Annotated in this window: 112 protein-coding genes, 4 tRNA genes, 1 other RNA gene and 1 pseudogene (2 of these 118 cut by a window edge); 77 read left to right on the top strand and 41 right to left on the bottom strand. The window is 36.9% G+C overall.

Annotated elements, in window-relative coordinates; all coding sequences use genetic code 11:
- The 4 genes from Q0H92_RS09505 to Q0H92_RS09490 form a co-directional block, all read left to right on the top strand.
- Positions 1-823: the 3' portion of a DNA polymerase III gene (locus tag Q0H92_RS09505; RefSeq protein WP_296014329.1), read on the top strand. The gene continues 416 nt to the left of window position 1, outside the view; the window shows 823 of its 1239 coding nt (coding positions 417-1239); its start codon lies beyond the left edge, outside the window; its stop codon occupies positions 821-823.
- 19 nt (positions 824-842) lie between these two features.
- Complete coding sequence (locus Q0H92_RS09500) at positions 843-2030, top strand: ATP-binding protein (protein WP_296014326.1); 1188 nt, start codon at positions 843-845, stop codon at positions 2028-2030.
- 69 nt (positions 2031-2099) lie between these two features.
- On the top strand, positions 2100-3473 hold the full coding sequence (locus Q0H92_RS09495; protein WP_296014323.1) for a sigma-54 dependent transcriptional regulator: 1374 nt from the start codon (positions 2100-2102) through the stop codon (positions 3471-3473).
- Positions 3457-3885 carry a DnaJ domain-containing protein gene (locus Q0H92_RS09490; protein ID WP_296014317.1) on the top strand — a complete coding sequence of 143 codons (429 nt, stop codon included), beginning with the start codon at positions 3457-3459 and terminating at the stop codon, positions 3883-3885. Before Q0H92_RS09495 ends, Q0H92_RS09490 begins: the two co-directional genes overlap by 17 nt.
- A gap of 2 nt (positions 3886-3887) precedes the next feature.
- On the opposite strand, the gene Q0H92_RS09485 is transcribed toward Q0H92_RS09490, so the two are convergent.
- Complete coding sequence (locus Q0H92_RS09485) at positions 3888-4721, bottom strand: AraC family transcriptional regulator (RefSeq protein ID WP_296014312.1); 834 nt, start codon at positions 4719-4721, stop codon at positions 3888-3890.
- 147 nt (positions 4722-4868) lie between these two features.
- Here Q0H92_RS09485 and xylB point away from each other — a divergent pair, with 147 nt between their 5' ends.
- The 5 genes from xylB (at position 4869) to cmk (ending at position 11008) form a co-directional block, all read left to right on the top strand.
- Complete coding sequence (gene xylB / locus Q0H92_RS09480) at positions 4869-6356, top strand: xylulokinase (RefSeq protein ID WP_296014309.1); 1488 nt, start codon at positions 4869-4871, stop codon at positions 6354-6356.
- A gap of 61 nt (positions 6357-6417) precedes the next feature.
- Positions 6418-7731 (top strand): xylose isomerase, encoded by a 1314-nt coding sequence (gene xylA / locus Q0H92_RS09475; protein WP_296014307.1) that lies wholly within the window; start codon positions 6418-6420, stop codon positions 7729-7731.
- Between the two features lie 325 nt (positions 7732-8056).
- Positions 8057-9556 carry a UDP-N-acetylmuramate--L-alanine ligase gene (gene murC / locus Q0H92_RS09470; RefSeq protein ID WP_296014302.1) on the top strand — a complete coding sequence of 500 codons (1500 nt, stop codon included), beginning with the start codon at positions 8057-8059 and terminating at the stop codon, positions 9554-9556.
- 9 nt (positions 9557-9565) lie between these two features.
- Positions 9566-10435 carry a YicC/YloC family endoribonuclease gene (locus Q0H92_RS09465; RefSeq protein ID WP_296014299.1) on the top strand — a complete coding sequence of 290 codons (870 nt, stop codon included), beginning with the start codon at positions 9566-9568 and terminating at the stop codon, positions 10433-10435.
- Between the two features lie 9 nt (positions 10436-10444).
- Positions 10445-11008 (top strand): (d)CMP kinase, encoded by a 564-nt coding sequence (gene cmk / locus Q0H92_RS09460; RefSeq protein WP_296014294.1) that lies wholly within the window; start codon positions 10445-10447, stop codon positions 11006-11008.
- A gap of 66 nt (positions 11009-11074) precedes the next feature.
- On the opposite strand, the gene thrC is transcribed toward cmk, so the two are convergent.
- Together thrC and Q0H92_RS09450 are read right to left on the bottom strand one after the other, a co-directional pair.
- A complete protein-coding gene (gene thrC, locus Q0H92_RS09455; RefSeq protein WP_296014292.1) occupies positions 11075-12487 on the bottom strand; it encodes a threonine synthase in 1413 nt (470 codons plus the stop codon).
- Between the two features lie 51 nt (positions 12488-12538).
- A complete protein-coding gene (locus tag Q0H92_RS09450; RefSeq protein WP_296014290.1) occupies positions 12539-13189 on the bottom strand; it encodes a type II CAAX endopeptidase family protein in 651 nt (216 codons plus the stop codon).
- Positions 13190-13270: 81 nt separating this feature from the next.
- Between Q0H92_RS09450 and Q0H92_RS09445 the strand changes: the two genes are divergently transcribed.
- The 14 genes from Q0H92_RS09445 (at position 13271) to Q0H92_RS09380 (ending at position 28709) form a co-directional block, all read left to right on the top strand.
- A complete protein-coding gene (locus Q0H92_RS09445) occupies positions 13271-14386 on the top strand; it encodes a PilZ domain-containing protein (RefSeq protein ID WP_296014288.1) in 1116 nt (371 codons plus the stop codon).
- A 69-nt stretch (positions 14387-14455) separates the two neighbouring features.
- On the top strand, positions 14456-15616 hold the full coding sequence (locus Q0H92_RS09440; protein WP_296014279.1) for a hypothetical protein: 1161 nt from the start codon (positions 14456-14458) through the stop codon (positions 15614-15616).
- Positions 15610-16875, top strand: a complete 1266-nt coding sequence (locus tag Q0H92_RS09435; protein WP_296014274.1) for a ComEC/Rec2 family competence protein — start codon at positions 15610-15612, stop codon at positions 16873-16875. The genes Q0H92_RS09440 and Q0H92_RS09435 overlap by 7 nt, the downstream gene beginning before the upstream one ends.
- Positions 16876-16890: 15 nt before the next feature.
- A complete protein-coding gene (gene rsmA / locus Q0H92_RS09430; protein WP_296014270.1) occupies positions 16891-17778 on the top strand; it encodes a 16S rRNA (adenine(1518)-N(6)/adenine(1519)-N(6))-dimethyltransferase RsmA in 888 nt (295 codons plus the stop codon).
- Positions 17779-17781: 3 nt separating this feature from the next.
- The gene (locus tag Q0H92_RS09425) at positions 17782-18498 is read left to right on the top strand and encodes a YggS family pyridoxal phosphate-dependent enzyme (protein ID WP_296014268.1); all 717 of its coding nucleotides are present in this window, start codon (positions 17782-17784) and stop codon (positions 18496-18498) included.
- Complete coding sequence (locus Q0H92_RS09420) at positions 18476-18988, top strand: hypothetical protein (RefSeq protein WP_296014363.1); 513 nt, start codon at positions 18476-18478, stop codon at positions 18986-18988. Before Q0H92_RS09425 ends, Q0H92_RS09420 begins: the two co-directional genes overlap by 23 nt.
- On the top strand, positions 18989-19969 hold the full coding sequence (locus tag Q0H92_RS09415) for an RluA family pseudouridine synthase (RefSeq protein WP_296014265.1): 981 nt from the start codon (positions 18989-18991) through the stop codon (positions 19967-19969). It abuts the gene before it with no gap.
- Positions 19970-19975: 6 nt separating this feature from the next.
- The gene (locus Q0H92_RS09410) at positions 19976-20719 is read left to right on the top strand and encodes a pseudouridine synthase (RefSeq protein ID WP_296014263.1); all 744 of its coding nucleotides are present in this window, start codon (positions 19976-19978) and stop codon (positions 20717-20719) included.
- A 175-nt stretch (positions 20720-20894) separates the two neighbouring features.
- Positions 20895-22187 carry a TetR/AcrR family transcriptional regulator gene (locus Q0H92_RS09405; protein WP_296014260.1) on the top strand — a complete coding sequence of 431 codons (1293 nt, stop codon included), beginning with the start codon at positions 20895-20897 and terminating at the stop codon, positions 22185-22187.
- Positions 22184-23596, top strand: coding sequence for a TolC family protein (locus Q0H92_RS09400; protein WP_296014259.1), 1413 nt, complete (start codon positions 22184-22186; stop codon positions 23594-23596). The genes Q0H92_RS09405 and Q0H92_RS09400 overlap by 4 nt, the downstream gene beginning before the upstream one ends.
- 1 nt (position 23597) lies before the next feature.
- Positions 23598-24551 (top strand): efflux RND transporter periplasmic adaptor subunit, encoded by a 954-nt coding sequence (locus tag Q0H92_RS09395; RefSeq protein ID WP_296014255.1) that lies wholly within the window; start codon positions 23598-23600, stop codon positions 24549-24551.
- Positions 24552-24554: 3 nt separating this feature from the next.
- A complete protein-coding gene (locus tag Q0H92_RS09390) occupies positions 24555-27743 on the top strand; it encodes an efflux RND transporter permease subunit (RefSeq protein WP_296014252.1) in 3189 nt (1062 codons plus the stop codon).
- Between the two features lie 20 nt (positions 27744-27763).
- Complete coding sequence (locus tag Q0H92_RS09385) at positions 27764-28081, top strand: PG0541 family transporter-associated protein (protein ID WP_276752243.1); 318 nt, start codon at positions 27764-27766, stop codon at positions 28079-28081.
- A gap of 112 nt (positions 28082-28193) precedes the next feature.
- Positions 28194-28709, top strand: coding sequence for a transcription termination/antitermination NusG family protein (locus Q0H92_RS09380; protein ID WP_296014246.1), 516 nt, complete (start codon positions 28194-28196; stop codon positions 28707-28709).
- Positions 28710-28824: 115 nt separating this feature from the next.
- Here Q0H92_RS09380 and Q0H92_RS09375 read toward each other — a convergent pair whose 3' ends face one another.
- Complete coding sequence (locus Q0H92_RS09375; RefSeq protein WP_296014242.1) at positions 28825-29424, bottom strand: DUF4469 domain-containing protein; 600 nt, start codon at positions 29422-29424, stop codon at positions 28825-28827.
- Between the two features lie 202 nt (positions 29425-29626).
- Here Q0H92_RS09375 and Q0H92_RS09370 point away from each other — a divergent pair, with 202 nt between their 5' ends.
- From Q0H92_RS09370 to Q0H92_RS09215, 32 genes and pseudogenes are all read left to right on the top strand, one after another.
- On the top strand, positions 29627-29881 hold the full coding sequence (locus Q0H92_RS09370) for a DUF4160 domain-containing protein (protein ID WP_296014238.1): 255 nt from the start codon (positions 29627-29629) through the stop codon (positions 29879-29881).
- A 16-nt stretch (positions 29882-29897) separates the two neighbouring features.
- Positions 29898-30155 carry a hypothetical protein gene (locus Q0H92_RS09365; protein WP_296014233.1) on the top strand — a complete coding sequence of 86 codons (258 nt, stop codon included), beginning with the start codon at positions 29898-29900 and terminating at the stop codon, positions 30153-30155.
- Between the two features lie 325 nt (positions 30156-30480).
- Positions 30481-30696 carry a DUF3791 domain-containing protein gene (locus tag Q0H92_RS09360; protein ID WP_296014230.1) on the top strand — a complete coding sequence of 72 codons (216 nt, stop codon included), beginning with the start codon at positions 30481-30483 and terminating at the stop codon, positions 30694-30696.
- A complete protein-coding gene (locus Q0H92_RS09355) occupies positions 30693-31049 on the top strand; it encodes a DUF3990 domain-containing protein (RefSeq protein WP_296014226.1) in 357 nt (118 codons plus the stop codon). Before Q0H92_RS09360 ends, Q0H92_RS09355 begins: the two co-directional genes overlap by 4 nt.
- The gene (locus tag Q0H92_RS09350; RefSeq protein ID WP_365921119.1) at positions 30935-31255 is read left to right on the top strand and encodes a DUF3990 domain-containing protein; all 321 of its coding nucleotides are present in this window, start codon (positions 30935-30937) and stop codon (positions 31253-31255) included. The genes Q0H92_RS09355 and Q0H92_RS09350 overlap by 115 nt, the downstream gene beginning before the upstream one ends.
- Positions 31252-31467, top strand: coding sequence for a hypothetical protein (locus Q0H92_RS09345; RefSeq protein WP_296014221.1), 216 nt, complete (start codon positions 31252-31254; stop codon positions 31465-31467). The genes Q0H92_RS09350 and Q0H92_RS09345 overlap by 4 nt, the downstream gene beginning before the upstream one ends.
- 454 nt (positions 31468-31921) lie before the next feature.
- Positions 31922-33142, top strand: coding sequence for a polysaccharide biosynthesis protein (locus Q0H92_RS09340; RefSeq protein ID WP_296014217.1), 1221 nt, complete (start codon positions 31922-31924; stop codon positions 33140-33142).
- 70 nt (positions 33143-33212) lie between these two features.
- Positions 33213-34208 (top strand): annotated as a pseudogene (locus Q0H92_RS09335) (acyltransferase family protein); the annotation flags it as partial.
- Complete coding sequence (locus tag Q0H92_RS09330; protein WP_296014213.1) at positions 34205-34891, top strand: acylneuraminate cytidylyltransferase family protein; 687 nt, start codon at positions 34205-34207, stop codon at positions 34889-34891. The pseudogene Q0H92_RS09335 and the gene Q0H92_RS09330, both read left to right, overlap by 4 nt.
- Positions 34888-36033 (top strand): LegC family aminotransferase, encoded by a 1146-nt coding sequence (locus Q0H92_RS09325; protein ID WP_296014208.1) that lies wholly within the window; start codon positions 34888-34890, stop codon positions 36031-36033. Before Q0H92_RS09330 ends, Q0H92_RS09325 begins: the two co-directional genes overlap by 4 nt.
- Positions 36034-36046: 13 nt before the next feature.
- Entirely contained in the window at positions 36047-36700 is a 654-nt protein-coding gene (locus tag Q0H92_RS09320; protein ID WP_296014204.1) for a hypothetical protein, read from the top strand.
- Positions 36701-36708: 8 nt separating this feature from the next.
- Positions 36709-38220, top strand: a complete 1512-nt coding sequence (locus Q0H92_RS09315; RefSeq protein WP_296014200.1) for an amino acid adenylation domain-containing protein — start codon at positions 36709-36711, stop codon at positions 38218-38220.
- Positions 38221-38242: 22 nt separating this feature from the next.
- Positions 38243-38488, top strand: a complete 246-nt coding sequence (locus Q0H92_RS09310) for an acyl carrier protein (RefSeq protein WP_296014196.1) — start codon at positions 38243-38245, stop codon at positions 38486-38488.
- A 140-nt stretch (positions 38489-38628) separates the two neighbouring features.
- Complete coding sequence (locus Q0H92_RS09305) at positions 38629-40188, top strand: sodium:solute symporter family protein (RefSeq protein ID WP_296014193.1); 1560 nt, start codon at positions 38629-38631, stop codon at positions 40186-40188.
- Between the two features lie 7 nt (positions 40189-40195).
- Entirely contained in the window at positions 40196-41305 is a 1110-nt protein-coding gene (gene neuC, locus Q0H92_RS09300) for a UDP-N-acetylglucosamine 2-epimerase (protein WP_296014191.1), read from the top strand.
- Positions 41295-42344: a peptidoglycan bridge formation glycyltransferase FemA/FemB family protein gene (locus Q0H92_RS09295; RefSeq protein ID WP_296014189.1), complete on the top strand. Its 1050-nt coding sequence runs from the start codon at positions 41295-41297 to the stop codon at positions 42342-42344. Before neuC ends, Q0H92_RS09295 begins: the two co-directional genes overlap by 11 nt.
- 2 nt (positions 42345-42346) lie before the next feature.
- Positions 42347-43345 carry an N-acetylneuraminate synthase gene (gene neuB, locus Q0H92_RS09290; RefSeq protein ID WP_296014188.1) on the top strand — a complete coding sequence of 333 codons (999 nt, stop codon included), beginning with the start codon at positions 42347-42349 and terminating at the stop codon, positions 43343-43345.
- Positions 43346-43427: 82 nt separating this feature from the next.
- Positions 43428-44474, top strand: coding sequence for a nucleotidyltransferase family protein (locus Q0H92_RS09285; protein WP_296014185.1), 1047 nt, complete (start codon positions 43428-43430; stop codon positions 44472-44474).
- Positions 44475-45839 carry a hypothetical protein gene (locus tag Q0H92_RS09280; RefSeq protein ID WP_296014183.1) on the top strand — a complete coding sequence of 455 codons (1365 nt, stop codon included), beginning with the start codon at positions 44475-44477 and terminating at the stop codon, positions 45837-45839.
- On the top strand, positions 45832-47259 hold the full coding sequence (locus Q0H92_RS09275; protein WP_296014181.1) for an oligosaccharide flippase family protein: 1428 nt from the start codon (positions 45832-45834) through the stop codon (positions 47257-47259). The genes Q0H92_RS09280 and Q0H92_RS09275 overlap by 8 nt, the downstream gene beginning before the upstream one ends.
- Positions 47256-47876: an acyltransferase gene (locus Q0H92_RS09270; protein WP_296014180.1), complete on the top strand. Its 621-nt coding sequence runs from the start codon at positions 47256-47258 to the stop codon at positions 47874-47876. Before Q0H92_RS09275 ends, Q0H92_RS09270 begins: the two co-directional genes overlap by 4 nt.
- 148 nt (positions 47877-48024) lie before the next feature.
- The gene (locus Q0H92_RS09265; RefSeq protein WP_296014178.1) at positions 48025-48471 is read left to right on the top strand and encodes an acyltransferase; all 447 of its coding nucleotides are present in this window, start codon (positions 48025-48027) and stop codon (positions 48469-48471) included.
- Between the two features lie 82 nt (positions 48472-48553).
- Positions 48554-49384, top strand: a complete 831-nt coding sequence (locus Q0H92_RS09260) for an NAD(P)-dependent oxidoreductase (RefSeq protein ID WP_296014174.1) — start codon at positions 48554-48556, stop codon at positions 49382-49384.
- Positions 49384-50346, top strand: a complete 963-nt coding sequence (locus Q0H92_RS09255; RefSeq protein WP_296014171.1) for a hypothetical protein — start codon at positions 49384-49386, stop codon at positions 50344-50346. The genes Q0H92_RS09260 and Q0H92_RS09255 overlap by 1 nt, the downstream gene beginning before the upstream one ends.
- 83 nt (positions 50347-50429) lie before the next feature.
- Positions 50430-50630: a hypothetical protein gene (locus Q0H92_RS09250; protein ID WP_296014168.1), complete on the top strand. Its 201-nt coding sequence runs from the start codon at positions 50430-50432 to the stop codon at positions 50628-50630.
- Between the two features lie 264 nt (positions 50631-50894).
- Positions 50895-52130 (top strand): hypothetical protein, encoded by a 1236-nt coding sequence (locus Q0H92_RS09245; RefSeq protein WP_296014166.1) that lies wholly within the window; start codon positions 50895-50897, stop codon positions 52128-52130.
- 42 nt (positions 52131-52172) lie between these two features.
- Positions 52173-53117, top strand: a complete 945-nt coding sequence (locus tag Q0H92_RS09240; protein ID WP_296014163.1) for a glycosyltransferase family 2 protein — start codon at positions 52173-52175, stop codon at positions 53115-53117.
- Between the two features lie 90 nt (positions 53118-53207).
- A complete protein-coding gene (locus Q0H92_RS09235; protein ID WP_296014161.1) occupies positions 53208-53900 on the top strand; it encodes a glycosyltransferase family 2 protein in 693 nt (230 codons plus the stop codon).
- A gap of 93 nt (positions 53901-53993) precedes the next feature.
- A complete protein-coding gene (locus Q0H92_RS09230; protein WP_296014158.1) occupies positions 53994-54857 on the top strand; it encodes a glycosyltransferase in 864 nt (287 codons plus the stop codon).
- On the top strand, positions 54854-55573 hold the full coding sequence (locus Q0H92_RS09225; RefSeq protein ID WP_296014154.1) for a DUF2971 domain-containing protein: 720 nt from the start codon (positions 54854-54856) through the stop codon (positions 55571-55573). Before Q0H92_RS09230 ends, Q0H92_RS09225 begins: the two co-directional genes overlap by 4 nt.
- On the top strand, positions 55536-57269 hold the full coding sequence (locus tag Q0H92_RS09220) for a hypothetical protein (RefSeq protein WP_296014150.1): 1734 nt from the start codon (positions 55536-55538) through the stop codon (positions 57267-57269). Before Q0H92_RS09225 ends, Q0H92_RS09220 begins: the two co-directional genes overlap by 38 nt.
- 50 nt (positions 57270-57319) lie before the next feature.
- Positions 57320-57667, top strand: a complete 348-nt coding sequence (locus Q0H92_RS09215) for a hypothetical protein (protein ID WP_296014138.1) — start codon at positions 57320-57322, stop codon at positions 57665-57667.
- 231 nt (positions 57668-57898) lie between these two features.
- Here the strand turns inward: Q0H92_RS09215 and rfbD are convergent, their stop codons facing one another.
- The 3 genes from rfbD to Q0H92_RS09200 form a co-directional block, all read right to left on the bottom strand.
- Positions 57899-58858: a dTDP-4-dehydrorhamnose reductase gene (rfbD, locus tag Q0H92_RS09210; protein WP_296014135.1), complete on the bottom strand. Its 960-nt coding sequence runs from the start codon at positions 58856-58858 to the stop codon at positions 57899-57901.
- Between the two features lie 28 nt (positions 58859-58886).
- Entirely contained in the window at positions 58887-60002 is a 1116-nt protein-coding gene (locus Q0H92_RS09205; RefSeq protein ID WP_296014130.1) for a sugar phosphate nucleotidyltransferase, read from the bottom strand.
- Between the two features lie 150 nt (positions 60003-60152).
- On the bottom strand, positions 60153-60911 hold the full coding sequence (locus Q0H92_RS09200; protein ID WP_296014127.1) for a DUF6675 family protein: 759 nt from the start codon (positions 60909-60911) through the stop codon (positions 60153-60155).
- Between the two features lie 125 nt (positions 60912-61036).
- Between Q0H92_RS09200 and Q0H92_RS09195 the strand changes: the two genes are divergently transcribed.
- Genes Q0H92_RS09195 through Q0H92_RS09175 form a run of 5 tightly spaced genes read left to right on the top strand, consistent with a single transcriptional unit; the run spans position 61037 to position 67175 of the window.
- A complete protein-coding gene (locus tag Q0H92_RS09195; protein WP_296014123.1) occupies positions 61037-61963 on the top strand; it encodes a ribonuclease Z in 927 nt (308 codons plus the stop codon).
- Positions 61953-62672 (top strand): ABC transporter ATP-binding protein, encoded by a 720-nt coding sequence (locus tag Q0H92_RS09190; RefSeq protein ID WP_296014119.1) that lies wholly within the window; start codon positions 61953-61955, stop codon positions 62670-62672. The genes Q0H92_RS09195 and Q0H92_RS09190 overlap by 11 nt, the downstream gene beginning before the upstream one ends.
- Positions 62669-64900, top strand: coding sequence for a GldG family protein (locus tag Q0H92_RS09185; protein ID WP_296014116.1), 2232 nt, complete (start codon positions 62669-62671; stop codon positions 64898-64900). Before Q0H92_RS09190 ends, Q0H92_RS09185 begins: the two co-directional genes overlap by 4 nt.
- Complete coding sequence (locus tag Q0H92_RS09180; RefSeq protein WP_296014112.1) at positions 64897-65745, top strand: hypothetical protein; 849 nt, start codon at positions 64897-64899, stop codon at positions 65743-65745. The genes Q0H92_RS09185 and Q0H92_RS09180 overlap by 4 nt, the downstream gene beginning before the upstream one ends.
- Complete coding sequence (locus Q0H92_RS09175; RefSeq protein ID WP_296014107.1) at positions 65742-67175, top strand: folylpolyglutamate synthase/dihydrofolate synthase family protein; 1434 nt, start codon at positions 65742-65744, stop codon at positions 67173-67175. Before Q0H92_RS09180 ends, Q0H92_RS09175 begins: the two co-directional genes overlap by 4 nt.
- Here Q0H92_RS09175 and alr read toward each other — a convergent pair.
- The gene (gene alr / locus Q0H92_RS09170; protein ID WP_296014102.1) at positions 67169-68320 is read right to left on the bottom strand and encodes an alanine racemase; all 1152 of its coding nucleotides are present in this window, start codon (positions 68318-68320) and stop codon (positions 67169-67171) included. The genes Q0H92_RS09175 and alr overlap by 7 nt on opposite strands.
- Positions 68321-68429: 109 nt before the next feature.
- Here alr and Q0H92_RS09165 point away from each other — a divergent pair, with 109 nt between their 5' ends.
- The gene (locus Q0H92_RS09165; RefSeq protein WP_296014097.1) at positions 68430-69149 is read left to right on the top strand and encodes an HAD family hydrolase; all 720 of its coding nucleotides are present in this window, start codon (positions 68430-68432) and stop codon (positions 69147-69149) included.
- 5 nt (positions 69150-69154) lie between these two features.
- Here Q0H92_RS09165 and Q0H92_RS09160 read toward each other — a convergent pair.
- From Q0H92_RS09160 to Q0H92_RS09150, 3 genes are all read right to left on the bottom strand, one after another.
- Positions 69155-69238, bottom strand: a tRNA-Leu gene (locus tag Q0H92_RS09160).
- A gap of 77 nt (positions 69239-69315) precedes the next feature.
- Positions 69316-69705 (bottom strand): zinc ribbon domain-containing protein, encoded by a 390-nt coding sequence (locus Q0H92_RS09155; protein WP_296014094.1) that lies wholly within the window; start codon positions 69703-69705, stop codon positions 69316-69318.
- Entirely contained in the window at positions 69705-70682 is a 978-nt protein-coding gene (locus Q0H92_RS09150; protein WP_296014089.1) for a hypothetical protein, read from the bottom strand. The genes Q0H92_RS09155 and Q0H92_RS09150 overlap by 1 nt, the downstream gene beginning before the upstream one ends.
- A gap of 107 nt (positions 70683-70789) precedes the next feature.
- On the opposite strand from Q0H92_RS09150, the gene mfd reads away from it, so the two are divergent.
- Complete coding sequence (mfd, locus tag Q0H92_RS09145) at positions 70790-74530, top strand: transcription-repair coupling factor (RefSeq protein ID WP_296014085.1); 3741 nt, start codon at positions 70790-70792, stop codon at positions 74528-74530.
- A gap of 122 nt (positions 74531-74652) precedes the next feature.
- On the opposite strand, the gene Q0H92_RS09140 is transcribed toward mfd, so the two are convergent.
- The 18 genes from Q0H92_RS09140 to rpsF all read right to left on the bottom strand — a co-directional run bounded on the left by Q0H92_RS09140 (position 74653) and on the right by rpsF (position 94660).
- Positions 74653-77379 (bottom strand): DUF2344 domain-containing protein, encoded by a 2727-nt coding sequence (locus tag Q0H92_RS09140; protein WP_296014084.1) that lies wholly within the window; start codon positions 77377-77379, stop codon positions 74653-74655.
- A complete protein-coding gene (gene rodA / locus Q0H92_RS09135; RefSeq protein ID WP_296014082.1) occupies positions 77376-78695 on the bottom strand; it encodes a rod shape-determining protein RodA in 1320 nt (439 codons plus the stop codon). The genes Q0H92_RS09140 and rodA overlap by 4 nt, the downstream gene beginning before the upstream one ends.
- A complete protein-coding gene (gene mrdA, locus Q0H92_RS09130; RefSeq protein WP_296014081.1) occupies positions 78692-80602 on the bottom strand; it encodes a penicillin-binding protein 2 in 1911 nt (636 codons plus the stop codon). Before mrdA ends, rodA begins: the two co-directional genes overlap by 4 nt.
- Positions 80599-81111, bottom strand: a complete 513-nt coding sequence (gene mreD, locus Q0H92_RS09125) for a rod shape-determining protein MreD (protein ID WP_296014080.1) — start codon at positions 81109-81111, stop codon at positions 80599-80601. The genes mrdA and mreD overlap by 4 nt, the downstream gene beginning before the upstream one ends.
- A gap of 20 nt (positions 81112-81131) precedes the next feature.
- A complete protein-coding gene (gene mreC / locus Q0H92_RS09120; RefSeq protein ID WP_296014076.1) occupies positions 81132-82010 on the bottom strand; it encodes a rod shape-determining protein MreC in 879 nt (292 codons plus the stop codon).
- A gap of 17 nt (positions 82011-82027) precedes the next feature.
- The gene (locus Q0H92_RS09115; protein WP_294016051.1) at positions 82028-83080 is read right to left on the bottom strand and encodes a rod shape-determining protein; all 1053 of its coding nucleotides are present in this window, start codon (positions 83078-83080) and stop codon (positions 82028-82030) included.
- A gap of 37 nt (positions 83081-83117) precedes the next feature.
- Positions 83118-84080, bottom strand: coding sequence for a tetratricopeptide repeat protein (locus tag Q0H92_RS09110; RefSeq protein ID WP_296014072.1), 963 nt, complete (start codon positions 84078-84080; stop codon positions 83118-83120).
- A gap of 66 nt (positions 84081-84146) precedes the next feature.
- An RNA gene (gene rnpB, locus Q0H92_RS09105) (RNase P RNA component class A) lies at positions 84147-84539 on the bottom strand.
- 3 nt (positions 84540-84542) lie between these two features.
- Entirely contained in the window at positions 84543-85406 is an 864-nt protein-coding gene (locus Q0H92_RS09100) for a C4-type zinc ribbon domain-containing protein (protein WP_296014064.1), read from the bottom strand.
- Between the two features lie 79 nt (positions 85407-85485).
- A complete protein-coding gene (rpoD, locus tag Q0H92_RS09095) occupies positions 85486-87453 on the bottom strand; it encodes an RNA polymerase sigma factor RpoD (RefSeq protein ID WP_296014059.1) in 1968 nt (655 codons plus the stop codon).
- Positions 87454-87456: 3 nt separating this feature from the next.
- A complete protein-coding gene (dnaG, locus tag Q0H92_RS09090; RefSeq protein ID WP_296014054.1) occupies positions 87457-89259 on the bottom strand; it encodes a DNA primase in 1803 nt (600 codons plus the stop codon).
- 6 nt (positions 89260-89265) lie between these two features.
- Positions 89266-90321: an endolytic transglycosylase MltG gene (gene mltG, locus Q0H92_RS09085; RefSeq protein ID WP_296014049.1), complete on the bottom strand. Its 1056-nt coding sequence runs from the start codon at positions 90319-90321 to the stop codon at positions 89266-89268.
- Entirely contained in the window at positions 90318-91268 is a 951-nt protein-coding gene (locus Q0H92_RS09080) for an MBL fold metallo-hydrolase (protein ID WP_296014046.1), read from the bottom strand. The genes mltG and Q0H92_RS09080 overlap by 4 nt, the downstream gene beginning before the upstream one ends.
- Positions 91269-91487: 219 nt before the next feature.
- Positions 91488-92816: a replicative DNA helicase gene (gene dnaB / locus Q0H92_RS09075; protein ID WP_296014041.1), complete on the bottom strand. Its 1329-nt coding sequence runs from the start codon at positions 92814-92816 to the stop codon at positions 91488-91490.
- 90 nt (positions 92817-92906) lie between these two features.
- A complete protein-coding gene (gene rplI, locus Q0H92_RS09070) occupies positions 92907-93428 on the bottom strand; it encodes a 50S ribosomal protein L9 (RefSeq protein ID WP_296014035.1) in 522 nt (173 codons plus the stop codon).
- Between the two features lie 68 nt (positions 93429-93496).
- Positions 93497-93811: a 30S ribosomal protein S18 gene (rpsR, locus tag Q0H92_RS09065; RefSeq protein WP_295800339.1), complete on the bottom strand. Its 315-nt coding sequence runs from the start codon at positions 93809-93811 to the stop codon at positions 93497-93499.
- A gap of 45 nt (positions 93812-93856) precedes the next feature.
- Positions 93857-94345: a single-stranded DNA-binding protein gene (gene ssb, locus Q0H92_RS09060; protein WP_296014030.1), complete on the bottom strand. Its 489-nt coding sequence runs from the start codon at positions 94343-94345 to the stop codon at positions 93857-93859.
- Positions 94346-94369: 24 nt separating this feature from the next.
- Positions 94370-94660, bottom strand: a complete 291-nt coding sequence (gene rpsF / locus Q0H92_RS09055) for a 30S ribosomal protein S6 (protein WP_296014026.1) — start codon at positions 94658-94660, stop codon at positions 94370-94372.
- Between the two features lie 254 nt (positions 94661-94914).
- On the opposite strand from rpsF, the gene Q0H92_RS09050 reads away from it, so the two are divergent.
- The 4 genes from Q0H92_RS09050 (at position 94915) to Q0H92_RS09035 (ending at position 95948) form a co-directional block, all read left to right on the top strand.
- Positions 94915-95193: an HU family DNA-binding protein gene (locus Q0H92_RS09050; protein WP_294016062.1), complete on the top strand. Its 279-nt coding sequence runs from the start codon at positions 94915-94917 to the stop codon at positions 95191-95193.
- Positions 95194-95378: 185 nt separating this feature from the next.
- A complete protein-coding gene (locus tag Q0H92_RS09045) occupies positions 95379-95723 on the top strand; it encodes a helix-turn-helix transcriptional regulator (protein WP_296014020.1) in 345 nt (114 codons plus the stop codon).
- A gap of 70 nt (positions 95724-95793) precedes the next feature.
- Positions 95794-95867: transfer RNA gene (locus Q0H92_RS09040), tRNA-Val, on the top strand.
- Between the two features lie 8 nt (positions 95868-95875).
- Positions 95876-95948 (top strand) — tRNA-Pro (locus Q0H92_RS09035).
- Between the two features lie 133 nt (positions 95949-96081).
- Here the strand turns inward: Q0H92_RS09035 and Q0H92_RS09030 are convergent.
- Together Q0H92_RS09030 and Q0H92_RS09025 are read right to left on the bottom strand one after the other, a co-directional pair.
- A complete protein-coding gene (locus tag Q0H92_RS09030) occupies positions 96082-96222 on the bottom strand; it encodes a hypothetical protein (protein WP_296014015.1) in 141 nt (46 codons plus the stop codon).
- Between the two features lie 158 nt (positions 96223-96380).
- A tRNA-Phe gene (locus Q0H92_RS09025) sits at positions 96381-96453 on the bottom strand.
- A gap of 149 nt (positions 96454-96602) precedes the next feature.
- On the opposite strand from Q0H92_RS09025, the gene Q0H92_RS09020 reads away from it, so the two are divergent.
- Genes Q0H92_RS09020 through Q0H92_RS09005 form a run of 4 tightly spaced genes read left to right on the top strand, consistent with a single transcriptional unit; the run spans position 96603 to position 100198 of the window.
- Positions 96603-97409 (top strand): hypothetical protein, encoded by an 807-nt coding sequence (locus Q0H92_RS09020; RefSeq protein ID WP_296014011.1) that lies wholly within the window; start codon positions 96603-96605, stop codon positions 97407-97409.
- A gap of 56 nt (positions 97410-97465) precedes the next feature.
- Positions 97466-98503: a S66 peptidase family protein gene (locus tag Q0H92_RS09015; RefSeq protein WP_296014008.1), complete on the top strand. Its 1038-nt coding sequence runs from the start codon at positions 97466-97468 to the stop codon at positions 98501-98503.
- 6 nt (positions 98504-98509) lie between these two features.
- Complete coding sequence (locus tag Q0H92_RS09010; protein ID WP_296014002.1) at positions 98510-99064, top strand: GNAT family N-acetyltransferase; 555 nt, start codon at positions 98510-98512, stop codon at positions 99062-99064.
- An 18-nt stretch (positions 99065-99082) separates the two neighbouring features.
- Positions 99083-100198, top strand: coding sequence for a class I SAM-dependent methyltransferase (locus Q0H92_RS09005; RefSeq protein ID WP_296013997.1), 1116 nt, complete (start codon positions 99083-99085; stop codon positions 100196-100198).
- Here Q0H92_RS09005 and Q0H92_RS09000 read toward each other — a convergent pair.
- Both Q0H92_RS09000 and rpmE read right to left on the bottom strand, forming a co-directional pair.
- Positions 100185-101639, bottom strand: a complete 1455-nt coding sequence (locus Q0H92_RS09000; protein ID WP_296013994.1) for a DUF3943 domain-containing protein — start codon at positions 101637-101639, stop codon at positions 100185-100187. The genes Q0H92_RS09005 and Q0H92_RS09000 overlap by 14 nt on opposite strands.
- 81 nt (positions 101640-101720) lie before the next feature.
- Positions 101721-101936 carry a 50S ribosomal protein L31 gene (rpmE, locus tag Q0H92_RS08995; RefSeq protein WP_013701421.1) on the bottom strand — a complete coding sequence of 72 codons (216 nt, stop codon included), beginning with the start codon at positions 101934-101936 and terminating at the stop codon, positions 101721-101723.
- Between the two features lie 204 nt (positions 101937-102140).
- Between rpmE and Q0H92_RS08990 the strand changes: the two genes are divergently transcribed.
- The 4 genes from Q0H92_RS08990 (at position 102141) to Q0H92_RS08975 (ending at position 107587) form a co-directional block, all read left to right on the top strand.
- The gene (locus Q0H92_RS08990; RefSeq protein ID WP_296013990.1) at positions 102141-102794 is read left to right on the top strand and encodes an HAD family phosphatase; all 654 of its coding nucleotides are present in this window, start codon (positions 102141-102143) and stop codon (positions 102792-102794) included.
- A 70-nt stretch (positions 102795-102864) separates the two neighbouring features.
- On the top strand, positions 102865-104088 hold the full coding sequence (locus Q0H92_RS08985) for an RsmD family RNA methyltransferase (RefSeq protein WP_296013988.1): 1224 nt from the start codon (positions 102865-102867) through the stop codon (positions 104086-104088).
- Positions 104089-104144: 56 nt separating this feature from the next.
- Positions 104145-105818 carry a hypothetical protein gene (locus tag Q0H92_RS08980; protein ID WP_296013986.1) on the top strand — a complete coding sequence of 558 codons (1674 nt, stop codon included), beginning with the start codon at positions 104145-104147 and terminating at the stop codon, positions 105816-105818.
- 65 nt (positions 105819-105883) lie between these two features.
- Positions 105884-107587, top strand: a complete 1704-nt coding sequence (locus Q0H92_RS08975; protein ID WP_296013983.1) for a P83/100 family protein — start codon at positions 105884-105886, stop codon at positions 107585-107587.
- A gap of 76 nt (positions 107588-107663) precedes the next feature.
- Here Q0H92_RS08975 and Q0H92_RS08970 read toward each other — a convergent pair whose 3' ends face one another.
- Genes Q0H92_RS08970 through Q0H92_RS08960 form a run of 3 tightly spaced genes read right to left on the bottom strand, consistent with a single transcriptional unit; the run spans position 107664 to position 110471 of the window.
- A complete protein-coding gene (locus Q0H92_RS08970; protein WP_296013981.1) occupies positions 107664-109241 on the bottom strand; it encodes a glycogen/starch synthase in 1578 nt (525 codons plus the stop codon).
- Position 109242: 1 nt separating this feature from the next.
- The gene (aroH, locus tag Q0H92_RS08965; protein ID WP_296013980.1) at positions 109243-109623 is read right to left on the bottom strand and encodes a chorismate mutase; all 381 of its coding nucleotides are present in this window, start codon (positions 109621-109623) and stop codon (positions 109243-109245) included.
- 17 nt (positions 109624-109640) lie between these two features.
- On the bottom strand, positions 109641-110471 hold the full coding sequence (locus tag Q0H92_RS08960; RefSeq protein WP_296013977.1) for a hypothetical protein: 831 nt from the start codon (positions 110469-110471) through the stop codon (positions 109641-109643).
- 75 nt (positions 110472-110546) lie between these two features.
- Between Q0H92_RS08960 and Q0H92_RS08955 the strand changes: the two genes are divergently transcribed.
- Positions 110547-110903: a hypothetical protein gene (locus Q0H92_RS08955; RefSeq protein WP_296013974.1), complete on the top strand. Its 357-nt coding sequence runs from the start codon at positions 110547-110549 to the stop codon at positions 110901-110903.
- On the opposite strand, the gene Q0H92_RS08950 is transcribed toward Q0H92_RS08955, so the two are convergent.
- Positions 110900-111586 carry a thiamine diphosphokinase gene (locus Q0H92_RS08950; protein WP_296013971.1) on the bottom strand — a complete coding sequence of 229 codons (687 nt, stop codon included), beginning with the start codon at positions 111584-111586 and terminating at the stop codon, positions 110900-110902. The genes Q0H92_RS08955 and Q0H92_RS08950 overlap by 4 nt on opposite strands.
- A 40-nt stretch (positions 111587-111626) precedes the next feature.
- On the opposite strand from Q0H92_RS08950, the gene Q0H92_RS08945 reads away from it, so the two are divergent.
- Positions 111627-113030, top strand: a complete 1404-nt coding sequence (locus tag Q0H92_RS08945) for an HD domain-containing protein (RefSeq protein WP_296013967.1) — start codon at positions 111627-111629, stop codon at positions 113028-113030.
- 4 nt (positions 113031-113034) lie between these two features.
- Here Q0H92_RS08945 and rnc read toward each other — a convergent pair whose 3' ends face one another.
- The 4 genes from rnc to coaD all read right to left on the bottom strand — a co-directional run bounded on the left by rnc (position 113035) and on the right by coaD (position 115015).
- Positions 113035-113781 carry a ribonuclease III gene (gene rnc / locus Q0H92_RS08940; protein ID WP_296013963.1) on the bottom strand — a complete coding sequence of 249 codons (747 nt, stop codon included), beginning with the start codon at positions 113779-113781 and terminating at the stop codon, positions 113035-113037.
- A 148-nt stretch (positions 113782-113929) separates the two neighbouring features.
- Positions 113930-114166, bottom strand: coding sequence for an acyl carrier protein (acpP, locus tag Q0H92_RS08935; protein ID WP_013701409.1), 237 nt, complete (start codon positions 114164-114166; stop codon positions 113930-113932).
- Positions 114167-114180: 14 nt separating this feature from the next.
- On the bottom strand, positions 114181-114369 hold the full coding sequence (rpmF, locus tag Q0H92_RS08930) for a 50S ribosomal protein L32 (RefSeq protein ID WP_013701408.1): 189 nt from the start codon (positions 114367-114369) through the stop codon (positions 114181-114183).
- A gap of 148 nt (positions 114370-114517) precedes the next feature.
- The gene (coaD, locus tag Q0H92_RS08925; RefSeq protein ID WP_296013959.1) at positions 114518-115015 is read right to left on the bottom strand and encodes a pantetheine-phosphate adenylyltransferase; all 498 of its coding nucleotides are present in this window, start codon (positions 115013-115015) and stop codon (positions 114518-114520) included.
- A 155-nt stretch (positions 115016-115170) separates the two neighbouring features.
- Here coaD and Q0H92_RS08920 point away from each other — a divergent pair, with 155 nt between their 5' ends.
- Positions 115171-115343, top strand: partial view of a hypothetical protein gene (locus Q0H92_RS08920; RefSeq protein ID WP_296013956.1) — the start only. 502 nt of this gene lie beyond the right edge of the window; the window shows 173 of its 675 coding nt (coding positions 1-173); the start codon lies at positions 115171-115173; the stop codon falls past the right edge of the window.

The raw sequence follows: 115343 nt of genomic DNA, 5'->3' as shown, positions 1-115343 counted from the left end.
TTTACAAAATATAGAAGAGGGACTTGAAAAAATTCAGCCAGGAAGAATTCTTCCAGATGACGAGGAGCTGAAAAAAATATTAGATTCAATTGAAAAAGACTGCACCAAACTTGAAAGCAGTTTTTTGTACAGTTCGCTTCCTGTTTTGCAAATAAGAAATTTTTCATCCTGGGCGCATTTGAGTTCAAGCAATGGAAAAAAAGTTTTAATTATTGAAAACGCAGATTTAATGGCAGACAGCGCAAGAAATGCCTTGCTGAAAATTCTTGAAGAGCCTCCAGAGAATGTAGTTTTTATACTTACAACGACAAAGCGTGGCGCAATGCTTCCGACTATACTTTCCAGAGTCCGCACTTACAATTTTTTTGAACGCTCTCCAGAACAACAAAAAAATGTCATAAATAGAATTTTTCACTATGAACCTGTTTTCAATGATGAAAAAGAATTTTGCAGCATAACGGAATTTTTGCAGTCGTTTTTAACAGTAAAGCCCGAACTTGTAAAATCTTGCGCAGCTGACTTTTTTAACAATGTAGCTCAAGGACACGTTCCCGACATTCCTAAAATAATTTCAACTTGCGCTTCATTTGAACCAAGAATTCTTTTTAAGATTTTTATCCGCGGAATTATTGAATCGCAGGAAAATTTAAAAACATCCGCCGCAGGTTCAGAAGTTTCCTTTAAAATTTTAAAACAACTTAGAACTTCATTGAATAATGTTGAAATTTTCAATCAGAATCCTTCAGCCTGCCTTGAAGAGCTTGCAAGAAATTTAATGCACATAAATTATATGAATGATGGAATTCTAAAAAAATTCGCTTGATTTTTTGAGAGGAATTTAAATGACAGATTTTGTTGAAAAAGCATCTGAAAAAATTACAAAGCTTTCCGATGAACAGCTTGAGCGTCTTTTGAATACAGTCCGTGAAGAAAATGAAATATATGATTCGATAATTCAAAGCATTCCTTCAGGACTTGTAATCGTTGATAAAAATTGGTGCATAACAAAAATAAACAAATCTGCAAAACGTTATCTTCATTTTTTTCATCTTCATCAAATAAAATCAGAACCTGTTTGGAATCTTATAGCGGATGAGGAAGTTTCAAGTTTTATTTCCTTTTGCGCGCAGGAACAAAACACAAATACAAGTGAAGAATTTTCTATAGTTTCCGCGGATGATAAAGCAAGGTTCATCGTTGTTTCAATTTTGCCTCTTGTGCGTGATGGAAAAATCGCAGGAACAATTATTTTTATTGAAGACATAACTGCAAAACGTCAGCAGGAAATTTTGATGCACAGAATGGAAAGTTTAAAGAGCCTGACAAATCTTGCCGCATCAGTTGCACATGAAATAAAAAATCCACTTGGCGCAATAAGCATTCATATTCAACTTTTGCAAAAATCAATAAAAAAATGCAGGGAAGGTGACGGTCGACTTCCTGATGAAAAATTCATGGAAAAATATCTTTCCGTTGTAAATGAAGAAATCGAGAACTTGAATAAAATCGTAATGGATTTTTTGTTTGCAGTGCGGCCTTTAAAAGTAAACATGACACTTTCTGAGCCTGACTCAATAATAGAAAAATCAATAAATTTTTTCATGCCGGAATTTGAAAACTGCGGAATAGAAGTTTCTGTAAATTTGCAAGGAGAAGGAAACAGGCTTTTAATTGATGAAAAACTTTTCCGTGAAATTTTTATAAATATTGTGCAAAATGCAAAAGCTGCAATTCTTTCTAGCAAAAAAAACAACGGAAAGCTCGCTGTAAATTCTTTTATAAAAAATGAGCATTACATACTCACAATCGCGGACAATGGCTGCGGAATGGATGAAGCGACTTGCTCAAGAATTTTCGAGCCGTATTACACAACAAAAGCCGATGGAACTGGACTTGGACTTACAACTGTTTATAAAATCGTAAAAGAGTTCCGCGGAGAAATAACTGTAAATTCAGAGCTGAATGAAGGCACTGTTTTTACTGTGCAAATTCCTGTGCCGCAAAAAGAAACAATGCTTCTTGAAGAATAAAATTTAACCCAACGTTTGCTTTTATATAAAATATTTATTGCCTTTGTTTGATTTTTTTTGGAGGAAAATTTGAAATTCACAATTTTAATTATAGATGATGAAAAAAATATCCGGGAAGGACTTGCAGCAAATTTTGAACTTGAAGATTACAATGTAAAAACAGCAGCTTCTGGCAAAGAAGGTCTTGAACTGATTTCAAAAGGCGACATAGATTTGGTAATCACAGATTTACGAATGCCAGGAATTTCAGGTGAAGAAGTTTTAAATCATGTCGTAACAGAAACTCCGGGAATTCCAGTTATTATTCTTACTGGCCATGGAAGCATAGATTCCGCAGTTGATGCAATGAGACACGGCGCTTATGATTTTCTTACAAAGCCGCTAAATCTTGATCAGCTTGAAATGATTGTAAAGCGCGCGCTGGAAAGTCGCCAAATCAAAATTGAACATCAAGAGTTAAAAAAAGAAGTCGCTGAAAATTCTGCATTAAAAGAAATGATAGGCTCTTCCGCCGTAATGCAAAAAATTCAGGAGACGATAAAAAAGGCGGCTGCATCTAAGGCGAGCGTTCTTATCACTGGTGAAAGCGGTGTTGGAAAAGAAGTTGTTGCCCGTGCTATTCATGCTTTGTCCCCGCGGCACGACAAAACTATGATAAATGTTCATTGCGCGGCTTTAAGTGAAACACTTTTAGAAAGCGAGCTTTTCGGACATGAAAAAGGTGCTTTTACAGGAGCTGACCATTTGCAAAAAGGCAGATTCGAACTTGCCCACGGAAGCACAATTTTTCTTGATGAAATCGGGGAAATAAATCAGAATGTCCAGATAAAAATTCTTAGAGTCCTTGCTGAAAAAAAATTTGAACGTGTCGGCGGTGAGCAGACTATAGAAGTTGATGTCCGTGTAATTGCAGCGACAAACAAAAATCTTGAAGAAGAAATAAAAGCTGGAAGATTCCGCGAGGACTTGTATTACAGACTGAATGTAATTCATATTCATGTTCCTCCGCTTCGGGAACGAAAAAGCGATTTGCCGCTTTTAATTTCAGCATTCTTGGAAGAGTTCAATAAAGAAAATGGAAAATCAGTAAAAGGATTTTCTGGAAAAGCGAAAGCCGCAATTATGAAATATGACTGGCCGGGAAACATAAGGGAACTTCGCAATTGTGTTGAAAGCGCAGTTGTAATGAGCTCAGGTGATGAAATAAACATTGAAGATCTTCCGCCGGCAGTTGCAAAAAGTTCGCAGGAAAACAGCATTGCAATTCCGTTTGGAATAACTTTAGACGAAGCTGAAAAAATAATCATTCAGCAAAATTTAGCTTCAAATAAAAACAACAAAAGCAAAACTGCGGACATTCTTGGAATCGGAAGAAAAACATTGCAGCGAAAACTTTCGGAGTGGGGCGAAGACGAGGAAAAATCAGATGGAGACAATGTATGACAAGCTCGGTGATCTTTTAAATGAAACTTTAAAATCCGGGCAAGTAAAATTTAAAAAGAAAATAAAACATTCTGAAAAAGAAATTCCTCGTGAAGAAAAAAAATCAGAAGAAAATTTTTCTAATGAAAATGTCAGCAAAAATAAAACTAAGGAAGAACAAAAAAATCAGACTGAACATTTAAAAAATAGAATTTCATCTTTAAAAAAAATAACGCCGGAAGTTGAGCGCGCTTGCAGGCTTCTTGATATAACTGCTTCGGCAAATCAAGATGACGTAAAAAAAGCTTACAAAGAAAAACTGAAATATTTTCATCCAGACAAATATGACAAAAATCCTGTGCTAAAAAAAGTTGCGACAAATAAAACCAGAATGATTGTTGAAGCTTACGAACTTTTAATGAAGTCTTTTTAACTTTATGATGAAAATGCTGCGCGGTAAGAAGACGGAGCAAGTCCCGTGCATTTTTTAAATACTCTTGAAAAATGAAACTGATTTTCAAAAGAAAATTCATCTGCAATTTCAGAAACTGTGCTTGAGGAATTTATCAAGGCGAGGGCAGCTGTTTGAATTTTCAGGCGCATAAAATATTGATGCGGAGGCATCTGCATTTCATCTTTAAAAATTCGTATAAAATGCTCTTCCGAAATTCCACAGAAATTTGCAACCTCTGAAACAGAACATCTTGCGTAAACATTTTTCTCCATAAATTTTATTGAATGCTCAACGTAGCTTTTTGCAGTTTTTGATTTTTTTTGCTCAGCGATTTTTGATTCATTTTTATTTTGTTTTCCGAACCAGCGGAACAGGCAGCTTTCAAGAAGCAATTCCGCCGATTTTTTTAAGTCCGCAGAATCCGACTTTGAAAATTTCATTATGTCCTCAAGGATGAATTTTATTGAGGCCGTTTCGTTGCTGGCGACCGGCTGATTTTTTTTTCTGCTCGAAGAATTTATCAATAATTGATATAGTTTTTTTTCGGATTTACTCAGCGAAAAAAGAACTGCATAGTAAGTAAGCGGCTTTTTTACTTCTTTTGGCAGAATTGAATGGAACTCACGCGGAAAAACTAGAAACAACGTGTTATTCCTTATGCTGTAAGAAGTTCTGTTTGAAAAAAACGTGCCTTCTCCTTCCGAAAAAAAATGAATTTCAAATTCCATTTCTCCATGCGAATGATAGCGTCCGTGCCAGGCAAGTTTTTCTCCGGCAATCAATTTGTAAATAAAGGCAGTTTCTTTTATTTCCACGGCATTTTTCCTGTTTATTTTAAATATTTTAGCATGAAAAATCAATTTTGGATATATAAAATCAGTTTTCTGTATTGCTTTATAGTCATTTCAGGCTGATACTATTTTTGTAAGCGAAACGAATTTTAATTTTTTCTGGAGGTTTTTATGAAAACTGTCGCTGGAATTGACTTGGGAACACAAAGCATGAAAGTTGTTCTCTATGATTATGAAACTAAAAAAACTATGGAAAGCTCGTCTTGCCCAATGGAGCTTATTTCAGAATCAGACGGAACAAGAGAGCAAAAAACTGAATGGTACAAAAAAGGACTTGAAGTCTGCTTTTCAAAAATTTCTTCAGAAGGAAAAAAATCAATCCAAGCGCTTGGAGTTTCCGGGCAACAGCATGGTTTTGTTCCTTTGGATTTAGAAGGAAATCCGCTTTACAATATAAAACTTTGGAACGACACTTCGACGGCGAAAGAATGCGAGCTTATCACAAACGCTGCGGGCGGACAAGATGAAGTTGTAAAGGAAGTTCAGAATTTTATTTTGCCAGGATTTACAGCTCCCAAAATTTTATGGCTCAAGCTGCACAAAAAAGAACTTTTTGAAAAACTTCATTACATAATGCTTCCCCATGATTATTTGAATTTTCTTCTTACTGGAAATTATGTGATGGAGCAGGGCGATGCTTCTGGAACTGCTTTGTTCAATTCAAAAGAAAAAAAATGGTCAAAAAAAATCTGCGCGGCAATCGATGAGTCGCTTTTTGAAAAACTTCCAAAAATTATTGCAAGCGATGAGCCTTCAGGATTTGTTTCAAAGGAAGCTGCTGACTGGCTTGGAATTCCAGAGGGCGCGCCTGTTTCTTCTGGCGGCGGCGACAACATGATGAGCGCGATTGGAACTGGAGCCGTAAAAAGCGGAACACTTACAATGAGCATGGGAACTTCTGGAACTTTGTACGGCTTTAGCGATTCTTCTGTTGCCGATCCTGCGGAAGGCATTTCTGGATTCTGTTCTTCTTCCGGCGGATATTTGCCGCTTCTTTGCACAATGAACTGCACGGTTGCTTCCGAAGAAATCAGGGCGCTTTTAAATCTTGATGTAAAGGAATTCGATGCTGAAGCTGAAAAGTCAAAGCCGGGATGCGAAGGCGTTTTTGTGCTTCCGTTTTTCAATGGAGAAAGAACTCCAAATCTTCCGCACGGAAAAGCAAGCATAACGGGACTTACCGTAGCAAACTGCAACCGGGCCAACATCGCAAGGGCGGCACTTGAAAGCGCAGTCTATTCAATGCGTGCAGGACTTGATTCATTTAAAAAACACGGCTTTACGCCAAAGGAACTTCGGCTGACTGGAGGAGGTGCAAAAAGCAAAGTGTGGAGGCAGATTGCGGCGGACATTATGAACCTTCCTGTAAAAGTTCCAGTTTCATCAGAAGCCGCGGCGTTCGGTGCTGCTCTTCAAGCTTTATGGTGCCTAAAAAAATTGCAGGGAACTCCAGTTTCAATGGAAAGCCTTGCGGAAACACACGTTGCGCTTGATGAATCCAAGACAACTTTGCCGAACGAAAAAAATGCTTTGGAATACAGCAAGGCATTTGAAGAATATAAAATTTTGGTGAACCAGCTTTCGCCATTGTACAAATAAAAAAAAGTTTGCGTTGCAGGCTTTAAAACAAAAAAAACTTAACAAATTTTTAGGAGGACTTATGTCATTTTTCAAAGGTTCAAAAGAATATTTTCCAGGAATCGGCCAGATCAAGTATGAAGGCCCGGAATCAAAAAATCCGCTTGCATTCAAATACTACGATGCTGAAAAAGTTGTAATGGGCAAAAAGATGAAAGACTGGCTCAAGTTCACAGTAGCCTACTGGCATTCTTTCTGCGCTGACGGAGGAGATCCTTTTGGAAGCGGAACACGCGAATTCACTTGGAAAACTCCAGAAGAAAAAGTTGACGCGGCATTTGAATTCATAACCAAGCTCGGCTGCGGATACTACGCCTGGCACGACCGCGACATCTGCCCAGAAGGAACAAGCCCTGCCGACAGCGAAAAAAAACTTTCACATATCACAGATCTTTTGCTTGAGCGTCAGAAAGAAACAGGCGTAAAACTTCTTTGGGGAACTGCAAACGTATTCAACAATCCGCGCTACATGAACGGAGCCGCAACAAATCCTGACTTCGATGTAGTTGCGCAGGCAGCAAGCCAGATAAAAGCCGCAATCGACAACACAATCAAACTCGGCGGAGCAGGCTACACATTCTGGGGCGGACGCGAAGGCTACATGAGCCTCTTGAACACAGACATGAAAGCAGAAAAAGAACACCTCGCCATGATGCTTACCTTGGCACGCGACTATGCAAGAAAACAGGGATTCACCGGCTGCTTCTACATCGAGCCTAAGCCAATGGAGCCGACAAAGCATCAGTATGACTATGACTCAGAAACTGTAATCGGATTCCTCCGCGCCCACGGACTTGACAAGGATTTCAAACTGAATATTGAAGCGAACCATGCTGAACTTGCAGGCCACGAATTTGCGCACGAGCTTACAGTCTGCGTAGACAACGGAATGCTTGGCTCAATCGATGCAAACCGCGGAGACCCTGTAAACGGCTGGGACACAGACCAGTTCCCGGTAAGCATTTACGAAACGACACAGGCAATGCTTCAGGTAATCAGAATGGGAGGATTCACAACAGGCGGACTCAACTTCGATGCGAAAGTCAGAAGAAATTCAGTTGCTCCAGAAGATTTGTTCATTGCGCACATCGGCGGAATGGACATCTTTGCGCGCGGACTTGAAAAAGCCGTTCAGCTTATCGAAGACGGACGCATTCCTTCAATGGTAAAAGAACGCTACGCAAGTTTTGAATCTGGCAACGGAAAAGCTTTCGCTGAAGGAAAACTCACACTTGATCAGGTCGCTTCACTTGCAAAGCCTTATGATCAGGTCGCAAAAACTTCCGGCAAGCAGGAGCTTTACGAGAATATCCTCAACCAGATTTGCCTTGGATAAATAAAAATATGCAGTCTTCGGAGTTTTCCCGATGGCTGCGTTTTTTCAATTCAATCGGGAAGCTCCCGAAACCAGCTTTTTGTAAATTTTATCTTCGGGAAAATCCCGATTGGTGTTTTTAGTCTAAGCGAGCATTCGGGAACGTCCCGAAGAATGTTTTTGTACTAGATGAATCTTCGGAATCATCCCGAAACTTATTTCTTGAAAAATTCCATTCTCGGGAAAATCCCGATTGCTGTTTTTAAACAGGCGAGTGTTCGGGAATTTTCCGAAGGTAAATTTCAGCATAATTCATTATTTGCAAAAACATTGTTTCTATTGTAAAATGGCTTCCATGGAAAAATCGATTCTCCCTCAGGACTTAACTGGAGTTCACATACATTTTGTTGGAATCAAGGGCACTGGAATGGCGGCTCTTGTGGAAATTCTTTCCGCCCGAAAAGCTATGATCACCGGCAGCGATGTTTCAGAAAGATTCTACACAGATGAAATTCTTGAAAAACTTGGAATCAAAGCTCTGCCGTTCAGCAGCCAGAATGTTACAGAAAAAACTCAGCTTGTAATTTATTCAAGCGCGTATTCACCTGAAAAAAATCCAGACCTTGCGCAGGCAAAAAAACTCGGCATTCCGCTTCTTTTGTACAGCGAGGCTTTGGGCGAAATTTCAAGAACTGCATTCAGTTGCGGAATTTGCGGCGTCCACGGAAAAACTACGACAACCGGTCTTGCAGGAACAATGCTAAAGGAACTTGACCTTCCGTCTCAAGTTTTAGCAGGAAGCATTATTTCTTCTTTTGGAAATTCCTGCACAATGACTTCATCGGAATTTTCAAATTCAGATTCAGCTGAAAAAAAATATTTTGTCGCTGAAACCTGCGAGTACCAGCGGCACTTCATGTCTTTTTGTCCGCAGAAAATAATTTTGACTTCCGTTGAAAGCGACCATCAGGATTACTATCCGACTTTTGCTGACATTCAAAATGCTTTCGTTGACTACATCTGCAAGCTTCCAAAAAACGGCGACTTGATTTTTTGCGCTGACGACAAAGGTGCTTGCGAAACAGCCGCTCTTGCAAAGAAAAAACGAAGCGATATAAATTTTATTCCCTATGGAGAAAACGCGGAAGGCGACTTTAAACTTTCGTTCGGAAAAGTTGAGGGCGGAAAACAATTCTTTACAATCGGAAAAACTGAATGCGCTCTTCATGTGCCGGGAAAACACAACGCAAGAAATGCAGCCGCGGCATTTGCTCTGTGCTGCGAGCTTTTAAAGACTGCCGGAAAAAATCCGCAGGAATATTTTGACAAGCTAAAAAATGGCCTTGAAAAATTTTCAGGCGGAAAACGCCGCAGTGAAATTGTTGGGCGCGCGAAAAATAAATTTGGGCAGGACATAATTTTTATTGACGACTACGGACATCATCCCACAGCGATAAAAACAACTTTGGCTGGATTCAGGCAGTTTTATAAAGACCACAAAATTATCGTTGATTTTATGAGCCACACTTACACGCGGACAGCGGCTTTGCTTGAAGAGTTCGCATCAAGTTTTGAAAGCGCGGACATGATCGTGATAAATAAAATCTACGGAAGCGCACGCGAAAAAGCGGACAGCACAACTGTAACTGGAAAAATTCTTGCCGAGCACGCAAAAAAATATCATCCGAATGTTGTCTATGCAAAAGAATTTGAAGAGGCCGCTCAAATCATAGAAAGCGAGTTGAACAAAAAATCTGATGCAAAAGACGGCTACGTTTTTGTTACAATGGGAGCCGGCGACAATTTCAAAGTCGGACAAATGGTTTTAAAAAAATTTAAAGTTTAGGAAAAATATATGAACAGCATGACAGGCTACGGCTTTAAAGAAGCTATTGTAGAAAACACGCAGATAAGCGTTGAAATAAAATCAGTCAATTCACGGTTCTTGGATTTGTCTGTAAACATTCCGTCTTTTTTGAATCCGCTTGAAGCAAGAATCAGAAAGACTGTAAGCGAAAAAATTGTCCGCGGAAAAATCGACTTGACAATCAGAGTTCGCGACAACAATTCAACAGCAAAAGTCAGCGCAGATCCAGCCGCCGCAAAAATGTACAGCGATGCGATTTTGGAAATTGCAAAAGCCTTGGGAAAATCAGAAGCTGAAATTCCTTTGAGCCTGATTGTTTCGCAGGAAGGCGTTTTGAATGTTTCCCACGAATACGATGCCGAATCTTATTGGAAAAAAATTGAAGGAATTTTTTCTGAAGTTCTTGAGCAATTTATAGAAGACAGAAAACGTGAAGGCGAAAATTTAAAAAATGATTTGCTTGAAAAACTTTCTACGCTTGATGACTGCGCCGCATTTTTTAAGAAGTGGCAGCCGGAAATGGAAAAAAGATTCCGCGAGCAAATTTCAGCAAAGTTCAAGGAGCTTCTTGCGGACAAGGCAGATGAAAACCGCATAATGTCTGAAACTGCGGCGATGATTGTAAAATACACAATCAACGAGGAAATCATCAGGCTTCAAAGCCACTTGCAGGCTCTCAGAAAAGAAATCAACGAAAATCCGGTTCCGGGTAAAAAAATCGATTTTATCTGTCAGGAAGCGAACCGCGAAATCAATACAATCGGAAGCAAAAATCAGTTTACAGAAGTCGGTGAAAAAGTAATTGACGCAAAGAACGCCCTTGAAAACATAAGAGAGCAGGGCAAGAATATTGAGTAAGGAGCTGTTATGAATTATAAAATTCCTCAGGGAAAAGAACTTAGAGTTGCCATAAGCGGAAAGTCTGGCTGCGGAAACACAACCGTAAGCACTTTGCTTGCGCAAAAACTGAATGTAAAACTTATAAACTTTACTTTCCGTCAGCTTGCGGCAGAAAAAAATCTTACGCTTGCCCAAGTAATCGAAAATGCAAAAACGGATGACAGCTACGACATTGCAGTTGACACAAGGCAGGTTGAACTTGCAAAAAAAGAAAGCTGTGTTCTTGGAAGCCGTCTCGCAATCTGGATGCTTAAAGAAGCTGATTTAAAAGTTTATCTTATTGCTGATGACAATGTCCGCGCGCAAAGAATTCTGAACAGAGAAGGTGGTTCACTTGAAGAAATAAAAAGTTTCACTGCGATGAGAGATTCAGAAGACAGCCGCCGTTACAAAAAACTTTACAACATCGACAACAGCAGTTTTGACTTTGCAGATTTAAAAATTGATACGGCTTTGTTTACTCCAGAGCAAATAGTAGAAAAAATTCTTTTGGAACTTGAAAAAAGAAATCTTATATGCGCGGCTGAATAATTTTTTTTTCATTTCAGTTGATGAAAAAAGCCTCGGAAAAATCCGAGGCTTTTCTTATATAAAAATTTACAAGTTTGAAACCAGCCATTCCTTGAATGAATCGTAATCTTTGCTCATTGGAATAGCGTTGTCAGGAAGAGAAATAACTTTTTCCAGACGCTCAGGAAGAGCAGGCTCTTGTCCGATTGCCTTGTAAACTGTCGCGCCGAATTTTGCAGGATGAGCAGTTTCAAGAATTATTGCAGATGCTTTTTTGTCTACAACAGATTTTGCCCAAGAAGGAACATTCGGTGTAAGACCAGGCTTTGTAAAATCATTTTTCTGGCCGTTTACAAGTTTTTCCATTTCTCCACCGCGAATATCATTCCATGCTTTCCAGGCAACTGCGCCGTGCGGATCTATTACGTATCCTGTTTTGTTTTTGCAGCTTTTAATTCCGTCAATAGTTCCTTCGTCATCTGTCCAATATGAAGCGAAAAGATTTCTTACTTGGTCAAGAGAATACATTGCGGCAATTCTTTCATAGTTGCTAGGCGCACCAACATCCATCGCATTGCTCAATGTTGCGACAGAAGGGCGAGTTTTGTATTCTCCGCTTGCAATCCAGTCCGGCACTGTATGGTTTGAATTTGTCGCGGCAACAAATCCAGTTATAGGAGCACCCATTTCACGCGCGATAAGCCCTGATGTAAGATTTCCAAAATTTCCGCTTGGAACAACAACAATTATCGCATCCCCTCCATTTTTGCTGTCAAACGGAATTCTCTTTTTTACAACGAGAGATGAATACATATAATAGAAAGATTGCGGCAAAAGACGGGAAATATTTATTGAGTTCGCGGAAGAAAGCCTGAACTTGGCTCTTAAGTCTTTATCTGTAAACGCAGTTTTTACAAGTTTCTGGCAATCGTCAAAAGTTCCCTTTACTTTTAATGCGCGGACATTTCCTGTGAAAGTTGAAAGCTGCTTTTCCTGCAATGGTGAAATTTTTCCGTCCGGATAAAGAATTGTAACGTCGATTCCCGGAACATTGTGAAACGCGCTTCCTACAGCAGAACCTGTGTCCCCGGAAGTTGCAACCAAAATATGAAGATTGTCATTTTCTGAGCGGTTGAAATATGACATCACACGCGCCATAAATCTTGCTCCGAAATCCTTGAACGCGCAAGTCGGTCCGTGGAAAAGCTCAAGCACATAAGTTACAGGATCAATCGGAACAACTTTTGAAGAAAACGGATAGCAGTCCTGAATTATAGATTCCAAGTCAGTGTCTGGAATTTCGTTTTCAACATAAGATTTTGCCATTTCGTAGGCAATTTCGCGGAATGAAGGTTCTGGATTGCGCTCCAAAAATGAATTTTCAAGACGCGGAAATTCAGTCGGCATATAAAGTCCGCCAGTTTCTGCATTCATTCCATTCAAAACCGCAGTTCTAAAATCAACACTAACTTTTTTATCTCTTGTATCTGTATATTTCATAAAATTCCTCAGCAAAAATTATTTTCAAAGTATATCAATGATTATAAAATTTTACAACAGCACGGAAAATACAATAAGTGAAAGATTGTAGACAAAATGAGCCGCAAACGAAGGCGCAATTGAAGCCGTTTTTATTCTGCAAATCCTTAGAACCGCGCCGCAAAAAGCCGCATTGCAAACAGAAATCCATCCTAAATATCTGTGGGCAAGCGCAAAAATTAAAACTGAAAATATTTCCACTGGAATTTTCCATTTTCCCAAAAGCGAATTTAAAGTTTCTGGAACAAACTGACGGTAAACGGCTTCTTCAAAAAAAGCTCCAGCCGCCAATGTAAAAATCAGAAAAATCCAAGACGAAAAATTTTCAGGATTTTTTAATAAAATTTCAGTTTGAGCGGAAGAAATTTTAAATGCAAAACAAAACGCATGGACGGCGGCAAAAATCAGCATTAAAAAGCCAAGCGTGAGCGCGCCCCATTTCAATGAATTTACAAGCAAAATAAATTTTTCATTCGCGGATTTTTTTTCGCATTTGTTTTCCATTTTAAATTGAATTTGAAGAATCGCCGCAATAAAAAATTCAGCCAGAACAGAAAAAGAAAATTCTTCGCTTAAATATGCTCCTTTGTCTGCAAAAATCGGCGGAATCAGCAAAAAAACAAAAACAACTAAAAACTCTGCTAAAATGTATCTTTTTTTCATTTTGGTATGTTATACTATCAAGAAACTGCAAAATTTACTATAATAAATACGTAATCGCATAAAATTCTTGGAGGTGGTTTTGTGCCTGCTGTAATTTCCGCAATTATAATTCTTGCTTTTATTTTTGCGCTTTTTAAATTATACAAAGCTTCAACTGAAAAAATGAATTTCTTTTCAAAGGGTTTTGACTACGGATTCAAGCATTCTGAAATTTCCGCGCTCTGGCAGCTTGCAAAAAAATGCGGAATTGAAGAGCCGCTTTCGCTTTACATTTCTGAAAATTCCGTGAACAGATGCATTTCTTCAGTAATCGAAGAGGCAAAGCAAAAAGGCGCGGAAGATTCAACACAAGTCCAGGCGTTTCTTGAAAAACTTTACAAATTCAAAACGCGCGTAATTCTTGACAAGGAAAACAAACGCGGAATCGAAAGCACAAAATCGCTTGATGCAAACCAAAAGCTAAGCGTCATTTTAAAAGGCAAAGGCGTTTTTAAGTCGCGCATTTTAAACAATGGAACTCAGCTCATAATTCTTCTTCCGTATCAAATTTCAAAGCAGTCCAAACGACCGGAATTTCTTCCTGAATCTGAATGGGACGGAAAAGAAATTTCAGTTTACTTTTGGCGCAACGGAGACGCAGGCTACGCGTTTGACACAAAAGTTATCGGAACTGGAATTTTCAGAAGCGACAAAGCTTTGTTTTTAATGCATTCAACAAAACTCGACCGAACTCAAAAACGCCAGTCAATAAGATGCAAATGCGAAATTTACGCGCAGATGTACATTGTTCAGCAAGGCGAAAAAATCGAATACGACAAAGTTGAAACTGCGCCCGGCTACAAATGCCTGCTTGAAGACATAAGCGAAGACGGAGCGATGATAAGAATCGGCGGAAAAGGAAAAGCAAATGTCCGCATAAAAATTCAGTTTGAAATAAACGGCGCGCTCGTTGTCATGCACGGCGTAATCCGGGCAGTTGAGTGGAACAGTCAGCTTGGACAGTCAAGAATTCATTTTGAATGCACGCACATTGAAAAAAGCATGAGGAACACAGTTCTTGCGTTTGTTTACAACGTGATTCCGCCGGAGCAAAAAGAAATTCATCAGGCGATTGAGCAGGCTTCTTCGGAAGAAAATCAGACTCAGGAAGAAAACAGCGCGGAAAAAAATATTCAGCAGGAAAATTCAAGCCAGTAATTTTTGAGGCAGCCGGAATGTATAGAAATTTTTCTATATATTTTATATATTTATCAAAGAAGATTTGCTATGAAAAAAATTTTATTTAAACAAATATTTTTAGTTGCTCTTTCAGTCTGCGGATTTTGCTATGCGCAGGAATCTTATATGTCTGATTTTTACAAAGGAAACTTGATTGAAAAAAAGCAAGTTGTTGAGTCGGCAAGCGCTGCTGGAGATTCTTCAATTGCAATCGCATCACTTGACTTTTCAATTTCCGCTTATGACGCACTTAGCTCGGACGCTGATTTTATAAACCTTGCGGAAACTTCTGTAAAATCGCTTACAGCAGGAAACAGCAAAGGCAAGGAAAAAATCATTGCTGAAAAACTTAGGACAATCTTTAAAACTTTCAGCGATTCAAAAATAAAAATCGCAGTGATTGACGCATTTTCTGTTTTTCAGTCGCCTGAAAATCTTTATCTTGTAAATGACTTTTTCTACAGCAAAATGCAAAAATCGCAGGAAATGGACGAAGCTCTTTTAAAGGCAATTCTTTTCATGGGCTCCTACGGAAATTCCGCATCGTTCAATATGCTTTTTATTGCTGACATTCTCGATGTCTGGCCGTCTTACAGCGCAATTTTAGCTTCATCTTACGGCGGACTTGCAAACGAAAGCGAAAAGGAAATTCTTCAGTTTTTGTCAACAGTTCCAATTGAAAAAAAGATTCTGATTTTAAAAAGGCTTGATGAAAATCCAAAAATTTCAAAAAAAATTTGCGGAGAAGCTGCAGAAAACGCATTGTCATCAGTTATATATAATATTGAAGGAGCAAAACCTGATTTTTCAGGAAGCAAGCTGGATTTGACTCTTGTCTGCCTTCAAGTTTTTTCTGACACACAATGGACCAGAGCCGCGTCTTTGATTGCTTCGTGCTTTAACGGAATTAAGCAAGAATATGAAAACGGAAATCTTTCCGATGAAGATTTTTCTTCTACAATAAAAAATATAGCTTCTGTTTCTTCTGCGGAAACTTCTTCGGCGCTTTCATCTTATCTTGATTTCCTGAACAAGCAAACTGAAAAAAATCTGCCTCCTAGCAAAGCCGTTGTGCTTTCTTTAATCAATTCTTTGGGGGACATGGGCGACAAGGCCGCTTTTGACAGCCTGCTTTATGCAACTTATCTTGATTATCCAGAGGAGGTTATAGCTGCCGCAAAAAATGCCCTTGCAAAATTAAAGTGGTAGATTTTTTTAAAGAAAATTTTCTAAGTCCTTTTGTTTTGGCAGCGGTAATATTCTGCATTTTTATTTACTCAGGCTTTTTAAAATGCAAAGAGCGTTTTCCATACAAAAGCCTGATTCCTTTGGAGCAAATCGACACAGCGTCCGGCATAGTTTGCTCCAATCCTTCAAAAATTTCTTCTGGAAAATCTTATATCTTAAAAGTAAAACTTAATTCTGTTTCAGGAGAAATTTCCGGCGCGAAAATAAATTCACAAGCATCTGGAAAAATTTCCGTTCTCGTTCCTGCAAAAATCGTTGAATCTTTATATCCCGGAAAATTGTATTCATCTTCAAAAAATGGAGTAATTATCGAAGAAGGAGAAGCTGTAACATTTTATGGAAAATTTTCAAAATCATTTTTTTCAGCAGAAAACGCAGAACAGCTAGAGCAGCCTCCTTCATTAAAACAAAAAATTTTCAGGTTCAGAACTTTTTGCAAACTTGCTTTTAAAAGGCTTATGTACGGCTGGGGAAGCGCAGGCGGTTTTATTTTGGCTTTGCTTTCCGGCTCAAGAGAATACACGGACAGCTCCTTATGCGAAACATTCAGAAATGCAGGGCTTTCCCACGTTCTTGCATTGAGCGGAATGCATCTTTCATTTTTTTCAGCAATTGCCGGCGGAACTGGAAAAAGAATTCTTGGAAAAAAATTTGACTTTTGGCTTAGGCTTTTTGGAATTTTATTTTTTGTATGGTTTGCAGGACTTTCGCCTTCGTTGTTCCGCGCATTGCTTTGCTCATTAATTCTGCTTTTCTGCGGAATTTTCTTTTGTGTTGAAGTAAATTTTTTCAAGGTTCTTTGCTTTGTGTTTTTGCTTCATTGCATGATTTTTCCCGATGACATTTTTTCCGCAGCGTTTATACTTTCTTATGGCGCGCTTGCAGGAATTCTTCTTTTTGGAAACGCATTCAAACGCATTTTTCAATCTTTTTTTCCGAAACAAATTTCAGATTCACTTTCTGCTTCTGCCGGTGCCCAGAGCGCGACATTTCCTGTGAGCCTTGCGCTTTTTAAATCAGCAGCTCCCGGAGGAATTCTTGCTTCTGTTGCAGTTTGTCCTCTCGTAAGCATATTTTTGACCGCGGCAATGGTTGCAATTTTGTTTTCTTTTATGATACCTTTTCTTTCTCCGTTCTTTGGAGCTATAATGAATTTTCTTTATCAGATAATAAAATTGACGGCAGAACTTTTTGCGCTTTTGCCGCTTGTGGAATTTTAACTTTTTGGAGTAAACATGAATCATCCTGATTACAATTCGCCGTCTGAATTAAAAGCTTTTCTTGAGCAGGCTGGAATGGCAATGCAAAAAAAATTCGGCCAGAACTTTATGATAAATCAGTCTGCAAGAGAAAAAATAGTTTCCCTTCTTGAATTGAAAAAAAACGAGCTTGTATGGGAAATCGGTCCCGGGCTTGGCTGCATGACAGAGCTGATTCTTTTAAGCGGCGCAAATCTTGAAGTCTTTGAAATCGACAGAGGCTTTATTTCTATATTAAAGCAGTTTTTTAAACAGCAGGAAAAATCAGGGCAGTTTAAAATTGTTGAGGGCGATGTTTTAAAAAACTGGAAAAAAGCATTCACTGAAAATCCGCAAAAGCCTGCAAAACTTTTTGGAAATCTTCCATATAATATTGCGGCGACTTTTATTGCCGATACAATCACAGAAAATGTTGTGTTTGAAAAATGTGTTTTTACAGTTCAAAAAGAAGTTGCCCAGCGGATGGCAGCAAAAAAAGGCACTGAGAATTATTCGGCATTTAGTGTTTTATGCCAGTGGGGTTACAATGTAAAACTGGATCTTGTTCTTGGCTCCAGCAGTTTTTGGCCGCGTCCTACAGTTTCCTCCCAAGCAGTTATTATGACAAAAAAAGAAAAGCCTTTCAGCGGAAACTCTGCGCTCTTTGTAAAAGTCGTCCATGCTCTTTTTTCAGCAAGAAGAAAAACTATCCAGAACAACATAAAGCCTCTTCTTGCGGAAAATATTTCAGCGGAAGAATTTTTTGAAAAATGCGGAATCTCTAAAACTGAACGCGCGGAAAATTTGGCAGTAGAGGATTTTATAAGAATTTCAGATATGTTGAGCCAACTCAAGCAATCTGATAAAATACAACAAGAGGCTTGAAAAATGACAGCGGAACAAATTGCAGAAAATTTTGAATCAGTTAGAAATCAAATAAAGGAAGCTGAAAAAAAATCAGGCAGAAATGAAGGCTGCGTAAAACTTTGCGCTGTAAGCAAATTTCATCCTGCAGAAGCTGTCTTGGCCGCATTAAAAACTGGACAGACGCTTTTTGGCGAAAACCGTGTGCAAGAAGCCTTTGCAAAATTCACGCAGATAAATTCAGTTTCAAAAATAAAACCTGAGCTGCATATAATCGGAAGCCTTCAGACAAACAAAGTAAAAAAAGCAATTGAAATCGCGTCTTGCATTCAATCCGTAGACAGAGAAGAGCTTTTGGCGGAAATTGAAAAACAGTGCGCAAAAATTGAAAAGAAAATCGAAGTGTTCTTTGAAATTCACACTGGCGAAGATTCAAAAAGCGGCTATAAAGAAAAATCTGTTTTGCTGAAATCCGTAGAAAACTGCGCAAATGGAATTTATCCGCACATTGTTCCAAAAGGCCTTATGACGATGGCGCCTTTTACTCAGGACGAAAAACTTATCCGCGCTTCTTTTTCAGAATTAAGAAACTTAAAAGATGAACTGAATAAAAATTTCCCTTCGCTTGAAATAAACGAGCTTAGCATGGGAATGAGCGGCGACTATAAAATTGCAGTTGAAGAAGGAAGCACATTGGTCCGAATTGGAACGGCTTTGTTTGGAGAACGCGACTATTCTTAGCGGAATGAAAAATTTTCATTTTATTTTGACTGTTTTTATTTTGTCTCTTTTTTTACCGTTGCAAGTTTTTTCGCAATCTTCGGAAAACACAGATACAACTCCAGAACCATACGCCGAAAATGAATTTCCGCAGTGGTCAAAAGATTTGCGGCGGTTTGAAATTGTTTCACTTGGAGCAGTTCCGTTTGTCGCAATCAGTGTGAATTTGGGCTACAGCGCATACCAATATTTTTCTGGAAACTCTTCAACTTTTGAAACTCCTTTTACAAAAGGAACTTCTTTTACGGAAGGGGAGCAGATGAAAATTTTTTGCGCTTCAATTGGCGCGGGCGTGATTATTGGATTTTCAGATCTTGCGATAAATCTTGTAAAACGCCACAACGAAAAAAAACGTCAACAGAAAATTCTTGAAAGCCACGATCAGATTATAGTAGTTCCGTTTCAGGAAAGCGAAAATACAAAAAATGAAAATTTAAATTCGGAGCAATAGATGTCTTTTTTTACAAACAAAGTTCCTCCAACATACAAAGGCGAAATCCGGCTAGACAAATATATTGCGTCTCTTCCAAACGGAATGAATAGAAGCAAACTGAAAAGCGGAATTGTCTGCATTCAAGTAAACGGAAAAAAACAAAAAATTTCGTGCCAAGTAAAGGCAAACGATATAATCGATATTCAGTGGGAAGAAAATGTTCCAGACAATATTGAGCCTGAAAATATTCCGCTTGATATTATTTATGAAGATGAAAATGTCTGCGTTGTAAACAAAAAACAGGGAATGGTGACTCATCCTGCCGCTGGAAACTGGAAAGGCACTTTGGTGAACGCGCTTTTGTATCACTGGGGAAGAGAATCGATTCCAGAACTGAAGGAAGGTCAAGTTTCAAAAATTCTTTCGAATCGCAGGCCGGGAATTGTTCACAGGCTGGACAAGGAAACTTCCGGCATAATCATAACTGCAAAAAATCACGACACAGAAGAATTTCTTTCAGCGCAGTTTAGAAACCACAGTTCAATTGTAAAAGAATACATTGCAATCTGCATAGGACGCCCCCAGCATCAGCACGGAATCATTCAGACAAACATAATCCGCGACCCAAAAGAAAGGAAAAGATTCAAAGCTGTAGTTGGCACGGAAGAAGGAAAGCCAGCCGAAAGCTACTACGAGTGCATAAGCTGCTACGGAGAATATTCCCTGATGAAAGTTCGGATAAACACAGGAAGAACCCACCAAATAAGGGTGCACATGAAATACCTGAACTGTCCTATTTTAGGAGACGGAATCTATGCGCATCAGGATAAAAAATTTCCAAAAGCAACTCTCATGCTGAATGCAAGGCTTTTGAAAATAAAAATTCCGGGAAAAGAAGAACTTTCAACTTTTAAATCTCCAACACCGGAACGTTTTATAGAAGTTATGAAAGTTTTAAAGCGCGACTACACAAAAGTAATTCTTCCAAAGGACAAGTAACAGACAATGGATGCAGAAAAACAGATACAGATTGTCATTGAGCCGTCGAAAGAAAATCCGTTTGTTGTTATAAAAAAGCCTCGTGGACTTCCGAGCGCGCCGCTTTTTGAAGGGGACGAATGCGCATTTACTCAGGCTGCAAAACTGTACCCATATCTTTTAGAAGTTTCCGGGAAAAAAGAAATAGAGCATGGGCTTGTGCATAGAATCGACACGGAAACAGAAGGCTTGCTTTTAATCGCTGCAACACAAGAAAGCTACAATGCGTTTATAAATTTTCAGCGTGAAGGGAAGTTTTTAAAAGGTTATTCCGCAAAATGCCAGAAAATCGAAAATGCACTTGAAGGATTTCCTCCAGCTGAATTTTTACTAGAAAACAAATCAGATAGTATAAAAAAATACACAGTTTCTTCAAAATTCAGACCTTTTTCCTTAAAATCATCTCAAGTGCGTCCTGTAACGAGCAATTCTGGAAAGGCTGCGCAGAAAAAATGCAGTGAAAAAATTTACACAACAGAAATCCTTTTGGACACAGACAAGCTTTTTGCAAAATGTTCTATAAAAGAAGGCTTTCGACACCAAGTAAGATGCCATTTGGCTTGGCTTGGTTTTCCTGTTTGCGGAGACAAACTTTACAATCCGCTTTGCAGCCAAAATGAAGAAATGCAGTTTTTTGCAGATTACTTAAAATTTCCGCATCCTTTGACCGGCGAAGCAGTCGAATGTTCTTATAATGTAAAAATTCAATGATTATCGAGTCAAGCCCGATAATGACAATAAAACATTCAATCTGCTATTGCGTTGCCATACTTGATACAGCAACCTTGCTAAAAAAAAACAATTTTTTTTCTGTATCTTATTGACTTACATAAAAATGTTGTTTATATTTTCAGTTACCGATTATTCGGTAACACTATAGGCAAACATGGAAAAGAAGAAGAATTCAACCAGAGACAAAATCATTCAGTCAGCATTCTCTTTTTACGATATGCTTTTTTTTGAGAGAATTTCACTTTCAAAAATCGCTGCAAAAGCCGGCATTACGAAACCTGCTATTTACAAGCATTTTAAAAGCCGCGAAGACTTGGAAAACGCAATGAAGTCTTTAATTCTTAGCGATATTGCGGACACAATAAAAGAATGCGGGCAAGATAAAAACGAAGGTTATATTCTTGAAAAAGTCATAGTTCTTCTTTGCAACAAAAAATCATATTTCTATTTTATACTTTCAAATTCTCTTGAGTTCAGCATTGACAATTTTTTAATTGAAATAGAAAAGCACAATATTTCAGATTTAAATTTGGAAAATATTTTTGACAGCTGCGGAAAAATTGCGGACATTGAAATTTACAAAAAAGTTCTTTATGTTTCCGCCACAATGATTTTCTTCCAAGGCGCAAGAGATTTTACTCTGCTGGACAAAAAAATTTCTGATTCAGATGAAAATATTCAGGAATATGCGGAAAAACTTTCCAAGTTCATTATGTTCGGCGGACTTGGACATGACATAAAAAACACTGACGCGCTCAGGCTTTCCCAGCTTGACCTTCTTTGCAGCAAGGAAATTCAGTCTTTAAAAGAGCCTTGCAAATTTTTTACAGCAATCGGAAACGTTGTGCGCCGTGTTGGATTTTCAAAAACCACAATTGAAGAGCTTGCAAAAGAACTTGGGCTTGCAAAAAGCAGCCTGTACACAAATTTCAGCTCAAAAAAAGAAATGTTCGAAGCTCTTATAAAGGAAGAATGTTTAAATCTGTTTCATGTTATCAGGCAGAATCTTCTTTACGCAAAAAACAGCGCGGAATGCATCTACATTTTTATGGAAACTGAAATCGAATTTTTCCTAAAGAGAAAAGGATTGCTTTATGTTTGTCGCTGGCTCACGTTCCAAAATTCAAAAGATGATTTTAAAATCAAGGCAATGCACGAAAAAAGAGAAAAGACAATTGGCAAAGACGAGCAGCTTGACTTTACATCTTTTATTCTCAACGCCGACATTATAACTCAAATTCCAGACTTTGGAACTCCAAAGATGGATGTGCAGATTATGTTCTCATGGATTTTCCATGTTCCGATTTTTTTCCTGCTGCACAATGATCTTCATGATTTTCCAGATGAATCGGTTCACGCCGCGATAAAAGATTTTTTTTATTATATGGAAAAGGGAATTAATTTTATTGATAATAAAGAAAATAATATTTCAGGAGGAAAGAAATGATTTTCAGCAAAAAGACATTTTTTAAGATTTCAGTCTTGCTTGCTATGTCTGGAGCTTTTGTCTTTGCGCAGGAAGCCAAGACGCAAAATGAGTCTGACAAAAAAACTGTAAAATTGACACTTTACGAAGCCGTGGATTACGCGCTTGAACACAGCCATTCGCTCAAGACCGCCGACATTGACCTTGAAATCAAGGAACGCGCCGGAAAGAACGCCTGGAATGTTTTGCTTCCGACAGTTCAGGCAATGGGAACTCTCAACAGAACTACAGATATTTCTTCAAATTTGTCGGGAACAAACACAATGATGAAACTTCACGGACTTCCTGAAATTGAAGAGACAGAAAGCATGAAGTGGACAGGAATTGCGAGCCTTTCAGTTGACTGGAATTTCAGCCTTGCAATGATTCAGCAGATAAGAGCTGCAAAAGCTGGCTACGAAGCCGGAAAAATCAGTTATGAGCAAAGCCTTGTTGAAACAGAAGTAAATGTAAAAAAACTTTTCTACGGACTTCTCTTGCAGCAGGAAAATTTAAATTTGCAGAAAACAACTCTTGAAAATTCAAGAAGACGCATGGTTCAGGCAGAAGCGAACTTTAAAAATGGAATGGTTCCAGAACTTTCAATGCTCCAGGCGCAAGTTACATACCAGAATAAAAGCCCTGAAGTTGCCCAAATGGAACGTGAATTCCGACAGCAGCTTGATACTTTTGCATTCCTTTTGGGACTTCCAGTTGGAACAGACATTGTTTTGCAAGGAAGCATTGAGCCTTTTTATGTTGACTTGCACTACGACACTCTTATTGAACGCTACGGAAACAACAGCCTAGACCTTCAGTCAATTGACAAGAACATTGAGCAGCTTCAGCGCAACCTTGACGCTTTAAATCTTAGCACTTACACACCGTTTTTCAATCTCAGCTACGGATTCAAGCCTATGCTCACTGATTTTCTTGACGCAGACAAAGGCGGATTCCCTACAGGCGGAGATTGGACAGATTCAGGCTTTATAAGCTTTACAATCGGATGGAACCTTACAAACATTCTTCCGTTCTCGTCAAACAGGCAGCAGGCAAAAGACTTGCAGGCAAATCTTGACAAGCTCAAGGTAAGCAGAGAAATGCTTCTTGAAAACCAGAAAATGACTGTCCGCAAATCTGTAGACACTTTGATTCAGGCGCGCGAGCAGATTCAGTCCATGAACAGAAGCATAACACTTGCCCAGCGTTCTTACGACATGACAGTACGCGCTTACCGCAACGGAACTACAGAACTTCTTGATGTGCGCGACGCAGAAAATCAGCTTAACACTGCAAAGCTCGGACTTGCAAACCAGAAGTTCAACTATATTTCAGCATTGCTTGACTTGGAAACAACTCTTAATACAAAACTCACCGGAGGAGAAAAATAAAATGAAAAAAACAAGCGCAAAACTACCTTTTATTTTGATGGCAGCGGCAATCTTGTCATCCGCATTGGTTTCCTGCAAGGGAAAATCAGAAAAAGCAGCAAAGGAAGAAGAAACTGAAACAATCTACGCTGTAAACGCAGACATTGTTCAGGCCGGAAACCTTGACGACTACTTGGAATTCGGCGGAGATGTTTCTTCTGTTTCCGCAGTTGACGTTTACCCAGACGCGGCAGGAAAAATTTCCCGCATAAGAGTTGCTGTAGGAGACCTTGTAAAAAAAGACCAGATTATCGCTTATGTTGACCCAAGCCGCCCGGGAATGAACTACAGCGAAAACCCGGTAAAAGCTCCGATTTCAGGAAGAGTAACTTCATTTCCGCCTACAATCGGAACAATGGTTAGCCAAGGATATTCAATTGCAAAAATCAGTGACACAGACGAGCTTCAGATAAAGGTAAATGTAGCAGAACGCTTCATCAGCAGAATCCGCGAAAACCAGACTGCTGTTGTAAGTTTTGACGCATATCCTGGAGTTGAATTTAAGGCACGCGTTTTTGAAGTTTCGCCGGTTTTGGACACAACAAGCCGTACAATGCTTGCAAAGCTCAAGGTTGAGCCAGCCGACTCAAGAATAAAGGCAGGAATGTACGCCCGTGTAAAGCTCATCACCGACACAATCGAAGGAGCCGTTGTTGTTCCAAATGACGCCATTGTTTACCGCGACGGTAAGCCTTATGTATTTACAGCAAAATCAGAAAATGCGGAATCCAGCGTAAACATGGTTTCTGTAAAAGAAGGTCTTTCCGTAGACAATAAGACAGAAATTCAGGAAGGCCTTAAAGAAGGAGACGTTATAATTGTAAAGGGACAGTCTCTTTTGAGCGACGGTTCCAAAGTAAAGATTCTTTCAATTTCTGGAAAAGCAGTTGAAAGCAAAACCGAAAACAAGGACTAAAATATGACATTTTCAGAAAAATGTGTAAATAAACCAGTAACAACACTGCTGATCTTTTTTATAATGGTCGCGCTGGGTATTTTCTGTATATTCGATATGCCGGTAGATATGTATCCAGACATGGACTTGCCGTATATGCTCGTTTATACAGCTTACGATGATGCAGGCCCGGAAGAAGTAGAACAGAGCCTTACAAGAACAATGGAAAGCTCACTTTCTGGACTTAGCGGACTTAAGAAAATGCAGTCTCAGTCGCAGTCTGGAGCAAGCATTATATTTCTTGAGTTTGACTACGGAACAAACCTCGACACAGCGGCTATAGAAATCCGCGACAAGATTGATATTGTTCGAAGCTATTTGCCAGAAGATGCAGATTCTCCAATTACACTTAAGCTTGACCCTTCCATGATGCCTATTATGAACATTGTAGTTCAGGGCGACTTGACCCCGGAAGAGCTTAGAACAATCGCCGAGGACACAATCCAGCCGCGTCTTGAGCAGCTTGATGGAGTTGCTTCTGCAAACGTTATCGGCGGACGCGAGGAATCTATAAACGTAGACATTCCTAGAGACCGACTTGAAGCCTACGGACTTTCAATTTCTACAATCGCACAGATGATTGGAGCGCAGAACGTTCAAAGCTCAGGCGGAACAATCACTTCAGGCGATAAAAACTATACTATTAAAACAAGCGGAAAATACAAAAGCTTGGAAGATCTCAAGAACACGGTAATCACTTACAAAGCGGACTCTTTGGACAGCTCAAGGCTTGTTACAGTAAAGCTCCGCGACATTGCCGATGTCTATGACGGCTACAAAGATGAAAGCACTCTTGCGTATTTGGACGGAAAGCCTTGCGTAATGCTTATGATTCAAAAGCAGAGTGGAAAAAATTCCGTTACAGCCGCAAAAAATGTAAGAAAGGCTATTGTAAAGCTCAAGGCGGATCTTCCTGCTGGAGTTGAGCTTGTAGAAACTTCAAACACAGTAGATATTATTGAACAGACAATCAATGAAGTTGTTTCTTCTGTTGTTCAGGGCGCACTTCTTGCAGTTGCAGTTTTGTTTATATTCCTGCGCTCTCTAAAAAGTACATTTATCATCGGACTTTCAATTCCGATTTCAGTATTTGTAACACTCATGCTCATGTACTTTAAAGGCATGACAATAAACATGATTTCCATGGCTGGACTCCTCCTTGGAATCGGTATGCTTGTAGACAACTCAATCGTTGTTCTTGAAAACATCTACGCTTACCGCCAGAGAGACGCCAAGCCAAAAGTAGCGGCAATTCTCGGAAGCCAGGAAATGGTAACTTCCATAACCGCTTCAACTTTGACATCTGTATGTGTTTTTCTTCCGATGATTCTCTTTAGAAAAAAACTCGGAATCATGGGACAGATGTTCGACAGCCTTGCCTACACAATTATTTTCTCATTGATTTGCTCGCTGATTGTTGCGATTGCCCTTGTTCCGGTTCTTTGCTCAAGCTACCTTAAAATCGACAAGATTGTTGACGAAAGAAAAAGCGGAATCGGCTACGGAATAAACCAGGCATTCAACAAATTCTTCCTGAATCTCGACAACGGATATGCAAAGGGAGTCCGCTTTGTTCTTCACCACAGAAAGACATTTATCATAGTTCTTGTATGCTGCTTTGTCCTTTCTATAGTGAGCGTAAAATTCGTAGGCTTTATCTTTATGCCGGAATCCGCTTCAAATACAGTTGGAATTGAAGTTGAGCTTCCAATGGGAACAACGCTTGAAGTTACAGAAGACACCTTGAGAACACTTGAGGAAATCGGAAAAAAAGAGCTTGTCGGCGTAAAATACACATCTGTAACAGTCGGCGGAACAAGCGTAATTTCCGCAAGCTCTGAAACAAACACAGGTGCAATCACTTGGACTTTGTATGAAGCCAAAGAACGTGAAAAAGGCTGGGACAACGAAAAGTCTGCAAAAGACAAGCTTAGAAAGTACTTTAACACGATTCCAGGCGCAACACTTTCATTTGCAACAAATTCGAACAGCGCGTCTTCTGGAGAAATGAGCATCGACATCCGCAGCAACGACCTTGATCTTGTGCGCAACACAGCTGCTCAGGTTGAAAAAATTCTTAAAGAGCAGGCGACTGAACTTGTAACAGAAGTTTCAAGCGATGTTGAAGATGGACTTCCTCAGGCAGAAATTGTAGTTGACCGCGACAGAATGTACGAGCTTGGCTTGAACATTTACAATGTAGGCTCTGAAATCAATGCCGCAATCAATGGAAAAACTGCCAGCCGCTACACAAAGCTTGGAGACGATATTGACGTTATTGTCCGCCTTGCAGAAAAAGACAAGAAAAAACTTGCAGACCTTGACCAGGTTTCTGTAGTGAATTCAATGGGACAGAGAATTCCTCTTTCAAGCTTTGCACGTTACGAGGAAAATCTTTCGCCTGTTACGATTCTTCGTGAAGATCAGTCAAGAATTGTCCATGTTACAGCAAAGCCAGTTTCCGGCGTTTCCCTAGATGTTGTTCAGACAGGACTTTTAAAGATTATAAACGACAACATTCCAAAAGACGACGCTGTAACAATCTCCATAAGCGGAGACTACGAAGACATGATGGAAGCTGTTGTTAACTTCGGCGCAATTATTATTCTTGCCGCGGCATTGGTTTTCATTGTCATGGCAAGCCAGTTCGAATCATTGATTGACCCGTTCATTGTTATCCTTACAATTCCATTCTCGTTCATCGGAGTTATGATGACTTACGCAATGGTCAACCAGCGTCTTAGTGTTGTTACAATCATGGGTATGCTCGTTCTGGTCGGAACAATCGTTAACAACGGTATTGTTCTTGTTGACTACACGAACCTTTTGCGAAAACGTGGCTATGAACTTGAGGAAGCTTGTGTTGAAGCCGCAAGAAACAGACTTCGTCCAATCTTGATGAGTACGCTTACAACAGTTATTTCTCTTGCTCCAATGGCGTTCTTCCCGGGCGAAGGCTCAACTTCAATGCAGCCGATTTCTCTCACAACATTCGGCGGAATGACATTCGGTTCAGTAATGACACTGTTCCTTATGCCTTCTATTTACTACATCATAAACTCAAGAAGAATGAAAAAAGCCGCAAAAAAGGCTGCCAAGAAAGAAGCTCTTCAGCAAAAGAAGCTTGAAGCCCTTGAAGCAAACAACGCTTAGTTTTTGGTTGGAGGAAAATTATGGCTGATGAATACGAAAAAAATATCCAGCGTGTGCGTGTTGAAATAATCTGTTCCCAGGCATTGGAAGAAGACTTTGCCGAGGAATTTGAAAAAAACAAAGTAGGCAAGCACTACACAAAAATTTCCCCTGTAATGGGAGCAGGCTACAGCAATCCTCACTTGGGAGACGCAGTCTGGCCGCAGCTCAACACAATGTACATAATCTACTGTAGCGAGGAAGAAGCTGAAAAAATCAAGCAGATTGTGGTCAAACTTAGAAAACTCTTTATTACAGAAGGAATCGGCTGCTTTATAGGAAGCGGAACTGAAATCTAAAAATTAAATCCTGCTGGTAAAAACTGGCAGGATTTTTTTTACTTTAAAACTGATTGCAAATAAAAAATCTTAATGGTAAACTTTTTCCTAAATTTCTCACTGGAGAGCAAAGATGGAAAATTACTGCATAATGGTGCAGACTGGGAGCGAGGAAAAGTTCAAGGAAGAGGCGGCGGCTAAGCTTTCAGAAACAGAAAAAAGCAGCAAAGTTCAGTTTTACTTTTTCAAGAAAATGATGCGGACAAGCAAAGGAAAAACTTTTGAAGAGCCTCTTTTTCCCGGATACATTTTTTTAGAGGCGGATTCCTTGGACACAGAGTGCGTTTCAACATTAAAAACAGTAAAAAATTTCTATCACTTTTTAAGGTCCAACAGCGACATAACAGAACTTAAGGGAACTGACCTTGCGGTTGTGGAGCAGTTCAAGCGGTGCGGCGAGCGACTAGGCTTTTCAAAGCTATATTTTGAGCCGGGCAGAAAAATCGTAGTCGTAGAAGGACCTCTGCAAGGACTTGAAGGAAAAATAATCGCAGTCAACAAAAAAAGATGCCGCGTAACAATCCAGCTAGACATGATGCCCAACGTAAAAAAAATCGACCTTATGTACGACCTCGTTCAGCCGGTGTAAAAAAAAGTTTATTTTCGGAAGTTTTTTGGAAAAAATAAAAAAGCAGCCAGTCATTCCTGCGTAAGGAAAACTGGCTGCCGTTGCTGTGCTATTCGAGTTTTGCCCCGAAAATGTCTTATGCTACTGTTATTACAGAATCCGTGTTCGCAGTGAAATAAGTGTTGCCCGGCTTTGTTACAATGCTTACATTATAACTTCCAGCGGCAAGGCTTGAAGGCACAGGCAAGTCAACTACATTTGTTCCGCGGCGGCTGTAAACATAAAGGCGGGTAAGTCCGCTTTCATTTTCCAAGAACACTCCCTGGTTTTCATCGGCAATATCAAAAGAAAGGTTTCTTCCGTGCAGGCGAAGCGTTTTTCCAGCCAGCACAGAAAGATTTGAGCTTTCGCTTGCATCGTCATTCAGTGCGCTTACACGGTATATCTTGGCTTCTCCAGTGAAGTCTGGCGGAATCTGCTTGTACTCAAGCTTTGACCTTACATCTGCAGCAGTTTTTTCGTTTGCATTGAAGAGAAAGCCTAAAGTATGGTTTCCGGTTCCCATAACAAAGCCGTCCTGAATATTGGCGCAGGTTCCTGTGGCATTTGCGCGGAGAACTCCGAACGGCAGTTCCACGTTGTATCCTTTAGCAAGGTATTTAACCACAATAGAATCCATTACAGAAAGCATTCCAAGATAGTCAGCCTCCGTAAAAGAAGAGTTCCAGTCAGACATCTTCGTTGGTCAGCAAAGTATTTTTGTACGCAGAGCATTTTACTTTTGTACAGTCAGGAAAATGGCAAGCAGCGGAAGGGATTTTTTATAAGCAGGGATTGAATTTTATTTGCCATTTCTTTGCGTAGCTATGAAGAACTCTCGCGTATTGAAAAGTATCTAATTATAATTGTATAATATTCTATAAAAAGAGGTGTTTTGTATGCCAAAAGCATTGTTAGATTTCATGGGATTTAAATTCTTTTTTTGGTCAAACGAGGAAAGAAGAATGCATATTCATGTATGCAAGGGAGACCCAAGACCGAATGCAACAAAATTTTGGGTCACACCAGACGAAGTTTCCATCGCCTTTAATGACAACACAATTTCAGACCAGGATTTAAATAAAATCGAAAAGTATATATACGCAAACCGCGAGACAATAATCACACGCTGGGTAAAATATTTTGGAATTTAATAGAAAGGAGGTTTTTATGGGAATTTATTACAGCACTGTTGACGGCATAGTTCTTACTTTTTCAAAAATCCGCAAAAACGGCATATTTGATGAAATTAACTTCCGCTTTGAAAGACCAAATGACAAAGGAGGATTTGATTTTGCCGAGGGAAAGCTGCCTAACAATACATTCAATAAGTCATACGGATTTTCAGAAGACGAACTTTTAGATTTGGAAAAATACCTTAAAAACAATGCCTTTTTGATTTGGGAAATTGCACGTGAAACCGCATAAAATAATTGCATAGCAACTAAAGCATTCTTACAGTTTTCTTTATATACAAAATTATGGCAATCAGCCTTTATTAATTTCTTCATTGACAGCGGTTTAATATTTGGTTATAATCTGCAAAATACGTTGCAACTGTTTATTGATGTCCGGTAGGGACGTAAACGTGTACAGCTTCAAGCCTTTTTTCAGTACGCTGGGATTTTCCCCATAGCGGAAAGGGTGAAGATGTATGCGGAATGGAATTACTGAAAAACTTCCTTATTTTTGAATAAACTACAAATTGACTTTTCAATAAAAGTGTTATATTTTTGCCGTTAGTATGAATAAAATGCAGAAAGAGGATCTGTATCAGATTCAGGTGCGGCTTTTTCGGCTGGCTCAGTTAAAATGGAACATTTCCGCCGCAAAATGCAGCGAACTCTTCAATAAGTATGATATTTACGGCTATATAGAAGCATGCTATGACTTTTTCCATGAGCAAGGAGATGAGGCGAATCTTTCTGACATAGAAAAATATCTGGAAAATCTGAGGTGCAAAAAGTGATATTAAAAGATGGAGTCAGTTTGTACCACGGTAGCTATGCAAAAATAGAAAAAATCAATCTTTCTAACTGTCTTGACGGAAAAGACTTTGGTTCAGGCTTTTATTTGACTACTGATTATGAGCAGACCGCAAAGTTCATAAAAACTTCAATAGCCAAGGCTGTGAAAAACAAACTTATAGAAGAAAATACAAGTTCAGGATATGTAACCCCACATTCAAATTTAAAAGAGTTTGTGACATTTCCATTTATGATTTTAAAAAGGCGGACAAAAACTGGCTTCATTATGTGGCCGGAAACCGGAAACAAGGAATTTTTGAAGAAGAGCTTGATAAATTGCAAGGCTATGATATAGTTTCTGGAAAAATTGCCAATGATGCGACAAACCGTGTGATAACGGCATATATAAACAATGTTTATGGAGAACCGGGAAGCCATTTTGCCGACAGAACGGCTATCTCGCTTTTGCTTCCAAATAAGCTCAGCAATCAAGTCTGCTTTAAAACGCAGGCACCAGTTTCCTGTCTTGAATTTGTTGAGGCTGTAGAGGTGAAGCTGTGAAAATAAGCGAAAATGAATACACAATGGAAACTCTTGCAGCCCTTGCTGGCAAAGCAATTGCAAAAAAGAATGGAATTTCTGATATTCAGGGCTTTGACTTGCTTATGAATTCAAAGACCGGCGAGATGCTTTTTGACGACAATTATGACCTTTGGCATAACGGTCCGGACTACATTGCCGCGGAATACTTTCTGGAAAAAAAAGCGGAGTAGTGGTTTTAAGGTTGTCAATATAAATGCACATTTGACCCGCTAAAAATAAAACAAAAGAAATGTTTTTGTAATTTTCTACAGACTATACGCAATAATAACCGCGTGTATGGATTTAACTAAATTATAAAACAAATTACTGTCCAGTATTCACTTTTGTATAATCCAGTATGAAGCACTGTAAAGTCTAGTGTGAAGCTTTGTAACGTCCAGTATGAAATGATTCACTGGACATTATGAGTTTTTTTGCTAGACAATTTATTACATAATTCTTGTTTTTAACCAAAGTATTTTTTAAGTCAAGTTTTTGTCTTTCCTGAAAGGTAAATGAAATAACAAGCCTTTAAGAAGTAGAAATAGTATCTAAAAAAAACAAAGCCGGAATTACACTAAAAACTATTATCAATTAACTACATTACTGATTTATTGTAATTATTTAGATTTGGGGGTCGGAAACATGGATAAAATCTCTTTTAACCTTGATGATTTCATTTCGAAATATGTAACAAAGCGTCCTGTGAGTATGTTCGCTTGTGATATTGAAAATAATAGAGAAAAGATTTCTGCGAAAATCAAGGGAAAGTCTGCTCTTGTGATTGGTGGTGCAGGAAGTATTGGATCATCTTTTATAAAGGCAATTCTTCCTTTTGAGCCAAAAACACTTGTTGTTGTGGATACAAATGAGAATGCTCTTGCGGAACTTACACGAGATTTGCGCAGTTCTAAGGGAATGTATGTTCCTGATGACTATATTCCTTATCCGATGGATTTTGCTTCATCTGTTTTTGAAAAAATGTTCAGGAGTCGTGCAGGTTTTGATATTGTTGCAAACTTTTCTGCTCATAAGCACGTTCGTTCGGAAAAAGATATTTACTCGGTTGAAGCGTTGCTTCAAAACAATGTGCTTCATGCAAAGCTCCTGCTTGATTTGCTTTCAGAATTTCCGCCTGAAGAATATTTTTGTGTTTCAACGGATAAGGCTGCAAATCCTGTGAATATCATGGGGGCAAGCAAGAGGATAATGGAAGATGTTATTTTCTCGTATTCTGAAAAATTCCCTGTGAAAACAGCTCGTTTTGCTAATGTCGCATTTTCAAACGGTTCATTGCCGGCTGGATTTTTTGCGCGTATTGATAAGCTTCAGCCAATCAGTGCTCCGTCTGATGTAAAACGGTATTTTGTATCGCCTCAAGAAAGCGGGCAAATTTGTATGCTTGCTTGTATGCTTGGAAACAACCGTGAGATTTTCTTCCCGAAGCTCTGTGAAGAGCAGGAAATGATTTTCTCTGATATTGCAACAGCCTTGCTTAAGGCGAAAGGTTTTACTGTAAAACAATGTGATTCGGACGAGGAGGCAATAAAAGAGTCGGAAAACTTGAAAGAAGGAAGTAAGGAATATCCGGTTCATTATTCAGGTTCTGACACAACAGGAGAAAAACCTTATGAAGAATTTTTTACGGAATCAGAAACAACTGACATGACTCGTTTTTCTTCGCTTGGAGTAATTACAGGAAAGCAAATTCGCAAACAGAAAGATATTGATGTTCTTTACAGCAGACTCAATGCGGAATTTGATAAAACAGATGCAACTAAAGAAGAAGTTGTAAAGATTATGCAGGAGTTTTTGCCGAACTTTGTGCATGAAGAACTTGGAAAATTTCTTGACAGCAAGATGTAAAAATGAATGCAGATAGCAATTCGATACATAAAATAGTACGGGGGGGGGACAAAGCAGAAACAATTTTCTTGATGCATTAAAGGGACTCTGTATAATTTTTGTCATTTTTACACATTATAGTTGGACTGAAAGTCAGAGATTAAAAATGCTCTTTCCATATTTTGTGGATATGGCAGTTCCTGTATTCATGATTATTTCCGGCTATGTGTATTTTTGTTCTTTTAGAAAAAATAAGATAGAGCATTTTGAAGATGCCTATAAAAGTTCTTTTTTTGTACCGAAAATTTTCCGCTATTTCGTTCCTTTTTTGATTACAATTTTTGTTGAGTTTGTATTATCTTTGCTTACAAACAATTTTAATTTTAGTTTTTTATTAGGAGTTATTCGAGGCGGATTCGGACCTGGAAGCTATTATTTTCCAGTGATGATTCAGTTTGTTTTTGTTTATCCGATTATTTACTTTTTGATACAGGAAAAAGGTCATAAGGGATTTTTTATTTGTATTGCATTAAATATTTTATACGAGTTTTTTCAACGGACGTATTTTATAACTGAAGAATGTTACAGATTGCTTATATTCAGGTATATTTCAGTAATTTCTTTCGGTTCGTTTTTGGCGAGTAGGGAGAACTGTTTTGATTTATGGGATAAAATTCTTTCATTCTGTATTGGTGCAGGTTTTATCTTCTTGATTTCATATACATCTTACAAACCGAAAATAATAATATATTGGACAGGAACAAGTTTTCTGGCAACTTTGTATATCCTGCCGATTTGTGATTTTATGATTAAGAAATGCACAAAAATAAGAATTCAACCTCTGGAGTGGCTTGGAAAAGCCTCGTTCAATATATTTCTCGTTCAAATGGTTTATTTTAATTACATTGGCTATTTGAGTTTTAAAATCTTTGAAAAAAATGCAAAACTGTATTTTTCTCTGGTTCTACAGAATGGGTTTAACATACTTTTATGTTCAGTGCTTGGACTTATGTTTTATGCAATGGAAAAGAGAATTACAAATAGAATTTTGACTTTAATAAAAATAAGCAATTTTAGGTCTTTATGAAAACGTTATATTTAATTCCCGCACGAGGAGGCAGCAAAGGAATTCCTCACAAAAACATAAAACCATTGTGTGGAAAACCTTTGATTGGATACTCGATAGATATTGCAAGAAAATTTGCAAATGACAAGGATATTTGTGTTTCAACTGATGATGTTGAAATAAAAAAGATTGCAGAAAATTATGGATTAAAAGTTCCATTTATGCGACCAGATTATCTTGCAAGTGATACAGCAACTTCAAGCGATGTTATTGTTCATGCCTTAAACTTTTATGAACAGTATGGAGTTCATTATGATGTTGTTGTTCTTTTGCAGCCAACATCTCCTTTGCGTCGGGTTGAAGATGTAAAGGGCACTATTGAATTATATGATAGTTCTTTTGACATGGTTACATCCGTAAAAGAGTCTTTTGTTTCTGCAGTTCTTTGCAGGGAAAATAAAGATGGTTTTTTGGAAGATGTGCTGTCTAATGGCTCTACACGAAGACAGGATGCAACGAAATTATATGAATATAATGGTGCGGTTTATGTTATTAATGCAAAAGCTGTTATAGAAAAAGGTCTTGGTGGTTTTAGTAAAATTAAAAAATATGTAATGCCTGAAATAAATTCTTTGGACATAGATACAATGACTGACTGGTACATTGTAGAAAGCTTAATTGAAAAAAAGGTTGTGACATTATGAAATATGCAGAAGAAATAAACTTTATAAAAAAACTATATAAAAACGAAGAGCATGTAATGCTTCATGCCCCGATTTTCATGGGAAATGAAAAGAAATACCTTGATGACTGCATAGACACAACTTTTGTTTCAAGTGTAGGGCAGTATGTAGATCGTTTTGAAAAAGATATTGAAACTTACACAGGTGCGACTCGTGCAGTTGTATGTGTAAATGGCACAATGGCACTTTTTATGGCTCTTAAACTTTGCGAAGTAAAGCCTGAAGATGAGGTTATAACTCAACCACTTACTTTTATTGCGACTGCAAATGCAATTGCGTATTGCAATGCTCAGCCTGTTTTCTGTGATATTGACGAGGAAACAATGGGGCTTGCTCCTAATTCTGTAAGGAAATGGCTTGAGAAAAATGCAGAACTTCGTGCCGATGGATGTTTTGACAAAAAAAATGGAAGGCGGATAAGCGCAGTTGTTCCAATGCACACATTTGGAAATCCAGTAAAAGTAGATGAGTTTGTAAAGCTTTGCGAGGAATGGAAACTTGCACTTGTTGAAGATGCGGCTGAGAGTATCGGTAGTTTTTATAAGGGGCGGCATACTGGAACATTTGGAAAAGTCGGGTGCATGAGCTTTAACGGAAACAAGACAATCACCTGTGGCGGAGGCGGAATGCTTCTTTTTATGGATGCGGAACTTGGAGAAAAAGCTAAACATCTTACGACACAGGCGAAAATTCCACACCGGTGGGAATTTAGGCATGACGCAATCGGATATAATCTGCGTATGCCAAATATAAATGCAGCTTTAGGTTGCGCGCAGCTTGAATGTATCGATAAAATTCTTGCAAATAAACGTGAAACTGCAATGGCTTATAGAGAATATTTTTCTAACAGCAAGGAAATTAAATACTTTGATGAGCCAAAAGACTGCAAGTCTAATTTTTGGTTTAATTCTATTCTTTTGCCGAATAAAAAAGCCCAGCAGGAATTTCTTGAGGAAACTAATGATAACGGAGTGCAGACCCGTCCAATCTGGGAACTTATGAACAGGCTTCCGATGTACAAGAATTGCCAGCGTGATGATTTGAAGAATGCGATTATGTTTGCAGACAGAGTTGTGAATATTCCAAGTGGATATAGAAAATAATGAGAGGGTAAATGTGAAAAAGACAGATAAAGTAATTTTTCTAGGGGGGGGCGGATTTGCAATTGAGTTATTTCAATATATGAAATTCGATGGATATTCTGTCTATGGTTATTATGATTTACATGAGGATAAAGATTTAAGTCAATATATTAAATATTTAGGAAATGAAAAGGAAGCTATAGCAAATAATATTCTTGATAAAGACGCTTATTATATAATTGCGATTCGCAACCTTAAACTTAGAAATCGAATGATTGATTTTATAGAATCAAATTCGTTAAAAGCTGGTTGCTATATTAGTGACAGTGTTTATCTGTCCCCAATAGCCAAGTTAGGAAAAGGAATAGTAGCCTATCCTAGGGCAATGATAACGGGTAATCCTGTTGTGGGGGATTTTCTTTTTATAGATTCTCTTTCAATATTAAGTCATGGTGATAAGATTGGCAGAAATGTTGTGATAGGTCCTTCTGTAATAATTACAGGTGATTGTACGATAGGCAATAATGTTACTTTTGGAGTTAATTCTTGTCTATTACCAGGAACAATTATTGGAAATAATTGCGAGATAGGGATTGCAACATTCCCTCCAAAGAAACTAAAAGATTATACAACTATATTAAACACTCCTGGAAAGGAATTTAGCACAAAATTTAATCCCAATTTTTAAGGTGATTTATGGCAAGGCTTATAACTGATTATTTAGATGAAACTGTAAAAAAATTTGGAGATAAAACAGCCTTTGTAGATTCAAAGAGAGCAATTACTTTTAAACAGCTTCAGATTGAATCAAAGCATATTGCAGAAAGGCTGATTAAGGAAAACCAATTTAAATCACCTATAGCGGTTTTTTTGGATAAGAGTGTTGAATGTATTTCGTCATTTTTAGGAATTGCTTATAGCGGTAATTTCTATACTATGTTGGATACAGAAATGCCAATGTCAAGAATAGAAAAAATTCTTGGAACATTAGAGCCGTTATCAATAATAACTGATAAAGAGCATTATGACAAAGTGAAAGAATTCTCTCGAAAATCAAAAATATTGCTTTATGAAGATTTGATGAAGGAGAATATATCTGAAGAAAAGTTAAGTAAAGTTCATGAGAATATTATAGATTCAGATGTTTTGTATGTTTTATTCACATCAGGTTCTACAGGAATCCCTAAAGGAGTTGTGACATCCCATAGGGCTGTGATTGATTATATAGATGCAGCTACGCAGGCTTATGATTTAACAGATAAAGAAATAATTGGAAATCAGGGACCTCTTTATTTTGTAATTTCAATAATTGATGTTTATGGTACAATTAGGAATGGAAGCACAACATTTATAATATCTCCAAGTTTGTTTATGTTTCCTTCAAAATTATTGCGATATATTAAAAATAACAAGATTAATTTTTTATATTGGGTTCCTTCTGCATTTGTGGTTATTGCAAATATAAATCCTTTTGAAAAAGTTGATATTTCCTGTGTTAAAAAGATGATTTTTGGCGGTGAGGTAATGCCAATAAAGCAATTAAATGTATGGAGAAAAGCAATACCCAATGCAATGTTTGTCAATGCTTATGGGCCTACAGAAATAACTGATGGGGCGACATATTATATTTTGAACCGTGAATTTGAAGAGGATGAAACATTGCCAATAGGAATTCCTTTTAATAACTGTAGTATTATTCTTCTTGATGAAAATAATAGAGAAGTAAAAGAAATTGGAAAGGAAGGGGAATTTTGCGTGAGAGGAAATTCTTTAGCTTATGGGTATTATAAGGAACCTGAAAAAACTGCGGAAGTATTTACTCAAAATCCATTAAACAAATATTATCCTGAAAAAATTTATCATACAGGTGATTTAGTTCGTTATAACAACTATGGGGAAATGGAGCATATTGGGCGTAAGGATTTTCAAATAAAACATATGGGACATCGTGTTGAACTTGGAGAAATTGAGGCTAATGTATCCACAATTGATGGAGTTGATGAGAATTGTTGTGTCTTTAATAATGAAAAGCAGCATATAATTCTTTTTTACACAGGAAAGATTGATTCTGATGAATTAGGTTCAAGATTAAAGGCAAAACTCCCAAATTATATGATTCCAAATCAAAGAATTAAATTGGGTCAAATGCCTAGGAATCTTAATGGAAAAATTGATAGAACAAAATTAAAAGAAAAAACTGAAATGTAAGAATTTTTAAAGGAGAATCTATATGAATAGCTGTACTGAAAAAAAAGTTGTGGAATTACTAAAAGAAATTGGAAATGATTTTCCAAAGATCTATGAGTCAATTGATTTGTTAAAATCCGGAGTGTTGGACTCTCTGGCAATTATGCAGTTAATGGATAGGCTTGAATCAGAATTCTGTATTGAAATAGATCCGGATGATGTTGCTCCGGAAAATTTGAATACGGTTTCTGCAATAGTAAGTTTGGTTGATAAGAATATCAATAAATAGCTAAAGACGAAAATGGAATTTTTTATTGCTTTATTTCTCGGCATATGGCTTTTTGTCTGTGGCTATATTTCCTATAAAAAACTGAAAAAAGAGATTTCAGAACAGCAAGGTGCTGAAAAGTGAATATATATTTTTTAGGAATGGTTATATCATTTGTTATCTATATAATGATAGGATATTTTATTAGTAGAAAAATCAAAGATGCAAATGATTTTTACGTTGCTGGTCGCAATGCGCCTTTGTTGCTTATTATTGGTTCTATGATTGCCTCTTATGTAAGTACTGGCATGTTTATGGGCGACGCAGGAGAATATTATAAGGGAATATTTTCTCCAATGACAATTCTTGCTACAATGCAAGTTGCCGGTTATATATTAGGAGCTGTTTTTTTTGGAAGATATTTAAGAAGAGCAAAAGTATTTACGATTCCGGAATATTTTGGAATTCGCTTTTGTTCTGAAAAATTAAGAGTTTTGTCAACGATAACTGCAATAATCACGATGACAGTCTATTTATTATCTGTGGTACAAGGTGTAGGTACTCTGATGCATGTGGTTACAGGTCTAAATTATAAACTTTGTGTTTTATTGGCTATAATAGTATTCAGTATTGTAACAATTTCCAGTGGGTCGAAAGGTGTATTAATTACAGATACGTTAATGTTTTCGATATTTACAATAGCTCTTATAGCAGCTGTTTTTGTAATAACTAAAAAATGCGGAGGTTGGTATTCTGCTGTTAGACAACTAAAATCGTTTGATATTAAGGACTTGCTGTCATGGCATGGAAATCTCGACTATATGTATTCAAAAGGTCAGGACAATGTTATATGGGGTATTGTGTATGGAATAGTCTGGCTTTCTGTCTGTATGGTCGGTCCATGGCAATCAAGCAGATATTTAATGGCAAAAAATGAGCATACCGTTATAAGATCTTCGGTCTTTTCTGCTTTTGGGATTTTTTTGTTACAGCTACTTGTTGGAATTGCAGCTGTTACAGTGAATTTATGTTGTCCTGAATTAGAGGATCAATCTCATGTTCTTATCTGGGCTTCTATGAATATTTTGCCTACGTTTTTAGGTGTGTTATTGCTTACAGGCGTTTTAGCTGCAGGAATATCTTCTGCTACTACGTTTTTGTCTCTTATAGGAGCTTCATTTGGTAATGATATTTATAAAAAGAAAGAAAAGTCTGTTGTAGTAAGTCGGATTTCGATGGGTGTTGTTAGTTTTGTGGTTCTTTTGCTTGCTGTGTTCAACCCACCTCAAATATTTTGGATTATGTACTTTGGTGGTGCAATAGTTGCCAGTTCTTGGATGCCTGTAGCTTTGGCTAGCATCTTATCAAAAAGAATAACGAAAGCAGGAGCTTTTGTTGGGATGTTAACGGGATTTTGCTCATGTTTCCTATTGAAATTATATTCTAATATTTGCAACATTACGTTACCTGTCATATTTGATCCTGTTATTGTTGGTATTATATCCAATATAATAGGGATATTTATTGGATCAGTATTTACGAAGGTTACTCCTGATGAATTACAAGCAACTCAAAAATTATTTATTGTTCCTGAAGAAGATAAAAAAATTACTGATATTTCCAGAACTTTAAAATATATGAAATTTGCACCAGGATTAGGCATATTAATATTTTTAATTTTGTTTTTTGTTTGGGTAATTCCATATAATTTCATTAAATAAAATTTATATGAAAAAAATTTGTTTTGTTACATCTGCGCGTTCTGAATATGGTCTTATAAAATGGATCATGAAAGACTTGCAGACAAAAAATAATATTCAGCTTCAGCTTATTGTAACTGGCGGTCATCTTTTAAAAAGCCAGGGACATACTATTGATGCAATAAAGGAAGACGGTTTTAAAATAGATGCTACTGTTGACTCAAACCTTGATATTTCTACTATGGAAACTATAGCGGAGTCTATGGGAAGAATGGCAGAGAAATTTGCCCCTGTTTTTGAACAGTTAAGACCGGATATTCTGGTTGTTTTAGGAGACAGATATGAATTGCTTCCTATAACAAACACCGCTTTTGTAATGAGAATACCTATTGCGCATATTTCAGGCGGCGATGTGACTGAAGGCGCGATTGATGATGGCGTCCGTAATTCTGTAACTATGCTTGCGTCTTACCATTTTCCAGGAACTGTAGATTCTGCCAAAAATATAGAGCGAATGCGTGGCTCAAATAAAAATATTTGGAGTGTTGGAGAACCTGGTTTGGATGCTTTTAACCGCTTGCCTATTATGACTAGACAGGAACTGGCAGATAATTTAGGCCTTGATTTGTCGAAAAAATGGATTCTTATGACGTATCATTCTGAAACTAGGGAATCTCTTGAATACAATCTATCTGCTGTAAAAAATTGTATACTGGCTTTAGATAAGCTAGAAAATTTTCAAACGGTTATAACTTATTCAAACGCCGATTTTGGCGGAGAGCAGATTAATGAATATATTTCGAATGTATCTTCAGAAAATCCTGAAAAATTTAAACAAATTCCGTCGCTTGGGCAGTTGCGCTATATAAGTTTTATGAAACAAGCTTCACTGGTAATAGGAAATTCCAGCAGCGGAATTGTTGAAGCCCCTGTGGCTCATGTTCCTGTTGTGAATATTGGCGACAGGCAGAAAGGCCGTTATCAGTGCAATAATATTGTACAGAGCGGTATATCTGTTGAAGATATTGAGAAATCTATAAATATCGCTCTAAACAAGAAAATAAATGAAGATGATTTGTATTATTGGGGCGATGGAAAGACTTCTGAAAAAATTGCAAAGGTGTTAAGTGAACTCTAAGATTGTTGGCGGTGGAATGCGTGTAGAAATTCTTCCATTTTGGGGAGACAAATTAAATTTATTTGCTCCCGAAAAAAAAGATATTTATTTTACTGAGGAGTATGTTTCGCTGTCTGCTTCAAAAAAAGAAACTCCTCTTTGTGTCATTTGCGAAGAAAATACCAATATAATGTTGCTTCCGTTTTTAAGAAGCACATATCAAAACTATTTTGATTTTGAAACTCCTTATGGATATGGTGGGCCGATTTCAAATTGTGATGACTCAACTTGGAATGAAAAAGCTCTAAGAGAAATGATTGCGTATTTAAAATCGCAAAACTATCTTGCTGGATTTATTCGCTTTCATCCATTACTGAATAATGCAGAATTTTGCCACAATGTTTTTGATGTAATCGATGACAGAAAAACAGTCGTAATAGATACATCTGAATCTGAGGAAGCCATTTGGAAAAATCAGATTTCATCAAAGAACCGAAATACGATTCGCAAGGCAGAAAAAAACGGTCTTGTTTTTTTTCGTGACAATGAATTCTTTCATCTTGAAGAATTTAAGATGCTTTACGATTCTACAATGGAACGGCTCGATGCTGATAGCTTTTATTTTTTTGATGATAATTATTATAAAAGATTTGTTGATATATTTAAGGGGAAAGGCTTTTTGGGTTGTATAAAAAAAGGCAATGAAATAATCAGTGCTGCTTTATTTATGTATGATGAATGTTATGGGCATTATCATTTGGCCGGAAGCAATAGAAATTATTCTTCTCTCGGTGCGAATAATCTGCTCCTATGGAAAGTAGCGTGTGAAATGCACAAGGAAGGTGTCAAAGAATTCCATTTGGGTGGTGGCACTAATGGCGATGAAGAAAATTCTCTCTTTAAATTTAAACAGTCCTTTAGCCATAATTTAAAGCAGTTTTCAATCGGAAAATTAATATTTGATACGAAGAAATATGAAGATGTTTGTCTTGAGTGGAAAAGACGAAATCCTTGCAAAACAGAGAAATATAAAAATTTTCTACTAAAGTACAGGTATTAGACATGAAACATACATTGATAATCGCTGAAGCTGGTGTCAATCATAATGGACGGCTTGATTTAGCTTTGGAATTGTGCAAGGCTGCAAAAGAAGCTGGAGCTGATGTTGTGAAATTTCAGACTTGGATAACTGAAAAAATTATAACGCATAATGTTGCGCAGGCAGATTACCAAACTGTGAACACAGGAAAGAAAGAAAGCCAGTTTGATATGCTGAAAAAACTGGAACTTTCGTATGACGATTTTAGAGAGATAAAGAAATATTGTGATGAAATCGGCATACAATTTGCTTCAACTGCAGATGAAAAATGGAGTCTTGATTTTCTTGTTGAGCTTGGAATTCCATTTATAAAAATTGGTTCCGGTGAAGTTACTAATATTCCGTTCTTACGCACAATGGGAAATAAGAAACTTCCTGTAATCATAAGTTCCGGAATGTCGTCTTTGGCAGATGTTGATGTTGCGCTCAGGACTCTCCGCGATTCAGGAACAAAAAATATTACGCTTTTGCATTGCATTACAAATTATCCTTGTCCTATGCAGGAAGTAAATTTGAATGCAATGCTTACTTTGAGAGACGCTTTTAAAGTTCCTGTTGGGTATTCTGACCATACAAAAGGTATTGAAGTTCCGATTGCCGCAGTTGCTTTAGGAGCAACGGTTATTGAGAAACATTTCACTTTAGATCGAAATATGGAAGGCCCTGACCATTTGGCAAGCACTGAGCCGGCTGAGTTCAAGAAGATGGTTGATGCAATCCGTAATATTGAAGTGGCTTTAGGAAGCGGAGAAAAAGTTCCAACTAAAAGTGAGTCTGATATTTCTAAAGTTGTTTTAAAGCGTTGTGTTGCCATGCAGGAAATAAAAGCAGGAGAAGTCTTTACTGACAAAAACCTTTGTGTAAAACGCAATGACAAAGGTCTTCCTGCTAAATATTGGGATTTGATTGAAGGAAAAAAAGCCACCAGAGATTATGTTGCTGATGAGGCGGTGGAACTGTAAAGAAAGTCGAGTAAAAAATCTTTTTACTCTTTTATTTTTATAATATAAATTGAATTTTTTATTCAATTTTTGGATCTTTGAAATGAATGGTTACTTGATTGATGAACAAACTTCTATTTTGGAAGCTTTAAAGAAAATAGATAAGCTTTCTAATTTAGGCACTAGGATTTTGTTTGCTGTTGATTCTGATAATAAAGTTGTTGGCTCTGTTTCAGATGGTGATTGCAGACGTGGTCTTATAGGTGGAAAATCCCTCGCTGACAAGATTTCAGAGGTGATGAATACAAATTTCACTTCGCTAAAACATGGAGAATATAGTCCTGAAACAATTCAAAAAATCAGAAATCTTGGGATTAAGTATGTTCCGGAGTTAAATATTGATGGAACGTTGTTTACTGTCAGAGATTTTTCAAATGGAAAATCCTATGTTCCTGTTGATGCTGTTATGATGGCAGGCGGCAAAGGCGAAAGATTAAGGCCTCTTACTTTGGATACCCCCAAACCTCTTTTAAAAGTTGCCGATAAGCCTATTATTGATTACAACGTTGAAAACTTAATTAATAGCTGTATTAACCATATAAATGTTACTGTGAATTATTTGGCTGAACAGATAGAAGAGCATTTTAAGAATCCGATAAACGGAGTACAGGTAAAGTGTGTACATGAACCGAAATTTCTTGGCACGATAGGTTCAATTAAATTTATTAGGGAATGGTATAATGACACAATTCTTCTAATGAACTCAGATCTTTTTACAAATATAGACATTGAAGCATTCTATATGCATTTCTTGAAGCACGATGCAGATATGAGTGTTGCCGGTGTTCCGTATAATGTGAATATTCCTTATGGAATATTTGAGCTTGAAAACACACGGGACATAAAGGGGATAATAGAAAAGCCCAGTTACCATTACTATGCTAACGCTGGTATTTATCTTATAAAACGAGACCTGCTGGATTTGATTCCTGACAATGAATTTTTTGACGCAACTGATTTTATGGACAAGCTCATAAAAAATAATAAAAAAGTAATTAGATTTCCTATTACAGGATATTGGATTGATATTGGAAAACCTGCCGATTTCAAGAGTGTACAGGAATTCGCAAGGAATATTAATAGAAGATAAATGATTTTAGATAACTCTTTTTTAAGATTTGAAAAAAAAAGTGATATTTTTCAAATAAAAAACGATAAAGGAATTTATATTTGGGATATTTTTAGGTATTATATCGGATGTTCTTTTGATAATGGAAGCCCGATTGTTAATTCCAATAAAAAGAATATACATAATACTCCGAAAATATGTCATATATTGAAATTACCTAAATATTTTTTTTGCTTTGTATATTGTTTGTTTTTTCTTTTTATTAGTAGAAAAAAATATGATAATATGTTTTTTGTTGCAAGCAGAAATCAATTTGACGGAGATTTTATAGATCAAAATTCTTTTGATACTTATAAATTATTTAAAAGCAAAAAGAATTTGATTATTGAAAGTTTTTTAAGAAGGAAGTCAAAGCATTATAATAGTGATATTTTTTTTACAGCATATTTACTGCCAACCATCAAATTAATATATCGTCCTAAAATATCAAAAGCTGATAAGGTTTGTATAGAAAGAATTTGTGCTTTATTGACTTCTGAATTTCCTAATAAAATAATAAAAGTTCATGATTTGTATGAACTTTTAATCTCTTTTTATAGGGATATATATTTATATAAGCGAATATTCAAACAACATAAAATTAATAAAATTTTTTTAACGCAAAATGGGATTCAAAAAGGTCTATTCTATATTGCTTCAAAGATGAAGATACCTTTATATGAATTTCAACATGGAATAATTGGCAGTTTTCATTATGCCTACAGTTATCCCCAAATAGAAAACTTGACGAATTTTATTTATATACCTTCGAAGTTCCTAACATTTTCTGATTATTGGTGCAATTCCTTATATACACCAATTAAAAATGTATGTATTGGAAATAATTATTTTAGTAAAAGCGTTCAAAAGAGAACAGACGCAAGTAAGATTCTTGTAATAGCAGCTGATGTATTTGGAAAACAGCTTGCCTCTGTCATAAAAAATGCTATCAATAATAACATAATAAAATCAACTGATGTCATATTTAAACTTCATCCAAATCAATATTTTGAAAAAACGTACTTTGATGATTTCTTTGATAAGGAAGTTACAGTTTATACTAACGAGTATTCTGTAAACGAACTGTTTGCAAAATCAAAATGTATGATAACAGTATGCTCAACAGCTGTTTATGAAGCTTTGCAGTCTAAAACAAAAGTATTAATTTATGAGTATGATATGTATAAAGATTTAAGTTTATTGTTTAATGATAAAAACTTATTTTTATTTGCTAATACTGATGAGTTGAATCAAGGTTTAAATGCCTCATTTCCAGATGATTATAAGGTTCCTGTGTTTTTTGAAAAATGCACATCAGAAAAAATAAAAAAAGCATTAGATGAATAGAAAACTTTTTTCAAACACAATTTTATATACAGTTGGAGAAGTAGTTCCAAGAATAATCTCGTTCTTGATGATGCCGATTTTTACTAGGTATCTTTCTCCAGCAGATTACGGAATTCTATCTTATACAAATTCCGTAATTGCGTTTATATATGTTTTATGTACTCTTGCGTTAAATACTTATGTTCTGAGGTTTTTCTTTGACTGTAAGACGAAGGAGGAAAGAAAAAAATTACTAGGCAATATTTTTGTGTTTATAGCTATTATCAATTTTGCAGTACTTGCGCTTTTTCATTTTACAGGACCTTTCATAATTGAGAAAGCTAAAATATCAGTACCATGGAAACCATATTTTAGACTTGCCATTCTTAATAACTTTTTGGAAAGTTTTTCAATTATTCCAATGCTTTATTATAGAATAAAGCAAAATGCAAAAATGTTTGTTGGTATTTCGCTAGGTCGTTGTATTCTGCAATATGTAGCAACATTTGTAATGCTTGTAGCCCTTGGCTGGGGAGTAATGAGCCAATATTATGGACGACTTATTACATTGCTACCATTTTTTGTTATTTATATAATCATAATGTTGCGACATACCAAAATGGGCTTGGATTGGAGACAGTTGAAACAAGGGTTGAAATTTTCTCTACCTTTGCTTCCTGGTTCTGTATCATACCTTGTGCTTACAAGCTTAGATAAAGTTATTCTTGAGCGTTATGTAAGTCTTGAAATAATAGGAATATATAATATTGCATATACAATTGCTTTTGCAATGAATATGATTATCCAAAGTTTTTATAAAGCCTTGGAGCCAAGTATTTTTCAAAAGTATAATGAAAATCCTGATATAGATGCATTTGTTCCATATATGAAAAAAATAAACAACATCTATAATTTTGCCTTATACGCATTGGCTTTGATTCTTTCTCTTTTTGCAAAAGAAGCGTTGATGATTATTGCTGGTGAAAAATATTATTCTGCAGCCTTTTATGTGCCTTTGGTTCTTATTGGAGTTATCTTTTCTGGAAGAAATGTGTTTATTGAATGTGCACTTACGGCAGAAAAACGCTCGATAATAAATGGAATAGGAACAATGGTTGGCTCTATTGTCAGTATAACAACTAATCTTATTTTAATTCCAAAAATTGGAGTTGTTGCAGCAACAATTGCGTTATCATTTTCTTATTTAATAATGAATATATATTTTAAAGTTTGCACAAAAATCAAATTTTTTAATAATTGGCAAGATATTGTTGGAATGTTAGTTTTCCTTTCCTGTTCAATTATTCCTCTTTGTAATTTTAGTTTATCAGAAATAGTTCTAATCAGAATGAAATTATTCGTTTATTTGTTGGCTATAGTTATATTGATGTATAATTATCATATATTTGCGTTCTTTAAGAATACTGAATTGAAAAAATGATTTTAAAGAAAATACTTTACAGACTAAGATTATACAAAATTTCCTTAATTAATAATTTTTGCTGGAACAGTTTTGGAAAGCATAGCAGAGTTATAAAGCCCATGCGTATTATTGGAAAGAAATTTATAAGTATAGGCTTTGATTCAATTATAATGAACGATGCCAGAATTGAAGCCGTGTATAATTATGGAGATGAAGTTTATTTTCCATCTATAAAAATTGGAGACAATGTAGATATTCAGCAGAGAGTTCATATTACATGTGCTGAAAGCATTAATATTTGTAATAACGTTTCTATTTTGCCTGATGTCTTGATTACTGACATAAACCATCCTTATATAGATATTTCTATTCCTCCAAAAAATCAGCATTTGGAACATAAACCTGTTTTTATCGGTGAGGAAACGATAGTTGGAATGGGAGCAAGAATCTTGCCAGGAGTAAAAATAGGAAAACATTGCTGTATTGGAGCAAATTCTGTTGTTACACAAGATATTCCTGATTACAGTGTGGCAGTAGGAATTCCTGCAAAAGTTGTAAAAAGATATGATTTTGATGAGTCTGAATGGATAAATGTTAGTAGAGATAAAAAGCTTATAGTAACGGGGGGGGGGTAAATAATCATCTTCGTTGCAGCTTCACTGTATGGACTGCAGCATGACATTGTTTTGTAAAATTCAAAGAAAAATACATACTCTCCTTGTGCATTTCAAGGAAAATATACGATATGGATATTTCGGACGACATTCTAAAATCATAAAACCAATGAGAATTGTTGGTAAAAAATATATTCATATTGGAAATAATGTGCATATCTTGAACGGAGCTAGAATAGAAGCTATTTCAAAATGGCACGAGCAAAGTTTTTCTCCAAGACTCACGATAGGTAATGAAACTTCTATTGAGCAAGGTTGTCATATAATTGCCACAGACAATCTTGCGATTGGAAACAATTGTGTGATTTCTGCGTATGTCTATATATCAGACTGCAATCATCAGTATATTCCAGGTAAACATATTATGGAAACTGACTTAGAAATAAAACAAACTTCTATAGGTGATAATGTTTTCATAGGTATTGGAGCAAAAATAATTCCTGGTATTAGGCTTGGCAATGGCTGCGTCATAGGCGCAAATTCAGTTGTAACACATGATGTGCCTGAGAAAACTGTAGTAGCAGGTGTTCCTGCTAAAATTATCAAATATCTTTAATAACCTTTCTGGTATCAGCAATAAAAAAAGTAACTAGACAATTATTTACAAATTTTAAAATCAACAATTTTTGGAACAATGCATGAAAATACTTGTAACTGGTGCGAACGGTTTTATGGGGCACGGAATCATAAAGGAGCTTTCAGAAAGCGGAAATGAGATTGTCGCCTCGGACTTCACTGATTTTACTTATGGATATAAAAATGTCTCTTCCATTGCCGGAAATCTTTTTGAAATAGAGAATCCGTTTGAGCATTTCGGCAAGCCTGATGTTCTTGTCCATCTTGCCTGGCGGGACGGATTCAAGCATGCCTCGGACAACCACATCCTTGACCTTCCGAAGCATTATGAATTCCTTAAGAAAATGGTTTGCGGCGGGGTGAAGAAGCTTGTCGTTCTTGGCAGCATGCACGAGGTCGGGTTCCACGAGGGAAGCATAAACGAGAACACTCCGTGCAATCCGCTTTCACTTTACGGAATAGCAAAGAACGCGCTGCGACAGATGACGGAGCTGCTCGTAAAAAATACAGAGACCCGGCTACAGTGGGTGCGTGGCTTTTACATTGTTGACAACACTGTGAAAGGCTGCTCGATTTTCTCAAAGATAATGCAGGCTGCGGCGGACGGAAAGAAGACATTTCCGTTCACGTCTGGAATAAACCAGTTCGACTTTCTGGATTTCAATGTCTTCTGCAAACAGGTGGCCGCTGTTATCCTGAATGACACGGTTTTCGGAACAATAAACGCCTGCTGCGGAAAGCCTGAGACACTTGCTTCCCGGGTTGAGCGATTTATCAAGGAAAACAATCTTGACATCAAACTTGAATACGGCGCATTCCCGGACAGACCTTACGATTCGCTTGCAATCTGGGGAGACAATACAAAGATAAAAAAGATTCTAGGGGAAGACTGATGATTGAAGCAATCAATAAAAAGAAAATACTTTTCTTTGGAATCGGATTTTATGATTATGAAAAAGTTATAAAGGAAAATCTTGAGAAAGAAGAAGCTATTATAGATTATATAAACGCTTGGGAGAAATTTCCATTTTATAAGCTTATTGTCCATATTAGCAAAAATTGGCAGATGAAATGCCTGCAAAAGAATCTCTTAAAGAAAATTTATTCTAAAGCAGTCGAAGAATATGATTTTGTTTTTGTAATAAAGGGAGATGTCTTTAATGCAGAAATTGTACAAGTGTTGCGTAAATCTCAACCAAAGGCAAAATTTATTTTATACGAATGGGATTCAATAAAAAGAAATCTTGGATTGTTAAATATTATAAAGCTGTTTAATTCAGTATTTTCTTTTGACTTTGATGACTGCGAAAAATATGGATTTAAATATAGAGCTTTGTTTGCAAGAGAAGTTTCTGTTCCTTCGTATGAAAAAGATATTGATTTATTCTTTCTTGGTTGGGCTCATTCAAACAGAATAAAAATGCTCAATGAGATATTCCAAAAGTATGAAAACAGCGATAAAAAAATTGTTCTTAAAATTCTAGTCGGGAAAATTCAGTATTTAAAACTTTTATTCAATAAGTCTATAAGTAAAAAATTCTTAAAAGAATGTATATTACATAATCCATTGAATTATGACGAATATTTAGCCTTGTTAAAAAGAGCTAAAGCCGTTCTGGATTTATGCCATCCAGATCAGTCTGGACTAACAATGCGTACTATAGAAACAGTTGCGATGAACAATTTTCTTTTTACAACGAACAAAAATATTAATAAAGAAAAGAATATAGATATTACAAGATATGCAATTATCTCAGGAGCTGATGATATTGATTTAAATGCATCTCGAAAAATTGAAACTAAAATATTTCCAGAATATGGGACGGAGCAGTTTTTGAGTGAATTGTTCAGATAGAAGATTGAATTATTAAAACATATTGGAAATATAAAAAATGAAAGCATTTGTAGAATATGTTCAAAATTCATTGGAAGAGTATATTGGAGAAATCTAAAAAATTAAAAATAAAAGGGCAACTTTCTAAGGAAATGGTTGTTGTCTCAAAAAACAATCAAGAAGAAAGTCTTAATGAATTTATCCACTTTGATTGTGAAAATAATTTATATATTGATTCAAATCAAAATGAGATAAATGAGCTGCTTTCAATATATTTAATATTTTTAAAAGATTTTGGGCTTTAATAGAAAAAGACTTGCAGAAACGTGAAAGCATTTTGATTTAGTATTGCTTTACTAAAATAAATATTAAAAATAATTTTTAGGTATAAATATTCTATCGGGGTTGATTTTTGTAATTTTTGAAAATGAAATCTCTTGATTATTATAAAAAAAATATTTTTTGAAAATTGATAATTATAAATTATTAGGATATTGCAAGGTAAAGCAAAATCCTTTCTGTTTAGCTTAAAGGTAGATTTATAAAAAATGAAACTAAATCCATTATATATGACAAAATTGAAATCATTAAGTTTTTTACTGAATGCAATTTTGATTTTTTCAGTTCTTGTTGATCCAACGAATGAGTTATTACATTTAAAAAACATTAGTTTTGTATTATTTGTTCTTGTGAGTCTGCCTTTTGCAAATTTTAGAGATTTAAAAATTATTCTCGTATTTTTATGTGTATATTTCATTTCATTTTTACTAGGTTTAATGTTTGATGAAAATTTAGATTATCAGCGAACTAATGGCATATTAAAATCATTTTTATTTTTAACATACATTTTTTGGTGTAGTAATCATTATTTAAAAAGTATAAAAATTTTCTATTATGTAATGTTATTTGTTGCCATTGTTAATATAGCAATTTATTTACTTATGACTAGTTCTCCTGATATTGAGTCCATTTTTTACTCTTTTTTTTCAACTCATAACAATGTTGTAATGGTTAATATGAATAGAACTTTTTTAGGTTTACATTTTGCTTCTGTTTATATACGAACATCTTCCGTTTTTACAATATGTCTAGCTTTTGTCTGTTACTATTACTTTACTACAAAAAAAAATAGCTATCTGATTCAGATGCTAATTTTTATGGGGGCGTTATTTTGTTCAGGAACACGTGCAAATATGCTCTCTGGAATTATGATTGTATTATTTGCGTATTCTTTTTATACATTTTATATAAAGAAAAAAACTCTAAAATTTATTCTAATTTTTATTTTATTTGCAATATCTGCACTTCTTGTTATTATGAAATTATTAAATGATAATGATGTTTCTTCTCTTGGAGTAAAGAAAAATCATATAATTTCATATCGGAATTTATTTGAGCAAAATCCTTTACAATTTGTTTTTTGTGGAAAAGGGCCTGGAACAATCTTTTATTCAAAAGGTTTCAATAGGTTTTGTTCTTATACAGAACTTTCTTATTATGATCTTATAAAAGATTTTGGTCTTATTCAAACTATTATCTTATGTTTACTGCTTCTTTCTCCTGTTTTTTTTATTTTTAAAAATACTGTTTTTGATAGATTTTTTAAAATTACTATTTCTATAGGATATTTAGCGTATCTTTTTATTAGTGGAACAAATCCTCTTTTAATCAGTTCTACAGGTTTCATAGTTTTTGCAATTATAGGAACATTGGGCACTTGTGAAAATTTTTCATTGGATATTGTTTATAAAAGTAAGTCTAAAAAACTATTTTTATTAAAACATATTTTTAAATATAAAAATTAATACACTCTAACTATTCTAAAAAAATATAAGACAGCGAAAACTATGAAAATTTCAATTCTTCTCGCAACATACAACGGAGAAAAATATCTTCGTGAACAGCTTGATTCAATTTTAAATCAAGACTTTAAGGATTTTATTCTTTATATTTCTGATGACGGAAGTTCTGACAATACTTTAAAAATCATTGCTGGTTATTCAAAGAAAGATGAAAGAATAAGAATTTTGCCTAAGCATGAGCCGAATAAATCTGCTTGTAAGCATTTTTTGTATATGCTTGAAAATGTTGAAAGCGATTTGTTCTTGTTCAGCGACCAGGATGATGTATGGACGAAAGACCATGTAAGCACGCTTATAAATAGATATAGTATTTTATCTGAAGATATAAAAAACAAACCAGTTTTAATTCATGGTGATTTAGAAGTTGTTGAAGAGAATCTTGATAGAATTTCAGACTCTTATATTAATTATATGAATCTGCCAAAAAATCCCAAAAATAAACATTTTTATTTTGTACAAAACAATGTTACCGGATGTGTAATGCTTATAAATAATGAGTTAAAAAATTTTGTTTTTTTGAATAAGCAAGATTTACTTAAAGATACTTCATCAATAATTATGCATGATTCTTTCTTTGCAACAATTGCTTGTGAATTTGGTAAAAAAATCTATGTTGATAAAACTATAGAATTATACAGGCAACATGGAAAAAATGTTGTTGGTGCATATGATACTAAATCATCAAAATATATTATAAGAAGATTTTTGGATAAGAAAAAATATCAAGAAGAACTTAAAGCATATAGAAAATTTGCTTTATTCTTTAAAAGTTATTTTGAAGAAAAGCTTTCAGAAATAGAGCTTAATAAATTAAATATTTTTGCAAATCTAAAAGAGTATTCAAAAATTTACAGAATATTTTTTGTTATAAAAAATGGATTTTTAAAACATGGAATAAAGAGAAATATTGGCTATTTACTATTTCTCTAAAAAAGCATTTTTCGTTTAACTATATAAATTTTTGTTTTTAAAATAAGAATCCTTCATTTCTACTCACTCTGTTAAGGAACAAATAAACTTATGATTTCTGTCTGTATGCCGACTTACAACGGCGAAAAATTCATACGAATACAACTGGAGTCGATTCTCTCTCAGCTTGGAAACGATGACGAAGTCGTGATTTCAGACGATTCTTCGGCTGACAAAACTGTTGAGATAATAAAATCATTCAACGACAGCCGGATTCATCTGCTTGAAAACAACTCTTTTCATTCGCCGATTTACAACCTTGAAAATGCCCTGAAAAACGCAAAAGGCGACTTCATCTTTCTTTCTGACCAGGACGATGAATGGACGGTGGACAAAGTTTCAGTCTGCATGGAAAAACTTAAAGACAGCGACCTTGTGATTCACGATGCGGACATTGTAGACGGAAACGGAAATCAGACATCGGAATCTTTCTTCAAGCTGAACCATACCAAAAGTGGAAAGTTCTATAACCTTCTGAAAAACGGCTATCACGGTTGCTGTATGTGCTTTTCAAAAAAACTTTGCGAAGCCTTGCTGCCTTTTCCGAAAAAGCTTCCTATGCATGATTCCTATATCGGAAACTTTGCGGCTTTCAATGGATACAAAGTGAAATTTTCTGACGAAAAGCTGATTCATTACAGAAGGCACAATTCGAATGCCAGCAATTCATCAGAAAAAAGTAGCCGTCCATTTTTTGCAAGACTTAAAGACCGTATCATTCTTTTGAAATCAATAAAGAAATAAATTTCTCAAAAATAAAAACTTTTAAATCTAAATCATAAAAACAAAATTTCCAAAAATCATGTTTTTCTCAACAAAACAGACATGGAGCTATCTATGCTGACGTCCAGCGTTGTCCTTTACAAAACTCGTGCAGACCAGCTGTCTGCGCTTATTGACTGCGTAAAAAAATCCGAAGTTATGGATAAAATTTATTTTGTCGATAATTCGCCTGACGAATCTTTACGTGAAGTTTGCGAGGATGTTGAAAAATCCGAGTACATATTTAACGGTAAAAATATCGGCTATGGTGCGGCTCATAATATTGCGATAAAAAAGGCAGTTCAGGAAAAAAGTGAATATCACATTGTTCTGAATCCTGACATAAAATTTGCGCCAGATGTTCTTCCGAAACTTGTTGAATTTATGGACGGCAATTCAGATGCTGTTTATGTTCTTCCAAAAGTTGTCTATCCGAACGGCGAACTTCAGTATTTGTGTAAACTGCTTCCGACTCCTTTCGACCTGATTTTCCGCCGGTTCATGCCAAAGACGAAACTGATTCAAAAAATGAATGACAGATACACTCTGAAAATGAGCTGTTATGACAAAATCATGAATCCGCCGTGCCTTAGCGGTTGCTTTATGTTCATGCGGACAAGCGCGCTTGAGAAGAACAATATATTTTTTGACGATCGGTATTTTATGTACTGCGAGGACTTTGACCTTATCCGCCGTCTGCACCGAGTTGGAAAAACTCTGTTCTATCCGGACGTTACGATAATTCACGACCATGCAAAAGAAAGCTACAAGAATAAAAAAATGCTTTTGGAACACATTAAAAGCGCAGTCAAATATTTCAATAAATTCGGCTGGTTCTTTGACAAGGAAAGATGGGAGATGAATAAAAAGGTATTGGGAGAGATGAGAGAGCTTGAGTCTAATGAAATTAATTTAAAATATAAAATACAGGTAAAATGATTTTTAGAAAATTTTGTCCGATGAAATTATATGTTTTGGATAATATTATAAAAGAGCAGTTAACTCTTTCCAATCCAAATAATTTTAATGATGTTTTTGATTGTGCGTTATTAAGGGATAATGATTTTTTGAAAAATCTAAAGTATGAAGAACGTTGTTATATTTCAAATTTAAAAGTTCTGTGTTTGTTTGATGTTTCAAATAAGTTGGATAATTATGATGAAATAAAACGATATTTTTGGTCGTTTTATGGAGATTCTCACAGAGGTATTTGCATAGAGTTTTCTATACCTGATGAAGAATTCAAGAATACTACTAGTAATGGCATACTAAAAGTTACTAATGAAATTCAAACGATTTCTTTAAATGTTAATTGCTTTGCAGGAAATGTGGAATATAGAAATGATATTATTAATAATATTTCAACATTAAAAAATACGGTTAATAGAACTGATTTTTTTCAAATAATAAAGAACGGTGCTTTTCTTAAAGATTCAATTTTTTCAAGAGAAAATGAATTTAGAATTTTTAAAGTATGCGATAATAAAGAAGCTTTGGATTTTTTTCCAATAGAAAATTTTTCTCAGAAAAAAATTATATTTGGAAGAGAATGCAAAGATAGTTTTAAAAAACTTATATTTAACTCGGTTGGCAATAAATATAAAATATATTTTGTAAATGATAAAATGGAAGAAAAAATTTATGAGTTCAAATAATAAAAAATTACTAGGTATTGTCTACTTTATCCAAGGCGAAATAAACCCAATAAAAGTTCTTGTTTTTGCATTAGGAAATGTCATTTATCATCTTCAAAAAACTCAGGTTGTAATTTACGATTATGAAAAAATAAGAAATGCTTACTTAAATGAGTATAATATAATCATTCCAAAAGGAAAAATTGAGAAATTTGTTAATGAAAATTTTATCATTAATGGTTCTCGCTATGAATTTGATGAAAAATATGAAATAACTTTGGAAGAACTCTCTAAAAAGTTATTAGAAGAAAAAAAGAATTTTAATGATAAGTTAAATGAATTAACAAATGATTTTTTTCACTTTTATAGCAAAATAAATAAAAATATTAAAAAACAAGAATGTAAAGCCATTTTTAATAGAGTAATTTTAGATAATTCAAATGAAAATGAAGAATATCAACAATCAGAAGATGATTCTTTAAGAAATTCTTATTTAAAATATTTAATTAAGAATAGAGAGGATTTATATAAACTCATTGAAAATATTAATATAGCACAATCAATAAAAGAAATACCTTTGAAGATTTATGACTTTAATTATTTTAATTGTTGCTTTTTTTTAGATACTCCAATTTTAATGAAGTATTTAGGTTATGATGGAATTGATTATAAAAAAACATACGAAAAAGTTTTTAAACAGTTAAAAGACTCAGATGTCAAATTTTATTTATTTGAACATACTTTTGAGGAGACATGGGGAATTCTTTTTTCTTGGAAACTTGCTTATGAAAGAAATAATTTTACAGCAAAAGGTCTAGATGTTTATTTACAAGCAAAAAAATACTATAAAGAAAATTTTAACTCTATTATACCACTTGATAGAGAAAAATTAAGAGAAATAATACTAGGCAAGGAAATTGAAATTTTATCTAAACCAGAACTTACAAAAGAAAATTGTGTTTATGATGAAATTAATCTGAAAGAAAGTTTTGAAAAAAAATATAAAACAACATTTTCATCTTATCCTGATAGAATATTAAGAGATATAGATTCTATAATAGGAATACAATGTATCCGAAATAAAAATAATATAAAAAATCCAAAATCATATGAAGCTGCTAAATATTTCCTATTAACTGATAATCAACAATTGTTCAATATTACAAAAGATAATTATAATAAGATTTTTCCTGATAGCGAGGATAGTATTTTTTGTGAAGTTCAATGCATAGAATACATTATATATAATTTATGGGAAAAAAATGGAAAATACTATCTTCCTAAAGAATTGTTAAAAGATAAAATTTTAATTTCCAATACTATAACAGATGATTTCAGACAAAGTTTTTTAGCTTTATCTTATCGTTTGACAAAATTGAATGAAAAAATAGATTTAGTAAAACTTGTTTCTGAAAATCCAGAAATTCTTCAAAATGCAAATGATATTTATATTGAAAATAACAAATCTATAGAAAAAGTTATTGGGTTTTTGGAAAAATCATTTGAAGCGAAAGAAAAAACTTATGATTTTGATTATCAAAAGAAAAATGCAAATAATACAAATTACGATAATAAAGAGCTGGTTTTGAAGAAAAGAGAAGAGGAGTTAATAAAAAAGGAGAATGATTTTAATTCTGAAAAAGAGAAGTTTTATAAACATCCATTTTTATATTTTATTAACTACCTTATTTCAAGAATATTTCATAAAACAAGATAGATTGGTTACTTTTTCCAGTATTGCAGAAAAATATCTTAAGAACCTTGGTTATGGTTCAATGTGCAACAGAAGATGAAGCTCGAGCTAGAGTTACAGAATTAAAAGTTAAGCATAGATATCCGATATATTTTTTTAAGAGCGACACAACCGGTGAAAAAGATTTTGAGGAATTTTATACCGCAAATGAAAAGATTGTAATGGATAAATTTGATTCTCTTGGTGTAATTAAAAATGAAGTCTGTTATGATGAAAAAATGCTCCAATACTTTACAGACACAATTTTCACTATGAAGAATAAAGAGGAATGGACTCGTATTGAACTTATAGAACTATTCAATGAAATGATTCCTAATTTTAACCATAAAGAAACCGGAAAGTTTTTGGATAGCAGGATGTGATGGAAGAGTTTCTATCTCATGGAAATCTTCTAGCTACAACTAGCAGTCTAGAAAAATTTAACAGTCTTAGGAATGTAAACCACAAACTATCCCATCAAACGAGTGGAGTTCACGTGAAAATATGAAGCAAAGCGGAATATTTTCACGGAATCACGAGTTCATAATCAAAAAAGGCTTCGGTAACATTTAGTTTCCGAAGCCTTTTTTTGTTTCCATTTATTTTTTAGTTGTCTATTTTATTAAAAATCTGTCATTCTTTATAAACTTTTCCAAACTTTCTTGCCATTCAGGAATTTTGATTTTCAGCAAGGTTTGGATTTTATCTTTGCTTAAAACTGAATATGCCGGGCGTTTTGCAGCGCACGGATATTCGTCGGTCGTGCAGGAATTTATAGCGCAGTCCTTCGTGATTCTGCCGTATTTTTTTCCAAGCTCATATATTTTTTTTGTAAAATCAAACCAAGTTGTTTCGCCTAAATTTGTAAAATGGTAAACTCCATAAGGCAAAGCTGATTTTTTTCCAAACAGGCTTTTTGCTTTTTCCGATGTGGCCATAATCTTTAAAATTGCAGAAGCCAAGTCAACGGCGCAAGTCGGAGTTCCTTTCTGGTCGCAAACAACGCTCACTTCATCTTTTGAATTCATTGCTTTTGTCATTGTGTAGACAAAATTTTTTCCATCGAAACCATATAGCCATGCAGTGCGTAAAATGTAGTACTGCGTCATTTCTTTTTCCACAAAATCTTCGCCTGCGGCTTTTGTTCTTCCATAAACTGAATCCGGACATTTCAGCATATCTTCTGTATACGGAAAATTTCCTGTTCCGTCAAAAACATAATCTGTTGAAATGTGAATCAGCTTTGCGCCAAGTTCGCGAGTAATCCTTGCAATATTTTTAGGACCTTCAGCATTAAGTTTTTCAGCAAGCTCAGAATCTTCTTCGGCTTTATCCACGGCAGTGTAGGCGGCGCAATTTATTACCCAAGTGATTTTTTCTGGAACAGTTCCGCGGGCAACTGAAATTCCAGTTCTTCCGGCGGCAGTTCCGTGATTATGCGCAAACTTTGAAAGTTCCGCAGGATTTGTTATGTCAACGTCTCTGTCGCTTCCAATCCAGTCAATTTTATTTTCTGTAAACTGCTTGGCAATTTCACTTCCAAGCATTCCTTTGTAACCGATAAGCCAAACCATTTTTTGCTCCAAAATAATGAAAACGCTTTTACTGTTTTTCCTTGAATTTTTTTACAACGTTTCTAACGGAAGAACTTGCGCCTTTTTTCATAACAAGGATTTTACCATTTTTTACAACAACAATCAAATCCTGAACTCCGCAAAGAGCAACCGGCATATCAGAGTAAACAAAGTTTCCGTTGCTTTCAACTGAAATAAATTCATCTTCGCCTTGCTCAAAATATTTTTCAAACGAATCCCAGCTTCCAACATCATCCCAGTAAAAAGAAGCTTTTACGCAAACTGCATTTTGCGTCCGCTCGGCAACTGCATTGTCAACCGCAATCGATTTTACAGAATTGTAGGCTTCATTAAGCGGTTGCCAGTTTTCAATATATTTTATTGAATTTAAAAGTTCCGGCTTTGGAAATTCAGCGTTGTCAAAAATTTTAAAAGTTTCGTACATTTCGCTTTCGTACTTTTTAATTTCAGATTCAAAAAGTAAATTTGAAAATCCAAACATTCCGCTGTTCCAAGCGTATTTTCCGCTTGCAAGATAAGCCTTCGCAGTTTCCAAGTCAGGCTTTTCCTTGAAGCTTTCAATCTTTAAAACTGAATTTTCAGAATCCAAAGGCTCGCCCATATTTATGTAGCCGAATCCAGTTGAAGGCTCGTAAGGCGGAATTGCAAAGCACACGAATTTTCCCTGATGCGCAAAATCCGCGGCTTTCTTGCAGTCTGAAACAAAATTTTCCAAAGGTGAAATAACTTGGTCGCTTGTCAAAACCAAAATCAAATGCTCTGATTTTTCCGCAAGCTCAAGAAATTTGCAGGCAAGCAAAAGGGGCGGGCAAGTGTGCCTTGAGCAAGGTTCTGCAATCACGTACAAGTCGTTTTCAATTTTCTTTTTCTGCGGCTCGGAAACTTTTTCTTTTAAAGCTTCAACTTGCTTTGTAAGTTCCGCGCAAATTTCAGGACGCGAAATAATTAGAATTTTTCCAGAAGGCTCAACTGCCAACGCCCTTATGACTGCATTCTGCAAAAAAGAAATTCCGTCTGCAAAAGCCATAAACTGCTTTGGAAATTCCGGAGTTGAAGCGGGCCAAAGTCTTTCGCCGAATCCGCCGGCAAGAATCACAACATCAGTAAAATTCGAATTACTCATTTATCGCTCCCATAAAAAGTCAAGATTAAAACTTCAGTTTTAGGATTGACTTTTTAAGTTGTTTCGCAACGAAGTGAGAAACAACCGATGATAAGAAAGTTTGCAACGCAAACTTTTAAAGATAAAAACAGACGCCATTTTCGGCTGTTTTTATCTTGCCTCCTGCAATTTCTGCTCTTCCATTTTTGCAAAGAAATAGGCGCAGAAAGTTTTTATTCTGTTCATAAAAGATGTGTCAACGCGGTCTCTAAGAAAAAAAACGCTTGGGGCTTTTACCGCTCCGATTCCATAAAGAATCCATTTATCTTCAGACTTGAAAATCACAATTATAGACTTCATGTTTTCTGGACTGACGCAATTAAATTTGTCGTAGTAGCGCATTGTGGAAAGATTCGTTGACTCATAGTAATAATATCCGTCATTTTTTTCCGAAGTGATTTTCATCGGAACAAGTCCAAAAGGCTTCATTTCAAAATCAGCATTTACAATCTGAATATTTCCAGCTTCCTGCGTTGATTTTATTTCCGCGGAAGTATACAAATCGTACCATTCTTCGGCTCGCTCTGAATAATAAGGAATTCCTGCATAAGACGGAATGTCCATTACAAGAGAAGAAAAATTTTCAAGAAGATTTTCATTGCCTTCATAAGGATATTCTTTTATTACTTCCGCAAAATAAGCAGGCTTAAGATTGCTGACAGTTTCAACAGCTTTTTTCAAGCCCGGATTTTCGCCTTTCATGCACATTTTTTTGTATGAGCCTGTATTTTTAATTACAGTTTTTCCGCTGCTTAAAGATTCAATATCTTCAGCTGACAGATTTTTATTATAAGGCGATTCTGAAAAAGCTCCGGCGAAGGCAATAGAAAATAAAGCAAAAGCAACAACGTTCTTTAAAATAGATTTCAATGTTTTCCCCTATAAAAATAAAGACTAATTATTATAGTAAATAAAAATCAAACTTGCAAGGTTACATCAGGAATTCTAAATATGCTAGATTGAAGAAAGTCTTTTTTTTGTATAAAATCGTTTCCATGAATATGGAAGCTTTTATTTTGGGCTGCGGAGGAATGATGCCGTTGCCATATCGCCACCTTACATCAGTTTTGCTTCGGCGCGACGGAGACTTGTTTTTATTTGACGGCGGAGAAGGCACGCAGGTTTCTTTAAGGCGGCTTAATTTAAAATGGAAGAAAATCAATGCGATTTTTGTTTCGCATACGCATGCAGACCACGTTACAGGGCTTCCCGGAATTCTTATGCTTTCTTCACAAGTTGACAGAACCGAGCCTCTTTATATTTTTGGTCCGCCGAAAATCGCAGAATATATAGAAACAAGCCGCAAAGTTCTGGATATGTACATAAATTATCCGATTGTTATAAAGGAAATAACAGAGCCGGGCGTAGTTTATGAAGGCGACGGATTTTATATAAGGTCGTTTCCTCTTGAGCATACAAAAACTTGTGTAGGATATACGCTTGAAGAACTTGACCGTCCTGGAGAATTCAACCCGGAAGAAGCAGAGAAATTAAAAATTCCAAAAGGACCTTTATGGGGAAAACTTCAGCGTGGCGAAAGCGTTTTGAACGAAGATGGAGTTGAAATAAAGCCAGAGCAAGTTGTTGGAAAAAATAGAAGCGGCCGGAAATTCAGTTTTGTAACAGACACAATGTATCTTCCGTCGATTGCAAAAGAAGTGAAGGGCAGCGACCTTTTAATCTGCGAGGGGATGTTTGCAGACGGATGTGAAGATCAGGCAAAAGAAAAAAAACACATGACATCCCGTCAAGCAGCCACAATTGCAAGAGATGCCAATGCGCTAAGAATGGGACTCATTCACTACAGTCCGCGTTACAACGACAAAGAGCTTAATGTTCTTTTAGAGCAGGCGCAAGAAATTTATCCAGAAGCACGCCTTACAAAAGACAGAATGAGAATAGAGATTCCTTATGTCGAATGAAGTTGAACTGATTTCTTTCTGCAAAAATTACGGAAAATTTTCAGCTTGTAAAAACATAAATTTCTATGCTGAAAAAAATTCTATCACAGGAATTCTCGGACCAAATGGAGCTGGAAAAACTTCCGTCTTAAAAACAATCTGCGGACTTCATTACCAGACCAGCGGAACTGTAAAAATTTGCGGAACAGAAGAAACCGACGAATTTAAAAAGTCAACAGCTTTTGTTCCAGAAATTCCAGAACTTGATTCAAACCTTACGGTAAAAGAAACTCTTTTTTTTGAAGCTGAAATTTCAGGGCAGAAAAAAAATGAAGCTGAACTAACTGTAAAAAAAGCAATTGAAATTTGCGGACTAGAAGAAGTTTTCAATAAAAAAATTTCAAAACTTTCAAAAGGATTCAAGCAAAGAACGAGCCTCGCAAAAGCAATCTGCAAACTTCCAAAAATTCTTGTTCTTGACGAATTTTCAGCAGGACTAGATCCGGCGCAAATTGCTTCGTTCAGAAAAAAACTAAAAAATCTTTCAGGCTCAATGACAATTATTTTTTCAACGCATCATATTGAAGAAGCGGTTTCTTTGTGCAATAGAATTTATATAATTGCAAACGGAGAAGTTGCAGCTTGCGGAACTGAAAAAGAAATAACAAAAAAATTTAACTGTAAAAATCTTGAGGAAGCGTTTATTTTCGCCACGGAAAAATCACAATGAAAGCTATTTTAAAAAGATATTTTTTTAACTTTGCAATAAATCCGTTCACATACATTTTAGTTGCCGCATTCGGAATTTTCATAAGCCTTAGATTTTTTGTTGGGCAGCAGTTTTTTCTTGGAGCTGGTTCTACAGACTTGCACAGTTTTTTTTCAGCATTTCCGCCAGCCTGCATTTTATTTTTGCCAGGGCTAATTTCAATTTCTTCAAATGTAAAAAAAGATTTTCCTTTAAAATCAGTTTATATACTTCTTCCAGAATTTTTTTCAGTTTTTTTTATTTGCTGCTTTGCAACATTGCTTTCTGTCTTAGTTCCAGTTTGCGTTTCTTTTTTTGGCGATATTGAAATTTCTCAAGCTTTTATTGGCTTTATAGGAATTTTATTTTACTTTTCCGCCGCGGTTTCTTTTGTAATTTTTATTTTCAGCATAATAAAATCCGCTGGAGTTTCTTTTGTAGTTTCCGCATTTTTTCTTGCAATCATAAATTCAATTCACAACATTCCGCTTTATTTTAATCCGCCGGAATTTTTAAGCACAATAATAAAATTCATTTCGTTCGCCTGGAGATTCGATTCTTTTTCAAAAGGAATTTTCAGCATTCCTGATTTTCTTTTCTTTTCTTCATGCGCTGTATTTTTTTACGCGCTCGCATTTTTTATTCAGGAAGACAGAAAAGGGAACAAGTCTGTTTATTTAAAAAAAATAAAACGCGCATTTGCATTTTCATTTTTACTTTTTACAATTGTAAATGAAAATTTAAATTTAAAAATTGATTTTACTTCATCAAAAAATTTCAGTGTAAGCAAATACAGCAAAAAAGTTTTAAGCCAAGTTGAAGATCCTGTTTCAATTTCTTATTATTTAAGCCCCAAATTAAAAAGCCTTTATCCGCAAGTAAAAGATGTAACTGATTTTTTACAAAGCTATGCAGGAGAATCAAAAAAAGTTTCACTTGAAATTATAAATCCGGCAAAAGAAAATATTGCAAAAAAACTTTCAGAAATAGGAATAAGAGGCTATCCGATTAAAACTTCTTCCGCAGATTCTGCAAGTATAACAAATGTTTATTCCGCCATAAAAATTGACTACCTTGGAAAAACTGAAACAATTCCATTTGCGCTGAATATATCAAGGCTTGAATTTGATTTAACTAGAAAAATAAAATCTCTTGTTGAAGAAAAAGAAAATCCAGTGCAAGTTGTCTGCGCTTCATCTTTTGCAAACGGCTACAGTCTTGCATTTCAATATCTTGAGGCGGAAGGATTTTCAGTGATTCAGACATCGCTTCCTTCTGAAAAAAATTCAGACGCTGATATTTCATTTGATGAGTTTCCTAACATTCCTCTGATTATTTTCGGAAGCGACAAGTTCACAAAAAGCGATTGCAAAATCCTTGAAAAATTTATTCTCAATGGCGGAAAAGTTTTTATTGCAAGCCAGCCTTATTCAATAGACTTTGAAGACAATTGGTCTGTAAAGCAAAATGAATCCAATCAGCTTTTTGAGCGGCTTATGTTCACTTTTGGAATTTATTTTAAACAGACTCTGACTTGCGACATTTCAAATTTAAGAATTACAATGACAAGCAATTCCGATGTCAATGGAAATAAAAAAGCATCTCAGACAGAATATATAAATTATCCACTTTGGATTTCCTTAAGGGCGCAGAAAAATGCAGTTTCCGGGCTTTCACTTTTTTGGCCTTGCGCATTCGATATTGACGATGAAGTTGCAGAAATTGAAAATTTAAAAACAGTTCCGATTCTTTTTACAAGCAGTCGCTCATGGCAAATTCCAAGAACAGAAAATTTTATAACAAATCCTTTTGCAGTTCCAAAGTCAGCTGAATCAGAAGAAGAATATTCATCTTTTGCAATTTGCGCTTCTGCTACAAAAGAAAATGAAAAATCTCCGTCTCTCATACTTTTTGCAGACCAATATGCTTTTTCAGATTCGCTGCTTTCGTATAATTCAAATTCTATTTTTGATGTTGATTCAAGAAGCCTTGATTTTTTATGCAACGGAATTTTTATGTTGAACGGAGAAGATGAGCTTTTAAACTTAAAAAACAAAACAACATTCAACACAACACTTTATAAAATCAGCAATGAAAATATCAGAGAAGCCGCGATAAAAACGCTTTTTGCAACGTGTGTGCTGCCAATATTTATAAACCTAACAATAGGTTTTGTTTTCTTTTCAAAGAGAAGGAGGTTCAACAAATGAAGCGCATTTCATCAAAAAAAGCTCTTCTTATATTTTACGGATTCGACATAATTCTTGTTCTGATTTTACTGCTGCTTTTTCTTCCGCTGTCAAGGAAAAATATTCCAGAAACTTCAAAACTGAAATTCATTGACAATGCAAAAGAAATTTCTTCCATTGAAATTTACAATGCAAAAGAACGAAAAAAAATTATAATATTCCAAAAAGACGATATATGGCTTGGAACGGATGATGATTCAAACATGACGCTAAACTGGCCGTGCGACATTCAGACAATAAAAAATTTTTTATCAGAAGCCGAAAAAGAAAACACTTTGTATAAAAAAGCTGAAAAAGTTTCGTCCTGGGCAAGCCTTGGCGTAGATGAAAAAAATTCATGCCGAATAACTTTTTTTAAAAACGGAAATGAAAAAGTTTCGGAATTTTTCTTTGGAATAGAAGATTCCATTTCTGAAAGAATTTCATTCAGAACATCAAAAGACCAGACAGTTTGGGAAACAAAAACTTCTGTTTCAAATTTTCTTTTTAAGGACACTTCATTTTGGGCAGATCCGTACATAGAGCCTTTATGCGTAACTGATGAAAATGAAACTTCCGCAAAACTAAGAAGAGGACAGCTTGTGTATCTTTCTCCGTCAGAAAATATCAAGCCGGAAAAAGTTGTTTCAAAAATATTCAGCAACACAAACAAAGCAGTTTATTCAATTTACAAAAAAGATGACTCGTACATCGTCATACCTTCTTTTTCTTCGCTGGAAAAAAACACAGACGCAATAAAATCGATAAACTACAGATATTCAATAAGCCAATGGACTTATGAAAAATTCCTAGAGGCAAACAAATGAATGAAAAAAAATCCGCTATCGGTGTCTTTGAAAGTTTTGCAGAAGAATATTTGAATTTTGAGAAAACTCCCAAGAAAAATATTTTTTGGCTCGACACGATGGAATTTCTTTGCAAACGGCTTTCCAATCCGCAAGACTGCTGCCCGAGTTTTCATGTCGCAGGAAGCAAAGGCAAAGGCTCAATTTCAAAAATGATTGCCTGCATTTTGGAGGAAGCCGGATATTACACAGGCTTGTATTCGTCGCCGCATATTTTGAATTTCAACGAGAGGATAGGTACAGTTTCTGGTCTCTTTCCTGAAGAAGTTTACGAAAAATCAGTAAAGCAACTTATAGACAGCATAAATTCTATTAAGACTGAAGAACTTCCCGGAAAACGACCTGTTACTTGGTTTGAGCTTGCAACATTGCTTGGAATGCTGTGCTTTAAAAATGCCGGAACAAAATATGCAGTTTATGAAGTCGGAATCGGAGGAAGGCTTGACGCAACAAATGTTATAAATCCAGTTTGCAGCTGCATAAGCCAGATTGAGCTTGAACACACCGAATATCTTGGAAACACAGAGGAACTCATTGCCGCAGAAAAAGGGGGGATTATAAAGCAAGGAATTCCTGTAATTGTTTCTGGACAAAAAGAATCAGTCAAAGATGTTTTTAGAAAAATTGCAAAAGAAAAAAATTCTCCAATATTTTTTACTGACGAATACTGCAAAATATCTGAAATTGTATACAAAAATACACAGCAAACTTCAACAAATTCTCAAAGTGTACATTTTTTTAGACAAAATTCAGTAAAAATGTGCTTTTCTTTAGACTCTGAAAAATTTTCACGACCTTTAAATGTTTCACTTTCACTGCTAGGCGAATTTCAGGCAAGAAATGCGGCAGTTGCATCCTTGGCTGTAAAAACAGTATTTCCAAATCTTAATGAAAGTATAATTGAAAAAGGGCTTGAAAAAACTATTCTTCCCGGAAGATTTGAGTCAGTTGATTTGACAAATTCGCAGTTCAAGGACATTTCAAACTTAATATTAGACGGCGCACATACAGTAAAAAGTATTGGCTTTACAATGAATACATTCTGCAACCTTTTTTCAAATGAAAAAACTGATTCTTATCTTCTTTTTGCTTGCGCGGCAGACAAAAATGCAGAAGAAATTGCGGAGTTGTTCAAAGGAAAATTCAGCCATGTAATTTTAACAGTGCCAGGAGGAACAAAAGAATCAGACTTTCCGCGGCTAAAGGCAGCTTTTGAAAAATCCGGCATAGAATATACTGCGATTCCCGATTATTTAAAAGCCATTCCATATATACTTTCCAAGGCTGCAGAAGAAAAGGCGACAGTTTTGGTTACAGGCTCGTTTTATCTAGTTGCGGAAGTAAAAAAATATCTTTTAGCGCAGAAAACAATTATTCAGTTTTCTCACTGAACAAAGACACGCGGAACACGCTTTGAGATTCCGCAGGTTATTTCATAAGAAATTGTACCTGTAAGATGCGCAATATCATCGGCAGTTTGCAAAGCTCCATCTGAACTGTCCCCAAACAAAACGGCTTTGTCCCATCTTTTTACAGCACAATCTGCACCCAAATCTATCATACACTGATCCATGCAAATGCGTCCGCAAATAGGATAGTTTTTTCCATCTACTGCAATTTTCACACCGCATTCAGAAAATCTCCTGAACCATCCATCTGCATAGCCAACTGGTACAACGCCAACATTGGTATCAGATTTGGCTTCCCATCTGCATCCATAGCCTGCAAATTTTCCTTTTTCAAACTGCCGGATTGAAGAAACACAGCTTTCCAAAGTCATAACAGGCTTTAGTTCTACATTTTTTCCTTTTGAAGCCAAATATTCTTTTGAAACTTCGTCAGCGTAATAGCCATAAACAATAATTCCTGGCCGAACCATGTCAAGATGCATTTCCGGAGAATCAAGCGTAGCGGCAGAATTTGCGCAGTGGCAAAGCCCGGGATTAATTCCAGCCTTTTTTATATTGCTGATTGCCTCAAGAAAATTTTCAAACTGAAACTTTGTATACGATTTTCCTTTTTCTGAAACACAGTCGCTAAGCGCAAAATGAGTCGCAGTTCCGCCCAAAACAAGATTTTTGCAGCTTTTAATTTTGAGCGCAATTTTTCCAGCTTCGGAAGGAAGACATCCAATTCTGCCCATTCCTGTATCAACTGCAAGATGAACCGCAAAATTTTCTATTCCAAGTTTATTGCAGGCAGCAGAAAAAAGCTCTATATATTCTTCATCAAAAACAAAAGGCGTAATTCCGGCGGAAACAACTTCTTCAACTTCATTTGGAGAACAAAGACTTAACATAAGAATAGGCGAGGAAATTCCAGCATTTCTAAGCTCAACGCCTTCTTCACAAGTCGCAACAGAAAGATAATCCGCGCCAGCTTCAAGAGCAGCCTTCGCGCAAGGAATAGCTCCATGTCCGTAGGCATCAGCTTTTACAGCAACGCACATTTTTGTTTCAGGCTTTAAGCATTTTTTTATTTCTATAATATTGTTTTTTAAATTATCCAAATGAATCAAAGCTCTTGTAGCACGCATAATCAAAAAGTCTAGTCAAATCACAAATTTTGTCAAGAGAAAGAGGAATGCCCAGTCAAAAACATTTCTTTCTATAGAATATAAGCAAAAAAAATGCTAAGTTAATTTCATGGTAGTTTTTTTCGATTTGGACAGAACGTTAATGGATTTTGAATCTGCGGAAAATCTTGGAATAAAAGCAGTTTTTGAAAAATACAAAAATGAAATCCACATGGGTTTTGACGAATTTTGCGTTCAATGGAAAAAATGGGCGCAGCATTTCTTTGACAAATATTCAGCAGGAGAGTTGACTTTTGACGAGCAGCGGAAAGGAAGAATCGCAAAAGTATTCGAGCTTAACGGAAACCCAATAAAATCAAAAGAGGAGCTTGATTCAAGGTTCAGACTTTATTGGTCAACTTACGAAAAGGAATGCAATCTTTTTTCCGACGCGCTGCCAGCATTAAAAAAACTTTCAGACTTGAATATTCAAATGGGAATTATAACAAACGGCGATTCTGAAAATCAGCGGTCAAAGCTAAAAAAAGCCGGCGTAACAGATTTTTTCAACCCGATTGTAATTTCCTCAGAAGTCGGAATCAGCAAGCCGGACTTGAAAATTTTTCAAAAAGCAATGGAACTTGCAAATTCATCAGAAAACGAAACTTGGTACATCGGGGACAGCCTGGAGCATGACATAGTTCCAGCAAAAAAACTTGGAATAAACACATTGTACCTTAACAGAAAACGGCAGGGCGAATTAAAAATTGAACAGAAAAATCCGCTGTATGCAGAAGTAAAAGATTTTTATGAAATGACTAGAATAATAGAAACTGCAATAAAAGGCTGAAAAAATGCCCAGAACGAGACTTGAACTCGTACATCCTTACGGACTCTAGTACCTGAAACTAGCGTGTCTACCAATTCCACCACCTGGGCAAGGTTTGAATAGTATATTTAAATATCAGTTTTTTGTCAAATATATTTAGCTGAATTCGGCAAAAGAAAACAAAATTTCAGCTTTTGCATCTCATAAATAAAGCCGCAAAAATCACAATCAGCGCGATAATGCTTGCAACAAAAAGCCAGGCAGGAACATCATCAGAGAAAATTGATTTTTTGTGGAGCTTAAATGCTTTTTTTATTTTTTTCCGTGAATTTCGTGAAAGCTGTTTTTTTTCTGAATCTTTTCCGCTTGAAGAAGTTCCATAGAGTTCTTCCTGAGTTACAGCATAATGGCAGGAAGGGCAGCCTTTTAAGAAATTTCTTACAGCTCCTATGTGGCCGCAATTCGGGCATCTTACCGCCGCAAAAAAACGTCCGCACTTTGGACAGAATTTTGCATTCGGAGCGACTTCTGAACCGCAGCCTTCACAGAAATATTTGGCTCGTTTTACTTCAGCCATTATTCAGTTCCCAAATTGTCTACTGTATAGTCGTAAATTTGCCAAATTCCATCGCGCTGGCGGACATAATAAGTGTAGCGTTTGCGTTCCATGAAATTGTCATTTTTAAACCACTCAATTACTTTTACAGTGCCTTCAGTCTGCGAATATGAAGTTGTTTCAATTTTGAATTTAGACGGAATCGCAACAATGTCATAGTCAATCCGCTGGAGCATCAAATCAGCTTTAAATGAACGAAGCATATCGGCACGCTCATCTGCGCTCACAAGATTGTATTTTCTTCCGCGGGAAGGATCACGCTTGAGCATTTCCTCCAAATCCATATAAAGGAAGAACTGATCCCAAAGGCTTTTTTGGCGCGCAACAATTGTCTGCTCAACAACACGATCCGGGCTTATGTCTTCAGGCTGAAGAACAACCGCAGTGTTTGTTTCAACAGGAAGCGCCGATGATGAAGCTGCGGACGGGCTAGGGCGGACTTCAAGGCTAAGGCGGTTTGAAGCCAAGCTGATATTTTTGTTTCTATAAAGCTCCGGATAGAATCTAAGTTCAACATAATAAATAGAAGGATCTTTTATTTCAAGATAGTCTTTTAGATTCTCACGGAAGGAATATTCTTCGCCCGGTTCAAGGGAAATTTCACGGAAATACACAGTCTGATTTGTAGTTCGTTTTCTTATCAGTCCTTGAGTTGAAGGAAGCTGCGTCTTTTTTACATTGAAAGCAATAAAATCCACGGAAAACATTTTGTCATCAGCGATTTTAAATCTCAAAGTAGAAGAGCCTTTATTTGAAACCGTTATATAAACATAGACAGGATTATTTTCTGCGTCTCCCGGATAGTAAACAGTTCTATCATAAAACTTTATTGAAACTTCCGCATTGTCAAGTTTCTGCTCTGATTTTTCTGGAACCTGCGCATAGGCAAAAAAACAGGAAATTGATATAACCGTAAGCAAAAAGCGTTTAATGTTCACAAAAATACTCCCGAGGAAAACCTCTTTTTTTTGATTTGCAGGGCTTTGCAATTCCCTCAAATAAAGCTAAAATAAGCAGATTATTCTATATACTATATCGGACAATTATGAAAAATACATTATCAACAAAAAGTCAAAATCCGCTGTTTAGCCTTATTAATTCCTGCAATGAATTTCACTCGGCGGCAATAAAATGCGCGGACGCAAAGCCTGAAGAATTTCCGCTTCAAATTTCAGGGCTAAAGGGAAGCCTTCCAGCATTTTTTATCAGGCAAACAGAAGAAAGGTACAGACAGAACTGCATCCATGAAACTCAGTATGAAAATAAATTTTTTCAGTTTCAAAAAGATATTTTCATAATTGTTCCGACTCAAAAAGAAGCAGACGAATGCGAAACAGATTTAAATACAGTTTTTGAAGATTCCGTAGAAATTTTCAAGTTTCCGTGGTGGGGAACGATTCCATACAGACCTGCGGCAAAAGGCTCGGCTGTTTTTGGAGAAAGAGCTGGAATCCTTGCAAAACTCGCAGTAAAAAATCCATTTTCTGAAAAACCAAGAATTTTTATAATAACGCAAAGGGCTTTTTTAACTCCAGTTCCGCCGGTTTCATACATCAAAACTTTGGTTACAGTTTTAAAGAAAGGACAGGAATTTGACCCTGAAAAACTTGCGGAAAAACTGGCAGAGCAGGGCTACCTTAGAGTTCCAAAAATCGGAATGAAAGGCGAGTTCGTTTTGCGTGGCGAAGTTCTTGAAATCTTTATGACCGGCGAAAAATATGCGCACAGAATTATATTTGATTTTGACACCATAAGCCAAATAAAACTTTTTGATCCAGAAACTCAGACTTCAAAGGAAAACATAGAGCGTCTTGTAATTTATCCGCAAAAAGAAATTATCTGGACAGAAGAGTTTATTGAAAAACTGGAAAGCGAATGGGAAAAAGAAGACGAAGCTGGCATAAAAAATGATTTCGCTATTTACGACAAAGCAAAAAAACAAAATGCAAACGAACGTTCAGCAGAAAAAAATAATAGCAAAACCGACAATTTACAAACTAACAAACAGTCAGATATTGATAAAAAACGGTTAGAAACGGACATCAATACTAACAACCGATTGTTAGATAAAAAAAACATACATCTCGCTCTCACAGATGCTGCAAAACAAGAAAAAGACAGAATTCTTGCAGAACTTCTTGAATTTAAGGAAACAGAAGGCGAAGAACTCTTTTACCCAATCCTGTTTGACAAACTGTATTCAATTTTAGACTACTTAACAAACAATACAGATGTTTATTTTTTTGACTGGGACAGACTTGTAAACGCAGAAAAAATGCTCGAAAATGAATACACTGTGGCGTATCGGCTTGCACGTCAAAATCTTCCTGTGTTTCCGCCTGCAACCATGCAACTTGATTTTTTCAACCTTGCAACCGAATGCAAAAAACTTGTCGCATTCAGAACATTAGACACATTGAGCAATTCAGAAGAAAATATTCAAGACAATTCCGTTGCGTTCAACACATCGCTAGAAATAAAATCACAAGCAGGGCAAAGCTATTTCGGAAACATAAATTACCTAAAAGAACAGCTGTCGTCCTTTTTGAAAGAAAAATACAACATTTTCATTTTTGCAGACAATGGAAATCAGGCTTTAAGAATAAAAGAAATTATTAAGGAATTCTGCGATTCTGGAGTTCAAGTTCTTCCGCAGGCTCTTACAGCCGGATTTATGATTTCCGATGAAAAACTTCTTGTCATTCAGGAAAATGAAATTTTCGGGCGAAAGAAAAACACGTCAAAATCAATTAGAAAAGTAAATTCAAAGCCAATAGATACGTTCGTTGATTTGACTCCGGGCGATTACATTGTCCATGTAAATTACGGAATCGGACTTTTCAAGGGAATCGAGCGCGTAAAAGCAATGGGTACAGAACGCGACTATATAAAACTTGAATATGCCGACGAGGAAATCGCCTTTGTTCCTATCGAGCAAGTGAATATGGTTCAGCGTTATATAGGAATCGAAAACGAAAAACCAAGACTCGACAGAATCGGCTCAAAAAGCTGGAGCGCAAGAAAAGCAAAAGTTCAGCAAAAAGTTGAAGAAATCGCCGAAAAACTGATAGACTTGTACTCAAAACGTCAGGCTTCACGCGGATTTTCGTTTCCAAAGGATACAGAATGGAACGCAGCATTTGAAGCCGCATTTCCTTACGAAGACACGCCCGACCAGTTTTCAGCAACGCAGGAAATCAAAGCGGACATGGAAAAGCCAGTTCCAATGGACCGGCTTGTATGCGGAGATGTTGGCTACGGAAAAACTGAAATCGCAATGCGCGCGGCATTTAAAGCTGTCATGGGCGGAAAACAAGTCGCATTTCTTGCGCCGACAACAATTCTTGCAGAGCAGCATTTTGAAAACTGCCAGGAACGCTTTAAAAATTTTCCAGTTACAATCGCGCAGCTTTCAAGGTTTGTTTCTCCAGCGGAACAAAAAAAGATAATTTCAAAACTTGCAAGCGGGGAAATAGACATTCTCATAGGCACACACCGAATTCTTCAGAAAGATGTCATTTTTAAAAATCTTGGACTGATGATAATTGATGAAGAGCAAAGATTCGGCGTAAAAGACAAGGAAAAACTCAAGACTTTAAAGACAAACATCGACTGCCTTGCAATGAGCGCAACGCCAATTCCGCGCACGCTTCACATGAGCCTTTTGAAAATCCGGGATATGTCGCTTCTTACAACGCCGCCGCAAAACAGACAGCCAATCGAAACTGCAATTGAAGAATACAACGACGAAAAAGTCGCCCGGGCAATAAGAAACGAAGTTCAACGCGGAGGACAAGTTTTTTACCTTCACAATAGAGTTGAAACGCTTGAAGAAACTAGGCTGAAACTTGAAAATCTTGTTCCCGAAATGCTGGTTGAAACTGCGCACGGAAAAATGACCAGCGAAGAGCTTGACGACATTTTTAGAAGATTCAAGATGGGCGGATTTCATATCCTTGTGGCAACTACGATAATTGAAAACGGAATCGATATTCCAAATGTAAACACAATAATAATCGACCGCGCGGATATGTACGGAGTAAGCCAGCTTTATCAGTTGCGCGGACGTGTAGGGCGAAGCGACAGAAAAGCTTATGCATATCTTTTTTATCCGCAGAACAAAGCGTTAAGCGAAGTTGCAATGAAAAGGCTTCAAGTAATAAGCGATTTTACAGAATTAGGCTCAGGATTTAAAATTGCAATGAAAGACATGGAAATCCGAGGCGCAGGAAATCTTCTTGGAAAAGACCAAAGCGGCGAAGTTTACGCAGTCGGATTCGAAATGTACTTAACGCTTCTAAATTCCGCAATCGAAAGACTTTCAAACAGCGACTGGACAGCACCAGAAGAAGTTCTGCTTGAACTTGAATACACAGGATTCATTCCAGACACATACATAAAAGACACACAGACAAAAATGGAACTTTACAAAAAAATCGCATCCGTTCAAACTCAAGATTCCTTAAATTCAGTCTGGGAAGAACTTTTTGATAGATTCGGACCGATTCCAGACGAAGTAAGCAGCCTCCTAAGCCTTGCAAAAATCCGCATAATCTGCAACAGACTATCGATAAGCTCTTTAAAAGAAAAAAAAGGAATTGTCCAAGTTGAATTCAGCAAAGTTTCAAAAGTCAACATTGACAAACTTTTGGGACTGATAAAAACAAGTTCAGGGCGCGTAAAACTAAACTCAGCCAAGCCAAACCAAATTATCTTGCAAACCGAAGCAATCGATTTAAAAAGCAAAAGTGAATTCATAAAGGAAAAACTTGAGCAATTGCTTTAAACACAATTTTCTTCAATATAAAGGTGGAAATTTGAGAATATACATAACTGCCTATAATGCGCATTCTGTCTACTAAAATATATCATTAATTCCCTCAACGCTCTTCTTTATTACGCATTTCGTTACACTTTTCCTTTGAAAAAATCAGGATGCGACTTTAAAAATTCTTCCTGTTCAATTTGCAGTTCTTTCCGTTTGTTTATAAGATCAATGTTTATTCTTGCAATCTGCGAATAAAGCTCCATATACGAAACTGGATTTTGCCCGGTTTTGCAGGAATCTGTCTTTACAAAATTCTTATTATCTTTTCGCCACATTTCTTCATCTTCCGCAGTCCAGCCATTTATTTCATTTTTGGCAAGCGTGTGAAGTTTTTCTATGCTGACAATTTCATACCACTTTTTTTCATAAAAAGATTCAATTGCAAGGCGGAAATTTTTATCACTGACTGGCAAAATCGCTTGATATTCATTTTTTCCCATTGATTCAATTTTTGCAGCCGAATTTTTTTCAAGAAATTCCCTATACTGCTCTGATTCAAAAAAAGCGTCTGGCGGCAAATAAAAACTGTACCTATAAATTCCGCCCCAAAGTCCTTGGCTCAAGGATTCGCGTTTTCGCATATTGGTTACAGGGAAAATAAAAGCTTCGGTAATCTGCAAATTTGAAGGCAAAACTTTATTCATTTTCGAAACAAACTCGGAAGTTTCCATATTTTCATAAAGCAAGCAAGACGCAGTTTCTTCAAAAGAAGGAATTCCCAAAGTCATTGCAGAGGCAAATTCCAAGCGCGGCAACGGATTAAAACCAGATGAAAACACAAAATTCAGCCCGGAGCGCAAAACCGCTTTGTGAAAAATTTCAACTTGAGACAAATAAGCAGTAAATTCTCCGCCATTTTTTCTTGTAAAATTGAAAATTACTCTATAAAGAATAGGAATATTGCATTCAGGCATTTGTAAAGGAGCTTTTACTGTATTATTTTTTATACATTTTAAGGCAGATTCTACGGTTTGTTGTGTAAATACTTCTACTTTTTCCTTTGTGTTGCAAACGCCGCATTTATGGTTGCAGTCTGTACTGCATTTTTCAGTAAGTTTATGTTCAAGGGATTTTTGCCATTCTTTTTTATAGAAGCCTTGCGCAGGACCAAGGCTGACAGAATTCCAAGGCAACGTATCTTCGTTCCAGTCGTGAAAAATCCAGTCTTTGACATTAAAATCAACTTCAGAAAAAGCTTCTTCCCACAAAGGAAAATCTTTGCGCAGATAATCATCCCAAGCATCGAAGCGAACGCCTTTTTTGTAAGCATTCAAGATGACTTTGCCAGCATTGAAATCTCCGCGGCTCAAAAGTCCTTCAAGAATTGTCGCATTGTAATTGTGCCGTCCCATTTTGAATTTTCCACGCGGAAGGCTTTTGAATATATATTCAATTTTTGCTTCTGCGACTTCCGGCTTTATCTGTTTCACGCGCTCATAAGGAGTATGTGGCTTGGGAATAAAAACACCGACATTCACGTTGCACTGAATTTTTGTTTTTGCCTGAAGTTCAAGAAGAAAATCAACTATAGCTTTTTCTTCACTGCCTTCAGCTCCGGGCGCGCAATTTCTGTCTTCAAAATAATCGCCAAGCGGAAGACCTATCATAAAATAAAACTTTGCGCTCGACCAGCCGCGGTTCTTTGCTTCCTTTATAATTTCTTCAAGGTGGCTTGCATAAACTTCCTTGTTAAGGCTTAGCTGCCACATTTCTTCTGGAGTTTCAACGGCGAATGTAAGACCGCTTTTTCTGATTTTTGAAAGTTTTTCAAGAATATCAAGTGAAAACGAGTTTACTTTTAACGACGGAAGCTGAAACGAAACATTAAAACCTTTGTAGCGTTCATTTAAAATATCAAGGAGATTTGAAACTTCAGGAAAATCCGCGCTGCTCAAGGAATTTAGGCTGACTTCTCTGTAGCCCGCATCAAAAACCAAATGGTCAATTTCTTCAATTATTAAATTTTTGTTTTTTACGCGCATAGGCCGATAGTAAATTCCGGCATGGCAAAAACGGCAGCCATTTGGACATCCGCGCATAATTTCAACAACGCCATGATCCTGAACAGGCTTGCTGGACGGAAGCGGAAACCATCCAGGCACAGACGGAACAAGACCAAAATCAGACTGCACTACTCTTCTTGCAACTTTTTTTTCAAGGTGCTTTTTCTTTGTCCAAATAAAATTTTTTGATTCTAAAAATTCAATCAAATCTTTTCTTGACGCGCCGTTTTTTTTCAGCTTGGACAAATCTTCAACTAAGTTAAAAAGCGCAGGCTCGGCTTCGCCTATAAAAAATGCATCAAAAAAATCGCTGAATGGAGCTGGATTTGTAACACCGCAGCCGCCAGCAATGACGATTGGCTCGTCTTCAGTTCTTTCGCTTGCAAGAAGATGAACTTTGCCGGAATCAAGCATTGCCAAAACTTCCGTTATTCCAAGCTCGTAGCCAATTGAAAAACCAATCATGTCTGTTTTGAACAACGGAATTCCAGTTTCAATTGTGTAAAGCGGCACATTATTTTCTTTTAAAAGATTTTCAAAATCAACATCTGGAGCAAAAACGCGCTCGCATCTTACATCGGGAAGAAGATTCAGTCCGTTATAAATAATTTTTACAGCAAGATTTGACATTGCAATTTCATACAAATCAGGAAATGCAACTGCAAAATTAAAATATTCGTCCAGCTCGGAATGCGGCTTAACGGTGATTCCGAATTCTCCGCCAACATAGCGCGACGGCGACTGAACAGAATTCAGCTTAGAACCAAAAATTTTCAGAGGATTAATTAAATCAGAAGTTTTCATAAAGTTGTTTTAAAATCAAGACGGCGGCTGTTAATGCTCATCAAAAGACCAATCGCAAGCATATTTGTCAAAAGCGCTGAACCGCCATAAGAAAGAAACGGAAGCGGAATTCCCGTGATTGGCATTATTCCCATAACCATTCCAACATTTACAATAAAATGGAAAAAGAACATTCCAAGAATTCCAGAAGCAATGTAGCAGCTGTAGGAATTATTAGTCTGCCTTATTATGTGCGTAATTCGAAGCAGGATTGCAAAAAACGCGAAGAATAAAACAATTCCGCCTGCAAATCCCATTTCCTCTGAAAAAATGCTGAATATAAAGTCAGTGCTTTGCTGAGGGAGAAAACGCAAATGGCTTTGAGACCCCTGCATAAATCCGCGGCCAAAAAGAGTTCCAGCTCCAATCGCAGTTTTGGACTGAATTATATTCCAGCCGGCTCCACGAGGATCGCTGTTTGGATCTATAAAAACTATAAGCCTTGCAATTTGATAAGGTTTCAAAACTTTTCCGCAAGCCCAAGAACCAGCAATTGAACATGAAAAAATTCCAAAGAAATACGTAATCCAGTAATAGTATTTTTTCTTAAAAAACATATTTCCCAAAATCCCAATTATACAGATTCCAAGAGAAGCTGAAAAAACAAGAATTCTAAGTTTCATATTTGAAAGAACATGAATAACAGGAACAGATTTCCGTAAAATTTCAGTTTCCCAAATTGGAAGAACCGCAAAAACAATGGTAAACATTCCTGTCAGAAAAACAATCATAAGATAGCGGACAGGAACATCAGCCATGAAGCACATAAAAAGAAAGATAGGAAGAAAAACACTTGCAGTTCCCAAGTCAGGCTGAAGAAGTATAAGTCCCATTGGAACCATCATAATGCAAATTGCAAGCGCAAAACGCTTCATCGGCTTTTCTGCAGACGACTTGTCAAGGAAACGCGCTAAAAAAAGTATAAATGCAATCTTCATAAGCTCGGAAGGCTGAATTCCCAAATCCCCAATTCCAAGCCAGCTTCTAGCTCCATTTACATATCTTCCAAAAAATCTTGTGTATACAAGAATTCCCGCCATGAAAATAAAAAAGTAATGGGAATACCGTTCCAATCTTCTGTAGTCCAGCAAAGCCATTATAGTCATCACAGAAAATCCGATGCAAAACCAGATAATCTGCTTTATGTATTCATTTGAAACAAGAACGCCTTCAGAATTTATTCCAGAAGAATAAATAAACGCAATTCCTATAGTTATTAAAAACAGAACGCACAAAAGAAGAATATAGTCAATTGAACTAAAAAATCTGATTTTCATTCGCGTCTTCCTCCGGCTGCTCTTTGTCTGTTCAGCAAATAACGGAATTTCAAGGCATCCACAGATTCTTCAAAAGTCTGATTATTGAAAATTCCCTGAATTATTATATTTGTGGCATAAGGCGCCCACCATTCCCAAGTGTTTACGGCTTCAACTAAAACCGCGACAACAACTTGCTCTTCAGGCGGAGCATCAAAAGGCGCATAGGCAACCATCCAAGAATGCCAGTGATTTTTTCCAACGCCATTAACTTCCGCAGTTCCAGTTTTTCCCGCAATCTGAACAGAAGTATTGTGCATCGGATAAACTGCTGTTCCGTCTGAAATTGTGTAACGCAAATTTCTTTGAATTTCTTTCCAAACTTCAGAAGCTACAGTTGACTCATGCATTACTTCAGGCTTTATTTCCTGAACTGAATCATTTGCAGAATCCCGAATTTCTTTTAGCAAATGCGGCTTGTAAATTTTTCCGCTGTTGCAAACCATCGCCATCATATTCGCAACATGAAGAGGCGTTGCAAGAGTATAGCCCTGCCCGATTGACATATTCATTGTGTCGCCGCCAAGCCATTTTTCGTGGTAACGGCGTTCTTTCCATTGCGGCGTAGGAACAAAACCATTGCTTTGAGCAGGCAAATCAATTCCAAGGCTCTGACCGAATCCAAATTCCTTAGAATAACTTGCAATCCGCTCTACTCCAAGATGATCAGTTCCTATGACCCAGAAATAAACATCGCAGCTCTGGGCAAGCGCATTTTTTAAATCAAGCCAGCCATGTCCAGGAAGTCCGATATGGCAACGGAAAACTCTGTCTCCGTAAGTAATTCTTCCAGGACATTCTATTTTCTTTTCCGCAGGGAAAACTTTTTCTGAAAGAACCGCAGTGCTCATAATGATTTTGAAAGTTGAAGCCGGAGGATATTCAGCATTTACAACTCTGTTCAGCATTGGCTTGTTTTTGTCCGCAGCAAGTTTTGCATATTGAGCAGAAGCGTCATCTTTTGAAAATATATTTGCATCAAAATACGGATATGAAACCATGGCAAGAATTTCCCCGGAAGCCGGCTTTAGAACAACCGCAGCCCCTACCCGCTCTCCAAGCGCTTTTTCTGCCAAAGTCTGAATTTCAGTGTCGATTGTGAGGACAAGATTTTTTCCACTTACAGGCGGAACAACAACAGGATCTTCATTCAAGATTCGTCCGTGAACATCAACTGTGCGGCTTATGCTTCCTTCTTTTCCCTGAAGCAAGCTGTCATACTGCCTTTCAATTCCAGTTTTTCCGACGATTGAATTTGAAGTATAGCCTTTGTTGTACATCAGCTTAAGCTCTTCATTTGTAATATCGCCAACGTATCCTAAAACATGGCTCATGGAACCAGTTTCAGCATAATAGCGGACAGGCTTGTTTCTCCAGGAAACTCCAGGCAAGTCAGTTAGATTTTCTGCAATATTCGAAATAATTTCAAAAGGAACGTTTGTTTTTACTTCAATCGGCGAAAAACTTTTTCTAAGACGCGGCGGAATTTTTGTGTCAATATTCGCTTTGGAAATTCCAAGAAATTTGGCGAGCTTCGTTGCAACAGTATCAAAATATCCCTGCGGAATTTCGCCAGGAATCAAATCGACAGCGAAAGAATCTGTATTGATAACCATCGGCAATTTTGCCTTTCTGTCAAAAATTTCTCCACGCTGAGCCGCAATTTTTGTTATAGTTCTTGAAATTCTAACAGAGCGGTTTTGATACTGCGCGCCTTCCAAAATCTGAAGGCTAAAAAGTTTCAGCGCATAAACAGCAAAAAAAACTGAAATAATTCCGAGCAAAAATGAAGCTTTATAATTTTTTTTAAGCGAGCTTTTATTTTTTGAATCTTCAAAAGCTGAATCAAAACGATTTTTTCCGCTCATTGAAAAATATTCTCCGGTTTTAAAATAACGCTATTTCTAAACAGCCGCAAAAATTTAAAAACAAACGGACTTAAAAATCCGTTCATTAAAATTTCAAATAAAAAGCTGAAAGAAAAAATTTTATACGAAGCGACAATAAGAGGAAAAAACACGGAAATAAGATAAACAAAAAGAACTTTCAATATCGTAGCGCAAATTCCAAGAAAAATCGGAACAAAAAATCCTTCAGTATTCAATGACTTGTTGAAAATTCCGCCCAAATAGCCAAGCACAGATCTAAGAAGGCAGTTCAGCCCAAGCGGACAAGCGCTCAAAAAGTCCAGGAACAAGCCGGAAACAAAACCTGTAGTTTCCCCGATTATTTTTCCGTTATTTATAGAAAAAAACAAAACGCAAATCAAAGACAAATCTGGCAACGCCGGAAGAAAAACAATATTCGAAAGAACTGCGGCTTCAAAAACAGAAACAAAAAGCAAAATGGCAGAACTTGAAAAAAAAGCTCGTAACATTTTTTCTCCAAACAATAAAGCTAGTTTTTTGCAAGCGGCGGCTTGTCATTTAAATTTTTCTGGTCAACAACAAGCACATTTTCCAAGCGCAAAAAATCTATTACAGACTCAAGCTCAATGCTAAGCGATGAATCGTAATCAAGAATTTTGATTTTTGAAATGCGGCCAATCGGAATATCTTTGACATAGTTTCCATTTTCACCGCTAGTAACAACAATGTCGCCATGATTCAGGCTGTCAAAAACTCTCTTCCGTATATACTGAAGATTCAACGGGCTTCCATAAGAACCGTTTCCCGAAACAATTCCAATATCACGGGTATTTTGAATCCGCGCGGAAATATTGCATTTTGTATCATAAACCGGCATTACAAGGCTTGTATCAAGACCGGCTGTAACAACTTTGCCTACAACGCCCACATTTCCACTTTGAATCGCAATAACAGGAAAGCCTTTTTTTATTCCGCTTCTAGCGCCTTTGTTTATTGTAATTCCCGAATAAAGATTGTCTGGATCACGTCCGATTATCTGGGCAGGAATATTTTTGTATTCAATTTCAGAAGCAAACTGAAGCTGTTCACGCAGGCGTTCATTTTCCTTTCGGATTTCAACATTGTTGCGCTGCATGAATTCATAGTCTTTCAGTTTTTCCGAAAGTTCCTTGTATTCTTTTTGAAGAACTGCAATATCTCTTATTGACGTAACAATTCCAGTTACAACATTTATCGCAGAGCTGCTTCCTTTCTGAATTAAAGAAACTACAGAAAAACCAACTTTATTAAAATTGACAACAAATCCGCCGCCAGAAAAACCTAAAAGCACTCCGCTGAAAACAACAAGAAATGCCAAAAGAATTTCCGCAGTTTTTATGCGGATAGAAGCTTTAAATTTTCCCGCCATGAGCAAACCCGAAGTTTTTAGTCATTCAGATTTTCATAAATTGAACGACGAGTAGACATATCCTTGAACAATTCAAATGCTTCGCCCGCGCCTTTTGCAACACATTCAAGAGGCTTTTCTACAAGGAACACAGGAACGCCAGTTTCTTTCTTTATCAAATCTTTAAGGCCTTTTAACATTGAACCGCCGCCAGACATAACAATTCCGCGCTCAACAATATCAGCCGCAAGCTCAGGAGGAGTGCGTCCCAAAGTTTTCTTTATTTCTTCAATGATTTTTGAAACAGGCTCTTTCAAAGCTTCGCGTACTTCTACAGAATCAACTTCAAGACGGCGCGGAAGACCAGTAATCGCGTCTCCGCCGCGGATTTCCATTTTGCGGATTTTGTCATCATCGATATTTTTTTCTGCAATCGCGTTTCCAATTTCAATTTTAAGACGTTCCGCAGTCTGCTGTCCAATTATCAAGTTGTGAACAGAACGAATGTGCTTTATAATCGCCTCGTCAAAAGCATTTCCGCCGATTCTAATTGAGCTTGTAACAACCATTCCGCCCAAAGAAATAACTGAAACTTCTGTAGTTCCGCCGCCAATATCGCAAACCATGTGTCCGGCCGGCTCGTAAATCGGAATTTCAGCGCCAATAGCAGCGGCAAGACTTTCTTCAATCAGCTTTACTTCTTTTGCTCCGGCCTTCAAAGCGGCAGCCATTACAGCGTCCTGTTGAACCTGAGTAATGCAAGAAGGAATTCCAATTTTCATTCTTATAGATTTAAAAAGATTATGGCGCGGAATTACTTTTGAAATAAAATATTTCAGCATTTTTTCAGTTGAATCGCTGTCTGAAATAACACCGTCCGCCAAAGGTCTTATAGCGACAATGTTTCCAGGTGTTTTCCAAAGCATTCTTTTTGCCTCAACACCAACAGCTTCAATTCTTCCAGTTCCCTTTTCAACTGCCACAACAGAAGGCTCGTCAATAACAATTCCCTGTCCGCGGACATAAATCAATGTATTGCAAGTCCCCAAATCGATTCCTATATCAGTTGTAAAATTATCAAGAAAGCTCATTTTTCCTCCTCCAAGCTTTTCTGTAAAATTCAAATTCTTATAGCTCTGACATTTTTTTCAGCGCGCCTTTATGGTTGAACTGAATTTTCAGGCATTTTCGCCATTCAGACCGAGCTTTTATATTGTCGCCTTTTTTCTCATATAATACACCAAGTCCGTAATGCGCGTCAGCAGAATTTTGATTTTTTTCAAGAATTGAATTAAATTCTTTTTCCGCATCCGAAAAATTACCTTCACTTGTATATATCTGCCCAAGAAGAATATGGCTGTCGTCCAAAAGCTCTTCATTCTGGCTTGTTTCCATAACGCGGACAAGATACTGCTTTGCAACAGATTCCTGCCCGTTATTGCAATACTGCTTTGCAATGTTGAACAAAAGCGTGTCAGTTTCACGCACAAGAAGCGCCTCTGTAAAAGCCGCAATGCTTTCGTCAGTTTCGCCAAGAGACGCATAGCTTAAACCAAGCAAAAGCGGAATGTCAGCTGATTTGTATCCATTTGAAACCGCAAGCGAAAGATATTTTACAACTAAGTCAGCGTAATAATGGTAAGCTGAAACTTTGTTCTTATAAAAATACGCGCGGCCAAGCATATACTGAATCTGCGGAAGCGTGTCTTTTTTACATCCGTGCATAGCTTTTCTAAGGCTGAAAATCGATTTGTCCAAAAGCTCCTGAGACTTTATATTGTCAGTTTCTGATTCCGCAAGCATGAATGAACTGTAGCCTAAAAAAGCAAGAGCGGCATTATGATAAGGATTTTCATCAAGAATTTTTGAAGCGGAATTGTAAACAGATTTATAGCCATCTTCCGTATGAAGCGACCAGTTTTTATACATTGAATCAACTGAATCAAGCTTAAAAAATTTGTTTCCGATAAATTTTATAAAAACAAAAGAAAATAATGTTACAAAAACAATTGCAAAAGACGCGATTATAAACTTAATAACAAAGGTTTTCCTTTTATGATAGAATAAGTCTAAACCGTATCTAGCTTTCATTTTCCCCACCCGAAAAATGCAATAAACAAAATAAAGTCTGCTTTCAGAAAAACTGATGCAAACAAAAATAAAAAGGATATGATAAGCCGGGTTCTGGAACGCTTTATAAAAAACGTGTTGACCATCTATCTGCAATGCCAGTTGCCCGGCACTTCCAGCAATCTACCCGCAGCATAAGGCCGGAAAACCAAACTGCTATATGATTTTGCTCCTGATGAGGTTTACTTATGCCGTTTCTGTTGCCAAAAACGCGGTAGGCTCTTACCCTGCCTTTTCACCCTTACCCATTACAGGCGGTAATTTTCTGTAGCACTTTCTGTCGGTAAAGAAACTTTACTGAAAACCAGCAGTTTTTCTTTTCCGCCCGGTTATTGCCCGGCATCTTTTCCGGAGGAGCCCGGACTTTACCTCACTAAAAAGAAATCATCATCTCTTTTAGCGCGGTCAACATATCCTTATTTTTTAATTTTCATAATCAAGGGATTTAATAGAAGAATCTGAATCTTCTGAATCATCGCCCTCAATATCAATAAGATCCTCATCCTCAAGAAGATCTTCATCCATGTCATCAGCAGAACTGTCATCATGGATTGAAACATAGTTTTCATCCAAATCAGCGGCTTCTTCGTAAAAAAGAATTCTGCTGCAATAAGGACAGAAAAGAATTTTTTCTCCATGGTGAACTTCATTTGCAAACTGCGCCGGCAAAATCATGTGGCAGCCATCGCAAACTTTTCCCTTTACAGCGACAATTCCCTTGCGGTTTCTTTTGATGATTCTCTGAAACTTCATAATTGTTTCTGAATCGATGCCTTCTGACATTTCCGCTTCTTTTGCTTTCAACGCCTCAAGCTTTTCATTGCAAGCGGCAATTTCCTTGTCAAGATTTTCGCGGGATTCATTTACATCTTTTTCTGTTGAAGCAATCAAATCTTCTTCACTCTTAAGCAAATCGTTAAGCTCTGCCATGCTTTTTTCTTCACGCTGAAGCTCTTTACGTTTTGAATCTTCCAAAGCCTGCGCTTCTGAAATCTGCTTTTCAAGAATTTCATATTCACGGTGCGTAGAAATCGCATCCATTCCCTTTTCGCCTTCTTCACGCTTTCTCTGGGCCTCATCAAGTTCAACTCTTAAACGGGCGACAATATCTTTTTTCTCTTCGTAAAGCTTATTTTTTTCGATATATTCTCTCTTGAAACGGTCAAGGCTTTCCGTGCTGCCATCAAGAGTTTTCGGCAATTCCTCGACTTTCGCTTCAATTTCATATTTTTCAGCAAGAACGTCCTGCAAGTTTTTCAATCTTTCCAATTCTTCTGTCATTTGCATAGATGGCAACCTCTTGTAAATTCTATATATAGGTGCAATATTTTACACAATTTCGGCTTTTATGTCTACACGATTTCTTTTAAGAATCAATGTAGTCCCTAAGACCGCTTGAACGGCGCGGATGTCTAAGCCTTCGCAAAGCCTTCGCTTCAATCTGGCGGATTCTTTCCCTTGTTACATTGAAATAAAGTCCGACTTCTTCAAGTGTAAGAGAATATCCGTCATCAAGTCCGAACCTCATTTTCAAAACTTCCTGCTCGCGCTGCGGCAATGTGCTTAAAACAGAACGAAGCTGCTCCTGAAGCAATGTGTACGCAGTCTGGTTAGCCGGATTTTCAATTTCCTTGTCTTCAATAAAATCTCCCAAAGACGAATCTTCTTCCTCGCCAATCGGAGTTTCAAGGGAAATCGGCTCTCTGGCAACATTTTTAACTTGCTTTACGCGCGCAAGTGGCCAAGAAAGCTGCGCTGCAATTTCTTCATCAGTCGGCTCTCTTCCATATTTCTGCATAAGCTGGCGGCTTTCACGGACAACTTTGTTTATCTGCTCAATCATGTGAACCGGAACACGGATTGTTCTTGCCTGATCTGAAATTGATCTTGTAATCGCCTGACGAATCCACCAAGTCGCATAAGTTGAAAATTTATAGCCTTTGCGGTATTCAAATTTTTCAACAGCCTTTATAAGACCGATGTTCCCTTCCTGAATCAAGTCAAAAAGCTGAAGTCCGCGGTTTGTGTATTTTTTTGCAATTGAAACAACAAGACGAAGGTTTGCATTTATAAGCCGGTTTTTTGCCTGTTCAAGCTGCAGTCTTCCGCGCTCGATTTCCTTTTTCATTTCAAGAATTTCATCAACGGAATTTTCAAAATCGTATTCAAGCTCTCGGAGTTTTCTGTCAATTTTCTGAATTTCAGTATAGTCAGAACGGATTTCGTCAGCAGACATCGCAAGTTCTTTTTCAAGTTTTGCGGATTCAGTTCTGATTGCAAGACGGCGGCCAATTGAACGAAGCCCGACAGCATCCGTGATCCGCAGTTTTTTCATGCGGCGCTCTTGAATCAAGTGGTACTCGTCAATTTTTTTCGAAGCCGTGATAAATTTCGCGCTGAAAGTTTCAATTTCTTCAGTCTGAAGATCTGCGTTTAAAAGCGATTCTTTTATAAAATCCCTAACACGCTTCAAATTTTCATCAGAAAAAATATTTATTGTAGGATCTTCGGAATGAAGCTGTTTTTTCAACGCCATGTATTCCGCCATTTGCTCGCGGATTGGCTTTACATATTCAACATAGCAGCTTCTCAAGCGGCGGCGTTCAGCCATAAGCTCGTTAATTTCTTTTCTGGCTTTTCCCGGCTCATGCGGATCTATTTTTTTATAAATTGTGTGGCAAATCTGGTAAAATTCAGGAATAATCATGCCGGAATTTCTTATGACATTTTTTATTATGTTCTGACCGTCTTCCATCTGCTTTGAAAGAATGACTTCCTGCTCTGCCGTAAGAAGATTTTCCTTTCCAATTTCACGCAGATAAAGCCTGATTGGATCATCAATTCCAGATTCCTTGTCATTTGAAACAAGACGGTGCTTTTCGTCAAACTTAGAATCATCTTCGGAATCAGAAAGAGAATCCTCGTCGTCCTCATCTTCCTCCTCTTCATCGTCCAGAAGATTGTCCTCTTCCATAACCTGAATATTGTTTTTTGTAAGAAGTTGAAGAACTTCCTCCATTTTTGGAGAATTCACAAATTCAGGCGTTAAAATTTCAGTGATTTCGTCCCATGAAATAATCTGCTTGCTGCATGCATAATCCAAAAGTTTTTTTACATTCGGATCAAGAACTTCCTCTGAATCCTGCTCAGAATCCGAAGCCTCTTCATCTTCTTCTGAATTTTCATCCTGAACAGATTCATTTTCTTCAGCTTCTTCCGATTCATCAAATTCGATCAAATCCGCATTTTTTTTGTTTTTTTCTGATTTTGATTCAAGCGATTTTTTTTCTTTTTTAACTGTTTCAGATTTTTTTTCAGGTGACTTTCTAGCCATTGATTAATCCTTCAAATTTTCAATTTGGAAATCAAGTTCCATTTTCTGTTTTGTAAGTTCCGCTAAAAGCGCCTTGTCTTCCGGCAAAATGCTCCTCGACAAAGAGGAAATTTTTTCCATAAGAGACATTTTTTTTCGCTTGCAAGCATTTCTTTTCAAGTAATTTATACAACTTTCGGCAGATTCTTGAATTCGCCCAGCATTTTTGCTTATGTTTTCAATTATAAGCTTTCTGAAATTTTCATGATCTATCCGGTTAAGTATATTGCTTACTGAAAAAGAGCCGTTTTTCTGGCACTCTTGCATAACAGCAAAAAGTTGCTTGGAATAACTGTCCGATAAATCATCAACAGAAACACATTCGCACATTTTTTGGAAAAGACTGACATCTTCAGTTACGGCTGTCATAACAGCTTGCAGTTCAGCGGTTACTTTTATTTTTTCAGAATCCGCCGGATTTTTCTGCTCCGTACTTGCATTTCTAAAACGGTATGAAACTTTGTCCCGGTTGAAATAATCCCTTCGAGCAGCCTCCTTTTCTATACCGTATGTCTGGCACAACTGATCCAGACAGGCATCTTTCTGAACATCCGACTGCAAAGAATCTATGTACTCAAAAAAATCTAACGACGCTTTAGACTTGCCCATAGGGGTATCTTTAGGATAGAGTTCTTGCAGTTTAGATAACAGATAATCAGAATCAAATATAGCATTATTGACTTCATTCGTCAAGTATTCAGCCCCGAAATTCAGCATAATTTCAGCAGGATCTTTTCCGCCGGAAAGCCTTATTACTTTTACAGCAACGCCTTGCTTTCTGCACATGAGAATTGCGCGCCTTGTAGCTTTTTGCCCCGCCCCGTCAGAATCAAAGGAAAGATAAATTTCTTCAACAAAATGCTTTACAAGTGAAATTTGCTCGTCGGTAAGAGATGTTCCCAAAGGAGCGACCGCCCAGGTGATTCCGCACTGATGATAAGCAATGCAGTCCATGTATCCTTCGCAAAATATTACTTTGCGTTTTTCACGTATTGAAGATTTCGCAAAATTGAATGCGTAAAGAGTGCTTCCTTTTTTATACTGAATCAAATCGCCGGAATTAAGATATTTTGGAGACTTTTGAGCATCGCCGCGTAAAAAACGTCCACCCATAGCGACAACATCTCCGTCCTTGTCAAAAATCGGAAACATCAGCCTGTCGGAAAAAAAAGCGCAGTCTGGATAATTTTTGCTAAAAAGCCCGGAATTGTTCAAAAAATCCTCGGAATAATTTTTTTTCATAAGAAACTGCTTTAGCCATCTTCGGTCTGAAGGGCTGTAGCCAATTTTGAATTTTTCAAGAGTTTCCTGCGAAAGTCCGCGCTTTAAAATGTAGTCAAGGGCAAATTTTCCGGCTGGAGTTTCCATGAGCATATAGTGAAACATTCCGGCGACTCTTGTATACAAATTTTTATACTCGTCCTTGATTTTTGAAGCTGAAGAATCAACATTTTTTGCAGAGCCGCTTGAATACGAAAGCTGAACTCCTGCCTTTTTTGCAAGAAACTCCACAGATTCAACAAAAGAGATTTTTTCCATCTCCTTTACAAAATCAAAGACATTTCCTGAAGCTCCGCAGCCAAAGCAATGGTAAAATTTTTTGTCCTGAGAAACGCTGAATGAAGGAGTTTTTTCATTATGAAAAGGACAGCAACCCCACCAGTTCGAGCCGCGCTGCTCAAGAGGAACGTACTCGGAAACAAGACTGACAATATCAGTTTTTTCCGCAACTTCGTCAATTGATTCCTTTGCTATCAGACCAGGCATTTTATTTTAAAAACCTTTTGAATAGTAGTTTGTATTTTCCGCAGCCTTGTGCTGGTCAAAATTCTTTGAAAATGTATGGCGCCCAGTCGCAGGGTCTGTGAGAACAAAAAAATAATAGTCAGTTTTTGCAGGATTCAATGCGGCGGACAAAGCGACAAGCCCCGGATTTGAAATAGGTCCTGCAGGAAGTCCAGCCCACTTGTAAGTATTGTAAGGACTGTCAATTTTTAAATCGTTGTAAGTTATGCGCTCAGGATGCGGTTTTCCTTGAATTTCAGTCAAAATATATTCAATTGTGGCGCAGGAATAAAGTCCGATTCCATGTTTAAGCCTGTTTGTAAAAACACTGGAAATCAGCGGAGCTTCAGACTCAAGCCGGTACTCGCGCTCAACAACAGAAGCCAAAGTAACAAGCTCATGCAGTTTCGAAGGAGACAAATCTTTCACTCCTGAAATTTCAGCGGTTTTAGCAAAAAAGTTGTCAGCCATAATTTCAACAACATCTTTCGCTTCCATTTGGGCTATAAAAAAATAAGTGTCGGGAAAAAGGTAGCCTTCAAAATTCTCGGCTGGAATTTTATATTTTTCCAAAAGTTCTGAATTTTTGCAGTAAAACAAAAAATCTTCAGCGGAACAAATATTTTTATCTTCAAGAATTCTTGCAATTTTTGACATTGTAAGACCTTCTGGAACGACAACAGAAATATATTCGCTCGCGCCGGACTGCAAAATTTGGTAAATTTCTTTCAGTCCCATTGAAGTGCTTAAAGTATACGAGCCGCTTTTCAAATTGAACGGCTTTGTTCTGTCAAAAACACTGAATCTTGCGGCATAATAAAAAGCATCGGCTGATTTTATAAGTCCTTTTTCCTTTAATAGAAGCGAAATTTTCCTTACCGAAGCTCCTGAAGGCACGCTGATTTTTTCGACACGGCCATTTTCCGCGGAATCAACAGGCTTTACAACGTAAGCCCACATTCCAAAAGCCGCCACAAAAAGAATTGAAAGCGCCGCCAAAATCCAGGTAAAAAAAACAACAATCTTGTATAAAATCCGTTTCAAAGCTGAATTTCCTGACCTTCTTTTGAAATATAAAGATTCAAATTTCCGTTCGACTTATATTTTTTGTAGTTGTTTCCAGCGTCAAGAATTGAATCAAGCTTTTTGTCATCGTAGTTCGGTTCGTGGTGAAAAAAGTAAAGGTTCTTGATATTCCAGTTAGAAGCAAAATCAATCGCGGAACTGAAAGAATTGTGCCCCCAGTTCACTTTTTTTGCGGCCTCTGGATTTGTGTACTGGCTGTCAAAAACCAAAACATCAGCATTTTCAAAAAATTTATTTCTCGCGCGCTCTTTGTCAAAATCCGAAGTCTGAAGCTCCACATCCGTGCTGTAAATAAAACGCTTTCCGTCCTCTTCAAACGAATAAGAATAAGAATCTCCCGGATGAAACATTCTGTGGCATTCTATTTTAAGACCGCCGATTTCTATTGGAGTTCCTTCTTGCATAAGATGAAATGAAAGCTGATTTTTTACGGATTCAAAGCAGGCGTTTATTGGAAAATACGGAAGGCTGCTCTGACGCTCAAGATATTCCTCGGCATCTGCAAAAGGCGTATAAATGTCGATTTTTGAATTAGGCGAAAAAGACTGACCGAAAAACGGAAATCCCTGAATATGATCCCAGTGAAAATGCGAAAGAAAAATATTATAATGTCCGTTTTCCGGCTGACGGCCAGCAACAGAAAATTCCCTTAAGCCAGTTCCGCAGTCAAGCAAAAAAAGCTCATCGGACTTTGACCTAAGTTCTATGCAAGGAGTGTTTCCGCCTATAGTTCCATAAATCCATTCAGGCAGAGATGAAAGGAATTTCATTTTTGACTCGGCGCTTTCCAAATCCTTTGGAGAAACACGGGAAACAACGGCCGCAATTTTTGCCTGTACCTGAGCACTTTTCAGCGGCGTAGGCAAAGACCCCCGAACTCCCCAGAAATGAATCAGCACTTTCATCCTCCATAAAAAGTCAATGAGAAAGTTTCAACTTTCGATTTGATTTTTTACGCAATTTCGCAACGAAGTGAGAAATTGCAGTTGATAACAAGTTTGTAGCACAAACTTGAAAAGATAAAAACTGACACTATTTTTGGCAGTTTTTATCTTACCTCCATAAAAATTCCGCAGAATTTTTGAGATTATAGTATACAGGAATTGAAACAAACTGTAAACAGATTATTCCTTGCTTTTGTTTTCAAATTTTGTGTAGCTTGAAAGAAATATAACGTCAACATCGCCAATCGGACCATTGCGCTGTTTTGCCACAATAATTTTTCGTTCCTGAACCGGATTGTAGCCTTCGTTTGTTTCCTTGTTGTCGCTTCGTTTTCCGTGGATAAACATAACCATGTCAGCGTCCTGCTCAATCGAACCTGAGCCTCTAAGCTGAGCAAGATTCGGCTCTTCACCTTCCGCGGCTCTTGCAACCTGGCACAAAACGACAATCGGAATCTCAAGCTCACGCGCAAGGCTTTTCAGGGACTTTGAAATTGCTGACTGCTGCTCAAAAAGCTGGGCGTCAGGATTTTCGCTTGTAATAAGTCCGATATAGTCAATAAAAATAATCTGGACTTTTTGGTTGACTTTCATGCGTCTTGCCATTGCCCGCAAATCAAGGAGCTTCATGTTCGGAGTGTCAACAATATAAAGAGGCGCATTGAAACATTCTCCTGCCGCATCCTGAAGCTTTTTAAAATCTTCTATTTTAAGCATTCCGTTTCTAAGCTTTGTTCCAGGAATTCTCGCAATCTGAGAAAGAAGACGCTGCGCAATCTGATCCGCAGACATTTCCAAGCTGAAAAATCCGCACGGAATTCCGCGGTCAATCGCAATGTTTTGCATCATGCTCAACGCAAGGGCAGTTTTTCCCATTGAAGGACGCGCGCCGATTATAATCATTTCGCTGTTCTGAAAACCGCTTGTCATGCTGTCAAGGTCGTTAAGTCCAGACGGAATGCCGGAAAACGCGTTTTTATTTTTGTACCTTGTATCGATTATCTGAATAACCTTCGGCACAACATCTTTCATTGCAAGAACTTGCGCAGACTGATTTATATCCGTGAGCTTGAAAATTTTCTGCTCAGCGTCTTCAAGAATAGAACGGCTTTCCTTTGTCTCATCAAAACTGGACGCTTTTATTTCCGAGGAAATTTTTATAAGATTCCGCCGGGTTGACTGATCAAGAACAATTTTTGCGTAATAGTCAACATTCGCGCTTGTGGGAACAATATCCGTCAGAGAAGAAATGTAAGCGACTCCGCCTGCAGCCTCAAGTTTTCCGTTTTTTGTGAGGTCGTCAACAAGAGTAAGCAAGTCGCCTTTTATTCCAGCTGAAAAAAGATGCATCAAGGATTCATAAATAAGCTGATTCTGCTGGCTGTAAAAATTTTCACTTCGCAAATATGTTACAACATCGCTTACAGAGCTCCAGTCCAGCAAAAGAGCTCCAAGAACAGCCTGCTCTGCCTCAATATTATGCGGCGGTATCTTATCTTTCAGATCCATTTTTCCTCTTTTACGTTTTTAACAAACCATAAATAAAAAAAACCGCAAGAAAAATCTCACGGTTTTATTTTTCCCAAGCAATTTTAACTATTACTCAGATTTTGCCTCTTCAGCTGGTGCTTCATCTTTTTTTGCAGGAACTTCTTCTTTCTTAGCAGTTGCATCATCCTGTGATTTTACTGTAACTTTTACTTCAGCTACTGTAGTTTCATAAAGATGAACTTTTACAGAATAAGAGCCTGTATTTTTGATTGTGTGTCCAGGAATTTCAACTTTCTTGCGCTCAATCTCGAATCCGCTCTTCTTGTAGAAGTCAGAAACTGTCTGGTTTGTAACGGCTCCGTACAATTTGCCGTTGTTTCCAGCAGGCATAGAAATAACAACTTCAAGAGCCTCAAGTTTTTCCTTCAAGCTCTTGCTGTCCTTGCGCTTCTGTTCCTTGCGGGCTTCAATTTCAGCCTTTTTTGTAGCAAAATAAGCTTCTGTTTCCGGTGTGCATGGAACTGCAAGCATACGAGGGAAAAGATAGTTGCGGAAATATCCGTTTGCAACATTCTTTACATCACCCATTTCTCCGAGGTGTTTTACATCTTCATTAAGAATTACTTTCATTTTTCAAGCTCCTATAAAATTTTAGTTTTACGCAGATCCACCAGGAGTTGGCTTCTCTGCTGAAAAAATTAGTCTGCAACAAAAGGAAGAAGACAAATTGCGCGCGCACGTTTAATTGCGGCTGCAACTTCTTTCTGATGTCTTGCGCAAGTTCCAGTTATGCGGCGTGGAAGAATCTTGCCACGTTCTGTTGTAAAGCGGCGAAGTCCGTCTGCATCCTTGTAATCAATTTTTCCCTTGTTTGCGCAAAAGCGGCATACTTTCTTGTGTGAGAAAAATTTTCCTTTTCCACGAGCTCCGCGAACTTCGTCTTCACGTCCTGAATCCTGAAGCTGCTCCTGTGTTACATTTGTATTTTCGTTTACTTCTTTTTCGTCTGCCATAATATAGCTCCTGTTTTTAAGAGTTTTTAAACTGCGGAAACCGAATTAAAACGGAATATCTTCAGGGAAGCCTGCGTTGTCTCCGCCAAAAGCTTCTGAAGAAGGCTCATATCCGCCGCCGGAAGACTGATTTTGAGAATAAGAAGCGCGCTGCTGATAACCCCCGAATGAATCAGAGCCGCCGTTATTCTGACTTCCAGAAGACCTTGAGCCCAAAAGCTCAACTGAGTCAGCAAGAATATTTACCCTGCTGAATTTCTGTCCGTCTTTTTCCCATCTGTCCTGGCGCAAAGAACCTTGAACCGCAATTTGTGTTCCTTTTGTAAGATAAGGCTTGATACCTTCCGCGCCCTTTCCGAAATATGAAACGTCGAAAAAGTTAGCCTCGCTGATCCACTGGTCTCCATCTTTCTTGCTGCGGTTTACAGCAATAGAAATTGAAGCGACAGCAGTTCCGCTGTTAAGATACCTTAATTCTGCGTCTCTTGTAAGTCTTCCTACAATAACAACGCTGTTTATATCAGAATTCGCCATAATCTACTCCGGAATTTTTTTGTCTTATACGTTCTTTGATTCGATTAAAACAAAAAGATATTTCAAAAGATTTGTGTTGAATTTGAATTTACCGTCAAGCTCAATGATTTTAGCAGGATTCAATTTCAGTGTAAAAAGAACAAAGTGTCCGCGTTTCTGCTTTTTTACTTCGTATGTAAGATCACGGTCGCCGAAAACTTCCTCTTTTTCGATTTCTGCGCCGAAACTTGCAAGGTCAGCTCTAAGAGTTTCAAGGCCGGCCTTAGATTTTTCTTCCTCTAAAGGAAAGATTGTCATAAGTTCATACTTTCTCATCGTATGTTTCTCCTTATGGTCAGAATGGGAGCCGCGTACGCAACTCCAAGGGGTAATTGATATTAGCAGTTTTCGCATGGATAGTCAACGAAACTTCAAAAAAGTTCAGTATTTTTTAGAAAAATTTAATTTTGCACTAGAGTTTTTATAAATATTCAAGTATACTTTTGCCCATTGCATTTTGAAAAACACCAAGGCTTTTATTTTTTAAGTTTTGGGGCGATTTTCAAAAGTTTTTACATTAGGAGAAAAAAATGAACAAAGCTGAACTTATTGAAAAAATGGCAAAATCAACAGGATTGCCAAAAAAAGACACAGAAAGCGCGCTCAAATCATTTCTTGAGATTGTCTCAAAGGAACTTGAAAAAGGACACGACGTGCAGCTCATCGGATTCGGAACATTTACAGTTGGAAAAAGAGCCGCAAGAGAAGGACGCAATCCTGCAACTGGAGAAACAATTAAAATCGCGGCTTCAAAAACACCAAAATTCAAGCCAGGAAAAGCTCTCAAAGACCGCCTGAACAAAAAATAAAAAATCAATTTCAAAAGTTTTTGCAATTCATGGAAAAATTTTCAATGTCTTGCAAAAACGCCCTTTCCTTTCAATTAAGAACAATCAAAAGAAACAGATTACTTAAACTGGCAATTTAACTAGCGTTCGATTTTGCAACTGCGGATTTCTTCTTCTCACTTAAACTGCAAGTATAAAATTGCCTCATGGACAAACCTAGGGATTTATGCAAAATTTTGGGCGCAAACATCCGCTGTTACAGAATAAAATCAAAAATGACGCAGGAGGAGCTGGCTGAAAAAGCAGGAATAACATCAGTGGGAATTTCAAAAATTGAAACGGGAAAAACTTGGCCTAAAAAAGAAACCATAGAAAAATTCTTGGAAATTTTAGAAGTAAAGCCGTTTCAGTTATTCACGGAAACAAAAGAAGATTTTATAAAATACAAAAACATCGTAACAGAAACAATATCCGAGCTAGTTGACAAAACTTTTTCCGAGCAGAAAAACACTTCCAAAAGAAACAGAAAAAATTTCAAGCTAAAACATTAATTTTTGAGTTTTTTCATATTTTTCTATTGACAAAAAAATGCTGAATTGCTAATATAGCGACACTTGAAACGGGCTCTTAGCTCAGCTGGTACGAGCGTCTGGTTTACACCCAGAATGTCGGGGGTTCGATCCCCTCAGAGCCCACTTCGTTTCGGGACGTAGCGCAGCTGGTAGCGCATCTGGTTTGGGACCAGAGGGTCGCAGGTTCAAATCCTGTCATCCCGACCTAAAAGGCTTGTCTGATTTTGGCAAGTCTTTTTTTATTTTAAACTGAATTTTTTAAATAAAAAAACTGCCTGAAATTTTTCATGTTTTAGAAAAGTTTCAGGCAACCAGATTTTTCAGAAAAGAAAAAATTTTATTCTTCTATATCAATGCTTGAAATTTTATAAGTCATCGAGTTTTCATCAAAATTTATTTTAGAAATTTTTCCCTTGATTTCAACTAGCGAATCAGACTTGAAGTCAATCACTTCATCGTTGTTGCTGTAATAATTCACAATAATCGGGTCGAGTTTTTTTTAAGCGGAACATACAAGCAAGAAACTTTATAAGCATAATTTTCAGCCTTGCTTTCATCAACAGAAGAGACAAGAATTTTTGTTTCCACGGATTTTTGTAAAAATAAAAAAGCACCCTGTAAAAGAGTGCTTGAAATTGCCAGCGGTCAGAATCGAACTGACGACATAAGGATTTTCAGTCCTCCGCTCTACCAGCTGAGCTACACCGGCAATTGATGTATAAGACTATATTATTTTTTATTATTTATGTCAATAGAAAAAATTGAAAAATTCCAAAAATTATTTTTATTTTGGTGCTTGACAAATTGCCGGGGGGGGGTAGTGTATTGATGACTTTTAAAATTTACAAGGAGTTTTTTATGAAAAAAATATTTGTTGCATCGGTTGTGTTTTCGATGTTGTTCTTGGCGGCTGTTTCTGCAAAAAGTAGCGGTCTTGGAAGTTTGGGCAAAAATCTTTCAGCTCTTTCTGGAAACGCAAAAGCTGCGGAAGGAACTATTCCAGAGGGAAGGGAAATTCTTCCGGCGATTTTTGCAGTTATGTCCGACGATTCTGATTCAGAAAAATCTGATGGCGTTATGTATCTTTCAAAGGCGGATTTCGATGCGGGAACTTACACGATTTGCCAGAAAATAATTATGAAAGGTCCGCTCGGAGTTCTTCAGCGTCAGGATTCTGAAATTGACATTAGCGTAAATGAAAATCAGTTTTCAGTTGAAACAAAAAAGCTTGCCACTTGCAATTCTGACAAAAATGGAAATCCAAAAGGCGAGTGGATTGAAGCGACTTCATCTGGAGAATCAAAGCTGAACAAAATTCTCGCAGATGAAATTTCCAAGAATTTGAATCTTTCTGATGAAGAATATGCCGAATTTGAAAACAAGGCTTATACTGATTTCGGTGTGCTGCAGTCTGTGGCTTCAACATCTTCTAACAAGCTCAAGGCGAAACTTTGGTTTAAAAAGCATCCTGCTGAAGAAAAATCCACAATGGATGATGAAGAATATTATTCAGCAATGAGAAAACAATACTCGCCTGTTTTTCATAAGTCAAAAAAGCAGAAATTTTCAGAGTGGAATTCTTTTCATGGAAGAGAAGATGCTGAAATGCTGAATGAGCGTGAACGGGAAAAAGAAACTCCGCCTGAAAGCAACGCAAAAAACTAGAAAATTTTCAAGAAAAAAGAATTTATTTTTTTCAACATAAATTATATAATCGCAGAATGAACATAAGAATTCCGCCTTCAATAAAAAAAGGCTGCACAATCGCTGTAACCGCTCCTTCTTTCGGATGCACAACAGAGCCTTACACTTCCCGCTTTAATTTTGCAAAGGAAAAATTTGAATCTCTTGGCTACAAAATTTTTACAGGAGAAACTGTTTTCAAAAGCGACGGAAAAGGAATTTCAACAGATCCAAAAATGGCGGCAAAAGAACTCGAAGAATTTTATTGCTCAGATGAAAATTCCGCAGTTATTTCTGCGGGCGGCGGCGAACTGATGTGCGAAACGGCTGGCTTCATTGACTTTGAAAAAATCGCAGCTGCAAAGCCAAAATGGTTCATGGGATATTCCGACAACACAAATTTCATATTTCCTTTGATAACAAAATGCAAAGTCGCGGCAATTTACGGGCCGACAATTACAGGATTTGGAAAAAAATGGCAAACGCCTGAACTTTATTCGCTTGGACTTTTGGAAGGAAATGTAAAAGAAGTTTCAGGATTTGAAAAATTTCAGCTTCCGCAGAACGACAGCGACTCCACGGAAAATCTTGAAAATTTAACTTACAATCTTACAGAAAAAAAAGTTCTCAAAATTTTCCCAGAAAAAAACGATTCAGTAAAAATGGAAGGAATTCTTTTAGGCGGCTGCCTTGATGTTCTTGCAAATTTGTGCGGAACAAAACTTGACAGCGTAAAGGAATTTAACCGCGGCGCAGAAAAAATCATCTGGATTCTTGAAAGCTGCGACGGAAATCCAGCGGAAATCCGGCGGCAAGTCTGGCACTTGAAAAATGCCGGCTGGTTTGAAAAAGCTTCAGGTTTTATAATCGGACGCCCGCTCGCCTCTCTTGGAAAAGAAATTTTTGGAATAAATCAATACAACGCGGTTACAGACATGCTTTCAGAATTTAATCTTCCAATAATAATGGATGCTGACATCGGACACGTAGATCCTTCTGTTCCGGTTGCGATGGGAATTCCTGCGGAAGTTTTTGCGGACGAAAATAATTTCACAATAAAATACAAATGGAGCTAAATCAGCATGGAAAATTTTTCAATCAGAATCGCGGAAGAAAAAGACGCAAGAGAAATTCACGACATTTATGATTACTACGTAAAAAATACAGTTGTAACTTTTTCAACTGAAAATCCGTCAATCGAAGAATACAAAAAGCAAATTGCTGAAACAAAAAAAAATTATCCGTATTTTGTCGCGCAAGATTCAAACGGAAGAATTTGTGGATTTATCTACGGACATCAGTTAAGACCTCACGAATCATATAAATGGAATGTTGAATCCACTGTTTATCTTTCCCCAGATGCTCCAAAAAGATGCGGAATTGGAACTGCGCTCTATAAAAAATTTATGGAAACTCTTTCACGCCAAGGATTTAAATATGTCTACGGCGTAATAACTTCAGAAAACAAAATAAGCATTTCAATGCACAAAAAACTTGGGTTTAAGGAAATCGGAAACTTTCCAAATGCAGGAAACAAAAATGGAAAATGGTACGGAATTTCATGGATGCAAATGCAGCTAAGCGAAATCTCTGAAAATCCAAAAGAACCTATTCCGTTTTCAGAATTTAAAATTTAACTGGAGAAACTACTATTTATGGAAGAAAATAAAAACCGTTACCAAGGCGAACTTTTTTTCAACAGAATTTCAAAAAATCAGAAGCACCTGAAAAAATGGGCAAGAAAAAATAGAATTTCATGCTATAGAATTTACGACAAGGACATTCCAGAAATTCCGCTATGCCTTGACGTTTACACATTTCTTCCAGAATTCGTTGAAAACAAAATCGACGCGGCAAAATATAATTCCGAGCTGAATTCTGCAATAAGTGAAAACGGGCAAAAAGCGAGGAAACTTTTAGCGCAGGAAAAGCAAAGAACTTACGCAAGACTTTATCTTTATGAACGTCCTTACGAAAAACCTTTTGAAGAGGAAGAACTATGGCTGAAGGAAATGAGCCTTCAAACTTCAAAGGCGCTGGAAATTCCAGAATCCAATGTAATAGTAAAAATGAGGAAAAGACAGCGTGAAGACGACAGCGGAAAACGAAGCCAGTACAAAAAGGCAGAAGAATCAAACAGCATAAAGGGAATTATTTTTGAGCAAGGCCAGCTCTTTTTTGTAAATCTGACAGACTATATAGATACAGGTATTTTTTTCGATCATAGACCGCTCAGGCTAAAAGTACGCGAAAACTGCAAAGGAAAACGTGTATTAAACCTTTTTTGCTACACAGGAAGTTTTTCAGTTTATGCTGCTGAAGGAGGAGCATCTTTTGTTGAAAGCGTTGACATGAGCAACACTTACACTGAATGGACTAAAAATAACCTTAAGATGAATGATTTTTTGGACACACCGAGCTACAAAACTACACGAATGGACGTTATTCATTATCTTGAAGAAAAATCAAAACAAATAAAAGAAAATGAAAAATTCGATATAATAATTCTTGATCCGCCGACTTTCAGCAATTCAAAAAATACAGACACCACGCTTGATTTAAATAGGGACTGGCCAAAGCTAATAGAAAACTGCTCAAAGCTTTTAAGCTCAAAAGGAATTCTTTATTTCAGCACAAACAGCCGCAAGTTAAAAATGGATGAAAAACTTCTTCCGCCGAAAATGTCAGCAGAAGAAATAACAGCTTCAACAATCCCCGAGGATTACAGAAATTCTAAAATCCACAGGGCTTGGAAAATCACATCAATTTGAATCTTGCATAAAAGTTGACTGCGTTCAAAACTGAAAATACATTTTCAACATTGTCGTAGTCAGCATATTTTATGTAGAAATCGTCGGAAAGTCCCAACGAAACTTTTTTAGAAACAGGAAACTCAACCGATGCTTGGGAAAATGCAAAATATTCCCAGCCAGTGTCATCGCAGTCCTGTTTTTGGGCTTTATACTTGTACATTGCGTATCCGTGAACAGTCCAGTCAAAGACGAAGCCAGAATGCGCATTATAAGCAATCTTTTCAACGATTTCAGCGCCAGTTGTATATCCGTAATCGCAGGAAACGTAATCAGGCTTAGGAAAAACTCCACGGCGCAAATAATAATAATCAGCTGTTCCCATTATAATTCCTGCCAAATGAGACTGCCAGACAAAAGCTCCGTTTTCCGTGTTGATTCTCTGCTTTATGGCGAATCCAGGCGCAAGTGAAGAAAATTCCATGAATGAATGCCACATAAAATCATATTCAAGGACAAGGCCGACAGTCGTATCGCGGTTTTCTCCAAAGTCAGGATTTCTAGCAAGAAGCATTCCATTGCTGAAAATATTTATGCTGTACATGATTTTTTCTTCCGTAGAATCCGCGCCTTCTCCAGAGCCAAGACCTGCCGAGCCTTGCATTGAAAGCTCAAACTGGCTGTACGGAGTATTTGAGTCGTGTCCATAAGGATCGTCATACACGAAATCAAGTCCAACGGAACCATAAGCCGGGAAAAATTCAGAGCAATTGTCATAAGGAGATTTTAACCAAGTATTTGCAAAAGCAAGTCCGAATCCTGTTTTTAAAGAAAAACTCTGCAAAAGTCCGCTCGGTCCTTGCGGTGCTCGTTTCAAAATCGGATCTGTATAAAGCCTCAACGGATTCGCAACATAGCCAAGAATTTTGTGCCCTTTTGCATTTGCTTCAAGACCAAGCCTGTAAACCATTTCCCCTGTAGCAAAACCGCCGATTGGAGTATACGTAAGGTCATTTGTTGAAGGAGAATTTGTTTCAAAAAAGTATTCCCACATAAAAGAACCAGCCGCAGAAATAAGCAAAGACTCAAACCAGTTCAAATTTGAATTTCTCGCGGCAAGATAGTAAAGCCCGCCCTGATAAGGATGCAGAACAAAATTCGTCCAGTACCAGTCGCGGTCAAACTTTATTTTTCTATTCCAAGGCTCTTTTATGTCGTCCCAGTAAACTTGAGCCCAGCTAGCTCTTGCGGGACCAAAACGATTCCATGAGCCAATCACAATGTTTGTAAGCAGCATTCCGCCAGCCGCAACAAAATAGTGCTTTTTTGAATCAAACTCGACAGTTTCACTTGAAAAATCCAAGGAAGCATCTGAATTTTCTGAACTTTCAGCGTTCTGCGCAAAAACATTAAATGCAAAAACAAAAGAACAAAATGCTAGAACTATTTTTTTTAACTTCATTATAACATTCTCCCATACATTTTGGATAAAACAAAAAAAGCAGGCTTATTGCAGCCTGCTTTAAAATGTAAAAGAACAAACTTATTTTGTCTCTGTAGCTTTTACACCGTAGCGCTTGTTAAAGCGGTCAATGCGTCCAGCTGTATCAACAAGCTTCTGCTTTCCAGTATAGAATGGATGGCAGGCAGAGCAAATTTCAACATGAATATCTGACACTGTTGAGCGAGTTTCAATCACATTGCCACATACACAAGTGATTTTTGTAAGTTTGTAGTCTGGGTGGATTCCCTTTTTCATAACAACTCCTGTTCTTGCCCGGCATTAAAGAAAGACCGGTCAGCACTACATACACTTAAAAAAGTAGTGTTGTATCATTCCCTTACCGTTATCCAACAAATTAACGCCACAAGATAATTTTATTGTTTATCTAGTATATAAAAACAACATCTCATGGTCAATATTCAAATTGAAATTTCGCTAGAATTTTCCTATAATCTCCACATGAAAAAAATAGAAGCATTTGTATTTGATATGGACGGAATTCTTCTTGACACGGAAAGCATCTGTGAAAAAACTTGGATAAAGGCAGGAAAAGAATTTGGAATTCAAGATGAAAAAGCCATGGAACTGTTCAAAAAATGCATCGGAACAAATAAAAACGACACATTCAACATTCTAAAAACTTCTCTCGGAGTTGATTTTGAAGCTCAAAAATTTATGGAGCAAACTTCAGTTTTTTTCTCGGAAATTGAAAAATCTGAAGGAATTGCGCTCATGACTTTTGCAAAACAAACACTCGAATATTTAAAAGACAAAGGCTACAGACTTGCACTTGCATCTTCAACTAGAGGTCCAGTTGTAAAAAGACAGCTAGAAAACGCAGGTTTGCTTTCATTTTTTGAATCATTGTCAACTGGAGACCAAGTTTCCCATTCAAAGCCAGATCCAGAAATATACAAACTCGCCTGCAAAAGTTTAAAGCTTCCGCCTGAAAAGTGCGCGGCGGTAGAAGACAGTCCAAACGGAATAAAAAGCGCAAAATCAGCAGGACTTTTTACAATCATGGTTCCAGACAGAATAGAACCAGATGAAGAGCTTCTAAAAAAAGTTGATTTTCTTTGCTCAAATTTAAGTGAAATCAAACTGAAATTTTAAAGTTCTGCGCTTAAAAAATTAAAAAAATGCAACCATTGTAAACTATAATTTTTTGGGATATAATTTTGGAATGTCAATGGAAGTAATTGCAGGAAAAATGGTCTTTGGCGGAGACTGCATAGCGGAAAACAGCGAAAAGAAAATATTTATTCCATATACAATTCCCGGAGAAAAAGTCGAAATTGAAATTGAAAAAGATTTTAAAGACTACAACATTGCAAAAAATCTGAATATAATAGAAAAATCCAGATACAGAACTGTCCCCTTCTGCCCTTATTACGGAAAATGCGGAGGCTGCAACCTTCAGCACATAGAGCCAGAATTTCAAAGACAGCTGAGAGTTCAGACTTTAAAAGACGCTTTTTTACGTGAAGGAATTGAAGTTCCGCAAATCCAGATTGTTTCGGGTGCAGACAAAGGTTACAGAGCAAGATTCCAGCTGCACGACGGCGGACTCATGGGAAAAAAAAGCAATGAAATTATCCAAATTGACCAGTGTCCTTGCGCAACAGAAGAAGTAAACAAGTATTTAAAGGAAATTCCATTCAGCGAGCGTCCAAAAGGAAGAATTCATATTTTCGGAAGCAAAAACATAGCTTCAATTCCCGCCGGATTTGACAAAATCGTGGTTGCAGAACAGTCAGAAAAAAAACAAATTTCCGCAAAAGGCAAAAATGGAAAAAAGCAAAAAAAAGCAAAGGCACGCTACGAAGGAACATTTTCAGAATCAAAAAGCACCTGCACTGTAAAGCTTCTTGACAAAAGCATAACTTTTGACGCGCTGGGATTTTTTCAGTCCAACCTTGAAGTGCTAGAAAAATCAATTCCTCTTATAACGGGCGGAATTTCTGGAAAAAACGTGCTTGATATGTATTCCGGGGCTGGAACATTTTCTGTTTTTCTTGCTGATTCTTTTGAAAACGTAATTTTAGTGGAGCACAACAAAAGCGCGGTTGTTTACGCAGAACAAAATCTCGCCGGAAAAAAACACAAAAGCTTTGGCGTAAGCGGTGATGTCTGGGTAAAATATCATGCGGAAACTTGCATAAAAGAATGCGGAAATTTTGACGCGGTTGTGATTGATCCTCCAAGAAGCGGAATGGAAAAATCCGTGCAGAAGTGGCTTCAAAATTCTCAAATTCCGCAGATAAGAAGCCTTTCATGCGACCCTTCAACTCATGCGCGGGATGCAAAAGCTCTTATAAATTCAGGGTACAGATTGGAAGAACTGTTCCTTTTAGATTTTTATCCGCAAACGGGGCATATTGAAAGCCTTGGATATTTTGAAAAATGAAAAATCTGTCTAAAAAAATATACATCATAATATTTTTTCTAGTAAAAATATTGCTTTTGTCTGCACAAAATTCTTTTACTTCTCAGGAAATTGATTTTACAAATGAAAAACCTTCCTTTGTATCTGTGCTTGGTGGAAACATCTTGTGCCAGCCGGTAAAAACAAGCTACGGTTACATTGCCGCAGGAGACGGAAAACAGATTTTGGGCTTTTCAAAACTGGGCAAACTTTTGTGGCAAAGAGCCGCTCCGGGAAGACTAAAGCCGTTTATTACGGAAGGCCCTGCGGATTTAATTTACGGAGCAACAACAGATTCCATCCTTTTTATGATGAATTCTTCGGGACTTGTCTTGTGGACTCAGAAATCGGATTTCAACATAGAAGAAGCTCCTTTGTGCGGAAAAGACGGCAGAATTTTTATCCGCGGAACAAACGGAATTTCTTGCTACGGATTAAAGGGCGTAAAAAGGTGGCAGATTGTAACCGAAGCGCAAAATATTTCAATTCCGCTTGCAACTTTAAATGACGGCACAATTTTAGTTTTTCTTTCAAGAACTCACGACGGAAAATCAATTGCAAAAAGAATTTCTCCATTTGGAACAGAAAAAGAAGAGATTATTTTTGCAGGACAAGTTTTGCAGGCAGTTTCGTGCAAAGAAGGAGTCGCGCTCGCATTTTCAGACGGAAGCATCGGACTTTGCTCTGTAAACGAAAACGTCTCTTACTCAAAATGGACTTTTCTAAAAAAAGATTCAGGAGCTGCGAAACTTTCAGAATTTTCCGGGAAATTAGCGGCAATATATAAAAATTCAGTTTACTATTTAAATGAAAAAACTGGCGGAAAAATTTCAGAATTTCAAAACGGCGTGCAAAATTTTTTCTATTCCGAGCACACGTCTCAAGGCCTTGTAATTTGCGGCGCGAATAACGGAGCTTGCTACAAGGAAGACGGAACAATTTCCTGGAAGGCAAAATTCAGTCCGCAGAAAAAATGGAATTTCGTTTTTGCATCAGATTCCGGCTATCTTGTTTTCTGCATGAGCAACTGGGCTTTGGAAGCTTTTCAAACCAGACTGAATTTTTCAAAATCAAAAGATTCATTTATAGAAAAAAAAGTTTCGCCTTACAGCTATAAATATTCAGGAATAAAATCAGACGATTTTTCAGGGCGCGCAATAGATGAAAATCTTGAAGCTCAAATGAAAGAAAAATTTTCACAAGGAAATTTCGGGGCGGAAGAAGAAAACTGGAATTCCTTAATCCAAAGCGAGCTTGATTTTCTTTACGACGACTGGACAAAAACTGAAAATCTTTTTTACAACGAAAAACCTTACTTCAAACGAAATATCGATTATTGCCAAAAACTCATAGAACTGGAAAGCGAAAGCGGAATTTATTTTGGAAAAATTTCTTCACTTCTAAAGAAAACAAACGACCCTTCACTATTGCTTTGCCTTGTCAGAGCCGCCGGAAAAAGCGCATTCGATCCACAAGGCGAACTACTTTCTTCTATTGAAATCATTTTAAAAACAAAAACAAACAAAAACGACAAAAAGCTTTTGCAGGAAATCGCCGACTCAACATACGAAATTTGCCACTTTATGGGCCGCCCTTCATTTTTCAGAAAAGGTCAGGAAATTTTAAAATACATGCTTTATCCGCAGTTCGACAAGGAAACAAAAGATTACGCTCTAAAAACTCTCGATAAAATTATTGAAGCCCAGCTTTAACTTTAAACGTATTTTCGTAGAATTTTTTAAGAAACCATGATAAAATATTTCAGTCTGGAGGAAATATGAACAGAAAGTTTTTAGCCTCGCTGATTTTTGCGGCAGGCTCAGTTTTTTTCGTTTCGGCGCAAAATGTAAACGAAAGGGAACTTAGAAGCGCAGGAGACGCAAGCACAATCGTCTTTGAAAACTACGAAGGTCCTCATTCTGTAATTGAAACAGCGGCCGCTATAAATTCAATCGGAGCAGGACTTGGAAATCAGCTTAAAAACGCAGGAACTCAGTCAAGCGGAACATTCGGCGCAAACGGAAAATATACAGTCATTCATGCAGTTGATCCTTCCGAGCAAGGAAAACTTGACGCAGATATTATCCTTATAAATCCGAATGCAACAGTTGACCACATCAGAAACTTGCGGAGAATCATCGCATCTTACTTGAGCGCGGCTTACGGATATTCACAGCAGGACGCTTCAACGGTCGCAACATTCGTTACTGTATACAACGCAGTTTACAGAAACCAGCTTGACACGTTCAAGTCAAAATACAAAAACATTGTAATCAGCAATCTGAATCAGCAAAAATGCGGTCTTTCAATAAAATGGAACGAATGGCCGGGAAATTCGCAGATTGTAATTCCTCTTGGAGAATATGAAGAAGGCGGACTTTCTTCTGTTGACACTTCAGTTATCAGCGACAAAAAAGTTGTTGAATCCATGAAGGAAGACGATGACAAAGGCGTTGACGAGCGCAAAAACATGGTTGACATAAAAGAGCGCGAAGCTGAAAACGCAGAAACAAAAGCTCAGGAAGCGGCAAAAGAAGCGGCGCAGGACAAGCAAGCTTTAGACGAGCAGAAAAAAAATCAGGCTCAAGCTGAAAAAACAGCGCAGGCAAAGCAAAACGAAGCTGACAAAGCAAAAAAAGACGCTGAAAACGCCCAGAAAGAAGCCGCCGCAGATCCGCAGAACAAAGCAAAGCAAGATGAAGCAAAACAGGCTGAGCAAAAAGCTGAAAACGCTCAGAAAGAAGCTGACCAAGCAAAATCAAACGCTGAACAGGAACAGCAGAAAACCCAGCAGCAACAACAGAAAGCTGATGAGTCTGCAAAAAAAGCTGAAGAACAGCAACAGAAAGCCGACAAGAAACTTGACGAAGCTCAAAATGAAAGAATGGAAATTGCAAAAGACCAGCAGGAAATTCTTGACGCTGAACTTAAGCAGCTTGAAGACGGCACTGTAATCGGATTAAAAGTTGTAAAAGAAGCAGACTACTTAAGCACGCTTGTAAAAGTAAATTCAAAAACTGGAAAAGTCGTAAAAGAATCGCCAGTAAAAGTTATCCGCGGAAGAACAATAATCGCAGTTCAAGATGCAGTTGTCGGAGTTGCAACAGGAGCGTCATTCCCGAAAACTTCCGGAGACTCAACATTCTACATGGCTATTTGCGGTGAAAATTCAGGAAAAGGCGCTATAAAGCTTTGCCTGATTGACGCATTCAAAATGGAAATTCAAAAAGAATCTGAAGAAAATGTTTCTGAACATTCAGTTCTTGTAAACAACGGAAGCAATTTTTACTGTGTAATTCAGGACAAATCTGGCTGGGTTCTTGGCCGCTATGACAAATCTCTCAACTTGATTCAGAAAAGCGCAGTAAACATTTCAGAAAGCACTCCGATTACAATTACAGGAAAAGGAATTGTTGTTACAAATTCAAACAATATTCCAGTGCTTCTTTCAGTTTCTGATTTGTCAGTTATAGAACAGTAAAATTCATAAAAAATGGCCGGCCAGAAAATTTAAGTTTTTTGGTCAGCCATTTTCGTTTTTCTTTTAAAAACAAATTTCAGCAGGCAAGAAGTTTTTTATAAAGCTCTTCATAAATCAGCGCAACTTTGTTCCAAGAATATTTTTCATGAATATATCTTGAAGCGTAAGAAATCATGCCTTTAAAAATATCACGTCCGGCATAATGCATTATATTCACCAAAGATGTAAGTTCAGTCTGCAAAGCTTCGGAAGTATTTGGGGAATAAAGCCAGCCAGTTTCATCATCAACGATTTTGCAAAGTCCGCCAGTCGCATGGGCAACAGGCAAAGTTCCATAAGTCTGCGCAATAAAATCTTCAAGTCCGCACGGCTCAAAGTAGCTTGGATGCAACGAAAAATCAACAGCGGCAACTGCAAGCCGGGCAATGGATTTATTATATCCTTTTATGTAGACGCATTTTCCGCGCCATTTTTCAGCAAACTGAATTAAAGAATTTTCAAGCTCAACAGAACCTTGTCCCGCAAAAATAAATCTCACAGGCAAATCTGACTCAAACATTTTTTCAGCGGAATCAAGCATAACTTCAATTCCCTTCTGCTGGACAACCCGCCCGTGATACGCAATGTAAGTAAAATCAGAATTTTTTTCAGCGGAATCAATAAAGCCAAATTGCAAAGTTCCATCCGCAAAATTTTTAAAATCGAGGCTTTTCTTTGAAGCGAAATTTTCCAAGAAGAAATCGCGGCACTTATATTTTCCTTCCAAGTCATTTTTTAAAGGATTAAATTCAAAAGGCAGAAGCGACTTTTTTTTATCAGAAGGCTCATACTTTGAAAAATCAATTCCATTTGTAATGCCAATTAGCTCAATTCCTTTTTTCTTAAATCCTTCAGAAAGCCCTGCGGTGTCAGTTTTGCCTGAAATAATTTCTTCTGCGTATTCCAGGGAAACCGTAGTAATGCAGGCATTTTCCGAAGCCAAAAGGAAAGGCTCTATACACAAGCCGTTTTTTCCTTTTTCAAGAATTTTTTTTGGAAGTCCCGAAAAACGCTCGGCTTCTTCAATATTTTTAAATTCGTGATGATACCCGGGACCGGCATTGTGAATTGTTACAACAAATTTTGTCTTTGAAAAAAATTCGCTCACAGCAGGCATAAAACGCGCAAAAACAGGAATCATAGCAGCAGGCGCATCTTGGCAATGCACAATGTTTGGAATTTCATCATTAAGGCAATTTTTTGAATAGCACACAACAGCTTTTTGAAAAAGCATATTCAGAAAATCTTTATCAAGATGACCTTCGCCTTGCCGATGTTCAGGATTCTGATTTTGCTCATCAAAAGTGTAAGTGTAAACCGCTTTTTTTTCAGAGAAAGAATCATGCCGGATAAAAATTATTTCAACGCCATTGAAAATTCCGCGCGAGAAAAAAACTTCAACAGATTTTCCATTTATGTCAAAAGCAACAGAATCACGCCAAGTTTCACAAAAATTTTCAACGTGCGATAAATCTGTGCAGCCATAAAACGGAATAAAAACACAAATTTTGTGTCCTAAATGCAAAAGACTTTCAGCCAAAGAGCAGGCAACATTTTTTACACCGCCCGCCTCCGCAATTCCAGCATATTCTCTTGAAACAAGCCAAATATTCAATTTATTTTCCTTTTGAAAAATCAGGCCGAAGTTTTTCCGCACCATTAATGTAAACATGGACAGGATTTTTTTCAGCAGGAAGATAAGCTGTAACTAGAACTCTTACAACGCGAGGCAACATTCCGTCTATAGAAGCTTCCTGAGAAACAAAAAGCGCAAGCAAAGACGTATCGATTCCAACATCGCATTTTCTAAGCGCAGCAGCGGCATTCATGCAGTGCAAATCCTGCGTCATTGTAAAATGAACAGAAACAATATCATCAGGCTGCAAATTGTTTTCTTTAAAAATCAGGCGACACATTTCACCGACATTTTCTGTTATTGACTCTGGAGTATTTTCAGCGCAAACAGCACCACGAATTCCAAAAATTCTTTTTTCCATTTTTATCCTCAAAATTTTTAGCGCATTGATTTTACAGCATTTATAATCTGGGCAGCATCTCCAGTTTTAAACATTTCCTCAAGCTGCGGAAATTTCTGAAGCATTGAGCCAAGTTTTTCAAGCTGCGCCAAAGTTCTGTCCTGCTCAACAAAAAATTCCGCCTGAGCCTCAGCTTTTTGCGCCATTTTTGAATTCAAAAGATCAAGGTAAGACGCGTAGTTTTCCTTTGCAAGATTGTAAAGCTCAACATCTGGAATTTTTGAATCAAGAAGCTCAACTGACGAAATTAAAATTCCGTCAAACTCGGAAGCTTTTTTTTCAATTACTTCCTGAATTTCTTTTTGGCTTAAAGCGGAAGGTTTTACCAAGGTCGAAGTTGAAACAAGATATTCTGCGACAAGAGAAGCCGCAAGTTTTGCCTTCGCATCGTAAAATCCTTTTAAATCTTCATTTGAAGTTATTTTATTTTCGGAAACCAGCTTGTAAATTCCTTCAGGCGAAAGGCTCATCGAAACTGAAATTTCAACATTATACGAAAAGTCAACTTTTTTATCAGAAAAGCGGGAACTATAAAACGCCGCGCTCGGAAGTTCTCCTGAAACAGACTGATTTGCCTTGTAAACTGAAAGGTCAAAAATCTCCAGCGAAACATTTGTTGGAAGAAGCCGCTCCCATCTCCAAGTGAAAACTCCGGGAACAACCGCAGAATTATACAAGCCGCCAGTTTTTGATTTCATTATAGCGCAAGTTCCAGGGCGCACATAAAACTGAATCCATCCAATAAAAAAAACTACCGCTGAAAAAATCAGCAAAACTATTAAATTAGCAAAAAACTTCTTTACTTTCATTTTGCCCCACTCGATAAATTATGCTTTTTTTATTATACTGCTTTGTAGAAATATTTTAAAGCAAATTCACAGAAAATGGATTCCTTAAATAGATTAAAAAAAATCAACCGTTCTTTTCTCTTTAAACTCACAGGACGCACTTCTCTTTTTTTATTTCTGTTTTCTGTCTTTCTTATCGTTCTTTACGTGAGCGGCTCTTACCAAGGATTTCTTGACAGCACACTGAATTTTATTTTGACTTCATGCTCTGCGGCAATTTTAGCACTTTTTGTTTTTTCCGCAGCCGGAATTCTTCAAAGTGTTATTCTTTTTTTTATTTCAAAAAGAAAATCGTACTGGATTTATTTTTTTGTATATATATTTTCGTGCGTTTTTTCCGCGGGGATTTTTTTTCTCGCAAGAACAATTTCAATTATTGCAAAAGGAATTTAAATTTTCACTTCGCAATGATACGGAGCAAAAATCAAAAAAGAGCCTTTTGAAGCAAAAAGTTTCGCCGGATTTTTATGCAAAAAATTTTCTTTTGAAATTCTATTTGAAACGCTTGCCATTCCTTTTTTTCTAAAGCAGTTCCATTCAAAACCTTCCGCTTCAACAAAAGAATTGTCAAAATTATTTGTAAGGCGCGAAACTGAAATTCTGTCTTCAAGCTGCAAATTAAAAACTTCCGCAGATTTTTTTTCAGCAAGAAAATAAACTGCCTGATTCACACAAAGCCAAACGTCGGCATGAAAATCTTCAGAAAAAGAATCGTAAATTGAAATAAGATGATCAAGGCAGCCGCCATTTCCGCCCACAAGAACAACCGATGCAGTTTTGCAAATTTCCCTCGCAGTAGAAAGCGCAAGTTCCGTGTCGGTAAAATCCTTATCGCCAGGAAAAACTTCCCGCTTTGCATTTTTATATTTTTCAAGCAAAGAAAAATTTTTCAAACTGTCCATGTCGCCAAGAATCAAATCCGGCGAAAAATCTTCACCAAAAAATTCCGCATACAAATCCAAAGTTTCAAGCCCAGAATCAGCGGCAATAATGTAGTCGGGCTTGCATTTTTCAAAAAAAGGCTTTGCAGTTTCTGGAGACGGAGATTCTCCTCCAGTAAAAATAAAAATGCTCATAGATAGAAATTCCGTTTAAAATTTGATATTGTATGTTACCATGTTTTCATCAAAAAGTGTAAAAATTCCAGAAAAACTAATCAAAGTCAGCAAAATTTTTTCAGACAACGGATTCAAGTCTTATCTTGTTGGCGGAGCTGTCCGCGATATGCTGATGGGAAAAACTTGCCACGACTACGACATTGCGACAAACGCGACTCCAGAGCAAGTAATGAAAATTTTCAGAAATGTAATCCCGACTGGAATTGCGCACGGAACTGTAACAATTCACATTTTCGGACTTGAGCTTGAAACAACAACTTTCAGAACAGAAACAGAATATTCAGACGGAAGGCATCCGGACAAAGTAAAATACGCAGACACAATCGAAGAAGATCTTTCACGGCGCGACTTTACAATGAACGCAATTGCCGCGGAACTTTCAACAGGAAAAATCACAGATCCGTTTGACGGACAAAAAGACATTCAAAGAAAAATAATCAGGACAGTCGGAAATCCATTAGAGCGATTTTCAGAAGACGGACTTCGGCCTGTAAGAGCAATAAGATTTTCAGGGCAGCTCGGATTTAAAATTGAAGAAAAAACATTTGGCGCAATTTCAAAAGAAGAAATTCTAAAAAAAGTCGAAGGAATTTCCACGGAAAGATTCCGCGATGAATTCTGTAAAATTCTTCAGACAGAAAAACCTAGCGTTGGGTTAAAACTACTGGAGCAGACAGGAATACTAAAAATATTTATTCCGCAGTTTTCCATTTGCAGAAATTGTCTTCAGCAGGACGAAAGAGGCTTCCACGAATTCGATGTTGCAGATCATATTTTATATGCTTGCGATGGCTGTCCAAAAGAAAACCTCACAGTCCGGCTTGCCGCTTTTTATCACGACATAGGAAAGCCGGAATCCAAAACAATCGAAACTGTCAACGGAAAAGAAAGAATTCATTTTCACGGGCATGAGCAGATTTCAGCGGAAAAAGCAAAAGCTTCAATGGCTTCACTAAAATTTTCAAATGACGAAATAAAAAAAGTGAGCCACCTTGTAAAAGAGCACATGTTTCACTATGAAAGCAACTGGACAGATTCGGCAGTGCGCAGATTCATAATCAGAGTTGGCGCGGAAAATCTTGACGACCTTTTTCTTTTGCGGCTTGCGGATATTTACGGAATGCACAGAGTTCCGCTTCAACAAAACAGTCCGTCCTGGAATCTTCTTGTTGAATTGAAAAAGCGGATTGAAAAACTTCTAAACGAAAATTCCGCTCTAAGCCTGAAAGATTTAAAAGTAAACGGAAAAGACTTAATGGCAGAAGGAATTCCAAGCGGAAAAATAATGGGAAAAATTTTAAACGAGCTTTTTGAAACTGTAACAGATTCTCCAGAAATGAATGACAAAGAAAAACTGACAAGCCTCGCAAAAAAACTGTTCAGCGAAAAATATTCCGTTTAAAATTCTATTCAATTCCAAGAGCCTTGCAAGCAACTCCAGCCGCAGCCTGCTCCGCTGACTTTTTATTTTTTCCGCTAGCAGGTCCGTAAACAACATTTCCAAGCTTTACAGAAACATAAAAAATTCTGTCATGGTCGGGACCAGTTGTCTTTACAAGCGAATAAGAAGGACAAGCGTTTGTTTTCTTCTGATAAAATTCCTGAAGCAAAGTTTTATAATCCTTGCTTCCGTGATCGCTTTGAACTTTTCTTATTTCAGGAATAATCAGCTCAAGAACAAGCTTTTCCGCGCTTTCATATCCAGAATCAATATACAAAGCGCCGATAACAGCTTCAACCGCATCAGCCAGAATCGCCTTTTTTGATCTTCCGCCTGAAAGCTCCTCGCCTTTTCCAAGCACAAGATATTTGTCAATGTGCATTTTTTCAACAGCAATCGGCGCAAGAGACTGCTCGCTTACAACATTCGCCTTTATTTTTGCAAGATCGCCTTCTTTGTTCTGCGACATATCGTTATACAAAAATGCAGCCGTCGCAAGCCCAAGCACGCTGTCCCCAAGAAATTCAAGACGCTCATTATTATATCTTTTGTAAGAAGAATTTTCGTTTGAATAAGACCTGTGATGAAACGCCAAATCCAACAAAGAATAATTTTTAAAATGAAGCTTTAAATGCCGGCAAAATTCATCAAGCTCCTTTTTTCTTTCTTTTGTTAAATTTTTCTCTGGATAAAAAAGATTTTTAAAACCCATTGTATAATCCGAACAAAATTGCAAAACGCACAGAAACAAGCCAAACAAAACAACTTGAATCCGCTGATTTTACATTTTGCATAAAACGAAAATAAACAAAAAAAGCACAGCCATCAGACTGTGCCTTGCTAAAACTGAAAATCAGAAATTACTGCTGCTGAGACTTGATGTAGTCGTAAGCATCTTTTACAGTTTCAAATTCATTAGCCTTGTCATCAGGAATAGAAACACCCATTTCCTCTTCAATAGCATAAACAAGCTCATAAGTGTCAAGGCTGTCTGCTCCAAGGTCGCCACGGAAAGATGCATCCATTGTAACTTTTGACTCATCAATTCCGAGTTTTTCAGCGATAAGCTTCTGAATCTTTACAAACAATTCGTCCATTTTAGTCTCCTGATTTAGCCATTAACTTCTGGAGTAAGAACCTGACGGCCCTTGTAGAAACCGCATTTCTTGCATACGTGGTGTGGAAGAACTAAGTTTCCGCAGTTTCCGCATGCTACAAGATTCGGTGTGTCAAGATGCATATTAACGCCACGTCTTCTCTTGGTTACAGCTTTTGAAGTTTTCGATCTAGGTACTGCCATAATATATCCTCGCTATAATTTTTAGTCGTCTGTATAACGGTTTTTGATATTACTACAGATTCCTATTTCTTGTCAAGAATTATACTTGCATTATGAAGCATTTGTCAATGAATTTCGTCATCTTTTTATGACATTTTGACGATTTTTGTTATTTTGAAACAGAATTCTGCTCAAAAAACTTCTTTTTCATCTCAATTTCAACAATTTTTGGAACCATTGTGCTTATATCGCCGCCAAAACGGGCAACTTCCTTTATGCTGCTTGAGCGCACAAGAAAATATTTCTGCGCAGTCGGAATCAAAAGAGTTTCAACATCGCTGTTCAAGTGCTTGTTCATAAGGGAAAGGTCAAATTCATGCGAAAAATCCATGGCATTCCGCACTCCCCTAATCAGCACATTCGCGCCGGATTTCCTGCAGTAGTCGGCAACAAGTGTATTCCATATATGCACGGTAACATTTTTGTAGTTTTCTGTAAGCTTTATAAGCAAGTCGTAGCGTTCCTTGTCAGAAAAAAGGCACTTTTTGTCAGGATTTACAGAAATCAAGACATCAATCTTGTCAAAAAGACGGCTCGCTCTTTCTATTATATTCAAATGTCCGTAAGTCGGAGGATCAAAAGACCCCGGAAAAACAGCTGTAGTCATGCGAATATTCTAGCAGATTTCAGTTTTTTTAACAATGAAAACAAAATCAACTAAATGCTGAAATTTTTTTCCAACATATCTTGCAATAAAATTATAATCGTGATATATAACATACATTATAAAACAAAACTATTAAAGTTAGTTAGGAGATTTCTATGAAAAAATTTACAACATTTTTGGCAGCACTTGCATTGGGGTTTTCTGTTTCAGCAAAAACTTGGACAAACTACGCTGGATTCGGCTGGAGACTACCGACATCAACAACTGTAAAAGCAGACGAAGACGGAATGGACGACATCAAATTCAAGAACCAGACAGGGCTTTCAAT

This window comes from uncultured Treponema sp. (genome assembly GCF_934725225.1).
Taxonomy (GTDB): domain Bacteria; phylum Spirochaetota; class Spirochaetia; order Treponematales; family Treponemataceae; genus Treponema_D.
This window is presented reverse-complemented; position numbering and strand designations above follow the sequence as displayed.

Excerpts from the sequence above, each read along its gene's own strand:
- Q0H92_RS09500 (WP_296014326.1), top strand. The coding sequence starts at position 843 with ATGACAGATTTTGTTGAAAAAGCATCTGAAAAAATTACAAAGCTTTCC.
- Q0H92_RS09490 (WP_296014317.1), top strand. The coding sequence starts at position 3,457 with ATGGAGACAATGTATGACAAGCTCGGTGATCTTTTAAATGAAACTTTA.
- xylB (WP_296014309.1), top strand. The coding sequence starts at position 4,869 with ATGAAAACTGTCGCTGGAATTGACTTGGGAACACAAAGCATGAAAGTT.
- xylA (WP_296014307.1), top strand. The coding sequence starts at position 6,418 with ATGTCATTTTTCAAAGGTTCAAAAGAATATTTTCCAGGAATCGGCCAG.
- murC (WP_296014302.1), top strand. The coding sequence starts at position 8,057 with ATGGCTTCCATGGAAAAATCGATTCTCCCTCAGGACTTAACTGGAGTT.
- Q0H92_RS09465 (WP_296014299.1), top strand. The coding sequence starts at position 9,566 with ATGAACAGCATGACAGGCTACGGCTTTAAAGAAGCTATTGTAGAAAAC.
- cmk (WP_296014294.1), top strand. The coding sequence starts at position 10,445 with ATGAATTATAAAATTCCTCAGGGAAAAGAACTTAGAGTTGCCATAAGC.
- thrC (WP_296014292.1), bottom strand. The coding sequence starts at position 12,487 with ATGAAATATACAGATACAAGAGATAAAAAAGTTAGTGTTGATTTTAGA.
- Q0H92_RS09450 (WP_296014290.1), bottom strand. The coding sequence starts at position 13,189 with ATGAAAAAAAGATACATTTTAGCAGAGTTTTTAGTTGTTTTTGTTTTT.
- Q0H92_RS09440 (WP_296014279.1), top strand. The coding sequence starts at position 14,456 with ATGAAAAAAATTTTATTTAAACAAATATTTTTAGTTGCTCTTTCAGTC.
- rsmA (WP_296014270.1), top strand. The coding sequence starts at position 16,891 with ATGAATCATCCTGATTACAATTCGCCGTCTGAATTAAAAGCTTTTCTT.
- Q0H92_RS09425 (WP_296014268.1), top strand. The coding sequence starts at position 17,782 with ATGACAGCGGAACAAATTGCAGAAAATTTTGAATCAGTTAGAAATCAA.
- Q0H92_RS09415 (WP_296014265.1), top strand. The coding sequence starts at position 18,989 with ATGTCTTTTTTTACAAACAAAGTTCCTCCAACATACAAAGGCGAAATC.
- Q0H92_RS09410 (WP_296014263.1), top strand. The coding sequence starts at position 19,976 with ATGGATGCAGAAAAACAGATACAGATTGTCATTGAGCCGTCGAAAGAA.
- Q0H92_RS09405 (WP_296014260.1), top strand. The coding sequence starts at position 20,895 with ATGGAAAAGAAGAAGAATTCAACCAGAGACAAAATCATTCAGTCAGCA.
- Q0H92_RS09400 (WP_296014259.1), top strand. The coding sequence starts at position 22,184 with ATGATTTTCAGCAAAAAGACATTTTTTAAGATTTCAGTCTTGCTTGCT.
- Q0H92_RS09395 (WP_296014255.1), top strand. The coding sequence starts at position 23,598 with ATGAAAAAAACAAGCGCAAAACTACCTTTTATTTTGATGGCAGCGGCA.
- Q0H92_RS09390 (WP_296014252.1), top strand. The coding sequence starts at position 24,555 with ATGACATTTTCAGAAAAATGTGTAAATAAACCAGTAACAACACTGCTG.
- Q0H92_RS09385 (WP_276752243.1), top strand. The coding sequence starts at position 27,764 with ATGGCTGATGAATACGAAAAAAATATCCAGCGTGTGCGTGTTGAAATA.
- Q0H92_RS09380 (WP_296014246.1), top strand. The coding sequence starts at position 28,194 with ATGGAAAATTACTGCATAATGGTGCAGACTGGGAGCGAGGAAAAGTTC.
- Q0H92_RS09375 (WP_296014242.1), bottom strand. The coding sequence starts at position 29,424 with ATGTCTGACTGGAACTCTTCTTTTACGGAGGCTGACTATCTTGGAATG.
- Q0H92_RS09370 (WP_296014238.1), top strand. The coding sequence starts at position 29,627 with ATGCCAAAAGCATTGTTAGATTTCATGGGATTTAAATTCTTTTTTTGG.
- Q0H92_RS09365 (WP_296014233.1), top strand. The coding sequence starts at position 29,898 with ATGGGAATTTATTACAGCACTGTTGACGGCATAGTTCTTACTTTTTCA.
- Q0H92_RS09360 (WP_296014230.1), top strand. The coding sequence starts at position 30,481 with ATGCAGAAAGAGGATCTGTATCAGATTCAGGTGCGGCTTTTTCGGCTG.
- Q0H92_RS09340 (WP_296014217.1), top strand. The coding sequence starts at position 31,922 with ATGGATAAAATCTCTTTTAACCTTGATGATTTCATTTCGAAATATGTA.
- Q0H92_RS09330 (WP_296014213.1), top strand. The coding sequence starts at position 34,205 with ATGAAAACGTTATATTTAATTCCCGCACGAGGAGGCAGCAAAGGAATT.
- Q0H92_RS09325 (WP_296014208.1), top strand. The coding sequence starts at position 34,888 with ATGAAATATGCAGAAGAAATAAACTTTATAAAAAAACTATATAAAAAC.
- Q0H92_RS09315 (WP_296014200.1), top strand. The coding sequence starts at position 36,709 with ATGGCAAGGCTTATAACTGATTATTTAGATGAAACTGTAAAAAAATTT.
- Q0H92_RS09310 (WP_296014196.1), top strand. The coding sequence starts at position 38,243 with ATGAATAGCTGTACTGAAAAAAAAGTTGTGGAATTACTAAAAGAAATT.
- Q0H92_RS09305 (WP_296014193.1), top strand. The coding sequence starts at position 38,629 with ATGGTTATATCATTTGTTATCTATATAATGATAGGATATTTTATTAGT.
- neuC (WP_296014191.1), top strand. The coding sequence starts at position 40,196 with ATGAAAAAAATTTGTTTTGTTACATCTGCGCGTTCTGAATATGGTCTT.
- neuB (WP_296014188.1), top strand. The coding sequence starts at position 42,347 with ATGAAACATACATTGATAATCGCTGAAGCTGGTGTCAATCATAATGGA.
- Q0H92_RS09285 (WP_296014185.1), top strand. The coding sequence starts at position 43,428 with ATGAATGGTTACTTGATTGATGAACAAACTTCTATTTTGGAAGCTTTA.
- Q0H92_RS09280 (WP_296014183.1), top strand. The coding sequence starts at position 44,475 with ATGATTTTAGATAACTCTTTTTTAAGATTTGAAAAAAAAAGTGATATT.
- Q0H92_RS09275 (WP_296014181.1), top strand. The coding sequence starts at position 45,832 with ATGAATAGAAAACTTTTTTCAAACACAATTTTATATACAGTTGGAGAA.
- Q0H92_RS09270 (WP_296014180.1), top strand. The coding sequence starts at position 47,256 with ATGATTTTAAAGAAAATACTTTACAGACTAAGATTATACAAAATTTCC.
- Q0H92_RS09265 (WP_296014178.1), top strand. The coding sequence starts at position 48,025 with ATGAGAATTGTTGGTAAAAAATATATTCATATTGGAAATAATGTGCAT.
- Q0H92_RS09260 (WP_296014174.1), top strand. The coding sequence starts at position 48,554 with ATGAAAATACTTGTAACTGGTGCGAACGGTTTTATGGGGCACGGAATC.
- Q0H92_RS09255 (WP_296014171.1), top strand. The coding sequence starts at position 49,384 with ATGATTGAAGCAATCAATAAAAAGAAAATACTTTTCTTTGGAATCGGA.
- Q0H92_RS09245 (WP_296014166.1), top strand. The coding sequence starts at position 50,895 with ATGACAAAATTGAAATCATTAAGTTTTTTACTGAATGCAATTTTGATT.
- Q0H92_RS09240 (WP_296014163.1), top strand. The coding sequence starts at position 52,173 with ATGAAAATTTCAATTCTTCTCGCAACATACAACGGAGAAAAATATCTT.
- Q0H92_RS09235 (WP_296014161.1), top strand. The coding sequence starts at position 53,208 with ATGATTTCTGTCTGTATGCCGACTTACAACGGCGAAAAATTCATACGA.
- Q0H92_RS09230 (WP_296014158.1), top strand. The coding sequence starts at position 53,994 with ATGCTGACGTCCAGCGTTGTCCTTTACAAAACTCGTGCAGACCAGCTG.
- Q0H92_RS09225 (WP_296014154.1), top strand. The coding sequence starts at position 54,854 with ATGATTTTTAGAAAATTTTGTCCGATGAAATTATATGTTTTGGATAAT.
- Q0H92_RS09220 (WP_296014150.1), top strand. The coding sequence starts at position 55,536 with ATGATAAAATGGAAGAAAAAATTTATGAGTTCAAATAATAAAAAATTA.
- Q0H92_RS09215 (WP_296014138.1), top strand. The coding sequence starts at position 57,320 with ATGGTTCAATGTGCAACAGAAGATGAAGCTCGAGCTAGAGTTACAGAA.
- rfbD (WP_296014135.1), bottom strand. The coding sequence starts at position 58,858 with ATGGTTTGGCTTATCGGTTACAAAGGAATGCTTGGAAGTGAAATTGCC.
- Q0H92_RS09205 (WP_296014130.1), bottom strand. The coding sequence starts at position 60,002 with ATGAGTAATTCGAATTTTACTGATGTTGTGATTCTTGCCGGCGGATTC.
- Q0H92_RS09195 (WP_296014123.1), top strand. The coding sequence starts at position 61,037 with ATGAATATGGAAGCTTTTATTTTGGGCTGCGGAGGAATGATGCCGTTG.
- Q0H92_RS09190 (WP_296014119.1), top strand. The coding sequence starts at position 61,953 with ATGTCGAATGAAGTTGAACTGATTTCTTTCTGCAAAAATTACGGAAAA.
- Q0H92_RS09185 (WP_296014116.1), top strand. The coding sequence starts at position 62,669 with ATGAAAGCTATTTTAAAAAGATATTTTTTTAACTTTGCAATAAATCCG.
- Q0H92_RS09180 (WP_296014112.1), top strand. The coding sequence starts at position 64,897 with ATGAAGCGCATTTCATCAAAAAAAGCTCTTCTTATATTTTACGGATTC.
- Q0H92_RS09175 (WP_296014107.1), top strand. The coding sequence starts at position 65,742 with ATGAATGAAAAAAAATCCGCTATCGGTGTCTTTGAAAGTTTTGCAGAA.
- alr (WP_296014102.1), bottom strand. The coding sequence starts at position 68,320 with ATGCGTGCTACAAGAGCTTTGATTCATTTGGATAATTTAAAAAACAAT.
- Q0H92_RS09165 (WP_296014097.1), top strand. The coding sequence starts at position 68,430 with ATGGTAGTTTTTTTCGATTTGGACAGAACGTTAATGGATTTTGAATCT.
- Q0H92_RS09155 (WP_296014094.1), bottom strand. The coding sequence starts at position 69,705 with ATGGCTGAAGTAAAACGAGCCAAATATTTCTGTGAAGGCTGCGGTTCA.
- mfd (WP_296014085.1), top strand. The coding sequence starts at position 70,790 with ATGAAAAATACATTATCAACAAAAAGTCAAAATCCGCTGTTTAGCCTT.
- Q0H92_RS09140 (WP_296014084.1), bottom strand. The coding sequence starts at position 77,379 with ATGAAAACTTCTGATTTAATTAATCCTCTGAAAATTTTTGGTTCTAAG.
- rodA (WP_296014082.1), bottom strand. The coding sequence starts at position 78,695 with ATGAAAATCAGATTTTTTAGTTCAATTGACTATATTCTTCTTTTGTGC.
- mrdA (WP_296014081.1), bottom strand. The coding sequence starts at position 80,602 with ATGAGCGGAAAAAATCGTTTTGATTCAGCTTTTGAAGATTCAAAAAAT.
- mreD (WP_296014080.1), bottom strand. The coding sequence starts at position 81,111 with ATGTTACGAGCTTTTTTTTCAAGTTCTGCCATTTTGCTTTTTGTTTCT.
- mreC (WP_296014076.1), bottom strand. The coding sequence starts at position 82,010 with ATGGCGGGAAAATTTAAAGCTTCTATCCGCATAAAAACTGCGGAAATT.
- Q0H92_RS09115 (WP_294016051.1), bottom strand. The coding sequence starts at position 83,080 with ATGAGCTTTCTTGATAATTTTACAACTGATATAGGAATCGATTTGGGG.
- Q0H92_RS09110 (WP_296014072.1), bottom strand. The coding sequence starts at position 84,080 with ATGAAAGCTAGATACGGTTTAGACTTATTCTATCATAAAAGGAAAACC.
- Q0H92_RS09100 (WP_296014064.1), bottom strand. The coding sequence starts at position 85,406 with ATGCAAATGACAGAAGAATTGGAAAGATTGAAAAACTTGCAGGACGTT.
- rpoD (WP_296014059.1), bottom strand. The coding sequence starts at position 87,453 with ATGGCTAGAAAGTCACCTGAAAAAAAATCTGAAACAGTTAAAAAAGAA.
- dnaG (WP_296014054.1), bottom strand. The coding sequence starts at position 89,259 with ATGCCTGGTCTGATAGCAAAGGAATCAATTGACGAAGTTGCGGAAAAA.
- Q0H92_RS09080 (WP_296014046.1), bottom strand. The coding sequence starts at position 91,268 with ATGAAAGTGCTGATTCATTTCTGGGGAGTTCGGGGGTCTTTGCCTACG.
- dnaB (WP_296014041.1), bottom strand. The coding sequence starts at position 92,816 with ATGGATCTGAAAGATAAGATACCGCCGCATAATATTGAGGCAGAGCAG.
- rplI (WP_296014035.1), bottom strand. The coding sequence starts at position 93,428 with ATGAAAGTAATTCTTAATGAAGATGTAAAACACCTCGGAGAAATGGGT.
- rpsR (WP_295800339.1), bottom strand. The coding sequence starts at position 93,811 with ATGGCAGACGAAAAAGAAGTAAACGAAAATACAAATGTAACACAGGAG.
- ssb (WP_296014030.1), bottom strand. The coding sequence starts at position 94,345 with ATGGCGAATTCTGATATAAACAGCGTTGTTATTGTAGGAAGACTTACA.
- rpsF (WP_296014026.1), bottom strand. The coding sequence starts at position 94,660 with ATGAGAAAGTATGAACTTATGACAATCTTTCCTTTAGAGGAAGAAAAA.
- Q0H92_RS09050 (WP_294016062.1), top strand. The coding sequence starts at position 94,915 with ATGAACAAAGCTGAACTTATTGAAAAAATGGCAAAATCAACAGGATTG.
- Q0H92_RS09045 (WP_296014020.1), top strand. The coding sequence starts at position 95,379 with ATGGACAAACCTAGGGATTTATGCAAAATTTTGGGCGCAAACATCCGC.
- Q0H92_RS09020 (WP_296014011.1), top strand. The coding sequence starts at position 96,603 with ATGAAAAAAATATTTGTTGCATCGGTTGTGTTTTCGATGTTGTTCTTG.
- Q0H92_RS09015 (WP_296014008.1), top strand. The coding sequence starts at position 97,466 with ATGAACATAAGAATTCCGCCTTCAATAAAAAAAGGCTGCACAATCGCT.
- Q0H92_RS09010 (WP_296014002.1), top strand. The coding sequence starts at position 98,510 with ATGGAAAATTTTTCAATCAGAATCGCGGAAGAAAAAGACGCAAGAGAA.
- Q0H92_RS09005 (WP_296013997.1), top strand. The coding sequence starts at position 99,083 with ATGGAAGAAAATAAAAACCGTTACCAAGGCGAACTTTTTTTCAACAGA.
- Q0H92_RS09000 (WP_296013994.1), bottom strand. The coding sequence starts at position 101,639 with ATGAAGTTAAAAAAAATAGTTCTAGCATTTTGTTCTTTTGTTTTTGCA.
- rpmE (WP_013701421.1), bottom strand. The coding sequence starts at position 101,936 with ATGAAAAAGGGAATCCACCCAGACTACAAACTTACAAAAATCACTTGT.
- Q0H92_RS08990 (WP_296013990.1), top strand. The coding sequence starts at position 102,141 with ATGAAAAAAATAGAAGCATTTGTATTTGATATGGACGGAATTCTTCTT.
- Q0H92_RS08985 (WP_296013988.1), top strand. The coding sequence starts at position 102,865 with ATGTCAATGGAAGTAATTGCAGGAAAAATGGTCTTTGGCGGAGACTGC.
- Q0H92_RS08975 (WP_296013983.1), top strand. The coding sequence starts at position 105,884 with ATGAACAGAAAGTTTTTAGCCTCGCTGATTTTTGCGGCAGGCTCAGTT.
- aroH (WP_296013980.1), bottom strand. The coding sequence starts at position 109,623 with ATGGAAAAAAGAATTTTTGGAATTCGTGGTGCTGTTTGCGCTGAAAAT.
- Q0H92_RS08960 (WP_296013977.1), bottom strand. The coding sequence starts at position 110,471 with ATGAAAGTAAAGAAGTTTTTTGCTAATTTAATAGTTTTGCTGATTTTT.
- Q0H92_RS08955 (WP_296013974.1), top strand. The coding sequence starts at position 110,547 with ATGGATTCCTTAAATAGATTAAAAAAAATCAACCGTTCTTTTCTCTTT.
- Q0H92_RS08950 (WP_296013971.1), bottom strand. The coding sequence starts at position 111,586 with ATGAGCATTTTTATTTTTACTGGAGGAGAATCTCCGTCTCCAGAAACT.
- Q0H92_RS08945 (WP_296013967.1), top strand. The coding sequence starts at position 111,627 with ATGTTTTCATCAAAAAGTGTAAAAATTCCAGAAAAACTAATCAAAGTC.
- rnc (WP_296013963.1), bottom strand. The coding sequence starts at position 113,781 with ATGGGTTTTAAAAATCTTTTTTATCCAGAGAAAAATTTAACAAAAGAA.
- acpP (WP_013701409.1), bottom strand. The coding sequence starts at position 114,166 with ATGGACGAATTGTTTGTAAAGATTCAGAAGCTTATCGCTGAAAAACTC.
- rpmF (WP_013701408.1), bottom strand. The coding sequence starts at position 114,369 with ATGGCAGTACCTAGATCGAAAACTTCAAAAGCTGTAACCAAGAGAAGA.
- coaD (WP_296013959.1), bottom strand. The coding sequence starts at position 115,015 with ATGACTACAGCTGTTTTTCCGGGGTCTTTTGATCCTCCGACTTACGGA.